Origin of the sequence: Gilvibacter sediminis (assembly GCF_028561565.1) — a bacterium.
Taxonomy (GTDB): domain Bacteria; phylum Bacteroidota; class Bacteroidia; order Flavobacteriales; family Flavobacteriaceae; genus Gilvibacter; species Gilvibacter sediminis.
Genome location: NZ_JAQQTE010000001.1, coordinates 1,249,915 through 1,365,257 on the forward strand (window position 1 = coordinate 1,249,915; position 115,343 = coordinate 1,365,257).

Annotated in this window: 109 protein-coding genes and 2 tRNA genes (2 of these 111 only partly in view); 53 read left to right on the forward strand and 58 right to left on the reverse strand. The window is 44.7% G+C overall.

Annotated elements, in window-relative coordinates; translation table 11 throughout:
- From POW22_RS05675 to POW22_RS05720, 10 genes are all read left to right on the forward strand, one after another.
- A protein-coding gene (locus POW22_RS05675) for a 3-oxoadipyl-CoA thiolase (protein ID WP_272831658.1) crosses the window boundary here: on the forward strand, window positions 1-695 show its 3' portion. The gene continues 517 nt to the left of window position 1, outside the view; the window shows 695 of its 1,212 coding nt (coding positions 518-1,212); the start codon falls outside the window, past its left edge; it ends in the stop codon at window positions 693-695.
- A gap of 5 nt (window positions 696-700) precedes the next feature.
- Entirely contained in the window at window positions 701-1,300 is a 600-nt protein-coding gene (locus POW22_RS05680; protein WP_272831659.1) for a short chain dehydrogenase, read from the forward strand.
- A gap of 9 nt (window positions 1,301-1,309) precedes the next feature.
- Window positions 1,310-3,805 (forward strand): phenylacetic acid degradation bifunctional protein PaaZ, encoded by a 2,496-nt coding sequence (gene paaZ, locus POW22_RS05685; RefSeq protein ID WP_272831660.1) that lies wholly within the window; start codon window positions 1,310-1,312, stop codon window positions 3,803-3,805.
- Window positions 3,806-4,008: 203 nt separating this feature from the next.
- The gene (locus POW22_RS05690; protein ID WP_087524496.1) at window positions 4,009-4,293 is read left to right on the forward strand and encodes a GIY-YIG nuclease family protein; all 285 of its coding nucleotides are present in this window, start codon (window positions 4,009-4,011) and stop codon (window positions 4,291-4,293) included.
- Between the two features lie 46 nt (window positions 4,294-4,339).
- Window positions 4,340-5,092, forward strand: coding sequence for an enoyl-CoA hydratase/isomerase family protein (locus POW22_RS05695; RefSeq protein WP_272831661.1), 753 nt, complete (start codon window positions 4,340-4,342; stop codon window positions 5,090-5,092).
- Window positions 5,092-5,694 carry an acyltransferase gene (locus POW22_RS05700; protein ID WP_272831662.1) on the forward strand — a complete coding sequence of 201 codons (603 nt, stop codon included), beginning with the start codon at window positions 5,092-5,094 and terminating at the stop codon, window positions 5,692-5,694. The genes POW22_RS05695 and POW22_RS05700 overlap by 1 nt, the downstream gene beginning before the upstream one ends.
- A complete protein-coding gene (locus POW22_RS05705; RefSeq protein WP_272831663.1) occupies window positions 5,691-6,959 on the forward strand; it encodes a dihydrolipoamide acetyltransferase family protein in 1,269 nt (422 codons plus the stop codon). Before POW22_RS05700 ends, POW22_RS05705 begins: the two co-directional genes overlap by 4 nt.
- Before the next feature lie 4 nt (window positions 6,960-6,963).
- On the forward strand, window positions 6,964-8,025 hold the full coding sequence (locus POW22_RS05710) for a branched-chain amino acid aminotransferase (protein WP_272831664.1): 1,062 nt from the start codon (window positions 6,964-6,966) through the stop codon (window positions 8,023-8,025).
- Between the two features lie 11 nt (window positions 8,026-8,036).
- The gene (locus POW22_RS05715) at window positions 8,037-10,085 is read left to right on the forward strand and encodes an alpha-ketoacid dehydrogenase subunit alpha/beta (protein ID WP_272831665.1); all 2,049 of its coding nucleotides are present in this window, start codon (window positions 8,037-8,039) and stop codon (window positions 10,083-10,085) included.
- 86 nt (window positions 10,086-10,171) lie between these two features.
- A complete protein-coding gene (locus POW22_RS05720; RefSeq protein WP_272831666.1) occupies window positions 10,172-10,498 on the forward strand; it encodes a thermonuclease family protein in 327 nt (108 codons plus the stop codon).
- A 4-nt stretch (window positions 10,499-10,502) separates the two neighbouring features.
- Here POW22_RS05720 and POW22_RS05725 read toward each other — a convergent pair whose 3' ends face one another.
- From POW22_RS05725 to POW22_RS05735, 3 genes are read right to left on the reverse strand one after another with little or no spacing between them, the layout of a single operon-like run.
- Entirely contained in the window at window positions 10,503-11,042 is a 540-nt protein-coding gene (locus POW22_RS05725) for a DUF4136 domain-containing protein (RefSeq protein ID WP_272831667.1), read from the reverse strand.
- Between the two features lie 11 nt (window positions 11,043-11,053).
- A complete protein-coding gene (locus tag POW22_RS05730) occupies window positions 11,054-13,036 on the reverse strand; it encodes a urocanate hydratase (protein ID WP_272831668.1) in 1,983 nt (660 codons plus the stop codon).
- Entirely contained in the window at window positions 13,033-13,215 is a 183-nt protein-coding gene (locus POW22_RS05735; RefSeq protein WP_272831669.1) for a C1orf53 family protein, read from the reverse strand. Before POW22_RS05735 ends, POW22_RS05730 begins: the two co-directional genes overlap by 4 nt.
- Window positions 13,216-13,248: 33 nt before the next feature.
- On the opposite strand from POW22_RS05735, the gene POW22_RS05740 reads away from it, so the two are divergent.
- Window positions 13,249-13,575 (forward strand): hypothetical protein, encoded by a 327-nt coding sequence (locus POW22_RS05740; RefSeq protein ID WP_272831670.1) that lies wholly within the window; start codon window positions 13,249-13,251, stop codon window positions 13,573-13,575.
- 99 nt (window positions 13,576-13,674) lie between these two features.
- Here POW22_RS05740 and POW22_RS05745 read toward each other — a convergent pair whose 3' ends face one another.
- Both POW22_RS05745 and POW22_RS05750 read right to left on the reverse strand, forming a co-directional pair.
- Window positions 13,675-13,944 carry a hypothetical protein gene (locus POW22_RS05745; protein WP_272831671.1) on the reverse strand — a complete coding sequence of 90 codons (270 nt, stop codon included), beginning with the start codon at window positions 13,942-13,944 and terminating at the stop codon, window positions 13,675-13,677.
- 2 nt (window positions 13,945-13,946) lie between these two features.
- The gene (locus POW22_RS05750) at window positions 13,947-14,702 is read right to left on the reverse strand and encodes a hypothetical protein (RefSeq protein ID WP_272831672.1); all 756 of its coding nucleotides are present in this window, start codon (window positions 14,700-14,702) and stop codon (window positions 13,947-13,949) included.
- 138 nt (window positions 14,703-14,840) lie between these two features.
- On the opposite strand from POW22_RS05750, the gene POW22_RS05755 reads away from it, so the two are divergent.
- Genes POW22_RS05755 through hemL form a run of 3 tightly spaced genes read left to right on the forward strand, consistent with a single transcriptional unit; the run spans window position 14,841 to window position 17,918 of the window.
- Window positions 14,841-15,746, forward strand: coding sequence for a 1-aminocyclopropane-1-carboxylate deaminase/D-cysteine desulfhydrase (locus POW22_RS05755; RefSeq protein ID WP_272831673.1), 906 nt, complete (start codon window positions 14,841-14,843; stop codon window positions 15,744-15,746).
- Between the two features lie 3 nt (window positions 15,747-15,749).
- The gene (locus POW22_RS05760) at window positions 15,750-16,622 is read left to right on the forward strand and encodes a glucosaminidase domain-containing protein (RefSeq protein ID WP_272831674.1); all 873 of its coding nucleotides are present in this window, start codon (window positions 15,750-15,752) and stop codon (window positions 16,620-16,622) included.
- A gap of 6 nt (window positions 16,623-16,628) precedes the next feature.
- Window positions 16,629-17,918, forward strand: coding sequence for a glutamate-1-semialdehyde 2,1-aminomutase (gene hemL / locus POW22_RS05765; protein WP_272831675.1), 1,290 nt, complete (start codon window positions 16,629-16,631; stop codon window positions 17,916-17,918).
- Between the two features lie 46 nt (window positions 17,919-17,964).
- On the opposite strand, the gene POW22_RS05770 is transcribed toward hemL, so the two are convergent.
- The 5 genes from POW22_RS05770 to POW22_RS05790 all read right to left on the reverse strand — a co-directional run bounded on the left by POW22_RS05770 (window position 17,965) and on the right by POW22_RS05790 (window position 21,848).
- Window positions 17,965-18,309, reverse strand: coding sequence for a hypothetical protein (locus POW22_RS05770; protein WP_272831676.1), 345 nt, complete (start codon window positions 18,307-18,309; stop codon window positions 17,965-17,967).
- Between the two features lie 182 nt (window positions 18,310-18,491).
- Window positions 18,492-18,944, reverse strand: a complete 453-nt coding sequence (locus POW22_RS05775; protein WP_272831677.1) for a hypothetical protein — start codon at window positions 18,942-18,944, stop codon at window positions 18,492-18,494.
- Between the two features lie 100 nt (window positions 18,945-19,044).
- Complete coding sequence (locus POW22_RS05780; RefSeq protein WP_272831678.1) at window positions 19,045-19,605, reverse strand: YdbT family protein; 561 nt, start codon at window positions 19,603-19,605, stop codon at window positions 19,045-19,047.
- 6 nt (window positions 19,606-19,611) lie between these two features.
- Window positions 19,612-20,673 carry a WD40/YVTN/BNR-like repeat-containing protein gene (locus POW22_RS05785; RefSeq protein WP_272831679.1) on the reverse strand — a complete coding sequence of 354 codons (1,062 nt, stop codon included), beginning with the start codon at window positions 20,671-20,673 and terminating at the stop codon, window positions 19,612-19,614.
- Between the two features lie 92 nt (window positions 20,674-20,765).
- Window positions 20,766-21,848: a hypothetical protein gene (locus POW22_RS05790; protein WP_272831680.1), complete on the reverse strand. Its 1,083-nt coding sequence runs from the start codon at window positions 21,846-21,848 to the stop codon at window positions 20,766-20,768.
- Window positions 21,849-22,287: 439 nt separating this feature from the next.
- On the opposite strand from POW22_RS05790, the gene POW22_RS05795 reads away from it, so the two are divergent.
- On the forward strand, window positions 22,288-24,816 hold the full coding sequence (locus tag POW22_RS05795) for a M14 family metallopeptidase (protein ID WP_272831681.1): 2,529 nt from the start codon (window positions 22,288-22,290) through the stop codon (window positions 24,814-24,816).
- Here the strand turns inward: POW22_RS05795 and POW22_RS05800 are convergent, their stop codons facing one another.
- A complete protein-coding gene (locus tag POW22_RS05800; protein WP_272831682.1) occupies window positions 24,817-25,203 on the reverse strand; it encodes a thiol-disulfide oxidoreductase DCC family protein in 387 nt (128 codons plus the stop codon).
- 47 nt (window positions 25,204-25,250) lie between these two features.
- Window positions 25,251-26,717 (reverse strand): hypothetical protein, encoded by a 1,467-nt coding sequence (locus POW22_RS05805; RefSeq protein WP_272831683.1) that lies wholly within the window; start codon window positions 26,715-26,717, stop codon window positions 25,251-25,253.
- A gap of 162 nt (window positions 26,718-26,879) precedes the next feature.
- Here POW22_RS05805 and yiaA point away from each other — a divergent pair, with 162 nt between their 5' ends.
- Complete coding sequence (gene yiaA / locus POW22_RS05810) at window positions 26,880-27,359, forward strand: inner membrane protein YiaA (RefSeq protein WP_272831684.1); 480 nt, start codon at window positions 26,880-26,882, stop codon at window positions 27,357-27,359.
- A 75-nt stretch (window positions 27,360-27,434) separates the two neighbouring features.
- Here yiaA and POW22_RS05815 read toward each other — a convergent pair whose 3' ends face one another.
- From POW22_RS05815 to POW22_RS05860, 10 genes are all read right to left on the reverse strand, one after another.
- Complete coding sequence (locus POW22_RS05815; RefSeq protein ID WP_272831685.1) at window positions 27,435-27,818, reverse strand: GNAT family N-acetyltransferase; 384 nt, start codon at window positions 27,816-27,818, stop codon at window positions 27,435-27,437.
- Window positions 27,805-29,040, reverse strand: coding sequence for an RNA polymerase sigma factor (locus POW22_RS05820; RefSeq protein ID WP_272831686.1), 1,236 nt, complete (start codon window positions 29,038-29,040; stop codon window positions 27,805-27,807). The genes POW22_RS05815 and POW22_RS05820 overlap by 14 nt, the downstream gene beginning before the upstream one ends.
- The gene (locus tag POW22_RS05825; RefSeq protein ID WP_272831687.1) at window positions 29,040-29,387 is read right to left on the reverse strand and encodes a YciI family protein; all 348 of its coding nucleotides are present in this window, start codon (window positions 29,385-29,387) and stop codon (window positions 29,040-29,042) included. The genes POW22_RS05820 and POW22_RS05825 overlap by 1 nt, the downstream gene beginning before the upstream one ends.
- A gap of 27 nt (window positions 29,388-29,414) precedes the next feature.
- Window positions 29,415-29,789: a VOC family protein gene (locus POW22_RS05830; protein WP_272831688.1), complete on the reverse strand. Its 375-nt coding sequence runs from the start codon at window positions 29,787-29,789 to the stop codon at window positions 29,415-29,417.
- Window positions 29,790-29,916: 127 nt separating this feature from the next.
- On the reverse strand, window positions 29,917-30,774 hold the full coding sequence (locus tag POW22_RS05835) for a hypothetical protein (RefSeq protein ID WP_272831689.1): 858 nt from the start codon (window positions 30,772-30,774) through the stop codon (window positions 29,917-29,919).
- Between the two features lie 39 nt (window positions 30,775-30,813).
- Entirely contained in the window at window positions 30,814-31,314 is a 501-nt protein-coding gene (locus tag POW22_RS05840) for a hypothetical protein (RefSeq protein WP_272831690.1), read from the reverse strand.
- Entirely contained in the window at window positions 31,314-31,802 is a 489-nt protein-coding gene (locus POW22_RS05845) for a hypothetical protein (RefSeq protein WP_272831691.1), read from the reverse strand. The genes POW22_RS05840 and POW22_RS05845 overlap by 1 nt, the downstream gene beginning before the upstream one ends.
- A gap of 18 nt (window positions 31,803-31,820) precedes the next feature.
- Window positions 31,821-33,512 carry a lysine--tRNA ligase gene (gene lysS / locus POW22_RS05850; RefSeq protein ID WP_272831692.1) on the reverse strand — a complete coding sequence of 564 codons (1,692 nt, stop codon included), beginning with the start codon at window positions 33,510-33,512 and terminating at the stop codon, window positions 31,821-31,823.
- Window positions 33,513-33,578: 66 nt separating this feature from the next.
- A complete protein-coding gene (locus tag POW22_RS05855; protein ID WP_272831693.1) occupies window positions 33,579-34,472 on the reverse strand; it encodes a tetratricopeptide repeat protein in 894 nt (297 codons plus the stop codon).
- A gap of 104 nt (window positions 34,473-34,576) precedes the next feature.
- On the reverse strand, window positions 34,577-35,608 hold the full coding sequence (locus POW22_RS05860) for a response regulator transcription factor (RefSeq protein ID WP_272831694.1): 1,032 nt from the start codon (window positions 35,606-35,608) through the stop codon (window positions 34,577-34,579).
- 113 nt (window positions 35,609-35,721) lie between these two features.
- Between POW22_RS05860 and POW22_RS05865 the strand changes: the two genes are divergently transcribed.
- Genes POW22_RS05865 through lipB form a run of 3 tightly spaced genes read left to right on the forward strand, consistent with a single transcriptional unit; the run spans window position 35,722 to window position 37,369 of the window.
- Window positions 35,722-35,880: a YqaE/Pmp3 family membrane protein gene (locus tag POW22_RS05865; RefSeq protein ID WP_272831695.1), complete on the forward strand. Its 159-nt coding sequence runs from the start codon at window positions 35,722-35,724 to the stop codon at window positions 35,878-35,880.
- 11 nt (window positions 35,881-35,891) lie between these two features.
- Window positions 35,892-36,638 (forward strand): hypothetical protein, encoded by a 747-nt coding sequence (locus tag POW22_RS05870; RefSeq protein ID WP_272831696.1) that lies wholly within the window; start codon window positions 35,892-35,894, stop codon window positions 36,636-36,638.
- Between the two features lie 11 nt (window positions 36,639-36,649).
- Window positions 36,650-37,369, forward strand: a complete 720-nt coding sequence (lipB, locus tag POW22_RS05875; RefSeq protein WP_272831697.1) for a lipoyl(octanoyl) transferase LipB — start codon at window positions 36,650-36,652, stop codon at window positions 37,367-37,369.
- Here the strand turns inward: lipB and POW22_RS05880 are convergent, their stop codons facing one another.
- The 3 genes from POW22_RS05880 to POW22_RS05890 form a co-directional block, all read right to left on the reverse strand.
- Entirely contained in the window at window positions 37,370-38,905 is a 1,536-nt protein-coding gene (locus POW22_RS05880; protein ID WP_272831698.1) for an OmpA family protein, read from the reverse strand.
- A 137-nt stretch (window positions 38,906-39,042) separates the two neighbouring features.
- Window positions 39,043-41,469 carry a hypothetical protein gene (locus POW22_RS05885; protein WP_272831699.1) on the reverse strand — a complete coding sequence of 809 codons (2,427 nt, stop codon included), beginning with the start codon at window positions 41,467-41,469 and terminating at the stop codon, window positions 39,043-39,045.
- 95 nt (window positions 41,470-41,564) lie between these two features.
- Entirely contained in the window at window positions 41,565-42,164 is a 600-nt protein-coding gene (locus tag POW22_RS05890; RefSeq protein WP_272831700.1) for a ribonuclease HII, read from the reverse strand.
- 57 nt (window positions 42,165-42,221) lie between these two features.
- On the opposite strand from POW22_RS05890, the gene POW22_RS05895 reads away from it, so the two are divergent.
- Window positions 42,222-44,249 (forward strand): putative porin, encoded by a 2,028-nt coding sequence (locus tag POW22_RS05895; RefSeq protein ID WP_272831701.1) that lies wholly within the window; start codon window positions 42,222-42,224, stop codon window positions 44,247-44,249.
- A 3-nt stretch (window positions 44,250-44,252) separates the two neighbouring features.
- On the opposite strand, the gene POW22_RS05900 is transcribed toward POW22_RS05895, so the two are convergent.
- From POW22_RS05900 to POW22_RS05930, 7 genes are all read right to left on the reverse strand, one after another.
- Window positions 44,253-45,938 (reverse strand): hypothetical protein, encoded by a 1,686-nt coding sequence (locus tag POW22_RS05900; protein ID WP_272831702.1) that lies wholly within the window; start codon window positions 45,936-45,938, stop codon window positions 44,253-44,255.
- A gap of 10 nt (window positions 45,939-45,948) precedes the next feature.
- On the reverse strand, window positions 45,949-46,482 hold the full coding sequence (locus POW22_RS05905) for a hypothetical protein (protein WP_272831703.1): 534 nt from the start codon (window positions 46,480-46,482) through the stop codon (window positions 45,949-45,951).
- Entirely contained in the window at window positions 46,479-47,729 is a 1,251-nt protein-coding gene (locus POW22_RS05910) for a DUF6638 family protein (protein ID WP_272831704.1), read from the reverse strand. The genes POW22_RS05905 and POW22_RS05910 overlap by 4 nt, the downstream gene beginning before the upstream one ends.
- Complete coding sequence (locus POW22_RS05915; protein WP_272831705.1) at window positions 47,729-49,693, reverse strand: AAA family ATPase; 1,965 nt, start codon at window positions 49,691-49,693, stop codon at window positions 47,729-47,731. Before POW22_RS05915 ends, POW22_RS05910 begins: the two co-directional genes overlap by 1 nt.
- 3 nt (window positions 49,694-49,696) lie before the next feature.
- Entirely contained in the window at window positions 49,697-50,749 is a 1,053-nt protein-coding gene (locus POW22_RS05920) for a hypothetical protein (RefSeq protein WP_272831706.1), read from the reverse strand.
- A gap of 52 nt (window positions 50,750-50,801) precedes the next feature.
- Window positions 50,802-52,148, reverse strand: coding sequence for a coiled-coil domain-containing protein (locus POW22_RS05925; protein WP_272831707.1), 1,347 nt, complete (start codon window positions 52,146-52,148; stop codon window positions 50,802-50,804).
- A 215-nt stretch (window positions 52,149-52,363) separates the two neighbouring features.
- Window positions 52,364-53,506, reverse strand: coding sequence for an acyl-CoA dehydrogenase (locus POW22_RS05930; RefSeq protein WP_272831708.1), 1,143 nt, complete (start codon window positions 53,504-53,506; stop codon window positions 52,364-52,366).
- A gap of 92 nt (window positions 53,507-53,598) precedes the next feature.
- On the opposite strand from POW22_RS05930, the gene POW22_RS05935 reads away from it, so the two are divergent.
- From POW22_RS05935 to POW22_RS05975, 9 genes are all read left to right on the forward strand, one after another.
- Window positions 53,599-54,669 (forward strand): anhydro-N-acetylmuramic acid kinase, encoded by a 1,071-nt coding sequence (locus POW22_RS05935; protein ID WP_272831709.1) that lies wholly within the window; start codon window positions 53,599-53,601, stop codon window positions 54,667-54,669.
- Between the two features lie 65 nt (window positions 54,670-54,734).
- Window positions 54,735-55,961 (forward strand): Glu/Leu/Phe/Val dehydrogenase dimerization domain-containing protein, encoded by a 1,227-nt coding sequence (locus POW22_RS05940; protein ID WP_272831710.1) that lies wholly within the window; start codon window positions 54,735-54,737, stop codon window positions 55,959-55,961.
- 12 nt (window positions 55,962-55,973) lie between these two features.
- Window positions 55,974-57,353: a sodium:proton antiporter NhaD gene (gene nhaD, locus POW22_RS05945; protein ID WP_272831711.1), complete on the forward strand. Its 1,380-nt coding sequence runs from the start codon at window positions 55,974-55,976 to the stop codon at window positions 57,351-57,353.
- A 53-nt stretch (window positions 57,354-57,406) separates the two neighbouring features.
- Window positions 57,407-58,108: a MotA/TolQ/ExbB proton channel family protein gene (locus tag POW22_RS05950; protein ID WP_272831712.1), complete on the forward strand. Its 702-nt coding sequence runs from the start codon at window positions 57,407-57,409 to the stop codon at window positions 58,106-58,108.
- Between the two features lie 10 nt (window positions 58,109-58,118).
- Window positions 58,119-58,511 carry an ExbD/TolR family protein gene (locus tag POW22_RS05955; protein ID WP_272831713.1) on the forward strand — a complete coding sequence of 131 codons (393 nt, stop codon included), beginning with the start codon at window positions 58,119-58,121 and terminating at the stop codon, window positions 58,509-58,511.
- A gap of 1 nt (window position 58,512) precedes the next feature.
- The gene (locus POW22_RS05960) at window positions 58,513-59,325 is read left to right on the forward strand and encodes an energy transducer TonB (protein WP_272831714.1); all 813 of its coding nucleotides are present in this window, start codon (window positions 58,513-58,515) and stop codon (window positions 59,323-59,325) included.
- 36 nt (window positions 59,326-59,361) lie between these two features.
- A complete protein-coding gene (locus POW22_RS05965) occupies window positions 59,362-61,851 on the forward strand; it encodes a VPS10 domain-containing protein (RefSeq protein ID WP_272831715.1) in 2,490 nt (829 codons plus the stop codon).
- Window positions 61,852-61,899: 48 nt separating this feature from the next.
- Complete coding sequence (locus POW22_RS05970) at window positions 61,900-63,072, forward strand: bifunctional folylpolyglutamate synthase/dihydrofolate synthase (protein WP_336407706.1); 1,173 nt, start codon at window positions 61,900-61,902, stop codon at window positions 63,070-63,072.
- Window positions 63,073-63,139: 67 nt separating this feature from the next.
- A tRNA-Val gene (locus tag POW22_RS05975) sits at window positions 63,140-63,214 on the forward strand.
- Between the two features lie 725 nt (window positions 63,215-63,939).
- On the opposite strand, the gene POW22_RS05980 is transcribed toward POW22_RS05975, so the two are convergent.
- The 6 genes from POW22_RS05980 to gldJ all read right to left on the reverse strand — a co-directional run bounded on the left by POW22_RS05980 (window position 63,940) and on the right by gldJ (window position 69,145).
- The gene (locus POW22_RS05980) at window positions 63,940-64,251 is read right to left on the reverse strand and encodes a DUF6122 family protein (protein ID WP_272831716.1); all 312 of its coding nucleotides are present in this window, start codon (window positions 64,249-64,251) and stop codon (window positions 63,940-63,942) included.
- Between the two features lie 338 nt (window positions 64,252-64,589).
- Window positions 64,590-64,664: transfer RNA gene (locus POW22_RS05985), tRNA-Val, on the reverse strand.
- A gap of 144 nt (window positions 64,665-64,808) precedes the next feature.
- Window positions 64,809-64,982, reverse strand: a complete 174-nt coding sequence (locus POW22_RS05990) for a glycine zipper domain-containing protein (RefSeq protein ID WP_272831717.1) — start codon at window positions 64,980-64,982, stop codon at window positions 64,809-64,811.
- 37 nt (window positions 64,983-65,019) lie between these two features.
- Window positions 65,020-66,108: a serine hydrolase domain-containing protein gene (locus tag POW22_RS05995; RefSeq protein WP_272831718.1), complete on the reverse strand. Its 1,089-nt coding sequence runs from the start codon at window positions 66,106-66,108 to the stop codon at window positions 65,020-65,022.
- 3 nt (window positions 66,109-66,111) lie between these two features.
- Entirely contained in the window at window positions 66,112-67,395 is a 1,284-nt protein-coding gene (locus POW22_RS06000) for a UDP-N-acetylmuramoyl-tripeptide--D-alanyl-D-alanine ligase (RefSeq protein ID WP_272831719.1), read from the reverse strand.
- A gap of 82 nt (window positions 67,396-67,477) precedes the next feature.
- Window positions 67,478-69,145 (reverse strand): gliding motility lipoprotein GldJ, encoded by a 1,668-nt coding sequence (gene gldJ, locus POW22_RS06005; RefSeq protein ID WP_272831720.1) that lies wholly within the window; start codon window positions 69,143-69,145, stop codon window positions 67,478-67,480.
- A 202-nt stretch (window positions 69,146-69,347) separates the two neighbouring features.
- Here gldJ and porU point away from each other — a divergent pair, with 202 nt between their 5' ends.
- From porU to POW22_RS06050, 9 genes are all read left to right on the forward strand, one after another.
- Complete coding sequence (porU, locus tag POW22_RS06010; protein WP_272831721.1) at window positions 69,348-73,163, forward strand: type IX secretion system sortase PorU; 3,816 nt, start codon at window positions 69,348-69,350, stop codon at window positions 73,161-73,163.
- 78 nt (window positions 73,164-73,241) lie between these two features.
- Entirely contained in the window at window positions 73,242-74,393 is a 1,152-nt protein-coding gene (porV, locus tag POW22_RS06015) for a type IX secretion system outer membrane channel protein PorV (protein ID WP_272831722.1), read from the forward strand.
- A 70-nt stretch (window positions 74,394-74,463) separates the two neighbouring features.
- Complete coding sequence (gene cdd / locus POW22_RS06020) at window positions 74,464-74,946, forward strand: cytidine deaminase (RefSeq protein ID WP_272831723.1); 483 nt, start codon at window positions 74,464-74,466, stop codon at window positions 74,944-74,946.
- 109 nt (window positions 74,947-75,055) lie between these two features.
- Window positions 75,056-76,054 carry a pyruvate dehydrogenase (acetyl-transferring) E1 component subunit alpha gene (gene pdhA, locus POW22_RS06025; RefSeq protein ID WP_272831724.1) on the forward strand — a complete coding sequence of 333 codons (999 nt, stop codon included), beginning with the start codon at window positions 75,056-75,058 and terminating at the stop codon, window positions 76,052-76,054.
- 2 nt (window positions 76,055-76,056) lie between these two features.
- Window positions 76,057-77,685, forward strand: a complete 1,629-nt coding sequence (locus POW22_RS06030) for a pyruvate dehydrogenase complex dihydrolipoamide acetyltransferase (RefSeq protein ID WP_272831725.1) — start codon at window positions 76,057-76,059, stop codon at window positions 77,683-77,685.
- A 74-nt stretch (window positions 77,686-77,759) separates the two neighbouring features.
- Complete coding sequence (locus POW22_RS06035) at window positions 77,760-78,437, forward strand: SDR family NAD(P)-dependent oxidoreductase (protein ID WP_272831726.1); 678 nt, start codon at window positions 77,760-77,762, stop codon at window positions 78,435-78,437.
- Window positions 78,437-79,033, forward strand: a complete 597-nt coding sequence (locus tag POW22_RS06040; RefSeq protein WP_272831727.1) for a SprT-like domain-containing protein — start codon at window positions 78,437-78,439, stop codon at window positions 79,031-79,033. Before POW22_RS06035 ends, POW22_RS06040 begins: the two co-directional genes overlap by 1 nt.
- A 6-nt stretch (window positions 79,034-79,039) precedes the next feature.
- Window positions 79,040-80,119: a mannose-1-phosphate guanylyltransferase gene (locus POW22_RS06045; RefSeq protein ID WP_272831728.1), complete on the forward strand. Its 1,080-nt coding sequence runs from the start codon at window positions 79,040-79,042 to the stop codon at window positions 80,117-80,119.
- Window positions 80,120-80,122: 3 nt separating this feature from the next.
- Entirely contained in the window at window positions 80,123-81,589 is a 1,467-nt protein-coding gene (locus tag POW22_RS06050; RefSeq protein ID WP_272831729.1) for a DUF389 domain-containing protein, read from the forward strand.
- Between the two features lie 47 nt (window positions 81,590-81,636).
- On the opposite strand, the gene POW22_RS06055 is transcribed toward POW22_RS06050, so the two are convergent.
- From POW22_RS06055 to gcvP, 8 genes are all read right to left on the reverse strand, one after another.
- The gene (locus POW22_RS06055; protein ID WP_272831730.1) at window positions 81,637-83,271 is read right to left on the reverse strand and encodes an FG-GAP-like repeat-containing protein; all 1,635 of its coding nucleotides are present in this window, start codon (window positions 83,269-83,271) and stop codon (window positions 81,637-81,639) included.
- Between the two features lie 52 nt (window positions 83,272-83,323).
- Complete coding sequence (locus POW22_RS06060; protein ID WP_272831731.1) at window positions 83,324-84,097, reverse strand: ABC transporter ATP-binding protein; 774 nt, start codon at window positions 84,095-84,097, stop codon at window positions 83,324-83,326.
- Complete coding sequence (locus POW22_RS06065; RefSeq protein ID WP_272831732.1) at window positions 84,097-84,843, reverse strand: MlaE family ABC transporter permease; 747 nt, start codon at window positions 84,841-84,843, stop codon at window positions 84,097-84,099. The genes POW22_RS06060 and POW22_RS06065 overlap by 1 nt, the downstream gene beginning before the upstream one ends.
- Before the next feature lie 46 nt (window positions 84,844-84,889).
- Complete coding sequence (locus POW22_RS06070) at window positions 84,890-85,969, reverse strand: alkaline phosphatase (protein WP_272831733.1); 1,080 nt, start codon at window positions 85,967-85,969, stop codon at window positions 84,890-84,892.
- Window positions 85,970-86,018: 49 nt separating this feature from the next.
- Window positions 86,019-86,876 (reverse strand): glycosyltransferase family 2 protein, encoded by an 858-nt coding sequence (locus POW22_RS06075; RefSeq protein ID WP_272831734.1) that lies wholly within the window; start codon window positions 86,874-86,876, stop codon window positions 86,019-86,021.
- Window positions 86,877-86,933: 57 nt separating this feature from the next.
- Window positions 86,934-87,479 carry a methyltransferase gene (locus POW22_RS06080; protein WP_272831735.1) on the reverse strand — a complete coding sequence of 182 codons (546 nt, stop codon included), beginning with the start codon at window positions 87,477-87,479 and terminating at the stop codon, window positions 86,934-86,936.
- A gap of 3 nt (window positions 87,480-87,482) precedes the next feature.
- Window positions 87,483-88,544, reverse strand: coding sequence for a 3-oxoacyl-ACP synthase III family protein (locus POW22_RS06085; protein WP_272831736.1), 1,062 nt, complete (start codon window positions 88,542-88,544; stop codon window positions 87,483-87,485).
- 155 nt (window positions 88,545-88,699) lie between these two features.
- Complete coding sequence (gene gcvP / locus POW22_RS06090) at window positions 88,700-91,549, reverse strand: aminomethyl-transferring glycine dehydrogenase (protein ID WP_272831737.1); 2,850 nt, start codon at window positions 91,547-91,549, stop codon at window positions 88,700-88,702.
- A gap of 125 nt (window positions 91,550-91,674) precedes the next feature.
- Between gcvP and POW22_RS06095 the strand changes: the two genes are divergently transcribed.
- Window positions 91,675-92,502 (forward strand): UbiA prenyltransferase family protein, encoded by an 828-nt coding sequence (locus POW22_RS06095; protein WP_272831738.1) that lies wholly within the window; start codon window positions 91,675-91,677, stop codon window positions 92,500-92,502.
- Here POW22_RS06095 and POW22_RS06100 read toward each other — a convergent pair whose 3' ends face one another.
- Together POW22_RS06100 and POW22_RS06105 are read right to left on the reverse strand one after the other, a co-directional pair.
- A complete protein-coding gene (locus POW22_RS06100) occupies window positions 92,503-92,742 on the reverse strand; it encodes a hypothetical protein (RefSeq protein ID WP_272831739.1) in 240 nt (79 codons plus the stop codon).
- 12 nt (window positions 92,743-92,754) lie between these two features.
- The gene (locus POW22_RS06105) at window positions 92,755-93,306 is read right to left on the reverse strand and encodes a sigma-70 family RNA polymerase sigma factor (protein WP_272831740.1); all 552 of its coding nucleotides are present in this window, start codon (window positions 93,304-93,306) and stop codon (window positions 92,755-92,757) included.
- Between the two features lie 152 nt (window positions 93,307-93,458).
- On the opposite strand from POW22_RS06105, the gene POW22_RS06110 reads away from it, so the two are divergent.
- Entirely contained in the window at window positions 93,459-94,907 is a 1,449-nt protein-coding gene (locus tag POW22_RS06110) for a M20/M25/M40 family metallo-hydrolase (protein WP_272831741.1), read from the forward strand.
- Here POW22_RS06110 and POW22_RS06115 read toward each other — a convergent pair.
- The 9 genes from POW22_RS06115 to purK form a co-directional block, all read right to left on the reverse strand.
- Window positions 94,863-95,369: an SRPBCC family protein gene (locus POW22_RS06115; protein WP_272831742.1), complete on the reverse strand. Its 507-nt coding sequence runs from the start codon at window positions 95,367-95,369 to the stop codon at window positions 94,863-94,865. The two genes, POW22_RS06110 and POW22_RS06115, sit on opposite strands and share 45 nt — an antisense overlap.
- Entirely contained in the window at window positions 95,366-96,289 is a 924-nt protein-coding gene (locus tag POW22_RS06120) for a TIGR01777 family oxidoreductase (protein WP_272831743.1), read from the reverse strand. The genes POW22_RS06115 and POW22_RS06120 overlap by 4 nt, the downstream gene beginning before the upstream one ends.
- The gene (locus POW22_RS06125) at window positions 96,270-96,632 is read right to left on the reverse strand and encodes a hypothetical protein (protein ID WP_272831744.1); all 363 of its coding nucleotides are present in this window, start codon (window positions 96,630-96,632) and stop codon (window positions 96,270-96,272) included. The genes POW22_RS06120 and POW22_RS06125 overlap by 20 nt, the downstream gene beginning before the upstream one ends.
- 5 nt (window positions 96,633-96,637) lie before the next feature.
- The gene (locus POW22_RS06130) at window positions 96,638-96,979 is read right to left on the reverse strand and encodes a hypothetical protein (RefSeq protein WP_272831745.1); all 342 of its coding nucleotides are present in this window, start codon (window positions 96,977-96,979) and stop codon (window positions 96,638-96,640) included.
- A complete protein-coding gene (locus POW22_RS06135; protein WP_272831746.1) occupies window positions 96,976-97,407 on the reverse strand; it encodes a hypothetical protein in 432 nt (143 codons plus the stop codon). The genes POW22_RS06130 and POW22_RS06135 overlap by 4 nt, the downstream gene beginning before the upstream one ends.
- Window positions 97,408-97,459: 52 nt before the next feature.
- The gene (locus POW22_RS06140; RefSeq protein WP_272831747.1) at window positions 97,460-97,963 is read right to left on the reverse strand and encodes a GbsR/MarR family transcriptional regulator; all 504 of its coding nucleotides are present in this window, start codon (window positions 97,961-97,963) and stop codon (window positions 97,460-97,462) included.
- A 91-nt stretch (window positions 97,964-98,054) separates the two neighbouring features.
- Window positions 98,055-100,079 (reverse strand): M3 family metallopeptidase, encoded by a 2,025-nt coding sequence (locus POW22_RS06145; protein ID WP_272831748.1) that lies wholly within the window; start codon window positions 100,077-100,079, stop codon window positions 98,055-98,057.
- 3 nt (window positions 100,080-100,082) lie between these two features.
- Window positions 100,083-100,571 carry a 5-(carboxyamino)imidazole ribonucleotide mutase gene (gene purE, locus POW22_RS06150; RefSeq protein WP_272831749.1) on the reverse strand — a complete coding sequence of 163 codons (489 nt, stop codon included), beginning with the start codon at window positions 100,569-100,571 and terminating at the stop codon, window positions 100,083-100,085.
- Complete coding sequence (gene purK, locus POW22_RS06155; protein ID WP_272831750.1) at window positions 100,564-101,727, reverse strand: 5-(carboxyamino)imidazole ribonucleotide synthase; 1,164 nt, start codon at window positions 101,725-101,727, stop codon at window positions 100,564-100,566. Before purK ends, purE begins: the two co-directional genes overlap by 8 nt.
- Before the next feature lie 282 nt (window positions 101,728-102,009).
- On the opposite strand from purK, the gene POW22_RS06160 reads away from it, so the two are divergent.
- From POW22_RS06160 to POW22_RS06185, 6 genes are all read left to right on the forward strand, one after another.
- A complete protein-coding gene (locus tag POW22_RS06160; RefSeq protein ID WP_272831751.1) occupies window positions 102,010-103,116 on the forward strand; it encodes an adenylate kinase in 1,107 nt (368 codons plus the stop codon).
- 22 nt (window positions 103,117-103,138) lie between these two features.
- Entirely contained in the window at window positions 103,139-104,152 is a 1,014-nt protein-coding gene (gene obgE / locus POW22_RS06165; protein ID WP_272831752.1) for a GTPase ObgE, read from the forward strand.
- Window positions 104,119-104,658, forward strand: a complete 540-nt coding sequence (locus POW22_RS06170; RefSeq protein WP_272831753.1) for a DUF4136 domain-containing protein — start codon at window positions 104,119-104,121, stop codon at window positions 104,656-104,658. The genes obgE and POW22_RS06170 overlap by 34 nt, the downstream gene beginning before the upstream one ends.
- A gap of 65 nt (window positions 104,659-104,723) precedes the next feature.
- Window positions 104,724-105,695: a tetratricopeptide repeat protein gene (locus POW22_RS06175; RefSeq protein WP_272831754.1), complete on the forward strand. Its 972-nt coding sequence runs from the start codon at window positions 104,724-104,726 to the stop codon at window positions 105,693-105,695.
- A 28-nt stretch (window positions 105,696-105,723) separates the two neighbouring features.
- Window positions 105,724-107,076, forward strand: coding sequence for a UDP-N-acetylmuramate--L-alanine ligase (locus POW22_RS06180; RefSeq protein ID WP_272831755.1), 1,353 nt, complete (start codon window positions 105,724-105,726; stop codon window positions 107,074-107,076).
- Window positions 107,077-107,724 (forward strand): hypothetical protein, encoded by a 648-nt coding sequence (locus tag POW22_RS06185; RefSeq protein WP_272831756.1) that lies wholly within the window; start codon window positions 107,077-107,079, stop codon window positions 107,722-107,724.
- 3 nt (window positions 107,725-107,727) lie between these two features.
- Here POW22_RS06185 and POW22_RS06190 read toward each other — a convergent pair whose 3' ends face one another.
- Window positions 107,728-108,168: a DUF1569 domain-containing protein gene (locus tag POW22_RS06190; RefSeq protein WP_272831757.1), complete on the reverse strand. Its 441-nt coding sequence runs from the start codon at window positions 108,166-108,168 to the stop codon at window positions 107,728-107,730.
- A gap of 43 nt (window positions 108,169-108,211) precedes the next feature.
- On the opposite strand from POW22_RS06190, the gene radC reads away from it, so the two are divergent.
- The 7 genes in view from radC to POW22_RS06225 are tightly spaced (at most 55 nt apart) and all read left to right on the forward strand, a layout consistent with a single transcriptional unit that may run on beyond the window.
- Window positions 108,212-108,910 carry a RadC family protein gene (gene radC, locus POW22_RS06195; RefSeq protein ID WP_272831758.1) on the forward strand — a complete coding sequence of 233 codons (699 nt, stop codon included), beginning with the start codon at window positions 108,212-108,214 and terminating at the stop codon, window positions 108,908-108,910.
- A gap of 3 nt (window positions 108,911-108,913) precedes the next feature.
- Window positions 108,914-110,212: a polysaccharide deacetylase family protein gene (locus POW22_RS06200; protein WP_272831759.1), complete on the forward strand. Its 1,299-nt coding sequence runs from the start codon at window positions 108,914-108,916 to the stop codon at window positions 110,210-110,212.
- Window positions 110,205-110,894: a YjjG family noncanonical pyrimidine nucleotidase gene (locus POW22_RS06205; RefSeq protein ID WP_272831760.1), complete on the forward strand. Its 690-nt coding sequence runs from the start codon at window positions 110,205-110,207 to the stop codon at window positions 110,892-110,894. The genes POW22_RS06200 and POW22_RS06205 overlap by 8 nt, the downstream gene beginning before the upstream one ends.
- 55 nt (window positions 110,895-110,949) lie before the next feature.
- Window positions 110,950-111,489, forward strand: coding sequence for a hypothetical protein (locus tag POW22_RS06210; RefSeq protein ID WP_272831761.1), 540 nt, complete (start codon window positions 110,950-110,952; stop codon window positions 111,487-111,489).
- 3 nt (window positions 111,490-111,492) lie between these two features.
- Window positions 111,493-112,896, forward strand: a complete 1,404-nt coding sequence (locus tag POW22_RS06215; RefSeq protein ID WP_272831762.1) for a DUF5723 family protein — start codon at window positions 111,493-111,495, stop codon at window positions 112,894-112,896.
- Window positions 112,893-113,747 carry a hypothetical protein gene (locus POW22_RS06220; RefSeq protein ID WP_272831763.1) on the forward strand — a complete coding sequence of 285 codons (855 nt, stop codon included), beginning with the start codon at window positions 112,893-112,895 and terminating at the stop codon, window positions 113,745-113,747. The genes POW22_RS06215 and POW22_RS06220 overlap by 4 nt, the downstream gene beginning before the upstream one ends.
- A gap of 3 nt (window positions 113,748-113,750) precedes the next feature.
- On the forward strand, window positions 113,751-115,343 hold the 5' end (the start) of the coding sequence (locus POW22_RS06225; protein WP_272831764.1) for a VCBS repeat-containing protein. The gene runs 1,776 nt beyond the window's last position; only the first 1,593 of its 3,369 coding nucleotides appear in the window; its start codon is at window positions 113,751-113,753; the stop codon falls past the right edge of the window.

Genomic DNA, 115,343 nt, shown 5'->3' on the forward strand with positions numbered 1-115,343 from the left:
AGTATAATATTTCCAGAGAGGATCAAGATGCTTTTGCACATTGGAGTCAGATGAAGGCTGCAGCAGCTCGCGAGAACGGTCGCTTGGCTAAAGAGATCGTTCCTGTGACCATTCCGCAGCGCAAAAAAGACGATATCGTATTTGCAGCAGATGAATTCATCAAAGCAGGTACCACCAAAGAAATTTTAGCCAAGCTTCGTCCCGCATTTAAATCAGACGGCAGCGTGACCGCTGGAAATTCTTCTGGTTTGAATGACGGAGCCGCCGCGACCATTGTGGCGTCAGAAGAAGCCGTGAAGCAGTACAATCTTAAGCCACTAGCCAGAATCGTAAGTTCTGCAGTGGTCGGTGTTGAGCCAAGGGTGATGGGAATTGGTCCTGTAGAAGCCACTTATAAAGCGCTTCAAAAGGCCAGCCTAAGCCTAGAAGATATGGACGTGATTGAGCTCAATGAAGCCTTTGCCTCTCAAGCTTTGGCTTGCATAAGACAGTGGGGCTTGGCCGACGATGATCCGAGAATTAACCCTAACGGAGGTTCCATCGCTATTGGGCATCCGCTAGGAGTAACTGGAACTCGAATTGCCTATTCTGCAGCTCTGGAATTGCAAGAAACCGGAAAGCGCTACGCACTGATCACCATGTGTGTTGGTGTGGGGCAAGGATATGCGGCAATTATTGAAAACGTAAACCTTTAAACGGGATGAAAGTAGTAGTCATTGGAGGAAACGGAACCATAGGCAGCCATGTTGTTGCCGCCCTAAAACCAGACCACGAGGTGGTGGTTGTAGGTAGAAATTCTGGGGACCTGCAAGTAGATATGGCTTCTGAGGCCGACCTAAAGCAGCTTTTTAAAACCACCGGCAAAGTAGATGCTGTTGTGGTTGCCGCAGGTGATGCCAAATGGGACAAGTTTGAAAGCTTGACAGAAGACGATTTTTACATTGGGATCAACAGCAAACTCATGGGGCAGGTCAATGTGGTGCGTATTGCCAAAGACTATTTGACGCCAGGAGGCTCTATTACCTTGTCTACAGGTATTCTCGCAGATGACCCTGTAGATATGACTACGTCTGCAGCTATGGTCAATGGCGCTATTCACAGTTTTGTAAAGGCTGTAGTACTTGAATTGGACGCAGTACGTGTCAATGTGGTGTGTGCCGGTTTGGTTGAAGACGCCTACGAGAAATATAAAGATTATTTCCCCGGACACGATCCTGTACCGATGCCCAAGGTGACCAACGCTTACCTTAAAAGTGTACTCGGGAAGATCAACGGACAAATTATACGCGTTAACGCATAAAAGAGCAGTATGAATAAGACCCAACATTATGTTTTAGGAGCCTGGATGGACGGTGCCGGAGACGGTAACCCAATCGCAGATTCAGTGACCGGAGAAGTTTTTACTGCAGTATCTGTAGAAGGACTAGCGGTTCCAGAAATTCTCCAATACGGACGTGACAAAGGCGATACCTTAAGAAAGATGACCTTTCAAGAGCGTGGAAATATGCTCAAAAAGCTCGCCTTGTATTTGACAAAAAAGAAGGAAGCCTTTTACGAGCTCAGTTATAGAACTGGAGCTACGCGTATTGACAGTTGGATCGATATTGAAGGTGGATTCGGTAACCTCTTTGCCAATGCATCGCTGCGTAAACTCTTCCCGAATCAGCCGTATCACGTGGAAGGAGATCCTATTGACCTTTCTCGAGGCGGACGCTTTATGGCACACCACATCATGGTGCCAAGACAAGGAGTTGCCGTCCACATTAATGCTTTTAATTTCCCGGTTTGGGGAATGTTGGAGAAGTGTGCGGTAAACTGGATGGCTGGTATGCCTGCTGTGGTATTGCCCGCTCCTCAAACTGCCTATCTGGCGGAAGCTGTTGTACATGAGATCATCGCTTCAGGAATTTTGCCTGAAGGTAGTTTACAACTCATTAGCGGTACAGCCAAAAACATATTAGACACGGTGCACTCTCAAGATGTGGTGACCTTTACGGGTTCTGCTAATACCGGTCGTTTACTCAAAAATCATCCGCAGCTACTTGCAGAGTCAGTGCCTTTCACCATGGAGGCTGATTCTTTAAACGCTTCTATTTTGGGAGCTGATGCGGTTCCAGGCACTCCAGAATTTGACCTTTTCATCAAAGAGGTTCGCAAAGAGATGACCGTAAAATGCGGTCAAAAATGTACTGCCATTAGAAGAATTATTGTTCCTGAGCCTTTGATGGAAGATGTACAGATTGCGTTGGGCAAAGCATTAGACAAAGTAACTGTAGGTGACCCGCGCCTCAAAGAAGTGCGAATGGGAGCCTTGGTAAGCACCCAGCAACGCGATGCGGTTAAAGAACAGGTAAGCAAGATCGCTGAAACCGCTAGTTTGGTCTACGGAAATCTGGAGGGCGTGAATACTACTGGCGCAGATGCAGAATCTGGAGCCTTCATTTCTCCGATCCTGTTGCGCGAAGACGATCCGTTTAAAAATCAAGCGGCACACGTCACAGAAGCCTTTGGCCCAGTAAGTACCTTGATGCCGTATAAAGATCTGGATGAAGCCATCACCTTGGCCCGTATGGGTAAAGGATCTTTGGTGAGTTCTATTGTTACTCATGACGATGCCATTGCCAGAGATTATGTGGTTGGTGCAGCCAGCCACCATGGCCGTATTTTGGTGCTCAACAGAGAGAACGCAAAAGAAAGTACGGGTCACGGTTCTCCACTGCCAAATCTGATCCACGGTGGTCCGGGTAGAGCCGGAGGTGGAGAAGAGATGGGAGGCATGCGTGGTGTAAAGCACTATTTACAGCGTTGTGCAGTTCAAGGTTCACCGACTACGCTAACGGAAGTGACTGGGATCTATCAGCCTAAAGGTGCCTACAAAGAAATTGACAAGCATCCTTTTGCTTACCATTGGGAAGATATTGAACCAGGCATGTCCTTAAGGACGCATAAACGCACCATCACCGATGGTGACATTGTGAATTTTGCCAACCTAACTTGGGATCATTTCTACGCCCATACAGACATCACCTCATTAGACGGTTCCATTTTTGAAAAACGCACGGCGCACGGGTATTTCATCCTCGCTGCGGCCGCTGGTCTGTTCGTCTATCCAAATAAAGGGCCAGTAGCTGCCAACTACGGTTTGGAAGAATGCCGCTTTTTACGACCTATCTATCACAACGATACCGTTTATGTACGTCTGACCTGTAAGCAGAAGATCGATAGAGATTCTCGAGGGAAAGAATTGCCAAGTGGAATTGTTAAATGGTATGTGGAGGTATTTGATACGGAAGATGAGTTGGTTGCCATTGCGACCATCTTAACCATGGTACAAAAGAAGCAAACGGTCTTTACTGAGATGACTGAGAGTACCATCAAAGGCTGTCTCAATAGACTTCAAGCCGATGACAAACCCGCTTGGGGAACCATGACGGCGCAAAGCATGGTAGAACACTTGGAATACACCTACCGCATTGCCAGTGGTGAGATCCAAGATTTTGAGATCGCCACGCCAGAGAAAATATTGGAAAAGGTCAACGAGACCTTATACACTTATAAGAAAATGCCAAGGGAATACGATTTCCCATTGGCTGCAGCATCTAAGATCAACGAGCATTTGCATGCCGATCTTGACACTGCCAAAGCAAAGATGCTAGAAGCGCGCGAGGGGTATCTGCAATTCTTTAAAGAGAACCCGGATGCAATTACCAAGAACGTGGTCTTTGGACCTCTAAACAAGTTTGAATGGTATTTGTTGGAGCGCAAGCATTTGAATCATCATTTTGAACAATTTAATTTATTGTAGAAATTAAATTGTTCAAATTTCCCACGAAAGTGGGAATCTAATTGAGATAACAGTTGATCCCACGAAAGTGGGAATCTAATTGAGATAACCGTTGATCCCGCGAAAGTGGGAATCTAATTGAGATAACAGTTGATCCCACGAAAGTGGGAATCTGAAGAAGAGAATAATTGATTAACACGAATATGGGAATCTAAAACTTGAGTATGAAACACTGCGTTTACATGATTTCAAATAAAAAAGATGGTGTTTTATATGTCGGAAAAACTAAAAGACTGAAACAACGGATATATCAACATAAGAGCAAAGCGCATCCAAATACATTTTCTGCGAGATATAATTTGGATAAGCTGATGTATTTCGAGGAGTTTCAGAGTCACGAGGATGCTCTTCTTCGAGAGAGAAGAATAAAGAAATGGAAGAGAGCATGGAAAATAGAATTAATCGAGAAATCTAATCCTAATTGGAGGGATTTGTACGAAGAAATATAATTAGAGATTAACCTTAAAAAGACACCCGATGTTTCGGGTGATAAATATGACCGCACCATACGTTAAGACACATATAGAAAACGGGATAGAAACCATTGAATTCTTTCATCCCGCACACAACAGTTTACCAGGAGACATCTTAGCAGAGCTTGCCGATGCCATTGCCGCTGCAGGAGAAAATGAAGCCGTGAAGGTGATCATTTTAAAGAGTGGTGGCGATCGCACTTTTTGTGCAGGCGCCAGTTTTAAAGAACTCATCGCTATAGATGATGCCCAAACCGGGCAAGTATTCTTTTCTGGATTTGCCAATGTGATCAACGCCATGCGCAAATGCCCTAAGTTCATTCTTGGACGTGTACAAGGAAAAACTGTTGGAGGTGGAGTTGGTTTGGCTTCTGCTACTGATTACTGTATGGCTACCAAATTTGCAGCCATTAAGCTCAGTGAATTAAATGTGGGGATCGGGCCGTTTGTGGTTGGACCAGCGGTAGAGCGCAAATTGGGCTTAAGCGGCATGTCACAGATCGCTATTGATGCCAATACCTTTTATCCAGCAGAATGGGCTAGGCAAAAGGGATTGTTCACTCAAGTCTATGATTCCACGGAAGAATTGGATGAGGCTGTCAATGGTTTTGCCAAGCAGCTCTGCGGATACAATCCGGAAGCCATGCGTGAAATGAAGCAGATGTTCTGGCAAGGTACTGAGCATTGGGATGAACTTTTAGCCCAACGCGCCGCCATTAGCGGACGCTTGGTTTTGAGTGAATTCACCAAGGAAACTTTGAAACGATTTAAATAGTGATCTACTCCTTTAAAGAACATATCCCAGTAGTGCACCCCAGCAGTTTTGTGCATCCTTTGGCGGCTGTGACCGGCAATGTGATCATTGGTAAAGATTGTTATATAGGGCCAGGAGCTGCTATTCGCGGCGATTGGGGTGAGATCATTTTAGAGGATGGGGTCAATGTGCAGGAGAACTGCACAGTACATATGTTTCCGGGCAAGAGTATAACTCTAGCAACTGGAGCTCATGTGGGTCACGGAGCGGTGATACACGGAGCCAATCTGGGACGAAATTGCTTAATTGGGATGAACACGGTAATCATGGATGATGCCGTTATTGGAGACGAATCCATAGTGGGAGCTATGAGTTTTGTCAAGGCAGAGACGGTGATCCCAAAGCGTAGTTTGGTGGTTGGCAATCCGGCTGAGGTGATCAAACAGGTCAGTGATGAGATGATTGCTTGGAAGACCGCTGGGACTAAGCTCTATCAGCAGTTACCGGCAGACTGTCACGAATCCCTCAGAGAAGTAGCGCCCTTGACAGAGATTCCTGAGAACAGACCGGAACAAGAAGATTTTTACAAAACACTAGCGAGTTTTAAACGCAATAATTCATGAAGAAACATACCTTGACTTTACCGAGAATGGGAGAATCCATTACTGAAGGCACCTTGCTCAACTGGTTGGTAGGAGAAGGCGAGTCCTTTGCAGAAGGAGACATCCTTTGTGAAGTGGCTACAGACAAGGTAGATAATGAAGTTCCCGCCCCTGCTGCTGGAACCTTAATAAAGCATTTAGCTGCAACCAAAGAGGTGGTGGCTGTAGGTGCTCCATTAGCGGAATTGGAGCTCAGTGATGAAGTTGTGGTAAAAGCTGAGGCACCAAAAACTGCTGCTCCTGCATCCGCAGCACCAAAAACATCAAAACCTAAGAAAAAGCCAGCTTCTGGCTATACGGTAAACGAGAATATCTTTGTGAGCCCACTCATTGAGGCCATTGCTCGCGAGCAGCATATCAGTTTTGAAGAATTGGCTCGTATCCCAGCTACAGGGAATGAAGGCCGTCTGCGTAAAAGTGATGTGATGCAATACATTGCAGACGGGCGTCCGTATCAGTATGTACAAGCTGCAAGTGATTCTGGCTTTAAGGTACCTGATCTTAAGTTTGATAAAGGTACAGGTGAACGCGTTCCTATGGACCGTATGCGTCAAATGATCGCAGATCATATGGTATTCTCCAAGCATACTTCGCCTCACGTAACGGCTTATGTGGAGGCCGATCTTACCGCAATGAGTACCTGGCGCAAGGCCAACAAGAGTGCTTTTATGGATACCCATGGGCAGAAGCTGACCTTCACGCCTTTGTTCATTCAAGCCATTGCAAAAGCTATTCAAGATTTCCCGAACATCAACAGTTCGCTAGATGGAGAAGACATCATCATTAAAGATCATATCAACATCGGGATGGCTACTGCTTTGCCAAGCGGCAATTTGATCGTTCCTGTGGTCAAGAATGCTGATCGATTAAGTTTGGCCGAATTAGCTGCGGAGACCAACCGTCTAGCCCTTGCCGCACGTGAAGGCAATCTAAAAGCAGACGATACTCAAGGGAGTACTTTTACTATCAGTAATGTGGGGACCTTTGGAAGTCTAATGGGCACGCCGATCATCAATCAACCAGAAGCAGCAATCCTCGCTACGGGAATCATTAAAAAACGCGCTGAGGTGATCGAGTATCCTGAGGGAGATCAGATAGAGATCCGTCAAATGATGTATCTCTCCCTTTCTTTTGACCATCGTATTGTAGATGGTTTCTTGGCAGGATCTTTCTTAAGAAGGATAGCCGATTATATGGAACAGTTTGATTCTGACAAAACGATTTAAGACCATGGAAACAACTATGCAAAACATAAAAATTCAAACGGTAGCCGAGTCACGAGCCACCGCTATTGATTTTGACAATATTCCCTTAGGGCGCACCTTTACTGACCATATGTTCATCTGTCAATATAAAGACGGACAGTGGCAAGATCCACAGATTCGTCCTTTGGAGCTAATCCCTACACATCCAGCAGCGATGGCCTTGCACTATGGGCAAGCCATTTTTGAAGGTATGAAAGCTACTGTGGATGCCTCTGGTAACCCCATGCTCTTTAGAGCTTATGACAATGCTGCACGCCTTAATTTTAGTGCGGCGCGTATGGGGATGCCTGACTTTCCTGAAGAACTTTTTGTAGAAGGTCTTAAGCAATTGGTAGCCTTGGAGCGCAGTTGGATTCCTCCGCAAGTAGGGAGCGCTCTGTACTTGCGTCCGTTTATGTATGCCGATGAGCCATTTATTGGGATGCGTGCTGCGACCTCATATAAATTTATCATTATCGCCTCGCCTGCAGGACCGTTCTTTAGCAAGCGTATCCGTTTGTATGCGGAGAACCAATACATCCGTGCCGCCCAGGGTGGAACGGGAGAGGCCAAGGCAGCAGGTAACTACGCTGCAGCCATCAGACCTACGGAATTAGCAAAGGCCAAAGGCTATGACCAAGTTTTATGGTTAGATGCAGAAAATCACGAGTACATTCAAGAGGTAGGAACCATGAATATCTTTTTTAAGATCGATGGGCATTTTGTTACTCCGACGCTAGATGGTGCAGTACTTGACGGTATCACCAGACGTTCTGTTATGACCTTATTGGAAGACGCCGGATACAAGGTAGAGCAGAGACGCATCAGTATTAAAGAATTGGCCAAAGCAGCTGCAGAAGGTCGTTTAGAAGAAGCCTTTGGAACAGGAACTGCCGTTGGAATTGCCTATATCGAGGCGATCGGTTGGGGTGATCAAATGATCCCTGTTGGTGAATCTAGCCCCGTAGCAGAGCAGATCAACGCTACCTTAAATGGAATTAAAACGGGTCGAATAGAAGACCCACACAACTGGATGCTTACCGTCTAGTTTCCGCAGTTATGAATAAAGAACTTTTACAAAAGGCATTTGCCAATGTGGCCACGGCTAAAGCCATGACCGAACTCTATGAGGAAAACTTCAAAGAGGTCTCTAAATATGTGCACGCAACTTCACGCGGGCATGAGGTAATTCAAACCGCGGTAGGCTTGCAGCTGCAGCCGCAGGATTATATGTTCCCGTATTACCGGGACGATTCTATGTTGCTCGCCATAGGCATGCAGCCTTATGAGTTGATGCTTCAGGTCTTGGCTAAAAAAGACGATCCTTTTTCTGGCGGAAGAACCTATTATTCGCACCCGAGTCTGCGCGATGAGGACAAACCCAAGATCCCGCATCAAAGTTCTGCTACTGGAATGCAAGCCATCCCGGCAACAGGAGTGGCAATGGGCTTTTGGTATAAAGAAAGTGTGGGCTTACAGGATGATTCGGTTGATGCTCCCGTAGTTGTTTGTTCCTTGGGAGATGCATCGGTCACAGAAGGAGAGATCGCCGAAGCCTTTCAAATGGCGGCCTTAAAGCAGTTGCCCATCTTGTACTTAGTGCAGGACAACGGCTGGGATATCAGTGCCAATGCGGCTGAAACCCGTGCGCAAAACGCCTATGAGTACGCTGCTGGATTTCACGGTCTGGACGCTGTAACCCTTGATGGGACTGACTTTGCGGATAGTTATTCGCAATTAGAAGAAATCATTGCTACCATTCGCAAAGAGCGCAGGCCGTTCTTGGTTCATGCTAAGGTACCCTTATTGAATCACCACACTTCTGGGGTACGCATGGAATGGTATCGGGATGATCTAGAGGAGGCGCGCAGTCGTGATCCCTATCCGAAGATCAAAAAATTACTGAGTGAAAATGGTTTTTCTGCCGAGCAGATCAGCGCTATTGAATCCGAAGTCAAAGAAAAAGTAGCTGCGGATTTTGTTAAGGCCAAGGCTGCTGAAGATCCCAAACCAGAAGATCTGTTTACCCACGATTTTGCACCCACTCCAGTAACAGAGGAGATCGGTGATCGCAGCCCAGAAGGAGCAGAGCAAGTAGTCATGGTGGACTGTGCCCTTTTTGCCATTGAAGAGCTCATGGCTCAAAACAAGGAGTGTCTGCTTTACGGTCAAGACGTTGGCGCCCGTTTAGGAGGTGTGTTTAGAGAAGCAGCCACTCTGGCCCAAAAGTTTGGTGACAATCGCGTGTTTAATACGCCGATCCAAGAAGCATTTATTGTAGGTTCTACCGTAGGGATGAGTGCTGTGGGACTCAAGCCGATTGTTGAGGTCCAATTTGCCGATTATATCTGGCCAGGACTCAATCAGTTGTTTACCGAGGTGAGTCGAAGTTGTTATTTGAGCAACGGCAAATGGCCTGTTTCAATGATCTTACGCGTACCGATTGGTGCTTACGGTAGTGGAGGTCCTTACCACAGTTCTTCTGTTGAAAGTGTAGTGACCAATATTCGCGGTTTAAAGATCGCCTATCCGAGTAATGGTGCAGATCTTAAAGGTTTGCTCAAAGCGGCCTATCACGATCCAAACCCTGTAGTGATCTTTGAACACAAGGGATTGTATTGGAGTAAGGTGCCCGGTACTAAAGGAGCAACATCTATTGAGCCAGCAAAAGACTACGTTTTACCCTTTGGAAAAGCTTGGGTCTTGAATGAGATCTGGAAGCAAGAGCAAGAGGAAACCCTCAGCATCATCACCTACGGTATGGGTGTGCATTGGGCAATGAATGCTGCCGAGCAGTTGGGAATGAAGGATCGCATAGAGATCGTTGATCTAAGAACCTTGCATCCTTTGGATTACGAAACCGTATTTGGTTCGGTTAGAAAATGTGGTAAATGTTTGGTGGTGACAGAAGAGCCCTCGGAAAATACTTTTGCCAGAGCATTAGCAGGCCGAATCCAGGAAGAGTGTTTCGCCTCCCTGGATGGCCCAGTAATGGTTATTGGTAGTGAGAATATGCCGGCAATTCCGCTGAACAGCACCTTGGAACAAACCATGATTCCATCTACAGAAAAGGTCAAGGAAAAGATCCAGCAATTGCTCAACTATTAGAGAGCTTCACTTAGGAGGAAAATCCTGATGTTTTTTGGCATTTGAGTCTGATTTAATCCTGTACATTTCTAAAAAAAATTATAGATATGTACAATTATAGAGCGCACATAAAAGATGTCTACGACGGGGATACAGTTACCGCAGTCGTCGACTTGGGATTCCTTCATTACCAAGAGATGAAACTCCGCTTATACGGAATAGATACTCCAGAACTTCGAGGCGCGGAACGCGAAGATGGTCTGCGCGTCAGGGATATTGTCCGAGAGATGATTCTGGGCAAAGATGTTGAGATCCACAGTTACAAAGATAAACAAGGGAAATACGGCCGCTATTTGGCGACCATTATTGTAGATGGTGTTAATGTGAATGAATGGCTGGTAGCCCAAGGGCATGCCCAGCCTTATTTTCCGTAAAGATTTATTGTCCGGCTTGTGGCGGATACTCTTCTAAGATCTTGCCTACAATTTCTTGGATACGAGCGATCTTTTTATCTACACTTAAATGCGAGATGTTGGCGGTACCCATACCTTGCCACACCAACTCATTGGTTGTGGTGTCGATAAGGTCTATGTATAAAGTGCCTTCAGTTCTGGAAGATACGGTGCTGCCTCCAAAGCCACCTCCCCACCAGGGGTTCCAACCCCAGCCCCAGCCGAAGTTGTTGTTGTAAACGTCAACGCGTTCACGTTCTTTGGTAAAGATGCTGATGAGCAAGTCTGGATTGTCGCTCTTGATCATGCCTTTGGCTGTCAATTCAGTATCAATGGCACGTAAAATTCTTTTTTTATCCAGATCGGAGATCTGTGCCTTATCCACTCCAGGTTTAAAAAAGGCGAAAGACTGGTAGGTGTTAAAACTAGCAGTGGTGTCATAATCAGACACGACGCGTACCGATGTACACGAACTCATCACGAGCACTACCAAAAGGGCCAAGGGTAAAAACTTTTTCATTTGCATAGCATTACAGTTTAAAATAATGAATCGTCAACTTGATTCGGAAGCGTTACTCGCAATTTTGGCTCTCGGGCCATTTCTGCTTTAATCGCAAATAATGCTTCTTCATTTCGCGCCCAACCTCGTCTTGCAATTCCGTTATTCACATCCCAAAAAAGCATCTGTCGCAATCGGGTTTGCGCTGCTTTAGAACCATCAAGAACCATACCAAATCCACCGTTTATAACTTCTCCCCAGCCAACACCACCACCGTTGTGAATGCTCACCCAAGTGGCTCCTCTAAAGCTGTCTCCAATTACATTGTGGATGGCCATATCTGCTGTAAAGCGGCTGCCGTCATAAATGTTAGAGGTCTCTCTGTAGGGTGAATCAGTCCCAGAAACATCGTGATGATCACGCCCGAGGATCACAGGTCCGAGTTCTCCTTTTTCAATTGCCTCGTTAAATGCTTCAGCAATCGCGATGCGACCTTGTGAATCCGCATAAAGGATGCGCGCTTGGGACCCTACGACTAATTTGTTTTCTTGCGCTCCTTTGATCCATTGAATATTGTCTGCCATTTGCTGTTTGATCTGCTCTGGAGCTTCCTGCTTCAGTCGTTCTAAAACACCAAGAGCAAGTGCATCTGTCTTGGCTAGATCTTTAGGATCTCCACTGGCACAAACCCATCGAAACGGACCGAATCCGTAGTCAAAACACATGGGCCCCATAATGTCCTGTACATAACTTGGGTAGATAAATTCACGCGCCGGATCTTCGGTATCTAAAATATCAGCACCTGCTCTGGAAGCCTCTAGTAAGAACGCATTTCCATAGTCAAAGAAGTAAGTTCCTTTTGCTGTATGCTTATTGATAGCTGCAGCATGGCGCTTTAAACTAGCCTGTACGTGATTCTTGAATGCAGCAGGATCATTAGCCATCATGGCGTTAGCCTCTTCAAAACTCAGACCTACCGGATAGTAGCCGCCAGCCCAAGGATTGTGCAAGGAAGTTTGATCACTTCCAAGATCTACATGAATTCCTTCTTGATCAAAGCGCTCCCAAACATCTACTATATTACCGCTGTAGGCAATAGAAACCGTTTCTTTTGCAGCCAATGCCTTTTTTACGCGATCACTAAGCACAACAAGGTCATCAATAACCTCGTCTACCCAGCCCTGGCTGTGACGCGTGTGAGTCGCCTTAGCATTTACTTCTGCACAAACCGTCACACAGCCAGCAATATTTCCGGCTTTGGGTTGCGCACCACTCATCCCTCCTAAACCAGAGGTCACAAAAAGCCCTCCTTTAGGAGCCTTTCCTATCTTTCTAAAACCGTTAAGCACCGTAATGGTTGTTCCGTGTACAATTCCTTGCGGCCCAATGTACATATAACTGCCTGCGGTCATTTGCCCGTATTGCGTAACTCCTAAGGCATTGAAACGCTCCCAATCATCCGGTTTGGAATAGTTGGGAATCATCATACCATTGGTCACCACAACACGCGGTGCATTCTCATGTGACGGAAACAGTCCCAAAGGATGTCCGGAGTACATCACCAAAGTCTGATCGTCGGTCATCTGGGACAAATACTGCATGGTGAGTAAGTACTGCGCCCAGTTTTGAAATACCCCACCGTTTCCACCATAAGTGATGAGTTCATGTGGATGCTGCGCTACGGCCGGATCTAAATTGTTTTGGATCATGAGCATAATGGAACGAGCCTGCAAAGAATTTCCAGGATACTCATCAACCGGTCTTGCGTACATGTTATAAACCGGTCGCAATCGGTACATATAAATACGGCCATAGGTCTCCAATTCCGCTTTAAACTCGGGCAATAAGGTAGCGTGATGTACAGGGTCAAAATAACGCAGGGCATTGCGCAGGGCCAGCTCCTTCTCGTAATCGTTTAAGATCGCTTTGCGCTTAGGCGCATGATTGACCGTGGTGTCATAAGGTTTTAGTGGAGGGAGTTGGGAGGGAATCCCTTGTTGAATAGCTTCTTTGAAACTCATGAATTCGGTTTGGATTGGGTATTGGTCTTTTTGTCGTAGCCGTAAGGGCAGTGTCTGCAGCCACTCTCACAACAATACCCACGCTTGAGGTGATACTGTTCTGTAAAGCATTTGTAACCCTCCGGAGTGAGGTAATAATCACCGGGTTCCAAAGGGATTCTTTTTCCAAATGTGCTCATAGTACAAAAATACTATTTTCTTACCTTGAGCCCATGATCGTAGTGGTAAATAGATACTTGCTTCCTAGAGGTACTTACGGGATGACCCTTTGGCCATTTATTTTGGTGAGAGATTCACGCCTGCGTAAAGATCCCGTTCTGATCAACCACGAGCGCATCCACTTAAGACAACAATTGCAACTTTTAATTATTCCTTTCTATTTGTGGTATGGGATAGAGTTCGGGCTGCGCTGGTTAAAGTATGGCAATAGAAAAAAGGCCTACAGTAATCTTTCTATGGAACGCGAGGCTTACGCCAACGAGACCGATCTTGATTATCTGCAGACCTTTCGTCTGTGGTCTTTTATGAGGTATTTATAAAAAGCGCATCGGAAGGGGGTAGGGTCGCCGCGGATTGAAGGAACGGCTCGCCATTCCAAATGCGCAATAAGTTTAAGCTAAATCATTTGCGGTTTACGCTTAACGATCGTTGTCGATCTTTCCAAAAGGCTTAAGTTCTGGAGTGGCTAGTTTAAGCGTATCGCTAGCCTTTGCTTTGGTATCACTACTGCTAATTGCATATGGAGTGAGTTCTGGTCTTCCAACTAAAGCGGTTTTTACAGTGTCTGTAGTTTTTGCTTTAGTTTCTATGCTGTAGGCTTTGAATTGTGCTACAGCCGTTGAGTCTTTTTGTTGTGCAAAGCTTGTCAAAGAGCACAAGAACATTGGGATAAGTAGTAAGTATTTCATGACTAGTACTGGATTGATAGGGTTGCGTGGTTTGTATCTGGGTAATAATCTGGGAAGATTGCAATACCGTCTGTTCCGTATAGGTTGGTGGTTTTAACTTGCAATTCAAGTTCGTAGGTTTGACCTACAGTCAATCCCGTTAACAGTTTTGAGAAGGCTCCACTCCAAGTGGTAATGGTGTAGGTTGAACTTCCTGACTCGTGAATAGATTGCGAGTTTGTTGTGGTTCCACCAAGTACGGTGTTGGTAGTGGTGTCATAGACTCTAAAGGATCCGTAAGACAAAGAGTTGGTGTAAGCCACTCCAGACATGGTCAGGTTAAGCATTACTTCTGACTTCTCTGCAGTGAACGTCAATTTCATTCCTGGAACTGCAGTGTAGCTGCTTCCAGCAAGGATCTCATTAGTAGTTAACGATACACTTTGTGCTTTAGGCAATTCTTCATTGTCACGACGCATGGCTACCCATTCGTCTCCGTCCCAGTAGTAATATCCTTTTCCTGTAGTAGTGTTGGTGTTATAAACCAAAAGACTTTCTGCGTCGGCTAATTCAGATTCAGATGATCCTACATCAGTAATCGGGTCAATAGTGCTTAGGTCTGCAATATCTACTCGAGGGATAAATACTCCCTTATCTGAACTGCTAATGTCTAAAATAGATCCAGCGTCTGGGCTTGTTGTGTTGATTCCAACTTGAGCTGCAGCGGTGAAGCTTGCGGCGAAAAGAAAAACTGTGGTTAATTTTTTTAAAGTTTTCATGCTAATAGGTGTTTATTGATTTGGGTTTTTGTAATTGTTCTGAGGCGAAAGTACCTCGCCAGCAAGGCTTTGTAGGATGATTTTAGACAGATCACTATTTGTTGTCGACGAATGGTGTATTTTAGTTCGACAAAACAATTGAACGACATTAAAGCCCAAATAACACCCTTGATTAGCGCGCCAAACGGCGCCCAATTGGACCTTTTAAGAGAGGATCTGCTGGGCGGAGCCGTACAGGGTAATAAGTACAGAAAGCTGCACTACAACCTGCAACATGCTCAGGAATTGGGTGCGCAGACCCTACTGAGTTTTGGAGGAGCTTATAGCAATCATATAGCAGCACTAGCAGCTGCAGCAGCATCCATAGGCATGAGGTCCATTGGGATCATTAGAGGAGAGGAGTTGCAAGACAAGTGGGAAGAGAATCCCACCTTGGGCAAAGCCGTGGCTCTGGGAATGGAGTTGATTTTTGTTTCCCGAGCCGAGTATCGGCTCAGAAATCAAGAGAGTTATCTAATCGAATTACAAGAAAAATATCCAGAGGCTTATATCATACCAGAAGGCGGGACTAATGATTTAGCACTACAAGGCTGCCGAGAGATCTTGGGAGCGCACACCCAAGATTACGATTGTATCTGTGTGCCTGTCGGGACCGGAGGAACTTTGGCCGGAATCAGCCAGGCGGCAATGGCGCATCAAAAGCTTATCGGATTCCCTGCTCTTAAAGGCGATTTTATGGTTGATGGGGTGGCTCAATGGACCACTACGAGCAATTGGGAGTTGAATACAGATTATGCATTCGGTGGTTATGGTAAAATAACTGCGCCGCTGATTGCGTTTATAAATCAATTTAAACAAGCACACGGAATTGCCTTGGATCCGGTCTATACGGGGAAAATGCTTTTTGGACTTTTTGAGCTGTTAAAAGCGGACAGATTTCCTGAAAAATCTCGTATTTTAGCGGTGCATACCGGAGGTCTTCAAGGCATAGCAGGAATGCGACAAAAAATTGCCCAAAAAGGTCTTCCGCCGCTCGAAATCTAAGCTATGGTTATCCGCATATTTGCCCTACTTTTTACTTTTGGTTTACTACTGAGTTCTTGTGGGACAAAAAAGAGAACGACTCAAAGAAGAACTAAGCCGCGTACTGCGCAAACCACATCGACCAAACCGGATACTTCTGGGCAAACCACTACCACAACTACTACGGGTAGTACAACTGGGCAACAAGATCAGCCAGACACCACCCAAGCCACTCCAAAGGATCTGACCTATGCAGAAGCTGTTGCTTGGTATATTGAGACCTTTAGTCAAGTAGCACAGCAGGAAATGGAACTCTATAAGATTCCCGCGAGCATTACCATGGCTCAGGGTATTTTAGAATCTGGTGCGGGTAGAAGTGATCTCACCCAAAGAGCCAACAATCATTTTGGTATTAAATGTCATACGCAGTGGACGGGAGAACGCGTCTATCATGATGACGACGAATTACAAGAGTGTTTTAGAAAATACATTGATGCCAAGTATTCCTTTAGAGATCATTCACTCTTTTTAACGGAGCGTCGCCGCTATAGCGGTTTGTTTGATCTGGCTATTGACGATTACAAAGGCTGGGCACGGGGCTTAAAACGCGCCGGATACGCAACAGACCCAAAATATCCCAACAAACTTATCAGCATCATTGAGCGCTATCAGCTTTACAAATTAGATGAGGAAGTTTTAAACGGTGGAGCTATTACAGGTAGAGGATCTTCTACGAGCACCACTGCTCGAACTACTTATGTTGTAAAACAAGGAGACACATTATACAGTATTGCCCGCAGGCACAACCTGAGTGTTGATGCTTTGAAGGCCAAGAATGGACTTACTTCTAACACCATCTCTATTGGTCAGACGCTAGATGTTGGTTCTGAAAATTAAATTTTTATGATCTATAAACGCAGCAGTGCCTTATTTGCAGAGGCCGCGCAATATATTCCGGGAGGGGTTAATTCCCCCGTAAGAGCTTTTAAGGCCGTTGGTGGCGATCCGATCTTTGTGGAACGCGCAGAAGGTGCTTACCTTTATGATGAAGACGGCAATACCCTAATTGATTACATCAGTTCTTGGGGGCCGATGATCTTAGGGCATGCCTATGCTCCTGTGATTGATGCGATCAAGGAAAGAGCTGAAAAGGGAACATCTTATGGAATGCCTACAGCTTTGGAAACTGAAATTGCCAAGTTGGCTGTTGAAATGGTTCCGGGGATTGACAAGATCCGTTTTGTGAATAGTGGTACAGAAGCCTGTATGAGTGTCATCCGCTTGGCCAGAGGATATACTGGGCGCGACAAGATCATTAAGTTTGCCGGCTGCTATCACGGTCACAGTGATTCATTTTTGATCCAGGCGGGTAGTGGTGCTGTAACTTTTGGAAATCCAAACAGTCCTGGTGTCACTCAAGGAACTGCGAAGGACACTTTGTTGGCACGATACAACGACTTAGACCAAGTTAAAGAGATCATCGCTGCAAACTCAGGAGCCATAGCCGCGATCATTTTGGAACCTGTAGCTGGGAATATGGGTTGTATACCACCTGCGGATGGATTTTTAGAAGGCTTGAGAGCTCTGTGTGACCAACACGAGATCCTATTGATCTTTGATGAGGTCATGACTGGTTTTAGACTGGCTGCAGGAGGTGTTCAGGAACTTATGAATGTTCGTGCAGATTTGGTAACCTTTGGAAAGGTGATTGGTGGAGGCTTGCCAGTGGGAGCATTTGCAGGCCCTGCGCATATCATGAGTCATTTGGCACCAGAAGGTCCCGTATACCAAGCAGGGACTTTGAGTGGCAATCCTTTAGCCATGGCTGCTGGATTGAGCATGTTGACTACCCTTAACCAGCAACCAGAAGTATTTACAAGCTTGAATGAAAAGACGGCTTACCTACACCGCGGATTGGAAGAAGGCTTGGCTGCAAGTGGATTGGACTATTCCATAAACAGATTGGGGTCCATGATCTCGGTGCATTTTAGCCCGACACCCGTAACGGATTTTGATACTGCAGCACTTGGGAATAACGAGAATTTTAAAAAGTACTTTCACAGCATGCTGCGCCAAGGAATCTATTTGCCGCCGTCTGCTTTTGAATCTTGGTTCCTCAATGACGCCTTGTCCTATGAGGATATTGACAAGACCATTGCGGCCTCAAACAACGCACTAAAGGAATTGGCATAAAAAAAGCGCTTCATAAAGAAGCGCTTTTTTTATATCGTTTAAATGATTACTGCTTGCGTAACCATTTTTTGTATTGCTTTTCAGTAAGCGTCTCTTTCATGCTGTTGTTGAAGTTCTCCTCCAATTTACGAGCAACATGAGCAACGTTCGGGTTGTTCGGGTCTTTTCCCTTAACACTCTTTCTGTATTCTACTTCACGCTTTACAATTGCACGGAATAGAGTGCGTTCTTGCTCATCGCTTAGGTTTAGTTCTTTGTCTAATTGAGCCAATTCCGCCTTAGCCATTTCATCTGGCTTATCTCCACTTGCAGTAAGCGTTTGTCCGTTCATGGTTTGAGAAAACAATCCAAGTACCAAAGTCAAAAGCGCTAATTTGAAAATACGTTTCATTTCTTAAATTTTTTGTTTTGTTCAAGCAGGAACCTTTGGGGGCGTCAGTGCCTTCTAGGCCGTCCTGAGTGTACTAATGTACTAAATATTTACTTACAAGAAAGGGTTTACAAGAATAAAGCCAAAAACACGTTTTTCATCCGTTTTTTTGGCTTTTTCAACTACAAATCAACTGTTAAAATTTACTTTCTCTTGGCGTGTCTGCCCTTGCGACCGCGTTTTTTCTCATGCTGCATTTTCTCCCATTTTTCGTATTGATCTGCATTTAAGATCGATTTGATCTCTGCTTTAATGGCGATCTTTTTGTCCAGTGCTGCGTCCATCTTTTCAAAACGCTGCTCACTGGTGAGTTTTTTGATCTCATCGGCCTCTTTGCGTGCTTTGGCTGCTTCCATCATAGCTTTTTTATCTTGAGCTATCTTGGTTTGCACTTCTAGCATGGCTAGTTGTTGATCAGCGTCCAAGTCTAGAGCCAAGGTGAGCTTTTTGGTTTCTAATTGTGCCAGTTGTTCTGCGCTAAAGTCTTTGAGCATTTCTGCTTGTGGACCGTGTTGTGGATTTGGACCTCGGTGTCCGCGTTGGGCGAAAGCTGCTGAGGTGGTCAGGGCGAGCATAAGGATTAAAATATTCTTCATGATTTCTAAAGTTTTAATGTTTTGTTTGCCCTTATGACTGCACAAACTCCTGAGCGTTTAATCCAACCAGAAATTCTTAACACTTATTAACTTTAGAGGTTTAGAAGTTGACTGTGAGGTCGCCGCGTTGCAGTTCTGTGATCTTATTGTATACGTTGCGAACGTCTTTAATGAGTTCCAGTTGAGGAGCAGTTTTCATTCCCGGCCACCAAGACATGCCTGAACTCCAGCGTTGATGCGGAGATCGTGGGCCGAGCAGAATACTGCCGCTGCGGTCTGATTTTTCTTGATACTCCAAATGACTGATGTTTTTAATGCTGACGGAGTTCAGGGTAGTACTGAATACTCCGGATTTTATCAAGATGCGGTCTTGAGTGATGCCGTAAACAGTTTTCGCTCGGACTCGCGCATCGACAAAGAAACGTCCGAAGACCAAAAACAATCCGACTAAAACAAAAGGAATTCCAAACAGCGCAAAGGCACCAGCCTCACTGGCCATGATTACCCAAAAAATTGCGAAGCCGCACCAGAGCACGGTGAAAGGAATCATAAAGACATCTGCAGATCTAAAAACAACCCCTTGTTTGGGTTTGCCTGTCCAGATTAATCCTTCCCCGGGGTTTAAATAGGATCTAAGTTCTGATTGTAAATTCTGATGCATACTCAATTATTCAACAAAGTATTTTAAAATCTCTCCAGAACGAGAGATCCCGATAAACATGGTTTTGGCGTCTGTCATATGAATGGTAATATAACTGGATAAAGGATCCGATAAAGGCTCCAAAGTGTCTACCAGCATCCAGCTCGCAGTTTCTTGAACGTAGAGATAGAGTTGCCAACGTTCAGATCCTGCCTCTTCATCAAAAAACACTACAGAGATATCGCCTAAGGCATTAACATCAAAAGTAAATGGTATGGCACTGGCAGAAAGCTCTAAGGGCATTTCTATGTTTGCAGAACCGTCCGGGAACTCAAAAAATCCATCACGCGCTATGACGTAATCGAACAAGGACGGCATGCTTTCTAAACTATTCCAATTACCACCGCCATCACTGGTAACCAGCAGTTCCTCATCAGTTCTGACAAGGCCGTTCAATCGATCTTCAAAATAATACTCTTTAATAGGCAGGGTAGTCGAAAGGATCAGATTCCAGTTAGCTCCTGCGTTCACGGTACTGTAAAGCTCCAGAAACTCGCAGCGGTCTTGCACAAATCCGTTTACATCATCAACAAATTGAATATATCCAGTATTAATTCCCGCTCCATCACAAAGGAACTCCAAGGGACGCTCAATATTGTTCCAGGAATCTCCGCCGTTTGTCGTTTTTAATATCCCATCGTAGGTATTGAGGAACAACAAATTTTCAGACAAGGCAATGAGCTTGCCGGTGATGTCTTGATTGATCAGATACTCCCAAGTCTCCCCGCCGTCGATGGTTTTATAGACATAAACTCCAGTAACGGCATAACCGATATTTTCATCCAAGAATACTAGTTGACTAATGGAACAGAACGGAAGCTCACAGAGGTCAAAGGTCACGCTCACGCGCGTACCCGTGAATTGCAAATCCCCGTCACCGCCACCAGCTGTAGTGTCATCGGTTGGGTCTACGGTGTCGTCTGTGGTTTGTTCGGTATCGTCTGTAGGGTCGGTCTCGTTAGAGCAGCTGTGCAGCACGGGCAGCATCAGCAAAAACAAAAACAGTCCTGCTAATTGGATCTTTTTCATAGTGATAGTTGATGAAATCTTAAGGAAGGTACAAAAAATTAGATATAAAAAAACCGCCTCGAAAGGCGGTTTAAAGATCTTTTTAGATTCCTTTAGTCTAAGGATTCTAGGTATTCCACCAACATAGTGACGGCTTCCTCATGCACAACTGTGCGGCCTAACTGAGGCATACGATAGTTTACTAAGGTAGAAAGTGTTCTGGCCTCAATTTCCCCGCGATTGGCATAAATACCTGAATCGTCAAAGGCCGTCTCATAGCGGAAATCCATATCAAAGGTTCCTACTACACCGTTAGGATTGTGACAGTGCGCACAGTTGATGTCCATGTAGGCTCTTGCGCGCTCTTCCAAGGTATATGCAGCGTCGTCCTCCCAGTCTGGCAATAGCGCCAAAGAAGCTGGGTCTGGTGCAAAGGTCAAAATGCCTTCATTGATAAAATACTGCAGTTGGTTGATGTTCACATACTCGTTGTTCGGGTTGAAGTTCAAGCTGCGAAGTTTTGGCCCAATAGGAGTAGTAACTGCGTTGTTGAAGTGACATACAATGCACTCAGAACGCGAAGGAATAATATAGTCTACATTACGAGTTACTCCATTACTATCGATATAGCTGATGGGAACTTCGCCACCGTCTTCATCGTAGAAAGCTTCGGTCTGCTCGTCATTCCACAGGTAGTCTGCAGCTAACCATTCGCCAGCAAGCTTCAATAAGATACGAGTCTCAATGATCTGCTTTCCTAAAGAAGGATCGCGATCGTCTATATTGTAATAAAAGGTCTTAGCAATTAAAGTGTTGTCTGGAAAATCAGGCAATTGATCGTCTCCGGCATACTCCATAGATTGACCATTCGGCAAGCGGATCAAACGCTGTTTGGCCGCGTAATCAGTAAATAAGCCAGAGTTCAATTCGTAAAGATAAACGCCATCACGAGGCGTAAGGTCACTTAAGTTTCCTTCAAATACAGGCAGTTCAGATAGCTTGTCTGTAAAATCTACAGGATCTGGATCTGTAGTAGTATCTCCTCCGCCAGTGGTGTCATCGGTTGGGTCCGTGGTGTCATCTGTGGTGGAAGTATCGTCTGTGGTCGTGTCGTCGCTAGGCGAGTAGTTGTCGTCGCTACAGGCGGTCACAGCCAACGCCAAAGCGAAGAAAAAGATAAGTCGGTAAAGTTTCATAGCGTAAAAATGTTGCTAAATATACCAAAACCAAGGGGATATCAAAAACCTGAAATTGCTTTACTCAGGCAAACGACCATTTAACTCAGGCAAATGACCATTTAACTCGATGTCGGTTTTATGAATTGCCGCACTGTGGTACTTTCGAATCAAGTTCTTTTAAACACTACAACTCGTCAAGAGTTTCACTATAGCAAACCAACGGCAGTCAGCAGGCCATTATTGTTTAATTAGTCCTGTATTCTGCACAGCTCAAAGCCTGTTGCCGCCTTGGTTGCACAAAGCATTGCTTTCTTAAGTAAGGTAAGGAAGTAGTTTTTATTTTTTGGTTGGAAGTTCATCGCCTCTAAGTTACCCTTTGCCAAGGGGGGCCTTAGGGGCGGTGTTTTTTATGGACTAATATTTCCGTAATTTTATGCTTCAACCAATCACTTTACTCATGCGAAAGTTTCTTTCCTTTACCCTCCTTTCTATTTTATTGCTGATTCCGGCCGCGCAGGCTCAAGATTATTTCTTGAAGGATCAAGGACCGTTTAATTCAGATATCCCTTCTCCTGAGGAGTATTTGGAGTATCCTATTGGTTCGCAGCACACCCGCCACGATATGATTGTGAGCTATTTTAAGATGTTGGCTCAGGTTTCAGATCGAGCTACCATAGCTACTTATGGAAAGACACATGAAGGTCGTAAATTGGTGATGTTGACCATTTCCACGCCGGCAAACTTGCAAAATCTTGAAAAAATAAAAGCGGAGCATTTAAAGTATGTGGACCCTAAGCAATCTCCCAATGCGTATGAAAGTCTACCCATCTTTATTCAATTGGGGTATAACGTGCACGGAAACGAACCATCGAGTTCTGAGGCAGCTTTGCTAACGGCCTATACTTTGGTAGCTTCAAACAATCCAAAGGTGCTCAATTATTTGGAGAACGGGATCATTATGATCGATCCTACCATCAATCCTGACGGGCGTGACAGACATACCCAATGGGCCAATCAATACAAGGCAAATCCTTTGGTGTCTGATCCTATGGATGCAGAACACTGGGAAGCTTGGCCAAGAGGGCGTACCAACCATTACTGGTTTGATCTCAACAGAGATTGGTTGTTGGGAATCAACCCGGAAAGTCGCGGGAAGCTCAGTTGGTATCACCAATGGTATCCGAATGTAGTGACTGATTTTCACGAAATGGGCACCAATTCTACCTATTTCTTTGAGCCGATGAAACCCATCGGGTCCTTAGATCCCATCATGCCCAAAGAGAACTATGAAGACCTAAACAATCTTTTTGCGACTTATTATGAAGATGCTTTGAACGGGATTGGATCTTTCTATTACACCAAGGAATCCTTTGATGGAACTTATCCCGGTTATGGATCTTCCTACCCAGACCTGCAAGGGGCTTTAGCGCTTTTGTTTGAACAGGCGAGTTCTCGCGGACATGTTCAAGAAACGGCTTTTGGAGAGATCACCTTTCCGTTTACCATCAGAAACCAATACACTTCCAGCATGGCTACCGTGCAGGCTGCTGTTGAGAATAAAGGTACGCTTAGAAAATACCAACAGGATTTCTTTAAATCCGCAGTCAATGAAAAAGCGCCTACGGGTTATGCTGCTTATACCTTTAATAAGGGAACAGACGGCAACCGCATGAAGGCCTTTATTGACAAATTGTTGTTGCATGAGATCGAGGTCTACAAAAGCGGGGACCAGTATTCAGTGCCGCTAGCGCAGCCGCAACGTCGTATGGTGCAATCCTTTTTTGAGACTTACAAAAGCTATCGTGATTCGGTGTTCTATGACGCCTCTGCTTGGAGTGTTGCTAACTTTTACAATGTGCCTTACAAAGGGCAAACGCGCAATCCGGGAGGTACTCCAGTGACTTCCACAGAAGGTATAACCAATGTGAAGAATGTGCCACAAAGCGGTTACGCTTATTTATTGGATTGGAACGATTATAATGCGCCGGCTGCTTTGTATCATTTACAGTCCAAGGGCATTGTGGTGAATGCTGCCTTTAAGCCTTTTAGCATTGTGACCCATGCTGGAGAGCAGTCTTTTGATTACGGAACGGTGCTGATTCCGGTTTCTAAACAGAATCTTTCCGCATCGGAAGTTTACACCATCATTAAAGAGGCTGAAACTGCTTTTGAAGTTCCGCTTTATGCTGTGAATACAGGCTTTAGTGTAAAGGGAATTGATCTGGGAAGCAACAATTTTAGAGCTTTGGATCAACCCAAAGCTGCTATGCTTATTGGGAATGGCGTAAATTCCTATGAGGCAGGAGAAGTTTGGCATTTGTTGGATACGCGTGTGCGTATGCCGATAACCAAAATACAAATGCGCGCCTTTTCTTTTGCTGACTTGGATCGTTACAACACCTTAGTGATGGTCTCTGGCAGTTATCGTGAACTGGATTCTACACAGATAGATCGCCTAAAATCTTGGGTGGGACAGGGCAATACCTTGATTACCATTGCCAATGCTTCTCGCTGGGCGGTAAGTAGAAAATTGGTCAATGAAAAGTTCACCCAGAGTAAAGACAAGAAAGACACTACAGTGGAGCGTAAGCCTTATGTGGATGCCGGTGAGAACATAGGTCGTGAACGTGTAGGTGGGGTTATTTTAGAGACCGACTTGGATCTGACCCATCCGCTTGGATTTGGATATACTTCCACGCGTTTGCCAGTCTACAAAAACAACTTGGTCTTTTTGCAACCGAGCACGAGTGCATACAGCACGGTAGCTAAGTATACGGCCAATCCACATATCGATGGTTTTATTTCACCAGACAATTTGGAGCAGATGATCAAACCTTCTGCCTCGCTAATTGTAAGTCCTGTAGGTGGCGGTCGTGTGGTGATGTTTGCAGACAACCCGAACTTTAGAGGGTCGTGGTACGGTACTAACCGATTGTTTTTAAATGCCCTATTCTTAGGGTCGGAGATAAGAGTGCCAAGAGACTAACTATTTTAATGAAATAGCACAACTGCTAGAACTTCCAAACCAACGCACGCGGTTTTTGGACGCAGTCTTGTAGATATAATCACGGATCAATCTTGGAATAAAGGCCAATAAAGCAGCCACGCGTTTCCATTTATCGATCTTCCCAACCACGCGCAGAAATCCGTCGGAGTGCGTGTGTACGCCGTTTTGGTCTATGAGGATTACGGTTTCAAGTCTTTCGGTGTTAAAACCGAATTGCTTTAGATATTCTTGACCCTTTGGAGATTGAAAAGGAACAAAGCTAAAGAGGTCTGCCGGAGCAAATTTGAGTAGCCAACCCACAACGCCGTTGCAGAGGTTGCATTCTCCATCAAAAATGATAATGTCTTTTGTAGTTGTAGTTTCCATGATGCCTAAGTAGTCGCAAAGAGTAGGGCTTGCATTACAATTTCTGGCTAATTTCCATGGGTGCCTACAAGATCTAGGGTGGTTTGATAGAGTGTTTCTCCTGTGATCTTGCTCTTGAGCCAGGCGTAAAAACTCATGGTAAAGATGTCTTCCTCCAAGGGATTTTTTTGAGTTAGCTGGGAACTAATTGAATCCACAAAAACCTTGTCTTGCAACACTCTAGGGTTTTGGTAATAGGTGTCTACAATCTTAAGAAAGGCCACTACGCGCTGCTGTTGTTTTTGTTTAAGGATGGATTTGTACTGTCTTCTAAATCGATTCAGTCTCAACAGTACCAGATCTAATTTGTCTCGTTCAATAAGCAGCAGGATCTCAATGATGTTTTTTTGCACTACCCAAGACCAGCCCATTTTCTTTTCATACCAAGCATCGCTGTGGTTGAGTGCACGCATCAATTGGCTCACCTTGTCAAAATTGCCTTGGTGGAAATAATACATGCAAAGGGTCAGTTGTGCATGCAGGTCTGTTTTGGGTTGTTTGTCAAGCAGGTTTGTGGCCTTTTGTGGAGCTCCGCCGTAGAAGTATAACAGACTTTGTAAAAGGGCAACTTTGTCTCGCAGTAGTGCTTTATAACTGGAATAGCTGTTGAGATCTTCATTTAGTAGTGAGACGGTATCCTGGCATTCACGGAGTTGTTTGTTTCTAAAGAGACTCAAGGCAATCAGGTGTAAGCTACGCATGCGGTACAAAGCGTATCGGCCTTGAAGTTCAGGTTTGGAAATGATGAGGCTTTTGATTTGTTGGCAAAACTCCAAGATCTCAAAAAAAGCCTGGTTCTTTTGGGCGTATTCTGTGGCTAGACTGAGTAGTTGAAAGAGGGATTTATAACTCAAGTGATGATCTAGCTTGAGGGAGGCGGCCTCCATCGCAGTGGCAAGTTGCTGGTCAAAGCGAATCTTTGCTGCGGAGCTGTTCTTCCCTTGAAATTGAGCGTATAGCGTTGTGATCTTGAGTTCTTGCAGATAGAGCTCATTGTTGCTTTGGGCCTCATTAAGTAAAGATTGTAAAGACCGGCGCTTCTGCAAATGGGCATACTGTAAATAGGTTTGATAGATCTCGTTGAGAATAGAGTAGGCTTCAATCTGCGTTGCGGCGCTTAAGGCTTTTTCTAAGGTTTTAAAGCCGAGTTTGATCTTTTTCTGTTCAAAAAAGATCCTACTTGCCAGTAAGAGTTTAAGACAATTCATGTCTGCCGAGGTCTCTTTTGAAAAGCTTTGCGTAGCGATGAAATCAATCAAGCGATGTTGTATCCGATTGCTCAGTACGTAAAGGGCATTCTTATTCGGTTTTCCGTATAAGGCAATATCCAATCCTTCCGTTTTTCCCTTGCAAAGCATTTGGAATAGATCTGTATTCTTGGTGTCCGATCTTCGGTTCAATTCTTCCAAATGCCTTTTAAAGGCAAGCTGCTCATCAGTGTCTAATAAGGCAATCGTCTCTTTTAATTCGATCATTTAAACGTAAGTAAAAGTTCAATTAACTACTGAAAATAATAGTTAGTAAAAATAAAAGTATTAAATAAAACGTAAGTATTTTATAAAACTTGTGTTTGTAGCCTATTCGAATCGATCCATATTTGCCCTGTAATCAAAACATAAATCATCAAAACAAGAATTATGGAAGATCAAGTGTTTAAAACCAAAAAACCAGTCAACGCACCCTTTAAATCTAAGACTGTTGACCCAGAGAACTTCGATTGCAAACCCACCTCGGCTTTTGTGTCCGCTTCATGGACGGCGCTCTTTATTGGAATGGTTTCCTACTGTGTCGGGCTGTGGAACGTAAGTATGGAACTCAATGAGAAGGGATATTACTTCACCATTCTCCTGTTCGGATTGTTTAGTGTGGTGTCCGTGCAGAAAAGTGTTCGTGACCGCTTGGAAGGCATTCCCGTCACTGAAATTTACTACGGCATCAGTTGGTTCACTACAATAGCCTCTATACTATTGCTGATCATTGGACTGTGGAACGCAGACATCGACCTGAGTGAAAAAGGCTTTTACGGCATGTCATTTACCCTGGCACTCTTTGCAGCGGTAGCGGTTCAAAAAAATACGCGTGACATTAAATTCTTGGAACGCGCAGAGAAGAATTAACGCAAGTTGGAAGAGGTTTTGATGCGAGAGCAGCTGCCTTTGGAGTCCCGGCATTGTAATGATGTCGGGGCTTTTTTATTGGTAAAAACAATACTCAAACTGTGTCATGCCAATTTTCGGATAGTATTCTCGGGCCGCCGGAGCCGCAAGCAAAATCAATTTTGCCTCGGGCGCTTGTGCTTTCGTTAGCCGGATGAGTTCCTTGCCTATGCCTTGATGCTGATAAGCCTCGTCTACAGCCAGATCAGACAGATAGGTGCAATAGGTAAAGTCGGAGATGCTTCTAGATACCCCAACCAATTTGTCTCCATCACGAGCGGTCAGAATAATGTCGGCGTGTTTTACCATTTCCTTGAGTGTTTCCAGAGCCTTAGGGCGACGTTCGGCTAGGGTAGAGGCATTTAACAATTTTTGAAATTCTTCCCCGGTCAATTGGGGTTCTAGGCTATAGGTAATCATTGCGTTTTTGTAAGAGATAGTGTTTTTCCAATGTATTATTAACGGTCTCTAGGGCTTTATCCATATACTTTAAGGCTGATTTTTTGTCGTCCATTTTAAAGTGGAAATCAGCCCAAGTGGCCCATAAGAGATATGCTCGTTGATTCAATTGGGATTCATCTATGGTGGAGAGTTGCCCTAGAACGAGCTCATATTTTTGAAGCTGAAGCAACACAATGATTATGTTGAGTCTGTTCAGTTCGCTGGGATTCAGTTTTTGAAGCTTTTTGTAGTGCTCCAAAATGGCTCGCCAGTTGGTGTCTTTAAAGGACTTGGCTTTGAGGTGTTCTGCAGCAATTGCTGCTTCTAAATGATAGATGGACTGATCCGGATAGGTCACGGCTTTATTCATGGCATCGTTGCCCACTTTGATCAGTGGGAAATGCCAAAGCGATCGATCCTGTGATTCTAAATCTATGAGCTGCCCATCTTCACTGAGCTTACTTTCTAAACGGGAGGCGTGGAAGCAAAGCAGACCAAACAGGGCATAGCTGCTGCCGGAGCGCAGCATTTCTTTTTTAAGCACCAATTGATTCAAACGCAGGGCTTCTCCACAGAGTTCTCGGTCTATGAGCGCCTCGCGTTTGGTAGAGTGGAAGCCTTCATTGAAGATCAAATAGATCACTCGCAGTACACCTTGCAGTCTTGTAGGGATCTGTGCCTTGTCCGGAAACTCAAAGCGGATCTTCTTTTCTACGACTTTTTTACGAGCGCGGGAGAGTCGTTTTTTTATGGTCTCTTCTTTAGTCAGCAAGGCAGCAGCGATCTCTTTTAGCGAGAATCCCGAGATGGTTTTTAGCGCAAAGGCCAGTTGTTCATCTGGAGCCAATTCCGGGTGGCAAGCCACAAAGATCATGCGGAGTTGACTGTCTTCTATTTCGTGATCTAAAAACAAATCGTTGAGGTGAATGCTCGCTGCTCCGTGTGCCAATTTTTCACTGCGGAGCTGATCTGCCTTGACTTTTCTGAGCAGATCAATGGTTCTGTTTTTGGCCGATTTAATAAACCAGGCCTCTGGGTTCTCTGGAATTTGTTTGCGCCATTGCTGTGTGGCTTTGACAAAGGTATCCTGTACCGCATCTTCAATTAACTCCAAATGCGACAACCCAAAAAAGTTGGTCAAGACAGCGATCATCTTTCCGTATTGGTGTCTGAAAAGATGATCGACCACTTGACTATCCATTAGTCTTCAAAGACCATGATTTCTCGAATCTCTACCGTACTGCCCAAATCGTAATCTGGGAAGTCCTGCGCTATTTCTTGAACTTCGTCCATGTCTTTGGCGCTTACAATAAAGTATCCGCCAACCAATTCTTTACTTTCTGCAAAGGGTCCATCGGTCACCACCCGATCCGGCCCTGAAATTCTACGCACCGGGTCATGCAAAGCTTCACCCCCTTTTACAATTCCGGCGGCTTCCATTTTATTGCTCCAGGTAAACCATTTACCCATGCGTTCTTGTAGCTGTTCTGGAGACAGTCCCATGTCTGCATAGGTCTCTCCAATGAAGATCATCATAAAATCTTTCATGATTGTATATTTTAATTGTTGAGTAGTTTAGTTTGGTGAGTGAAATCCAACCAGATTCCCTTCAGTATCTGTAAAGGTCGCAAAAAATCCATGCGGTCCCAAAGCCGTTTTCGGGATTGCGATCTTTCCTCCTGCAGCCTCTACTCGAGCGAGTGGTTGAGCGAGATCGTCTCCGCCATTCAAGTAAATGATGGAGCCTGTTTGAGACGGTGTGGCGTCTGGACTTTTTACAATACTTCCACCCACACCTTCTTGTTGGTCTGACGGAAAGAAAGCCATCACTTGATCAAATTCGGGCATTTCTAAGGTTTCCATTTCTGCTTGAAAAACAGCTTGATAAAAGTCTTTTGCGCGGTCAAAATCCGTAGTAGGGATCTCAAACCAGTTTAATGCATTCTTCATAATTAAGAGTTTTTTGTCCAGAAGTTCTATCTCGCACTTCCGGAGTTAGTTAATGAATATTTACACTCTTATTACGAAGCTGTTTTACAAAAGGGGGACAAGAATATTATTTTTTTTTTGGCGGAGCCTAACTGCGCGGTTTCATTTCAAAGTTGATCTTGATCTCGCCATCAATGATCAACCGCACGTAGTAGTACTGTTTGGGGTCTATCATATGATCCAAGGCATAATCAAACTTATGTTCTCCTGGGGCTACTGCATCGTCATAGAAAAGTTCGTCCAAGACAATATTATCCTCATTGAACAGCGCAATATGCACTTTAGATTCTTTGGAGAGGCGGTACTCAAATTTTCCTTCCATGGATCTTTTAATGAGTCCATTGCCTTGCGGACGGCGGATGGTCTCTCCTGCAACCGTAATGGTGTCTGAATCTATAAGGTCCATCACCAAACCGCGCGCTTCACTGGTTTGAGCAATGTCCATAGAATTGATCTCGGCTATTGGGCGGCCATTGGTCAAAGCCCAAATAGCTTGTTGCCCGGCTATACCGTAAGCTTCTTCCTTGCGGATACGTTCTGCTAAGGTTTTTAGATTGCCTGTAGCCATTTCACCTAGTTCATAGACTGCGTTGGCGTCTGGGGCAGCATTAAATTCTTGGATGCACATTCCGTAAAGCGAAATGGTCTTTTTTTCTTGAGGATTTAGGGTGATCTCTTCTCCGCGAGTAATGATGATGTCTTGCACATCTGGGTTTTCTGAATACAAGATCTGACCCGTATTGATGATGAGCGTCAACACCTCACTTTCATTATTGACGACTTCTAAATTGATGGGGTTGTAGTAATGCGGGCTGTCTTCATTCCCCCTAAAATTTGCACTTACAAAGGCTTCGTCCAAAGCAGTTTTAAAAAGCATGGATCGTTGGCAAACAGCAGTAAAAGGCAGCACAAATAATAGCAAGAATGCAATGGAAGTGTTTTTCATAATGATAGTCTAGTGTTGCTTAAAAAACGCTAGATCTATCTAAAAATTATGAGGCAGGTATCCTTGAGCGGTAAAAATACTTTGGGCTATCTCTAAATCTTCCTTACCGCCAAGGCTTTCTGGGCGTAGCATGATATAGTGTCTGCGCAGACGGCCTTTTTCATTCCGGTAATAAACAACCAAGTGTCTGTAGGCCTTCTGCATAAAAGCTGGGCTGGTCTTGATCTTGACAAAATCTTTCCGCATTATGGTTTGCTGATGCACAATATCATAATGCGCGTATACCCAAGCCACACAATACAGAACGGCACAAACCACAAAGACTATATGAACCACTTCTGAGTTTTGAAAGCTGGCCATTTGGGTGGCTAAAAAATATAGAAATAAGCCGGGTAGGGCACTCGCCATCCATAAAGGAGACACCACACTGTAGGTGTCATCTATATCAAAAAGTTCTTCCGGATTACTGCTTTGATTGAACACCAAACGATCTTCCAAAACGTGGCACAAGCCTTTTTGTGTGGCAAAATAGGTTTGCATCAGCTTTGAAAAATTCCGCGAGTAGTGAATGAGGATTTAGCGGTCTCAATAGTTTCTTTACTACCCTCGGTGAAGGGTTTCATTTTTATGACCCGACGCCTTTTTTTACCGTCGCCATCTTTAAAGTGAAACACAAAATAACCTTGAGGTTCTCCCAGTTTGATCGTTTTGTATTTTACATACAACAGATTTTCCATGGGGATCATCTGCGTTTGAGATGCTCCTTGATCATAGATCCAAATAAAGGCAAACATAGCCAGCATGATCAATACCAAGGGCGATAAGTTGTCAAAGGGATCGCCTAAAACAATGGAGAGTATCAATGCAAAAAAGAACACGGCCGGGATCAGTTTTGGGGTAATCATATCAGAAGGTTTTACTGACGGCAGGCCGTAGCGTTCCTCTGGATTCGTACTTTGATTAAATACGATCTTATCCGTCATGACATGACAAAGTCCGCTTGAAAATTCAAAAACCGAATGCTCCATACGGGAAGATACGAAAATCTATCCCACGTAGTTCACTAAAAGCGCGTCCGCAGTTTTCTCCACCTTGGCCAAACCATTCTTGGTGAGTTCCTTAATGGCTTTGTCCCATTTTTTATTAGAAAGTCCTGCCTGCTGCTTCAAGTCTCCTAAAGGCATGGTTTCTTCTTTGCGAAGCAGCTCTAAAACTCCTTTGGCTTCATCGGTCAAAGCCACCTGCTTTTTCTCCGGCTTCATTTGCGGGAAGAACAAGACTTCCTGAATGGATTGGTTGTTGGTCAAGAACATGATGAGTCGGTCCATACCAATTCCCATACCAGAGGTTGGAGGCATACCGTATTCTAAAGAGCGCAAAAAGTCAAAGTCAATAAATTCTGTAGCTTCATCATCTCCTTTTTGAGCCAATTTTAACTGATGCTCAAAACGCTCGCGTTGATCGATAGGATCGTTTAGTTCTGAATAGGCGTTGGCAATTTCTTTACCACAGACCATTAGCTCAAAGCGCTCGGTGAGCTCTGGATTCTCACGGTGTGATTTACAGAGCGGGCTCATCTCTTTTGGATAGTCAGTGATGAAGGTCGGTTGGATATAGTTGCCCTCACACTTCTCTCCAAAGATCTCGTCAATGAGTTTTCCTTTACCCATCGTTTCATCGGTTTCAACGCCAAGTTCTTTACAAGCCTCGCGAATCTCATCTTCTGACTTTCCGTAAATATCAAAACCGGTAAACTCCAAAATAGAGTCGCGCATACTGATGCGCTTGTAAGGAGCTTTAAAATCTACCTCATAATCTCCAAAGGTCGCCTTGGTGGTTCCGTTCACGGCCATTGCACAGTGCTCCAACAGCTTTTCACAGAAGTCCATCATCCAGTTGTAGTCTTTATAGGCCACGTAGATCTCCATGGCTGTAAACTCCGGATTGTGCGTACGGTCCATCCCCTCATTGCGGAAGTTCTTAGAGAATTCATAGACTCCGTCAAATCCACCAACAATAAGTCGCTTTAAATACAGCTCATTGGCAATTCGCATATAAAGCGGAATGTCCAAACTGTTGTGGTGGGTAATGAACGGACGTGCCGCAGCACCTCCTGGAATCGGTTGTAAGATCGGAGTCTCTACTTCAAAATAACCAGCCTCGTTAAAGAATTCACGCATGGCATTGAAGAGCTTGGTGCGCTTCACGAAAGTCTCTTTAACCTGAGGGTTTACAACCAGATCTGCGTAGCGCTGACGGTAGCGTTGCTCGGGGTCGTCAAACTTATCGTAAATGACACCGTCCTTTTCTTTAGGAAGTGGGAGTGGTTTTAGCGCTTTGCTCAAAAGCACAAACTCTTTAACCATCACCGTCTTTTCACCTACCTGAGTAGTGAAGAGCTCGCCGTGGATTCCAATAAAATCCCCAATATCAAGCAGCTTTTTATACAGTTCGTTATAAGCAGTTTTGTCTTCTCCCGGGCAGATCTCGTCACGGTTAAAGTATACTTGGATACGTCCGTCAGCATCTTGAAGTTCTGCAAAGGAGGCCTTCCCTTGAATTCTTCTAGACATCAATCGGCCTGCAACAACAACCTGTTTACCTTCTGAAAACTCCTGTTTAATGGTTGCAGAAGTATGGTCAACGGGAAACTCCGCTGCCGGATAAGGGTCTATCCCCAGGGCTTTGATCTGCGCCAATTTCTCGCGGCGCACCAGTTCTTGTTCAGACAATTGCATGCTAAAGAATTTAAGAGGCAAAATTACAGTTTTTGCCTCTATTATTAAATTCTTCCTTGCAGCAATTTATTTCCCTTCTTTAGCCGACTTTACACGCTCAAGTGCCTCAGAGTAATCGGCCATCTCTGGTTTGAGGCTGATGGCTTTATTATAGGCGTCTACAGCCTCATCGTAAGCCCCGAGTGCTTCCAGTTTTTTACCCAATCGATAGTGTACTTGCGCTTCATTGTCAAACAACAGACTATTCAATTTGAGCACACTTACTGACTGTTGTTCTTTGCTTTGAGTGCTGAGCACATAGGCCAAAGTATTGAGTTCATAGAAGGAGGAGGTCTTGTCACTGAATTCTGTCGCGAGTTTTTTGAGTTTTCTATCCGATAGGCCTCGATCTTTATCATTTGAAAGTTGACTGCCCAAAGCATTGGCTATAGGATACTGCGGCTGATAATTTCCTTGGATAATGGCGAGCAGATCTGCTTCTAGACTCACAATGGGGTCTTCCACAATTCTATTGATCTCTTGTCCGTTTTTTGAAATGATGATGGTAGGTACGCGGTGAATATTACGACCCAGCGTCTCGCCATTGGGTCCTTGCTTGTAAAATTCACCGTCACTACGAACTGCGATCAAGTTTACATTGGCCTTGGGCATATCCAGATCCCCAAAAAGTTTGATCAATCTTGGAACTTCCCGCTTGCTGTCCCCACACCAAGTTCCCATAAAGACCTCTATTTGATAGTTACCAATAGTTTCTTTTAAGTTTTTTACTACCTGCGTATCTGGCGTGTAGTTGTCGTAGCCTTTTTGATACCAGTCTACAAATTGGGGTCGGGTGAGGTCTGCAAATTCAAAAGGTCCCCAAAGGACTTCTCGGCCTTTGCCGTCTGTAATTAAGTTGTTAGTGCTTTGGGCAAAACCCGTGCTTGCTACAAGGAGCAAAAGGAGGATAAGTCTTTTCATGCTGAATACATTTTTGTTCAGCAACGAAAGTGCTTAATTCTTTAAGTCGATGGGTAAAATTGCCGTTGGAAACGGGTACTAGACCCCCGTTTGAAATTTATTAACTATTTGATCTTAAGTGATTTGATTTCATCCCTTGAAGTCACGCCCAGTTTGCGGTAAATGTTGTTTACATGAGATTTTACCGTACTGTGACTGATAAAAAGTTCACCGGCGATCTCTTTATTGGTCTTATTTTCTTGGATCAGTTGGAAGACCTTTTCTTCCTGCGGCGTGAGCGTGATCTTTATTGAAGAATTTCTGATCTTGAGGTAATAAAATCCGCAGCCAATTAAGAACAATACCAAGCCTGCAATCAAATATTCGGTGGAACGGTCTGGGGAAGATTCTTGGGCGATCAGACTACTTTCCACTTCATGCTCCCTAATGTATTGCTTTGCAATTTTGGAGTCGCCGTAGGCAGCTTCCAATCGACTAGCTAGATCCGCATAGAAGGGAGTTTGCTGCAATCGTTTTACATAATGATCGTAAAAAATGGTACTTCTGTCGGTTAATCTTGCATAAATATAAAGGCCGACGAGCGGATCTTGATCCTTTCCGAATTCATGCAATCTAGCCGTCCAATCATCGAGTAAATTGTCAAGGGCTGTCTGAGAGCGCAATCCAACGGATTCGTACTTCATCGCCTCCATAATAGAATCGACCTTAAGTAAAGCCAAAGTAGCTTCATTGGTGCTGATGGCCTCACAGAAGATCTCGTTATCAAAGCGCTGCGGCAGCGTAATACTGTCCTTATTGTTTGCAATGATGATCATGGCCTTACTGTGCTCACAGTTCCCGGTAAAGTGATTCAAGTCCTGCTCATAAGAAGCGCAACGATCCACGTGAATGCGGTAGAGCTTATTTTTATCAGACAGCTTATTACCTTTAAAACGAAAGATCCCCAAACTGTCCAAAGAAACCCATTGAATCAGTTGTTCGTTGAACACACCATTGAGTTTACGGTAGTCTTCAATCTCCGACAAATACGCTTGTCCGTTCCAATCTCCCGGGTCCACCTGACCCTCAAAGACATATTGTCCAAAGCTGGTGGCCGGAAGCAAGAGTAGGCTCAGAAGTAGGTAGTAAAACTTCACACTCAAAAGTAGGGAAAACTCGCGGTACAAAAAATCCAAAGTCCAAGGCGTAACACATCGGTTAAACTGCCGTCCTATCTGTATTAATTAATGTATCTTTATCCTTAGAATTTATGAGCATATGGCGCGTATTACTCAGCATTGTCTTCCCACCTTTAGCGGTGATTGATAAGGGCTGCGGTTCCATTGTAATTGTCTTAATATTAACTATTTGCGGTTGGGTGCCCGGAGTGGTAGCCGCCCTAATCATATTAAATAACCCAGAGAGATAATCATCAACACTATGAAAGTATTCAGCAAATTACTTATGCTACTGATCGGTTTGGTCATGATCAGTTGTAACTTCACCGAACAAATGACCATGAATGAAGACGGCAGCGGTCGGCTTTCTGTAAACTTTGACGCTTCTGAACTCATGGGCATGGCCGGAGAGATGGGTGGCGGAGATGAAGACGGAGAGAAGGAAAAAGTAGATTCCATCATTGACTTCAAAGAGTTCATTAGAGAGAATAAAGACAGCATCATGTCTTTGCCCGCTAAGGAGCGTGCCGAGATCATGGCCATGGAGAATTTTAAAATGCGCATGCTGATCGATGAAGAAGAAGGGGTGATGAAATTCAACATCTTCTCAGACTTTAAAAACGTATCAGAAGCCAACAACATCAACGACGGTTTCAACAGCTTGAACGGGCTCATGAATGCCGGCGGAGACGCAGGGCAGCAACAGCCTAAGAATGATGAGAGTGTGAAGGTCAGCTATACCTTTGAAAATAATGTCTTTAAAAGAGACGCCTATATTGTCGACGCGGAGAAGTATCAAACGCAGATTGACAGTATAAAGAGCATGGAAATGTTCTTCAGTTCGTCTTCTTACAAACTGGAATACACCTTCCCGAGAAAGATCAAATCTACCAACAGAGAAACGGCTACCTTCAGCAATGATGGGAAGACCCTTTATTACTCTGTAGGCTTTATGGATTATATGAAAGATCCAGACCTCATGGATATTGAGGTAGTTTTGGAAGACTAAATTTCCTATTGATGGCTGACAACAAGCAAATTCAATTTCAAGACCTCGGACTGCGAGATTACAAAGAGACCTGGGATTATCAGGAAGAGCTCTTTCAGCAGATCTTAGACATTAAGATCCACAACCGCCGTCAGCAGGATGACCAACCAACACCCAACCATTTGTTGTTTGTTGAGCATCCGCATGTTTACACCTTAGGCAAGAGCGGAGATTTTGACAACTTGCTTATTCCAGAGGCACAATTAGAAGCCATCGATGCAAAATTTTATAAGATCAATAGAGGTGGAGATATTACCTACCACGGGCCTGGCCAGGTGGTAGGTTATCCCATACTCGATCTGGAAAACTTCTTTACAGACATTCACAAATACCTGCGCCTGCTGGAAGAGATGATCATTCGCGTTATGGCAGACTACGGCCTAAAAGGCGAGCGCTCCAATGGCGAGACCGGTGTTTGGCTGGATGTAGGTACTCCCTTTGCCAGAAAGATCTGTGCTATGGGTGTTCGTGCCAGCCGCTGGGTGACCATGCACGGATTTGCTTTTAATGTGAATGCAGATTTAGGCTATTTTGATCATATGATCCCTTGCGGTATAAAAGACAAAGCGGTAACCTCGCTCAATGTTGAACTCGGCACCGCTGAGGTGTCCATGGAAGAAGTTAAGTCTAAACTAAAAAAGCACTTCTCCGAACTTTTTGAGGCTGAACTCGCAACTGCAGCCCTCTCTTAATTACTCTTTGATAAAGACCACGCGTCTGTTTTTGGCTTTGCCTTCTGGGGTGGAATTATCAGCAATAGGGTCTTGTTCTCCTTTACCATCTGTACTTAAGCGATTTCCGTCAATTCCGTAGATGTCAATTAAGGCTTGCTTAACGGCAGCTGCGCGTTGTTTGGAAAGGCTGAGGTTAGTATCGTCGTTGCCGTCGCTATCAGTATGGCCCACGATCTTGAGTTTCATATTCTTGTCCTGCAGCAATACCTGAGAGATCTGTTTAATGATCCCATAGGATTGCGATTTGATGGTTGCTGAGCCAGAGTCAAACAAGATCCCAGAAGTAGATACTTGGCCGTCATTCATCAAGGTACGTCTGAGGTCCAATCCGCCTTTGGCTACCTTGAAATTGGTGATAAAGAAGCGTTCCTTACCGTCTTTAAAACTACTGGTGTTGAGCTTTATACCATTCATGATGGAAACTTCGGGTAAGGCTCTTGGTACATCAATGAGTTTCTTTTGATTGACCCAAAGTCGGATGCGTCTTTTGTTGACTGCAATGGCGTAGTGGTGGATTTCTAATTGTTCTTTTCGAAGCTCCACATTGAGCGAGTTGTTGATCACATCTTTTCCGTCAATACGACTCACAATGATCGCGGAATTCCCTACGTATTGTGGATAGTTCAGGGATACCTCCACGCGGTTGTTAGTTCGTTTTAAACTGTTTTCCTCTTCCACGCTCACTCTAAATCTGGCCGAACTAGAGGTTTTGCGGTCAATACCTGCGGTGCGTACATCAAATTCAATGGTGTACTCTTCTGGCAGTTCGGTAACGTCTGGAACGTAGAATGTGTAGAAGCCAGAAGAAAGTTCCAACCATTTGGTAGGGTCATCTCCAAAAGTGACTACTTCACCACTGCCGTTGGTATTCCAACGGGAAGGGAAGTCACCGATAAAATCCGCTGAAAAGTCATCTTCAAAAATGATCTGATCCCCTGGGACAAAATCGAACTTACTGTTTATGGTAGGAGGTGAGGCGTTAGTCGAGGCGTCATTATCAGCACTTCCTGAGTCGCTTTGAGTGCCACTGGTATTTTCGTCGGAAGAGGTTGTGGTCTCTTCTTGGTCGTCGCTGTCTTCAGACTCTCCAGATTTACGACCTGCCAAAAGCTTGGGAATCGTTTCCGCGCAATAGCGCAAGGCCTTCTTGGCCTTATTGATCTGTAAGACCCCTTTGGATTGTTTGATCACACCGGCTCCGTCAAGATCAGCAATAACGTTTGGGGCGCTTAGTAACAGTCCGTCTACATCATCAATCGCTGCTTCTAAGACATTAATGTCATCATCCGACAGGGAAGTTCCACTTTCTAAATATCCGTCGTAACGGTAAACCTTATCATAAAGGTCAAAGGATTCACGTACAAACCGATCTGCACTGCTTACACCAATACTGCCGCGTGGTCTTTTGATACGTTTGGTTTGTGCTTGCAGTTGTGGTCCAATCAATAAAAAAACAAGACTGACACACAGTAATTGAAGGTGTTTATGTTTCATTCTGATGCGGTTTAATTAGTTGGTTTAAAGTTACTTAATGCCAGCATGCGTCATACGCCCAATCAAAGATTCAGGGTTTTTCTTGAAGCTGATCAACTTTTAGTACCGCTCAATGGGTAGAAGTAAACAAATGGAGTTTAAAACTCGTAGATGGTCAAAGTGTTCTTATCACTTTGGGTAAGCAGATTGGGTCTGCGGTTTCTATTGGCATCACCGATCACTGCGGAGGTAGTCCCGAATACCGGGAAGTTAGGCAGTAGATCCCCGTTAGTGTCAAATACATAAACGCTTTTCTCCTGCAGGTCTGTAAGACTTATATAGCGTTTTCTACCTACTTGAAAGATGCCAGGAGCGCTATAAACACCAAAAGGAAGTTCGTAGAGTCGACCATTGATGCGCAGTAGATTCTCATCCAAAGAGACTTTGGTCTTGCCGCTGATCACCAAGGAAAAACCCTGTTCAACTCCGAGTTCTTTGCGACTGATTCCGCCGCGGGTATCAATACTGACCTTGGTTTCATCTCCAGAGATGAACACAAAGTTGCCGCCTTCCTCAAAAATGGGAGAGCTGCCAAAGGCAAAGGTGCTATTGACCTTCACACGATCTTTCCCCACACGACTTTTGATCAAAAGTCTGCCGTCTGTCAAGGGGAAGGTTAAGTAATCTTTGTTGCCAATACGCAAGTGCTGTGGAGGCATGGCTAAAGCAGTTGGTGCTTCCGTAAAGGTGAATCCCTTAACGATCTTGGCCTTGGCATCATACATGAGTATGTCTTTGTCTTGCACAATGACAAAACGGTACTTTCTGTTGTTGTCGTAGTCAAAAATGGCCAAGGGCTGGGTAACCTCGTCCTTGAACTTGATAGGGAAGGGGCCAACATCATCACCATTGCGGTCAATAATGTAGAGTCGGCTGGATGTAGCAAAAGCCAATTGCTTTTTGCCGTTTCTGAGCAGGTCAACCTCTTGGATCCTCCCTAAGATTGGTTCACCGAGCTTGCGTGTCCAAAGGGATTTTCCGTTGTAAGCAAGCAGGTGGAGCGTGTTCTCTACGTCTTGATAGACAATATCTTTTCCTTTGGTTCTGTGGTTAGTGAACCACTGCGGATCGGCTAAGGGAGAAGATTCCAGCGTAATGCTTCTCAATTCCTGAATGCCTGTGGTGGTTTGTTTGGCTTGAGGCAATACGGTTTGTCCTTGTAAATAGAGTACACCGTCCAAAGCAGTGTATTGCAATCCCATGAGTTGATGTTCTTGCTGAGGACTCAATTGCGATTGCTGTGCAAAAAAGCCAGTTGCCGAATCACTCAGGTAAGGGCGCAGCCTTTCTGGTTGGCCGTAAATTCTAAGATGCGCAACGTCACTCAAACCAGCACTAATAGCTGCGTAATCGGAGCGATTGGCCAAAGTCGCTTTATTTCTATAGCTGCTGATGATGGCTTCTGAAGCCAAGGGCTCTTCAGAAAAAACAAAGTAATCCTCCAGCCTAAAAAATCCAGTAGCTTCCACCTGACTCAACCACGGATACAGGCTAGAATCAAACCTAAGGGTGTCACTAAGCGCGTATCTTTTAATGGCTCTAAACTGATCCTTTTCACTTGCGTAGGTATTGAGGATCTCTTGAAAGCTGAGGCTGTCAATAGCCTTAAATGCAAGGGCCTTTCCGCCAGGGCCTTCCAAGTAGCCATAGCTGCTGCTGTTGTCTAAGAGTTGTGTCGCAAGGCTGCCATCCACATTATTAGACAAAGTGTCTACAGGAGTTTTGTAACTGCGCTCCACAACAAAGCTTGAGGTCGCTGGAGCAATATTGGCCAAAGCTAATTGCGACGGCAGTCCAAGGTCTTTTCGGTTCCAAATAGCAGTAGAATCTTTAGTTTGACCTACTCCATAAAACCCAAAACCATCGGGTTGCAATTCTAAGGAAACCCCTTGCCAACCTCTTCCAAAAGAACCTTCATTGGCCAAGCCTCTTTTAAAGAACACTGCAGCCTTGTCTGTGTTTAAAGAAGCCGCTAGTTTTTCTAATTGCTGGCTGCCTAACCCAGGCCCGTCCAAGCATTTTTGTAGCAAAGCAGCAGAGGTCGTGGCGATCAAAACGTCTGCTTCTAATTGTAAGAACAGCGGGCCATTATCTGTTTGAAGCTCCAGTTTTTTATCCTCTCGTGCTCTTAGTGCCGTGAGCCAGCCATCAACTGCAGTTGAGTCGTTTTCTTGGATCGATTTTACTTGGGTAATGAGCCCGATATTAAGCAAACTGTCCGCACTTGGAGTAAAAGACAACCAAGATTCGCCTTGCGGGTTCAAAGTGTCAAAGCGCTGCCAAAGCGCGGCTATACCGGGTAAGCTATCAGAACGCTCGTATCCTCTTAGGAAACTGTTGTTTTCTAGTTCACTAATAATGTCTTTGGGGTCGTGACTGCGCACGATCAGGCTAGCATCCGCAGGCACGTAAAAACTGAGTTTGCCGTCAAACCTGCGCTCTGATTCACAGGCTGAGATCAGCAATACAACCAACAACAAAAGAATTACAGAACCTATTGTTGGTTTTGTTTTGTGAAATCGCATGTTGTTGAATGGCCCCCTCATCTTGAACAAAAATACTAGGAATTGCAACGTTTTTAAAGCAGACTTTAGTCTGTTTATCGAAAGGTTTTTAACAGCTAAAGATCCAATTTGAGTTGTTCGGGTAAAAGTTTGAAACTCATGCGGTGATATGGAGTGCTGCCAAATTCTCTAATTGCTGCCCGATGTGCCTGAGTAGGGTAGCCTTTATTGGCATCCCAAGCGTATTGTGGATGTTTTTCATGCAGTTCCAGCATAACGTCATCCCGATAGGTCTTGGCCAACACAGAGGCCGCCGCAATGTGTAAATAGCGACCATCTCCCTTAATAACACATTCATGGGGAATCTCTTCAACAGCCTTGAATCGGTTGCCATCTACGGCTATAAATTCAGGTTTGGGATCCAATTGAGCTATGGCGCGCTGCATGGCCGTAATGGAGGCATTCAGGATATTGATCTTGTCGATCTCCTCCATCCACACATGACAAACTGCGTAGCTTAAGGCCTTTTCTTCTATAACAGGGCGTAAGGCTTCCCGCTGTTTGTGGGTTAATTTTTTAGAATCGTTCAGTGCGGGGAGTCTAAAATCATCCGGTAAGATCACTGCTGCAGCCGTTACGGGACCAGCAAGACAACCGCGTCCGGCTTCATCAGTACCGCATTCCAAGAGGGTTTTATGAATTTTTAACTTCAGCACGTTCAAATTTAAGATAAGAATACGTTGAAAAGTATAACTTTGCGTGCAACTACTGGAATGAAGCGCAGATTTTTTTTACTACCCTCAAAAAGCCACAGGTCTTTTTTTCTTGCTCTTGGCGTATTGATGCTCCTTGGAGGTTTGTCTCCGGTGATGGCGCAACGTACGGGCGTGCCCTTCAATCAGCAGCAAGGCAATAATGATGGGCGTAACAACAATCGCGGCGGTGATTTTGACAACAACATTACTAACCCAACGGACAAACCGCCGATTGAGCTGTACAAGATCATTTCTGTAAAGCGTGACACCACCAATTTAGACACCACCTTGACCATGGCCAAGGATTATAAGTTCAATTATCTGCGTAAAGATGACTTTGAACTCTTGCCTTTTGCCAATGTGGGGCAGACCTATAACAGTCTGGGTTATGATTTAACTAAAGTCAGTCTCGCTCCCGAGTTTGGAGCCCGAGCGCGTCATTTCAACTATATGGAAATTGAGGACACCTATTACTACAGTGTTCCCACGCCGCTCACCGAATTGTATTTTAAAACGGTATTCCAACAAGGACAGCAGTTGGATGCCTTCTTTACCATCAATACCCAACCAAACCTCAATTTCTCTATTGCATACAAAGGTTTGCGTTCTTTAGGGAATTATCAAAGCACCTTAACTTCTACAGGGAACTTTAGATTTACGACCAACTATTTCTCTCCCGATAAACGTTATAGAGCCCGAGCGCATATGGTCACTCAAGACCTGCTCAACAATGAGAACGGAGGGATCCGAGACGATTTCATTCCCATCTTTACCGCTGGAGATCCTGAATTTGATGACCGCGGACGGGTAGAGGTAAATTTTGAAGATGCAGAGAATATCTTGGTAGGTAAGCGTTTTCATTTGGATCACGATTATGCATTGATCCAACCAGATTCCACCCAAACCAATACCCTGCGTGTGGGGAATATTGTGAGTTTTGAGGATAAGTACTTTGAGTATTTTCAAGAGTCTCCTTTTGATGGTTTTGGTCCGGCCTATGAGACCACCAACTTGCAAGACCGCTCTACTTTAGAGGAGTTTTACGCTGAGGGGAATTTAGAATACAAGAATCCTATCATTGGAAATATGCGTTTTTATGCCGGATATACCAATTTCAATTACGGTTATGAGCGCGTCATTATTTTAGATAATCAAACCATAACCAACCGTTTGAAAGGTGATTTCATTAGCGTTGGAGGAAGTTATGCTAAGCGTTATAAGGGGTTTGACTTAGAAGGCCGTATCGGTGTTAATGTAAGCGGAGACTTTGAAGGGAATTATCTGGAAGGTAGTGCAGGTTATGCGATTAATGACAACAACAAAGTGCGCATTAGGGCCGCGATCACCTCGCGTGCGCCTAATTATAATTTCCTACTGCACCAAAGCGATTATATCAACTATAACTGGCAGAACGATTTTGAGAACGTAAAGCAACAACAGTTTCAATTCCTCTTAACTTCTGATAAACTTTTTGATGCCGAGGTGACCTATACCGGGATTGAAGACTACGCCTATTTTGATGGAGTAACTGAGACTTCTACAGACGGAACCACAAGTTTTACGACCCCGAGACCGTTTCAGTTTAGTGGTCGTGTGGATTACTTAAAGGTCAAAGTCTCTCGTGAACTGCGTTGGCGTAAATTCGGTTTGAACAACACCATCATGTATCAAACCCTTTTGGACGGAGAAAGTGTATTTAAAGTGCCAGAATTGGTGACCAGAAACTCGCTATTCTATGAAGATGAATGGTTCAAAAAAGCGCTCTTTGTACAAACGGGCGTAACCTTTAAGTACTTTACCGCTTATGAGATGAACCGATACGATCCCGTTCTGGGCGAGTTCTATTTACAGAATGAGCAGGAGTTTGGCGGCTTCCCGTTGATAGATCTATTTTTCAATGTAAAAGTGCGTCAAACACGGGTATACTTTAAGTACGAGCACTTCAACTCACTCTTCAGCTCTAACCCGGATTACTTCTCAGATCCGCAGAACCCGTACCGCGATGCGGTGATCCGTTTTGGGTTGGTGTGGAATTTCTTGTTGTAAGATTTATTGAATCGTATCCCCTGGAGTTACTACACGCTCGCTGTCAATGACCAAACTGTCCACAGCCAGTGGAATGATGCTGTCTACCACCTTCTCCTGCTGAAAGTCCAGATCTTGGTCCGGATACAATTGTTGGTCCGTCAAATTTTCATCTGCCTTCCAGGTTTCTCCCAACTGATCTAAAATAGCATCGCCCCAGCTGAGTGGCTTTTTAGCATCAATCCAAACTACATCGCGGTAGTCTGTGTCAATGAGTGCCAAATCTGGCGTAGCGGCTCCGTCAAACCTTTTGGAATCCTCACGGGCAGAGGTCACCGTGGTGATCACAAACATGCGTTTGCGTCCACCAATGTATTTAATGAACGGTCTAAACTCTACCGGTCTATTCACAGACCAATCGTATTCCTTCCGCGACTCGATCACTTTTAAGGGCATTGCTGAAACCCCAGCCAAGCCTTCATTCTTAGAAGCGTGATTGTAGTAGAATAACTGATCGGTTCCGTCCGCAGGGATCATCACGCTAAAAGAAAGGGTAGTGCGCTCATCACCTATCGGCTCTAAACCAAACCAATGATACAATCCGTCATAGGCGCCCACGTTCATGCCTTCCCAATTGAAATCGGTGACAAAGGGTTGTTGGTTTTGGTCGGCTTCCAGATCAGGGATCTTAACGGCCGTCTTTTTGTTCCAAGGGAGTGGATCTGTAAACCCACCTAAAAACTGCAAGGACTGTGCTTGCATGCGTGAGACTTGCTCTGCCAAGATATTCTGTCTTTGCAGATACGGATAGTTCTTGGTTTCCTCAGGCGAATAATAGGTTCCTTTTCCTATCAGGATGCGCTCCACATAATCTCCAAAATCGTGCTCTCCCGGTTCAATGACCATTACCCCACCATAGGTTGGATACGGAAAGAAGAAGCCTTTCCATTTGATGAGACTCACCACCTGAACCCACTTGCCGTCGTCGTTCTTCATATAGAACACATCGCTCGGCTCATAAGTGAAAAGCTTAAAGAATCCGAAGCGCTGCACCACGGCATTATAGGTGTTTCTACTCCAAGCCAGCGATTCCCCAATGGAGAAGGTGATCTTCACTCTATTGTCCTCAGAAAAACGAGGAAAAGGTGTGGTGGAATCCACATTGAAAAGTTCTTCAGTATTGTCATTGATGCGCTGCCAAATGTATTCCTCCGCAGGCTGTACGGCCATGGTCCATTGATTGGTGCCATCAACTCTTACCAAATGCGGTAAGGATACCTCTTGAGTCTCTCCAATAGACTCATAGGCCATGGTCACAATATTGTTGAACGGCTGAATGCGTTCGTTCTGCGTAAGCGGTAATTCATGAATTTCGACCTTGTTCAGATCAGAAAACACATTGTAAGACTGCATGAATTGATAGAGGTTTAAGCTCCAACCTACATACCACAACAGTCCAAACCAACCCGCTATTCCTGCTATATAACCTATACGCGCTCCTGTTGACGGAGACCTTCTAAATCTCGAAAAAAGAAATACGGTGATGATCCCGCTCAGCAGAATCAAGAATATATACTTGCGCAAAAACAGCAGTGCAGGCTGATAATCATCCCGCAGAATGAATAACAGGATCAAAGCCAGCAAACCCAGCAAAATCAAATTGCGCTTTTGCTTCTTGCCGCGTTGCCAATATCTTTTGAGTCTACTCATGGTGTTTTAATTAGTTGATCATGCCTTTGTCCTTCAGACGTTCTCTGGCGCTCTTTTTAGGCGCTTCGGGTTCTGGTTCGGCCTTAGCTTCTGCTTCTGGAGTAGTTTCCGCAGCTTCTTCTGCCTCCGCTTCTGGCTTGCCTTCTGCCAAGTCTTCAATAAAGTCTCGTCCCTTTTGAACGGCTTCCACTAAGTTCTCCTTAGAGAGTCCTTCCTTGGTCACAAAGAAGGCCGAGGCGATATAGGTTCCCGCTAAGGTTCCTACTATAGCACTCACAAAATACTGCACCACAAAAAGGTTGATTGGAGTTAGGGCCATGACCAAAATCAGACCTAACAAAAAACCAGCGGTGATCCACACCAAGCGCATTAAAAAGGGTTGGAGGTACAAAAAGCCCTTAGGGTTGTCGGCCTCCATCTGCAGCTCTTTGCTGTGAGTGATCTTGTTTACCAAACGGTAAAACTTGTTGTTCTTAGATTCGCGCCAGTAGGCAACAATTCCAAACAATATGGCAGCTATAAATACAATGATCTCTATGGTCATAACTTAAATTCTTTATTGCGTTCTTTTATGCGTGCTACGATCCAATCCTGATACGATTCGTCATAGTTTTCAAAATGGGCGTAAAAGCTTTCTTTGTCAAACCAGTAAAGGGCCACAGGATCTAGCGGCATAATTTTAACCAGCAGCTTCCAGATCAAAGCGCGGTGCTCATCTTCAATAGAAGAATGAGGTTCATGCAAGGCGAGGAAGATTCGGTAATCTACCAGGTCCTTGCGTTTATATTGGTTGCTCTGGGCAATCTTTTCGTTATAGATCTCCACGCCGCTAATGAGCTTGCGCTGAGCATCCGTCAAGGTGTTGAAATAACGCTTGTACAGAAACTCGTTCTCTAGGATCTCTGCCAAAGGATGTTCTGTTTCCTTTAGGTTTTCTACCAACAAATGCTTTTTGATGCGCAGGTACTTCGGAGTGGATTCCGATCGCTTCAAATTGCATTCTACGATCAAATGATCTACCAGCGTCTTATGCAGCTCTTCGTGGTCCTTGTGGAACAACATCACCTCATGAGTGGTATTGCTTATCGAACTCTTAAAGGTTTCCATAGACTCAAAGACCATGATCTCTTTGATAAAATCACGCAAGACAAACACCCCGCCATAGGCTTTGGTGTAAAAGGAATTCACTTCAACGCTGATGGGTTCCAAATGAACTTTGCGTTCCCGCAGATCGCCGAAAGCTAGGGCAGAGGCTAAAAGCTTTTTGTGAATCTCTCTGTGGAAGAAATTGTTCCCGGTATTGTACTCTTCAATCAAGGCCATTTGTTCCGCCTTGTTCTTATCCAGATCCCCGCTGATCTTAAAGTGAACGGTCACTTTTTCAATCTTGAGCAGATCAAAAGATTCGTAATAGGTGTCCAAGCCTTGATCAATATGCAAACAGATCGCGGAATCTTTAGTAATATCTTTGATCTCTCTTTGGTAGGCCGTAAACACCGCATACATCAAATCCCGGTCAAAACTGTGAAAGGGTCTGTAAACAGGCTGATCAAACTGCTCTGGAGAAACAATGATTCCATAGGAATTGGCATCGCCCAGGTTGAGGTAGTAATCGTCTTTGAGCTCCGCAGCTACCTCTGGACTCCACCCTAATCCGTCTATCTGAAAGCGTTTGAGCTTTACCGGCTTGATTCCCAACATGGCCAAACAGTCATTGTAGCGCGCTACCAACGGTCCGGAAACCGTGGTCAAGCCGCCGCCAAACAATCCTGCCTGCTGTAATTTCTCCATTAATCTGTCCCTTTTTCAAACTGCTCGCGAGCTTCCATTTGAATGTTGAGCTCGTTCACGCGTTGTTCCACTTTGCGTTTAAAGTCAGTATCTGCAATGGTTGCTACGTTGTCTAAGTAGCGCACCACTTCTTGTCTTCTAATGTCTGAAAAGTCCAAGCCTTTCATGTTCTGCTTCATCAGATCCTGAAGCATGCTGTATTTGGTGTCGTAATCCTTCTTGAAATACAAGGTCGGATCCTCAAACCACTGCTCAGGCAGGTCAAAGTCTGTCAAGCGTAAGGAAATCGCAGACTGAATGTTTCTAATATCACGAGACGAGAAGAACGGAAAGCTCTCCTGAATCTTCTTGTACAACTCTGCATAAAACATATGCTGGTCATGAGCGTTTTTGGATTCGACTTGCTCAAAGATCTCCAATACGCGCTCTTCACTAGGACGCTCTGCATGCTTTAAGATCTCACCCAAATTCTTTGCCAGTCCTTGATTGGCCAAGTATTCGTATTTCTCTGGATCTTTCATATTCACAAAGCCTGGCATAGTTTCGTTGAGTTTGCTCCACCACAAATAATCCTGATCCACAAAGTCTGGAATGGTTCGAGCTCCATCGATCTTAAAACGCGCCTGTACCCTTGAGATCACCGCTTTGTCCAGCATCTCCGGCAGGTTGGTAAATAATCCAATGGCACTGTTTCCGTAGTTCACGGCATAGGCGCCTTCTGTGTAGCGTAAGAACACACCAATAACTTCTTTCACCCCAGCAGATACTCCTTGAGCGGTACGCTCTTGCAGGTTGTTCTCTGCATCATCAATAGGCGCAAAGATCAACTTGGTAGGGTCTTGCATGGGTTTCATCCACTGTACCATTTTCTCCGCAGAACCTCCTTGAAAAGTAGAGATCAGCGTGTCTGGCATGGGATGGAATAAGAACGGGATCTCTAAGATTTCGCAGTATTCTTTGAGGCGTGTCGCCATAGCGGCGATCAACATACTTTTACCGGTACCTGGAATTCCGTAGCCCATAAAAACAGGCATAAAACCACCTAATTCTTGGAACGGATTCTTCTTAGCTGCAAAATCATAGCTCAGCATGCGCTCGGTCAAACGGCGGGCAAAGTGCTTGGCATCTCGGTTACCGACAATTTGTTCAAACTGGATCTTATTGAACTCTACGCTTTGCGCAGTGCCTTCAAAGACATTCTCCCAGCCCGATACCGCAAACTCACTGTTTTCGAGCTTGTAGGTTCTGTCGGTTATGGTTTCTGTGTATTCCAAAGAACTGATACGGAGTTGGATTTCACTGATCAATCCTTCAAAATAAACCACCGTAAAGTCAATCACATCTTTGTCTGAGGTGATCATCTCCGGATGGCTCAAATACTTGTCAAAGTAAAAGAGCATACAGGCAATCCCTTTAATAGGAGAGGCCAAGGAGACCTCTGGAATTCCCGCGAATTTGTTTTTTAACACCGTAAGATCATCAGAAGCATGAGGCTTGAGATCAAATAAGGTTTTATAAGCGGTTCCATAGAGCATAAAGGCCGTGGCCGTATGCATCTTGCTGTCATATTCTCTGCGGCGTGAAGCGTCTAAGCTGCTGCGTTGCTCTTGCATGGCAGAGAGACCGCTGGCATCAGAATACGCATCCTTAAGCCAAATACCCATGCTGAGGCCTTCTTGCAGGGCCATAAGGGATTGGTTCAAGGCTAATGGAATGGCAATAGAATCATTCAGTAAGCGCTTCTTAAGCCCTAAAATGGTCTTGGAAACAGAGGTAACCTCTGTTTTGCCATTGCCAGTCGCTTTAGAGAGGTAGAGTAGAATAGAATCGTCTTTCCCGTCCTTCTCTCTATTCTTGGCTTTCATACCCTGTTCCCATTGAACACCTTTTAGGTAAGAGGCCGCTTCTTCGCGGAGGGCTTCCAGTTCGTTCTTTTTGATGGGAAATGTGGTATTGTGTTCCATATATTAAAGGTTTACAGCAGGGATTTCTATAGGGTTCTGTGTCAATAAATTCAGTTCGTCCGGGATGTCGTTGTACAAAATCTGCAACGTCCGGTGAGGTGCAAAAAGCAGGCGTTCTCTCTTGGGTTCTGTCCAAATTTGAAAGTGCTGCTTGTTAAAAAAGCTTCCTTCTTTAAAGGTGCCTTTGGATTCGATATGCGCCGCTCTGAGCGAAAAAGCAAAATTCGACAGATCCAAATCCTTGTTGCCAATGGCTTTGAGCAAACTGTGCGTAATGGCCAATTCATCCTTGGCAAAGATGCTGTGTAGCGGCCCAAGGTCAATCAGCTTTAAGCTACGCGGATAGAGTTTAGGCAAACGTTTGTCAATGGCATAGGCCATCATCTCTACGTCCATGTTCCTATCCGCAACCTTTTCCAAAGCTTCATAGATCTCTGCCTGATAGTCCGCGACACTGGTCTTGTTCACATCAAAGTACATATAACCTACAAAAGGCCTGTTGAGTGATACATCATAAAAGGACCAACTCACTAAATTGCGACCGATGGTTCTGTCGTTGGTACGCACAATCTTGCCTTGTACAAAGCGTCTAAAGATATAGTTGCGGTCTACTGATGTGTAGTAAACTATAGATGCCGCTTGGTGCAATTTTTTGTCTGCGACTGGCTTTTTTTGCTTTAGGAGCGTGTCCAGAAACTCTTCTTTCAGTTGTTGAGCTGGAGGCAATTTTTCAATGAATTCTTGCTTGAGCGCCAGATCGTTCAGCAGGTATCGGAACTCCAAATAATTTGGAAATCCAGATTCTGTGAGATCGATCCGCATCTTTTCCTCGTCATCAAAGAGGTACTTCACGCGGAAAGCTTCCAAGCTGTAGAGCATCAGGTCACAGTACTGGGACAAGAACTCGAGTTCGCGTTCGGTACAGATGTCCTTTTGTTTTAAGGCATCAACCAAAGCATTGAAACCGTGTTTGACCAGTTTGAAATACGCCTTGTACTGTTCTTTGGTTTCTAAAACCGCAGAATCCAAGGGAGTAACTATGTCATGTAAGCCCATAAGCTCTCGCTTTCACGTGAAAGTTTAAAGTTAAAAGATGTGGCTTCGGAGTTTATCCGAGCAAGTCGTCGTCTGCAGGGTCTGGAGCCGGAGCCGGATCACCACCACCACCGTCACCGCTCGGTGCAGGAGCATCGTCAGTAGCGTAATAGTCCTCAAAGATCTCCTTCATGTCAATCCCATAACGGTTGGCAAAGTCCTTTTGGATCTCTGCATCCTTTTTACGCAGTTCTTGTAAAGCCTCAGCATAGGAGCTGTAAACACCTTGCATCACTTTTTCGTGAACTGGGATGTTGTCCATCATCTGCTGACGCGCCTTGGCAGAAGCTGTGTGCATAGCCGCTAGAGTTTGTCCAATATGCTCATCGGTTTTAACCCCTAAGTGTTCTAAGATCGCTGCGAACTCTTGATCGGTTCTCGCCTTGAGGGCAACAACATATCCGTCGTAGTACTTCAGACGCTCGTCAGTATCACTTTTAAGCTTTGCTCTGTGCGATTGTAAATTGCTGCGCAGAGAAGTCAACACTTTGATGGTCAAGTTGTGCTTGTGAACAAAGCTGTCCTTAGAAGCCGCAAGGGTAGTGTAGGCGTTTTTAAGACCTTCTAGTTCTTCTACCTTTTGTTCCAGCTGAGTGATCTTAGCAATGGCCTCAGAATACTCTGGCGATTGCTTGTCGGTGATCTCCTCAAGCTCTTGACGGGCCTGCTTCAATAGCGCGTATTGCTCTTCGAGTTTTTCTTCGGTCTCTTGCTTTTTCTCCAAGGCCTTGTTGTGGTTCTTGGATGCTTCAACAATAGCTACCTGCAATTTCTCTTCTACCTCTTTGATCTCAACCTCACGGTTCTTCAAACGGGTAACAGCAGCCTGACTCTTGTACGAGAGCTCGTTGAGCAAGGTTTGAATATCGGCGTTCTCAATACGCTCTTGAAACATTTGCTTGGCGCGAAGATCTGCTGCATCTCGGGCTTTCTCTGCCGCTTTGAGCTCCTCTTCTTTGCGCTTGATGCGGGACTTTCGTCCAAAGAGGTTGTTCCACCAATTGTCCTTGACGTTCTCTGCATCTTGCAATTCTACTTTGGCTTTATCCAAAGCAGCTTGCGCACGGTCAATTACTTTTTGTTCCTCCGCATTGAGGGTAGAGAACTTCTCGAAGATGATTCCTACTTCATCCTGATAGTCGGTAAGGTCTTTGATCGCTTCTAATAGGGAGCTGCGATCCTTCTCTGCCATGCCTACTACGTCATCCAAGGTCGCGTTGAGTATCTTTTGACGAACTTCTGGATCGTCCTCTTGCGCCAGCTTGGCTTTCATTTGGTCCATGGTTTTACCCCAGTTCACATCTACTTTCTCTTGTGCGGGGCCAGAATCGGTCTCTAATAAGTCAAAATCGTCAGCCATAGTAAGACTATTGTTTTAAGGTTGCTAAAATTTTCGGAGTATCAATTTCGGTAAAAAAAATGAGTTAACGCACTCATTTCGGAAAAGCTTTCGACTATTAGTCTTAAACAGGGTCAAAATGTTACACATTGCAACTATAGTGTACATTTTGAGCGATTTTCATAAAAAAACCCTGAGCGATTAACTCAGGGCTTTTTACAGTGGACTAATTCAGATTAATCTTTCAAGAGACTTCTGGAGATCACGATCTTTTGGATCTCGCTTGTTCCTTCGTAGATCTGTGTGATCTTCGCGTCACGCATCAAGCGCTCCACGTGATATTCTTTTACATAACCGTTTCCGCCGTGTACTTGCACTGCTTCTACCGTTACTTCCATGGCAACTTGAGAGGCGTAAAGTTTCGCCATAGCACCGCTCAGATCGTAGTTGTGACCGTTGTCTTTGTCCCAAGCAGCTTTCATTACTAAGTGACGAGCCGCTTCGATCTTAACGTGCATATCTGCCAATTTAAAGGCAATGGCTTGGTGGTTGCAGATCTCTGTACCGAAAGCCTTGCGCACTTTAGAATAGTCTCTAGCTAATTCGTAAGCTCCTTGCGCAATACCTAGAGCCTGAGCTGCAATGCCAATACGACCACCGCTTAGGGTCTTCATGGCGAATTTGAATCCGAAGCCATCTTCCCCAATTCGGTTCTCTTTAGGAACTTTAACGTCGTTAAAGATCAGAGAGTGGGTGTCGCTTCCGCGGATACCGAGTTTATCTTCTTTAGGGCCGATCTCAAAACCTTCCCATCCTTTTTCTACAATAAGCGCATTGATTCCGCGGTGACCTTTATCGCGATCCGTTTGAGCGATCACAATATAGTAGTCTGAGGTGCTTCCGTTGGTGATCCAGTTCTTGGTTCCGTTAAGCACATAGTGGTCACCCATATCAATGGCCGTGGTTTTTTGAGAAGTCGCGTCAGAACCTGCTTCTGGCTCACTCAAACAAAAAGCCCCAAGAGCCTCCCCAGATGCCAATTTGGTCAGGTATTTCTCCTTGTGCATATCGCTACCAAAGGCTTGGATTCCGTAGCACACCAAAGAGTTGTTTACAGACATCACTACCGATGCAGAAGCGTCTATTTTACTGAGTTCTTCCATGGCCAACACGTATGAAACCGTGTCCATTCCGCCTCCGCCGTATTGCGGATCTACCATCATTCCCATAAATCCAAGTTCTCCCATCTGTTTGATCTGGGCTGCTGGGAATTCTTGTTTATTGTCGCGTTCTACAACGCCTGGAAGCAATTCGTTCTTAGCAAAATCACGAGCTGCCTCGCGGATCATTTCATGTTCTTCGGTTAAGGTAAAATCCATGGAATTCAGTATTCTTTAAATTATTCTCAAAAAAGGTTAGCAAAGATACTTCTTAAATGGCATATTTTCAATAAATCCTGTTATTTTTAAGAATGCTTAAAAATCAATATCACGTACTTGGAGTGATGTCTGGTACATCGCTGGATGGGATTGACTTGGCTGAGGTTTTCTTCACTGTAGACCAAGGGGTTTGGACTTATGAATTTGGGCACACCCAAATGCTTCCCTATGATGAAAAGCGCGAGAAGGCTTTTTTGGCAGATCTGGTCAGCCTCAGTCCTGCGGAATTGGACGCGGCAGATACGCGCTATTCCCAGTTTTTAGGCGAGCAGATCAAAGTATTTATCCAAGAGCATAATATTATGGGGCTGGATGCGGTTTGTTCACACGGACACACGGCCCTACACCGACCTGATCTGGGAGTGACCCGTCAGATCGGAAATCAAAAGCAGCTTGCCGATATCATAGGGCAACGCGTAGTTTGCGATTTTAGGGTGCAAGATGTCGTCCTAGGCGGGCAAGGTGCTCCTTTGGTGCCCATTGGCGATCGATTGCTTTTTGGAGATTACGACTATTGCATCAATCTGGGAGGGTTCGCCAACCTATCCTATGAACAAAATGGAAGGCGGATTGCTTATGATCTGTGTCCGGTCAATATCATACTCAATGCACTAGTGGAGCCGTTGGGGCTTGCTTATGATGAAGGCGGCAAGATCGCCCAAAGCGGAACTGTGAATGATCAGTTATTGAAACAACTCAACAGCTTGGATTACTACGCGCAGCAACCTCCAAAATCCTTAGGACTGGAATGGGTCCGCAGTGAAATTCACAACAAATTCAAACTTAAAACGCTCAATCCAGAAGATGCCTTAGCCACTTTGGTAGAGCATATGGCTTTTCAGATTTCCAAACCCTTAAAAGCGAAGAGTAAGGTCTTGTTTACCGGAGGCGGAGCTCACAATGATTATCTTCTGCAGCGCATAGAGTCTTATAAGTCATTGAAAATCAAAGTACCCAACAAACAACTGATTGAATACAAGGAAGCCTTGATTTTTGCACTTTTAGGCGTCCTTAAATTGCGTGATGAGGTCAATTGTTTAGCCTCGGTTACTGGGGCGCGTAAGGATCATTCTAGTGGCCTGATATTTAACGCTAATATTTAGTTATCGCGAACGGTTTGGGTACTTAAGTTTGTTATATTTGTCATGCTACTATGCCAACCAACTAAATGAAAGAACTCCTTAAAGCTTACGAGAATAAAGCACCAGAAATCGTGTTTCATTGGAACGATCCTCATACCGATGCAGAAGGTTGGACCGTCATCAATTCGCTCCGTGGTGGAGCCGCTGGTGGGGGAACTCGTATGCGTAAAGGTTTGGATATGAATGAAGTGCTTTCCTTGGCCAAGACCATGGAAGTGAAGTTCACGGTTTCCGGACCAGCCATTGGAGGTGCTAAATCAGGGATCAATTTTGACCCTGCTGATCCGCGTAAAAAGGAGGTCTTAGAACGTTGGTACGCTGCCGTTTCTCCTTTGCTCAAATCCTATTACGGAACGGGTGGAGATCTCAATGTAGATGAAATCCACGAAGTAATTCCAATTACGGAGGCCAGCGGTGTTTGGCATCCGCAGGAAGGAGTTTTCTCAGGACATTTTCAGCCGAGAGAGGCCGATAAAATCAACCGCATTGGTCAATTGCGCCAAGGGGTGATCAAAGTAATCGAAAACCCGAACTACTCTCCGGACGTAACCAAAAAATACACCGTGGCCGATATGATCACTGGTTTTGGTGTTGCGGAGGCTGTAAAACACTACTATGAGGTTTACGGCGGTTCTGTAGTTGGCAAGCGTGCTGTGATCCAAGGTTTTGGAAACGTAGGGTCAGCTGCGGCGTATTATTTGGCCTTAATGGGAGCCAAGGTTGTCGGTATCATTGACCGTCACGGTGGAGTGATCAATGAAACTGGTTTTTCCATGGAAGAAGTTACCGAGTTCTTTTTAAGCAAGCGCGGTAATGAACTTATGGTGGAAAATATGATCCCGTTTGAAGAAATGAACGAGCGCATTTGGGCTTTGGAGACTGAGGTCTTTGCTCCTTGTGCGGCATCTCGTTTGATCACACAAGATCAGATCGATCAAATGATCGCTTCTGGTTTAGAAGTGATCTCTTGCGGGGCGAACGTTCCTTTTGCCGATCCGGAGATTTTCTTCGGTTCTATTATGGAGCATACAGACCGCGAGGTTAGTTTGATTCCAGATTTTATTTCAAATTGTGGAATGGCCAGAGTTTTTGCTTACTTTATGGAGCGAAAAGTACAAATGACCGATGAAGCTATCTTCAATGATACTTCGCAGACCATTAGACGTGCTTTGGAAGCTACACACCAATCGAATCCGAATAAAACAAGAATAAGCGAAACCGCATTTGAGATCGCTTTAAAACAACTTATATAAACTACCATCTGTATGGAATCTATCATCATTCTCATTTTTGTATTTGGTTATTTATCAATCACCTTAGAACATCCCCTTCGTCTAGACAAAACTGTACCTGCCTTGATCATGGCAGCCCTTATTTGGGCAGTGCTTTCCATTGGCTTCACCGCCGGATGGTTCAACGTCATAGACACCCATGAGAATGTGTTTCAATACATAGCCGGCGACCACGCCATGGAAGAAGGCTTCTCCAATACGCTGCTGCATCACTTGGGTAAAACAGCGGAGATTCTCATCTTCTTAATAGGCGCCATGACCATAGTGGAGATCATTGATCTGCACCGCGGTTTTGAGATCCTGAAAGGAGCTGTGAAGACCAAGAGCAAGAAGCGTCTGCTTTGGATCATTGGTATTTTGGCGTTTATACTATCAGCTATCATTGATAACCTTACGGCAACGATCGTACTGGTAACCTTATTGCGTAAGCTGATCCCAACCAGAGAGGACCGTTTGTGGTTTGCCTCTATGGTAGTGATTGCGGCGAATGCTGGGGGTGCTTGGTCACCGATTGGAGACGTAACCACCACTATGCTTTGGATTGCAAATAAGGTGACTGCCTTAGGTTTGGTGAAGTTTGTGGTCTTGCCGTCTATTGCTTGTTTCCTTGTACCGTTCTTCATTGCCAGTCGTATGAAGCCTTTCCAAGGTGAGGTGACCGGAGTAGATGAGGATGAAGATGCAGACGGGCGCAGATTACTCAGTAGTAAGACTATGTTGTTCCTCGGTTTGGGGATGATCGTGTCTGTACCGATCTTTAAAACAGTAACCCACTTGCCACCTTATATTGGGATGATGTTTGCCTTGGGTATTGTATGGTTGGTTTCAGAATACATTCACCCAGAAGAAGACTTCTCAGAATCAGAAAGACACAAATACTCTGCACACAAAGCCTTGTCGCGTATTGAAATATCAAGTATCCTTTTCTTCTTAGGAATCCTTATGGCCGTTGCCGGACTGGAGAGTTTGGTTTACGGAACTTCCATGGACGGAGAGCAAGTAGGTACGCTGCGTTACTTAGCAGAAGTATTGCAAGGAGCCATTCCTTATGAGGATGTCGTAGTGATCTTGCTGGGTATCTTCTCAGCCATTATTGATAACGTGCCGCTTGTAGCAGCATCTATTGGAATGTATGAATCTCCAACCGATTCTGTATTGTGGCATTTTATTGCTTATTCTGCAGGAACTGGAGGATCTATGTTGATCATCGGATCTGCTGCGGGTGTAGCTGCAATGGGAATGGAGAAGATCGATTTTATCTGGTATTTAAAGAAAATTACTTGGTTAGCATTCGTAGGTTTTGCCGTAGGAGCTGGAGTGTATCTTCTGTTCCAACGCGTGCTACTCGTTTAAGCCCTTACAATTTCTGAACGTATTGTTCGTTCTACCATTATTAAACCTAAACTATGTTGAATTTCCTACTTCAGGACCCAACTACCGATGCTGTAGATGGCCTGGAACCTGTCGTTGAAGAAAAAACGATCTCATTGATGGAACTCCTGCTCAACGGAGGAGTTGCTGGTCAAATCATTATTGCTGTTTTATTTGTGCTGCTTTTTGTGGCTATGTATATCTACTTTGAACGCCTGTTTGCGATCAAATCGGCTTCTAAGATTGACGGCAATTTTATGAATCAAATTCGAGACAATGTAGGTTCTGGAAACTTAGAAGCGGCAAAGCTTTTATGTGTTCAGCAGAACTCTCCCGTGGCTCGTTTGACTGAAAAGGGAATTTCACGAATCGGAAGTCCACTGGATGATATCAACACCGCCATTGAAAATGCGGGGCGTTTGGAAGTCTATAAAATGGAAAAGAACGTAAGTATCCTCGCTACCATTGCAGGGGCTGCCCCAATGATCGGTTTCTTAGGGACGGTTATTGGTATGGTTTTGGCTTTCCATCAATTGGCTACCAGTAGTGGACAAGCAGAGATGGGCTCACTGGCAGAAGGAATTTATACGGCCATGACCACTACCGTTGCAGGTTTGGTAGTTGGTATTATTGCGTATATGGGTTACAATCACTTGGTGGTTAAGACAGACAAGGTTGTGCACCAAATGGAGGCCAATGCTGTTGACTTCCTAGATCTTCTAAACGAACCAGCTTAGATACGGCAGTATGAATCTAAGAGGAAGAAATAAAGTAAAGGCTGAGTTCAGTATGAGCTCCATGACAGACATTGTATTTCTGTTGTTGGTGTTCTTTTTGCTGACTTCGTCTAACGTAACTCCAGATGCGCTCAACCTAGTGCTTCCAAAGGCCAAAGGGAAGACCACGGCGCAGCAAAATGCTTCTGTGAGCATTACTAAAGGAGGAGCTTACTACGTGAATAAAGAGCGCGTAAGTGAGTACAGCATAGAAAGTGAACTGCAAGCAGCCTTGGGTGGTCAGGATTCCCCGACCATCATTTTGCGTGCAGAAGAAGGCGTGCCCATTGAAAAGGCCGTTTTGGTAATGGATATTGCCAATAAGAACAATTTTAAAGTCGTACTCGCCGTACGCCCGAATTAATATGGGATTTTTAGATACCCAGCACAAACGCAAGAGCTTTCGCATCAGTTCAGCCCTTATGGCCATACTGTTGCTGTTGCTGTTTTTCTTCGGATTGAAATATCTCGATCCGCCACCAGAAGGTGGGATCGCCATTAATTTTGGAACCAGTGCTACGGGTTCTGGAAATGTGCAGCCGCAGGAGACGGTAAGAACAGCTCCGCAGCAAACGCAGTCCAATCCGCAGCAATCCTCTAAAGACATCAATGAAGAGGTGGTAACCCAAGACATTGAAGATGCGCCTGTGGTAAAGGATGATCAAAAACCTGTGGAGACCAAACCTGCAGTAGAAGAGAAGCCAGTTGAGACTGAAAAAAAACCAGATCCCAAGCCAGATCAAAGCACTACGGACGCACTATCATCCATCATCAACGGTCCTAAGAATGACGGAAAGACCGATGGAGGAGAAGGTCCCGATGCCACCGGAGGTGACAAAGGAGATCCCAACGGAGACCCAAATGCCAGCAGCTATTATGGAACTGGTAAAGGTCTAGATGGAGATGGAAACTACCAGCTTGGCGGACGCTCTGCTTTGAACAAGGAGAAGTATCAACAAGACTGTAATGAGGCTGGAACCGTCGTGGTCAGTATAGAGGTGGATCGCAACGGAAACGTGATCAGCGCTACTCCTGGAGTTCGCGGGACTACCAACAATTCACGCTGTCTGCTAGAGCCGGCCAAACGCGCGGCTATGGATACCAAATTCAACGCAGATCCCAACGCACCTGCAAAACAGATCGGGAAGATCGTTTACCGTTTTTCTTTGTCCAATTAAGAGGTCATTTTTGGTATCTTTGAGAAAAACGATGCCATGAATAGACCTACCTACTCAATCTTAACAACATTGCTTCTAGCACTGCTCTTAGTGAGCTGCGAGCACGCCCCCAAATACGACCTCAGCAACATTCCTTCTGAGCGTCCGGGAGACATTCTATTTATGCAACGAGCCTTCCCTTATGGGGAAATAGCTACACAAGCCTATCCAGAGGCTATTGCATGGAAGCAAAGTCAAAACCTCGCCAAAAGCGGTGGAGGAACTGTTTGGGAATTTGCTGGGCCCCTTAATATTGGCGGACGCATCTCAGACATCGCTATTGATCCTATTGATCCAGATACCTATTACGTCGGAGCTGCTTCTGGCGGAATCTTTAAAACGACTGACGGTGGCGCTTCTTGGCTGCCGATCTTTGATGGACAGCAATATTTGTCCATTGGAGATATTGAAATTTCTGCCACAGATTCTAACAAGATCTATGTAGGTACTGGAGAACCCAATGCCGGAGGTGGATCTTTGGCCTATGATGGTAACGGAATCTTTAAAAGTACCGATGGCGGCCTTACTTGGGAGTCTAAAGGCCTTCCAGATATAGGAAGTGTTGGGAAGATCGTTATTGATCCTACTGATGATGAAACCCTTTACGTTGGAGCGATGGGTCCGCTTTTTAGAGATGATTCAAATAAAGGCGTTTACAAAAGTACAGATGGGGGTGACACTTGGAGCCAGGTGCTCTTTGTGTCAGAGATCACTGGTGTAATCGATATGGTCATTCATCCAACCAATCCAAACATCGTCTATGCCGCAACCTGGGAGCGCATTCGCAGGCCAGAGTTTAGAATTTATGGGGGAGAGACCTCGCGCATTTATCGCTCTACAGATGCGGGTGCCACTTGGACAGAACTCACTACAGGCTTGCCATCTTTGCCAGAACAGAAAGGACGCATCAGTATAGATATTGCTCAATCAAATCCAAACGTGCTTTATGCGCTATATGCCGACAGAAATGGTTCCATCTTTGATGTTTTTAAAACGACCAATGGCGGGAATTCATGGAGTTCTTTAGGTGGAGGTGATTTGACCAACGTTGGTTTTCACTGGTGGTTTGGCGGTATTACGGTAGATCCTACAGACGAGAACACGCTCTACAATATTGGTTTTGTGATGGAAAAGTCCACAGATGGAGGAGCAAGCTGGGGACCTTCCTTCCCAGGTGTTCATGTGGATCAGCATGCCTTGGCTTTTCATCCTAGTATTGACAATCTGATCCTTTTGGGTAACGATGGTGGTTTGTACACCAGCGCCGATGCAGGAAATTCTTGGACCTTTGATGATACCCTGCCTATCACACAGTTTTACCGCATTAAGGCCGATCCGCAGAACAGTGACAGACTCTATGGAGGTTCACAAGACAACAGTACGTTTAGAACCACCACCGGAGGTTTAAGCGACTTTACCATCATTACCGGCGGCGACGGCTTTCAACCACTTATTGATCCAACGGATAGCGGTACTATTTACACTCTTGCGCAGCGCGGATTCCTGCAAAAGTCTATTGATGATGCAGCGAGTTTCAACGTAGTGCTGAGCGGTGTGGATGGCTCCGAACGCAAGAATTGGGATACGCCCATAGTCTTTGATCCTGCTAACAGCAATATCGTTTACTACGGAGCGGAACGACTTTACAAATCAGTGGATGGCGCCATAAATTGGAACGCGATCAGTCCTATTTTGCACGACGGCCCTTACCCGGGGAATAACGGCTTTGGAACCCTGACCAGTATAGATGTCTCTGCCTTTGATTCCGATAAGATCATTATTGGGTATGACGATGGAAATATTTGGACCACCATTGACGGAGGCAGCAATTGGACGCAGGTTTCAACTACTTTGCCAGACCGATGGGTAACCAAAGTGCTCACTTCTCGTTTTGATACCAACACCCTTTATGTGACCCTTTCGGGTTATCGTTTTGGAGAAGATAATGGACACGTATACAAAAGCACGGACTTTGGTGCTACTTGGACCAATATTGGCACTTCATTACCAGATATTCCAGTAAATGATATAGTGCAAGATGCGTTTGGAAACCTCTTTTTAGGGACCGATATTGGCGTTTTAGGTTCTGAGGATGAAGGCGCAACTTGGGTCCCTATTGGAGCCAATATGCCTGCCGTTGTGGTAACCGATCTGGATATTCATGAAGCCGACGAATTACTTTTTGCAGCGACTTACGGAAGATCCAGCTATAAATTAGACATTAGCGTAAACGTGCTTAGCGCGGATGAATTCACTGCGGATGCGGAGTTGATCTTAGCGCCGAACCCTGTGAACGGAGTTTTGAATATTACGAGTTCTCTGCCTTTGCAAAATGCTTCCCTGAGCGTGTACAATGCCTTGGGACAAGTGGTTTTAGAGCTTCCGTTTTCACAATCAGTGGACGTGAGTGAATTGCAAGCGGGCGTTTACTTTTTACAATTAAAAAGCGCTGAGGGAACACAGACCAAGCGTTTTATAAAACGATAAGTTATAAACTATCAGCAGACATTAGATTGGCTCTTTGCGCAACTTCCTATGTATCAAAGGGTAGGCGGGGCCGCATATAAGATCGATCTTTCCAATACCCGAGCGCTTTGTGAGCATCTAGGGAACCCGGAGCAGGGTTTTAAAAGTATTCACGTTGCAGGGACCAATGGTAAAGGGTCTTGCAGTCATATGCTAGCCTCTGTTTTAATGGCGGCCGGATACAAGGTTGGTTTGTACACCTCTCCGCATTTAAAGGACTTTAGAGAGCGCATTAAGATCAATGGGAAACCTATTAGTAAAAAGGGTGTTGTTCAATTTGTAGCGGCTCATAAAGACTTTTTTGAGCAGCAGCAGTTGTCCTTCTTTGAGATGACCGTGGGTATGGCCTTTAAGTACTTTGAAGAACAGCAGGTTGATATTGCCGTGGTTGAGGTGGGCCTTGGGGGCCGATTGGACTCTACCAATGTCATCACTCCTGAGGTTGGAATCATTACCAATATTGGGTTTGACCATATGCAGTTTTTGGGCAATACGCTAGCGTCTATTGCAGAAGAAAAGGCAGGCATTATAAAACCGGGAATTCCCGTAGTGATCGGAGAAACTACTCCCGAGACTAAAAAGGTCTTTACAACAAAGGCTCAAGATGAGGGGGCGCCTATATTTTATGCAGAAGATCACCCTTTTTCTAGCTATCCACTGGATCTCAAAGGCGATTATCAAAAGCAGAATTCTAGGACCGTGCTTCTGGCCATAGAGCACTTAAAGAAGAGAGGTTTTAATGTTCCCGATGCTGCTGTAAAGATGGGATTGAGCCAAGTCATTAAGACCACTGGTTTATTAGGGCGTTGGCAGCAGCTCGGTGAATCACCAACAATAATTGCAGACACGGCTCATAACAAAGAAGGCTTGGCTATTGTGCTGAACCAGTTGAAGAATACCAGCTATGATCAATTGCACTTGGTGCTTGGTTTTGTCAGTGATAAAAAGGTGGCTGATTTGGTTGTGATGTTTCCTAAAGATGCACGCTACTATTTCTGCCAAGCCAAGATTCCACGAGCTATGAACGCTGAAGAATTGCAAGCCATATTTATAGCTCAGGGACGTAACGGCAAGGTATACAGCAGTGTAGGCAGAGCCCTCGGGGCTGCAAAAAGAAGTGCCTCAAAAACAGATTTGATTTATGTGGGTGGAAGCACCTTCACCGTGGCGGAAGTAGTCTAAATTTTTCTTCAAAAAGTATTGCACCAATAAAAAAAGAACCTATATTTGCAACCGCTTAACAAAGCAAGGGCGCGTAGCTCAGTTGGTTCAGAGCACTTGGTTTACACCCAAGGGGTCAGGGGTTCGAATCCCTTCGCGCCCACAGCAAAAACCCTCCTTGAAAAAGGAGGGTTTTTTGTTTGCGCAAAACTGAAAATTTCATTTTCGAGTTTTGAAGCAAACACAAAACACATCCATTGGATGTGTTTTTGCTGTGGTAACCCCCTTCAGGATCATCGCGCGAAAGCGCGATAATCCCAGAAGGGGGCGCTCGGGATTCTATCGATCATTTCTATATAAGCCGTCCTATTGTTATCAAAATTTAGTGATACTCACTTCCAGCGCGGCAGGCCGCATGCTTCACTAAAAATGTCCACTGGACATTTTTTATACGCTCAGCAGTCTTCGCGCCCACTTGGTCTTTTTTTTGAATGGTATTATTCCTTTAGAGCGAAGCGAGTATTCCCTGTTATTGTAAGATCGTTTGCTGTGGTAACCCCCTTCAGGATCATCGCGCGAAAGCGCGATAATCCCAGAAGGGGGCGCTCGGGATTCTACGGAATGAGTTCTTTCCGCTTCGCGGCTACCTCCATCAAACATCCACTGGATGTTTGGTTTTGCGTTGCAAAACTTCATTGCGGTAATCCCGCGCGGCAGGCTGCATGCCTCGCTAAAAATATCCACTGGACATTTTTTAAACGCTTAGCAGTCTTCGCGCCCACTTGGATAATTTTTGAAATTGTGATCCTTTGATCACGAGCGAAGCGAGTAATCCCATTTATTAAAAAGTTGTTTTGCTGTGGCCGCTCGGGATTCTATGGAACTATATTACTTTATCATCAAACAGTCAGACCAGTCTGCTAGCATATGCATCAACAGCCCTAGTCCTATCCAGTGAAAAGGTTTCTTTAGAAAAACCATAATGAGGTAGGCAATCATCGCATAATACGTATGGAGCAGATGAAAATTGATACTACAGCGGTTGGGGTCAAAGATAGGATCGGCCAATAAGTGATCCAGGTCAACCAACATGGTAGCGACAAAGATCAAATACGCCTTCTTCCAATCTTTGCGATAGAAGATGAGCGCCGCCAATAATGGAAGGATAAAGTGAAGTCCGTAATGGAGTAGGGGTCGCAAGGATCTGTGTTAGAATTTATGCTTATAAATGTACGAATTTTGGCGCCTGCCTTCGGCACCGCGCTTTCCGCGCTACACGGTAGCTTGCTTCAATCGCTGGCGCGGGGCAGATACGGACATCGAGTGATTTGAGCGAAGCGAGAATTGTATCGAGATGTCGATGGGAGGGAAAAACTGGATTACTCATTTCAGTCGTGAACCATCTAACCGCACTCCTGTAAATGAAAAATACACGGCCTTCAGCCGTCATTTTGTATTTCCTCACAAACTCGAAAGCGAGCTTTCGGTTTGTTCGTAAACACAAAATCCACACTTTCGTGTGGATTTTTCGCTTAATGTGGGTCATACTGGATTCGAACCAGTGACTTCTACCCTGTCAAGGTAACACTCTGAACCAACTGAGTTAATGACCCGTTTAACAAAGATATTTAAAGTTGTAAGTATAGGCAAGATTCCGCGCCAGGGATTAAAGCGGCATCCTTTGTGCGAAGCGCAAAGATAAAGCGGAAAGCCCGGTCCTGTAGTGGACTTGTTACACTACAGGGGGCGCCCAAAAATTATTCCTCGCTCTCTTTCTTCTTGGCAGCAACTGCAAAAGCACCGCCAAAGGCCGCTCCAATGGCAATTCCTAAGGAAAGCCAGAGTCCAATATTGCCGGTGATTGCGCCTATGGTGGTTCCAAAACAAACTCCTAAGGCAACACCTAGGGACAGTCCTTCTTCTTTTTTCACTTCATAGGTTTTGCTTGTTGGACGCAGAAAGGATCACTTAGTTACGCGCGCCAAAGGTGGGGATCAAAATATCGCGGATCACAAATAGGGGCAGTTGTGCTTTTGGGGAATTATAAGCTCCGCCGGTAAATACAAAAACCGCTTCGATCTCAGGGAACACCACAATGTATTGCCCGCCATTTCCACTCGCCGCGAATCCAGGGAGTGCTTTTCCTTCATAGGGGAAAGCCGTCATCCACCACAAAAAGCCGTAGCCGCTTTCATCAATCAAAGTGTGCTGACTGGTGGATTGTGCAACCCAAGCTTCAGAAACCAGCTGCTGGCCGTTCCATTGGCCGTTCTGTAATACTAATTGCCCAATTTTAGCCATATCTCTCGGAGTCATATAGAGACGCTTTGCAGCAGAGATCACCTCTTTTTTAGAGGTATGGTCCCAGCGGTAGTTGCTAATTCCTAAAGGATCTAATAGATATTTTTTTGCGAAGTCATCCAAAGGAATCCCTGAGGCGCGTTCCAACACTTCCATAAGCATGACCGTGCCAATAGAGCAATAGTTGCTCACAGTACCCGGTTCGTTGATCATGGAAAGGTCCAAGGCGTATTGCAACCAGTCTTTTTTGCGGTAGATACGATCTTCTTGCCCGGCCGATCCTTTGTCCCGATCGTTACAATCCCAGCCTGGAGACATGGTCAAAAGGTGCCTTATGGTGATTTTTGCTTTGCGGTAATCCAGATTCTTTTTGGCCTCTAGCGGACGCAGGTATTTTTGAATGGGATCGTCTATGCTCGTTATAAAACCTTGATCTATGGCAATACCAATGAGTAAAGATCGAATGCTTTTAGAGGCCGATCGCAGATCGTGTTGATCGTCTCTTTGCTGATCGTCAAAATATTCCTCTATGAAGAGTTCGCCACCTTGTACTGCAAGAATGCTGTGCAGTTCGTGCTCTGCTTCTGGGAGCTGTGCAAAAAGCTGATACAATTTGGTGGTGTCCAAGCCTTGTGCGCGTAGATCTGCAGTTTGCCAGCCATCGTTGAGCTGTTTGGGTTGAGTGTACTGGTAATCGTTTTGTGAAAACCCTAAGGTTGTATAAACGAGGGTGAGAAAGCAAAGGAGTAAACGCATGAGTTACAAGATATCCAAAATACGTTCCAAAGCCATGCCTCTAGAGCCTTTTATAAGTAGCAGATGGCCTTCTACATCCTTTTGTTGAAGGGCTACAACTAAGTCTTCATACTCACTGCATTTGATCTGCCCATCATGGGCATCCACGGCATAAAAGTTTGCACCTACCAGAAATACGCGGTCAAAGTTTAGTGAATTCGCAAGATCTGCGATGGCTTGATGTTCTGCTGCAGCTGTTTCTCCCAATTCAAACATATCACCCAGAATAACCGTTTTAGGCGCCTGGCTGCCCAAAGTCTTAAAGCTCTTTAAAGTGGCTTCCATGCTGCTTGGATTGGCGTTATAGGCGTCTAAAAGGATTTTATTTCTGGGTTTGCTGACCCATTGTGAGCGGTTGTTCTCTGGGTTGTAGCTTTCCACTCCAGTTTTGATCTGTTCTTCGCTGAGCCCAAAATGTAAGCCTATTCCAATGGCAGCTCGAATATTCTTGGCATTGTGTTCTCCTATCAAATGGCTTTGAATTTCCGTGTCATTAAGGGCAAATACTACACGAGGATTGGTGGCTACAAGTTCCAATTTATTGCCCGTCATTTGAGCTCCGATGAGAACCCGATCCATAGCCTCGGTCAATTCCATTTGTTTGGGATCGTCTTGGTTCACAAAGACTGTTTTGTTACGACTGGCAAGATTTCTGTATAATTCTGACTTGCCTTTGATGACTCCTTCAATTCCACCAAAACCTTCTAAGTGCGCTTTTCCAAAGTTTGTTATGAAACCAAAGTCAGGTTCGGCTATGGTAGCGAGTTCTGCAATCTCTCCTTGGTGGTTGGCGCCCATTTCTACAATTCCAAAGTCGTTTTCTGAAGTAAAGCTGAGTAGGGTGAGTGGTACACCGATGTGATTGTTGTAATTCCCTCGCGTTGCTTTTAGATTGAATTTTTGAGACAGTATCGCGGCAATAAGCTCTTTGGTGGTGGTTTTGCCATTGCTTCCTGTTAAAGAGAGGATGGGTAAGCCTAAAGCGCGTCTGTGATGTGTTGCAAGTTCTTGCAGTGCTATGAGGCAATCATCTACTAAAAAGTAAGTGCCTTCTACAGGATGCTTGTATTTGGCCTGATCAATAACTACAGCTAAGGCTCCTTGTTCCAAGGCCGCCGCCGCGAATTTGTTACCGTTAAAATTTGGGCCACTCAGGGCAAAGAAGATCTGATTGGGTTCTAATTTGCGCGTGTCTGTGCAAACGCCAGCGCTCTTTAAGAATGTAGTATATAATTGCTCTAGATTCATCACTCACAAAAATAAGGGAAGCTTGGGTCAAAAAAAAAGCCCTGCATGTATCATACAGGGCTTTTTTGAATATTTCCATTTCCTAATTTCTAGGACGTTTTCTGTCTTTGGATTTTGATCCTACACGAGACATCGCACAACGGAAACCGATATAATCAGTTGCCATGTCTTGTGGGAAGAAGCGGCGTTGCGCCGGATCTAACCAGTAGTCACGATCTCTCCATGAACCACCTTTGTAAACACGAACCTCATTGTTGATCAAAGAAGTACGCTTGTTGGATTCGTCGTACTGACGGTCCATATTACCAGTGGTGTCGTCCGTTCCAACCTGGTGCGTAGGTGAGTTGTACATACGCTTCTCATCGTCAAATTCTGCATCGTCGTTGAACGATTCGAAATAACGCGTTGAACGCTTGTCACCATCGCGGTAGTCACGGTTGTCACTCTGGTCAAAGTTTGTTCTCAAGTAGGTCTCGTCTTCGTCAACTGGTACCTGAAGAATCTCTCCTGGAAGGTTACGAGCTACGATCTTACCGTTGTTTAGGGTATCCCAAACAATAGAATCAGCAGTTACGATCTTCACTTTACCGTCTTCGCCAATGGCGTTTTTGGTATAAACATTACCACGGTAGTAGTTGAAGTCGTTGAATTCATCGTCTACGATAGGTCGGTAGATATCCGCAACCCATTCAGCTACGTTACCGGCCATGTCGTAAAGACCATAATCGTTTGGCTGGTAAGACTTCACTTCAGCAGTGATGTCTGCACCATCATCACTCCATCCTGCAATTCCACCGTAATCACCATCTCCTTGTTTGAAGTTGGCCAATTGATCACCGCGGCTTCTGCGATTTCCAGAGCGTGTGTATTGTCCGTCCCATGGGTATTTCTTACGACCACGGTAAACGTTGTATGAGCGCAGTCCAACCAATCCTAGGGCAGCGTATTCCCATTCCGCTTCAGTAGGTAAGCGGTAAGCTGGCAATAGCAATCCATCTTTACGTTGAACGTAAAGGTTGGTACTGTCTGTATTTCTTTTAAGCATAGAAGCAGAACGCTTTCCACCACGTGTAATTGAATCGTTACCTCCGTAGGCTTGAGATGGCGCATTCAAATACGTTTGGGTGCTAAAAGCTTGTCCTTCGTCAACATTCAGTTTAGCGCCTCGGGCAGTGAAGCCTTCTTGCTCTAAAATCAATTCGTTAACACGGTCAGTTCTCCAGTTGCTGAATTCGGTAGCTTGAACCCAACTAACACCAACTACTGGGTAATCTGCATAGGCAGGGTGTCTCAAGTAGTTGTTGGTCATAACTTCGTTAAAACCAAGTCGGTTTCTCCAAACAAGCGTGTCTGGAAGAGCTCCGTCATAAATTTTCTTGTAATTGTCGTTTTCCGGCGGGAATACACTTTTGATCCAATCCAAGTACTCTAGGTACATTAAGTTGGTAACCTCAGTCTCGTCCATGTAGAAAGATTGAACGTGTTGCTGAGTAGGTGAGTTGTTCCAGTCGTGCATCGGGTCGTCTTGAACACGTCCCATGGTAAAGGTACCACCCTCAACAAACACAAGACCTGGTCCGGTCTCTTGTTCTTTGGCTTGAGGATTGTACTGAAAGCCACCTTCTTTGGAATTCATCTTCCAACCTGTAGCTCGCGAACTGCTTTTGTAGTCGCGGGATTTACTACAGCTAAAGATGAGCGTGCTCAGGAATACAACAGCTAATAGCTTAAGTATTGTTGGTCGTTTCATGTTTTAGTTCTGTTAAGAAATGGGTTCGCAATATACTAAATAACGTCTTATCTTCAACATTATTCTTATTTGATACTCGCAATGGCCCGTAGGCCATAGGATAACGCAGTATTTACAACTTTAGTATGCTATGTAGAAAAAAAATACATTGAAGCCTTATTTTTGTAAATACTAATACGTCATTTACGACGTTTTGAATGTGATGACCAAAAAAATTGCTTTTCTATTTCTGCTTTTGCCCTTTTTGGGCTTTGCGCAGCAAAACGCTGTCGTACTGCCTTGGCAATCGCAACAACAACTCAATCCAGAAGCTACGGAGATACCTTTGCGCAATGTTGATCAATTGGCAGGCGCTACGGGTTATCGTTACTATAAACAATGGGAGGACAATCAGATCGTCAATCCCAATTCCTTGCAGATCTCAAATTTGAAGTTTGTACCCTTAACTGCTGCGGAGCGCGAAGGCTTGGTGACCGATCTTGTTCCTAAGTCCGTCACGGCTACCATAGAGACAGCAAGGGCTAGGGATAAGCAATATTCGGTGATCAGTATAACGCCCATTATCAATAGATCTGGACGCTACGAAAAGTTAATTTCTTTCTCTGCAGATTACAGCTATCAAGCAACGGCAGGTGTAAAAAGCACCTCGCTACCCATTACCAATTCTGTATTGGCCACGGGGACTTGGTATAAATTTCAGATCGATCAAACAGGAGTCTACAGAATTTCCAGAAGCTTTTTAGCCTCACTGGGAATGAATCTGGACGGGATCGATCCAAGTACCATAAAGATATACGGGCACGGCGGGAAGCCGCTTCCGCTGCGAAATAATGAGAACGACGCCTTTGACCTTCCGGAAGTGGCCATTCAGGTTATAGGAGGAGAAGACGGTAGTTTTGATTCTGGCGATGAGATCTTGTTCTACGGTGTTGGAACCCGTGGTTATATCCCAGAGCTCGATACGAATATCAATCCTTATAGCGATGAGGCTTACTACTATATTACCGCTGGAGGAACTCCCGGTCGTCGCATAGCTCCGCTCACTGAGCCTGATGGAGCTCCAACTGCCGTGATCACACAATTTGACGATTATCAATTCTTTGAAGAGGACGACTTTAGTATTGTCAATGTAGGCCGACGTTGGTTTGGTAACCCTTTTGAAATAGAGAGTGAGCAAACCTTTGAATTCGCCTTTCCGAATATTGTTGGGGGCACCGATATGGCTATGGTGATAAAAACTGCCGCTGCTTCAGAATCGGTTACCACTATGGATGTTTCGGTTAATGGCTCGCCTCAAGATGTTCTGAGCTATGTAGCTATAGGATCTGTTGCCTTGGCAGCTGGCGATAATTATATAGGAATGGTTCCAGCAAGCGGAGAAGAAGTATCCGTTACCCTTACCTACAATAACGCGGGCAATCCTGCCAGTTTTGCTTTCTTGGACTATATCGGTATCACTGCAAAACGCCAACTTACAGGAGTGGATGGGCAATTGCCATTTCAATACAATGACGCCGCCGGAATGACTGGTATTGGGCAATACAGCCTGAGCAATGCCAGCAACTATACGCAGATCTGGGACGTGACCGATCCACGTAACCCGTTAGCTAAGGCGACTGAGGGGTCGGCTACCGTTGATCTCAAAGCGAATTTGGGCCAGGTGCGTCAGTATTTGGCGGTGACCCCAAATGATTATTTTTCACCCATTCGTGCTGCAGAGACCTTTGTGGCCAATCAAAACCTCAAAGGGACTTTGATGCAAGACTCCAATGGTGAATTTCAAGACATTGACTATTTGATCGTTGCTCCACCTTTTATGATGCAACCGGCATTGCGACTTGCTGCTCATAGAACAGACCGCGATGGCTTGCGTGTAAAAGTGGTCTCTACAGATCGCATCTACGAGGAGTTTAGTTCTGGCGCGCAAGACATTGGAGCCATTAGAAATCTGGTCAAATATATTTATGACAATGCCTCTAGCAGCGGCAATCGCTTAAAATACCTCTGTCTGTTCGGTGATGCCTCTGTAGACTATAAGGATCGCTTGTTCAACAACAACAATACTGTACCTACCTATCATACCTATAATAGTTTTAACACCTTAGCCGGGTATATGTCAGATGACTTCTACGGCATGATGGATCCGACAGAAGGGCGCATGGAATCTACCAACCTGTTGGATATTGCTGTTGGGCGTATCGTTGCAGACGATGTGGCTCTGGCCAACACCATGGTAGATAAGTTGATTCGTTATGACAACAAACCAGCATTCGGGAACTGGAGAAATAACTTTGTTTTAGTTTCTGATGATGTTGATGAGGTCTTTGAGTACAATACCCTAGAGGTGAGTTTGGATAATTTAGGAGATGATATTGCGACCAACAAGCCCTTTATTAACGTAAAGAAGATCCATACCGATGCCTTCTTACAGGAAACCTCTGCGGGTGGAAACCGTTATCCGGACGTAAATGAAGCCATTGTGAATTCCATAGACGTGGGTACCTTGGTGTTGACCTATTTGGGACACGGTGGAGAAGACGGTTTGGCCAAGGAATTCATCTTTACCAAAGACGATGCAGAAGGCCTGCAGAATACCAACAGATATCCGCTTATAGTTACAGTGACCTGTGAATTCTCCCGATTCGACAATCCGCTAAGACCCACGGCTGGAGAGTTTACTTATTGGAATGAGAACGGCGGAGCCATTGCCTTGATCACCACTACACGTACTATTAGTGTGGGCTTGGGGGTAGATTTCAATAATATTTTGGCGCCACTGCTTTTTGCTTTTGGCTCTGATAATTTTGATGCACCTTCAGAATCACTCAGAAAGGCTAAGAACTTACTTATTTCAGATGAACGCAGACGGGTAGTATTCTTTGTGGGAGATCCTGCCATGCAATTGGCCTTCCCAAAACAACAGATCCGTCTCAATACGGTAAATGGAATTCCGATCACTGCAGCTACGGATACCTTAAAGGCTTTGAGTCGTGTTAAACTCGGTGGAGAAGTGCTGTCACCTACAGGGGCGCCCTTGCCAGATTATAACGGTGTGGCGCAGATCAAAGTATTTGACAAGAATGTTCAGCGACAGACTTTGGGTAATGACGGAGTGACCGGGACAGACGGGACGCTTTTAATTTTGGATTATCAAACATTGGGGTCAGGACTCTTCAATGGCCAAGCCACAGTGACCAATGGGCAGTTTGAAGTGGAGTTTGTCGTACCGAGAGATATTGCCCAACCCGTGGGTAATGGACGGGTGAGCTTGTATTCTGAAAAGGACAATGCCTTTGAAGATCAGGCCGGCTTCAACGAAGACATTCGTGTGGGTGGTCTCGATGAGAATGCACCAGATGATAATCTAGGCCCAGAGATTCAACTCTTTATGAATGACGAGAGTTTTGTCAATGGAGGTATTACGAATGACTCTCCGATCCTCATAGCCAAATTAATGGACGAGCACGGGATCAACACGGCCAGTGGAATTGGTCACGATATGCTTGCCATCTTAGATGGCGATGAGGCCAACCCTATCATTTTGAACGATTACTATTTGGCGGGTGTGGATGATTTCACAGAAGGATCGGCCAACTATCGTCTCAGAAATCTAGAAGAAGGACCGCACACCCTCACCCTTAAGGCGTGGGATACCTATAACAACTCCAGTACGGCAGATATTCAGTTTGTAGTGGCTGGAGATGATGAGCTCCGCTTGGAACGAGTGCTAAATTACCCGAACCCCTTTGTCAACTACACCGAGTTTTGGTTCAATCACAACAGGCCATTTGAGCCTTTAGAAGTTCAAGTTCAGGTCTTTACCGTGAGTGGAAAAGTGGTTTGGACCAAAAATCAAGTGGTCACTACCGATGGATTCCTTTCACGAGATATTGTCTGGGATGGGCGCGATGATTTTGGAGATCGCATTGGGAAAGGAGTCTACGTATACAAACTAACAGTAAAATCAACCCTGACGAATCAGCAAGTAGAAAAATTCGAAAAACTGGTCGTCTTATAAAACGGAACAATGAAGTCCTTGAAAAAGTTCAAATGACTTCGAAAAATAAATTTATATTTGCTCAAACGACGAAATCTCATGAAGAAAATATGTATAGCCCTAGTGATGTTGATGATTGCAGGGAAATCAATGGCCCAGGAAACGGCAGAACAACGAGTGATCACCACAGGTGTTCCTTTTTTATTAATCGCTGCTGATGCTCGTGCCGCTGGTCTTGCCGATATGGGTGTGGCTACTGGAGCGGACGTTTTCTCACAACAGTGGAATCCGGCCAAATACGCCTTTTCGCTTTCTAAGCAGGCGATTGGTGTTACCTATACACCTTATCTAAGTCAATTGGTAAACGATATCTTCTTGGGTAACGTGACTTATTACAATCGTATCAATGAAAACTCAGCCGTAGGTGCTTCCTTCCGTTACTTCAGTAATGGTGAGATCGAACTGCGTGAAACGGCAGGACAAGAGCCATTGATCGTTCGTCCTAACGAATTTGCATTAGACCTGTCTTATTCATTGCGTTTGAGTGAGCGTTTCTCTATGGCAGTTGCCGGACGCTTCATCAACTCTAACCTTCGTTTTGATCAGGTAAATGACGCGAGTGCCGCAAGTACTTTCGCTGTAGATATTGCCGGTTACTATCAGAGTGAGGAAATTGCATACAACAGCTTTGACGGACGTTGGAGAGCTGGTTTCAATATCTCTAACATCGGTCCTAAACTGAGCTACGGAGACGATGCTCCAGATAACAACATTCCAACCAACCTTTCCATTGGTGGTGGATTTGATTTCATCCTAGACGAATACAACCGTATTCAGGTGATGGCAGAGATCGACAAGCTGTTGGTGCCAACACCACGTGATTTCAACAATGACGGTGTGATCGACCAAGAAGATGCTCAAGCTTATGAAGACATCAGCTTCCTTTCTGGAATCTTTGAGTCGTTCGGAGATGCTCCTGATGGATTTTCAGAAGAATTGAGAGAAATGCAATGGGCATTAGGTGCGGAGTACTGGTACCAAGATGTATTCGCTTTTAGAGCGGGTTACTTCAATGAAAGTGAAGACAAAGGATTCCGTAAATTCTTCTCCCTGGGAGCAGGATTCAAATACACTTCCTTAGCTTTTGACGTGTCTTACTTATTCTCAACGTCTCGTTCAGTGAGTCCTTTGGAAGGAACGCTTCGTTTTGGTTTGACCTTCAACTTTGGAGATACCTACGACGAGTACTAGAAAAACAAAAACATTTAAAAAGGCTATCCAATGCGGATAGCCTTTTTTGTCTCTAAACAATTCATTGTGCATGAAAGAACAGAAGATCACCACCAGTTTTGAGGTATATCCCGACTTGGAAGCCCTTCCGGTTGAGGCCAAGTTTCTCATGCAAAAAGCCATAGCAGCTCGAGAGGATGCCTATGCCCCTTATTCTAAATTCAAGGTAGGCGCGGCTGTCGCTTTAGAAAATGGAGTTTATGTCATCGGTAGTAATCAAGAGAATGCTGCATATCCTACGGGACTCTGCGCCGAACGCGTCGCCGTCTTTAGTGCTGGGGCGAATCACCCGGGAGTATCTATAACTCAAATTGCAATCACCGCCTCCGCCTCAGACTATGAATTAAAAGAACCGGTTACTTCTTGCGGAGCTTGCAGACAAGCCTTGTTAGAATACGAACACAAACAGGAATCACCCATTGAGATTTTCTTTATGGGAGCCTCCGGTAGCGTGGTAAAAACCAAGTCGGTAGGTAATCTTTTGCCATTAAATTTCAACAGTTCTTTTCTCTAAAACGTTTTCGTTGCGAAAATAAATTTTGGGGGTTTTTCATATCCTTGGGAAAACCGTATTTTTGTTATTCTGTTACTGAAAAATTGTACTGAATAATTCAGAGCGACTCATGAAAAAAATCACCAAAAAAACATACCTCGACTGGTACGAAAACATGCTTTTCTGGAGAAAGTTCGAGGATAAGCTTGCACAGGTTTATATCCAACAAAAAGTTAGAGGATTCTTACACCTGTACAACGGACAAGAAGCCGTCCTAGCAGGAGCGCTTCACGCCATGGATCTGAGCAAGGACAAAATGATCACTGCATACAGAAACCACGTTCAGCCTATCGGGATGGGAGAAGATCCTAAGCGCGTTATGGCAGAACTTTACGGAAAGGCTACTGGAACCTCTCAAGGTTTGGGTGGATCCATGCACATTTTCTCTCCGGATAAAGGTTTCTATGGAGGTCACGGTATTGTAGGAGGACAGATTCCTCTAGGTGCCGGTTTGGCCTTTGCAGAAAAGTATTTTGATAAAGGCGGAGTTGTACTGACCTATATGGGTGACGGTGCTACGCGTCAAGGTTCTTTGCATGAGACCTTCAACTTGGCTATGCTTTGGAATCTACCGGTGGTTTTCTGTGTAGAGAACAACGGATACGCTATGGGTACTTCTGTAGAGCGTACCGCCAATCACTCTGAGATCTGGAAACTCGGTTTGGGTTATGAAATGCCTTGTAAAGCGATCGATGGAATGAAGCCAGACGTAGTTGCTCGCGAAATGGATGAAGCCATTGAGCGTGCTCGCAGCGGAGGAGGACCAACATTCTTAGAGATCAGAACCTACCGTTACCGCGGACACTCCATGAGTGATGCGCAGCACTACAGAACCAAAGAAGAAGTAGCTAAAATGCAAGATGAAGATCCTATTGCCTATGTGCTGGATATCATCTACAAGAAAAAATACGCTACAGAAGACGAAATCGCGGAAATTGATAAGCGCGTTAAGGATAAGGTGGCGGAATGTGAGAAGTTCGCAGAGGAGTCGCCGTATCCAGACAAGAACGTAATGTACGACGTTGTTTACGAACAAGAAGATTATCCTTTTTTACCGCATAAACTATAACAATGGCTACAGTAATTAACATGCCCAGATTGAGCGACACCATGGAAGAAGGTGTTGTTGCAAAATGGTTGAAGCAGGTTGGAGATTCCGTGTCAGAAGGAGATATCCTTGCGGAGATCGAGACTGATAAGGCAACCATGGAATTCGAGTCATTTTACGAAGGGACTCTTTTGCATATTGGAATCCAAGAAGGTGAAACTGCTGCGGTAGATACCTTGTTGGCCATTATTGGAGAGTCTGGAGAAGATATTTCAGGATTGTTGAATGGCGAGTCAGCTGATGCCGATTCGAGCAGTGAAACAGATTCTGAGCCAACAACTGAAGAATCTCAAGAAGCACCAGCGAACGACGACGGAGGTGCGGTAAGCATCCCTGACGGAGTTGAGGTGATCACCATGCCGCGTTTGAGTGATACCATGGAAGAAGGAACGGTTGCTACTTGGCTGAAAAAAGAAGGTGACGAGGTTGTTGAAGGAGACATCCTTGCAGAGATCGAGACCGATAAAGCCACTATGGAATTTGAATCTTTCTACGCCGGTACGCTTTTGAAGATCGGGATCCAAGAAGGAGGAACAGCTCCAGTGGATGAGGTATTGGCTATCATCGGCCCTAAAGGAACCGATGTAAGCGGCATCATAGAAAATTATGGCAAATCTGGCGGGCAGTCTGCTCCAAAGAAAGAGGAAACAGCTCCTGCTCCAGAGAAAAAAGCAGAGGCTCCTAAACCGGCCGCTGCTCCAGCCCCAACTCCGGCTCCAGCAGCTCCTGCTGTAGCTAATGACGGGGGACGCATTTTTGTGTCGCCTTTAGCCAAGAAGCTTGCTGAAGAACGGGGAATCAATCTAGCCACTGTAAAAGGAAGCGGGGAGAACGGGCGTATCATCAAGCGTGATATTGAGAACTACCAACCAGTTGCTGCAGGCGCCCAGGCATATACTCCTGCTGGAGAAGAAAGCTTTGAAGAGGTTAAGAATTCGCAAATGCGCAAGACCATTGCCAAGCGACTTGGTGAATCTAAATTCACAGCGCCTCATTACTATTTGACCATTGAGTTGGATATGGATCACGCTATTGCAGCGCGTAAAGCGATCAATGCGGCTCCAGACGTGAAGATCTCTTTCAACGATATGGTGGTGAAAGCTTGTGCTATGGCTCTGAGAAAACATCCACAGGTCAATACACAATGGGCCGGTGATGTAACTAGAATTGCTAAGCACATTCATATTGGTGTTGCCGTAGCTGTAGATGACGGTTTATTAGTTCCTGTATTGAAATTTGCAGATCAAATGACCTTCTCCCAGATCGGAGCCAACGTGAAAGAGCTTGCAGGTAAAGCGAGAAACAAAAAGTTGACCCCTCAAGAAATGGAAGGCAGTACCTTCACAGTTTCTAATTTAGGTATGTTTGGAATTCGAGAATTCACATCCATCATCAACCAACCGAACTCGGCCATCCTTTCTGTGGGAGCCATTGTTCAAAAGCCGGTTGTAAAGGACGGAGCTATTGTTCCGGGCAATGTGATGACTGTTACTCTAGCTTGTGACCACAGAACTGTGGATGGAGCTACAGGAGCAGCTTTCTTGCAAACCTTGAGAACTTATATTGAGAATCCGGTGACCATGTTCGTATAAGAACATCAGCATCGTGTAAATAAAATAAACCTGCTTGCGGCCCTAGGGTTCAAGCAGGTTTTGTAATTTAAAGCATGGGAAAAAACATAATTATTACAGGAACCAGCCGTGGGATTGGTTTGGAATTGGTTAAACAATTTACTGCCGATGGGCATCGGGTTTTTGCCTTGTCCAGAAACGATGCGCCTACAGCGTCTATTATTGGGTGTTCAAGTATTTCCTGTGATCTAACAATTGAAGATCAGATACAAACCTCAGTGGCTCAGATCCTATCAGAAGTAGATCAAATAGATATCTTAATCAACAACTCAGGACTTTTAGTCAATAAACCTTTTGGGGAGCTCACGGCTATTGATTGGTTGCAATCCTACAGTGTTAATGTCTTTGGTGTGGCGCTTTTAACGCAAGCGGTATTGCCCGCTATGCCCAAGGATGGACATGTGGTCAATGTGAGTAGTATGGGTGGAATTATGGGTAGTGCGAAATTCCCTGGCCTCACTGCTTATAGCTCCAGTAAAGGTGCTTTGATCACTATGACCGAAGTGCTTGCAGAAGAATTCAAAGAAAGTGGTCCATCATTTAACGTGCTGGCTTTGGGTGCTGTTCAAACAGAAATGTTAGAAGCTGCTTTCCCGGGCTATCAAGCTCCAATTACTGCCGCTCAAATGGCAGACTACATAAAGACCTTCGCACTTAGCGGAAATACCATGTACAACGGCAAGGTGTTGCCTGTATCTTCTTCAACTCCTTAATGGAAGCTGTTTTAGAAAAGTATATTCCCAAGGCCGCAGTTCCATTATGTTTGGAGCTAATTAAAAAGAATGGCGTACATTTAAAGATCGTGAATCAGCGCGTGACGCGACACGGAGACTACCGTCAAATGCCAGACGGGAGTCATCAGATCACTGTCAATGCGGGATCAAACCCCTACAGATTCCTTATCACGTTGGTCCACGAAATTGCGCATCTGGTCGCATTTAAGACGTACTCTCGTCGAATCAAACCGCACGGAAAGGAGTGGAAGCGTACATTTACATCACTGATGCTTCCGTTTATAAACACGCAAGTGTTTCCATCAGAGTTGTTGCCGCTTTTGGCCTTGCATTTTAAGAATCCAAAAGCCAGCAGTGATACGGATGCGAGATTGGCTTTGGCGCTCGGTGCATACGATCCGCCAAGCGATGATAAATTTATTTTTGAGATTCCTCCTGGAGGCGTTTTTAGAATTTACAATGGAAAGATCTTTAAGCGCGGTAACAGAAGGGTAAAACGTTATGAATGCGTGGAGTTGGCTACCGGACGGATGTACCTGTTTAGCCCGAACGCAAAAGTTGAACCGATCAGCTAAAACATTATGAACAAAGATTATTATGCGGTCATTATGGCCGGAGGAGTAGGTTCCAGATTCTGGCCAGTGAGTACTTCAGCGTATCCAAAACAGTTCCACGACATGTTGGGTACGGGAGATTCTTTAATTCAAAAAACATTTAAAAGATTGTCGCGCTTGGTGCCAGAAGATCAGATCTTGATCTCCACCAACGACAGTTACAAAGATCTTGTGCAAGAGCAGTTGCCACAGGTGAGTGATGCGCAATTGGTCTTAGAACCCGTAATGCGAAACACGGCGCCTTGTATTTTGATGGCTGCTTTAAAGATCCATAAAGAGAACCCCAATGCGGTTATGGTGGTTGCGCCTTCTGATCATTGGATTGAAGACGAGCAGGCCTTTACAGACAATATTAAGACCTGTTTTGAGGCGGCTGCCCAGGAGGACATTTTAATGACCTTGGGAATCAATCCAACCTTCCCGAATACCGGATACGGTTATATTCAGTATCAAGGCGAGGCTCAATCGGCAGTAAAACCAGTGATTCGCTTTACAGAAAAGCCAGACTATGAAACTGCTAAGGCTTTCTTAGCGGAAGGTAATTACGTTTGGAATTCGGGTATGTTCATTTGGAGCGTAGCCAGTATTGTTAAAGCATTTGAGACCAGATTACCTGCTATGCATGCTTTGTTTATGCAAGGCATGGAGGTTTATAATACGGATAAAGAATTCGAATTTGTTGGAGCTCGATTCCCAGAGGCGGTAAACATCTCCATTGATTATGGAATTATGGAGCAAGCCGATAACGTGCGTGTTCTGCCAGCGACCTTTGACTGGAATGACCTCGGAGCGTGGGGTGCACTCTACGATAAACTTCCTAAGGACAATGACAATAATGTAGTGGTTCGTGCCAAAGCACAACTCAATAACGCTACTGGAAATATGATCTACACTGCGGGTGAAAAGGTAGTGGTGCTCGAAGATCTGCACGATTTTATCGTCGTGGAGAAAAAAGATGTCCTTGTGGTAGTTCCAAAAGCGAAAGAACAAGAAATTAAGCGTATCTTAAACCAAGTGAAAGAAAACTTCGGAACCGATTACGCATAATTTATGGAGCAACAATCACAGCAACCTGACGACGCCAAAACTCAGGAGCAAAAAGAACATATTAGAAAAGAAGCCAAGGGGCTTTTCAAAAGTGTCCGCCAATTCGTGGTGGACATCTTTGACTTTAGGGGTGATACAGACAGAGAAACTACCGTCAATGCCGTAAAGGCAGATATTCCGTTTAAAGGGGCGACTGCTTGGATTCTGATCTGTTCCATTTTTGTGGCCTCTGTTGGACTGAATGCCAACTCTACAGCAGTAGTAATTGGAGCGATGCTTATCTCTCCTTTAATGGGTCCTATTTTAGGTATTGGACTCTCCATTGCCATTAATGATATTGATACTCTGCGCAAGTCTTTGATCAACTTCGGAGTGATGGTGGTGCTCAGTGTGCTTACGGCCTTCCTGTTCTTCTGGCTGTTTCCGTTGCGGGAAGAGACCTCAGAGCTTTTGGGAAGAACCCGACCGGATTTTAGGGATGTGCTTATTGCCTTCTTTGGAGGTCTGGCATTGATCATTGCCCGAACCAAAAAAGGGACCATCGCCAGTGTGATCTTTGGTGTAGCTATTGCCACCGCATTGATGCCACCGCTATGTACGGTAGGCTATGGTTTGGCGGAATTCATTAAAGAGAACCCAAACGGATTGTCTTTTGCCCTGGGGGCTTTGTACCTCTTTAGTATCAACACGATATTTATCGCCTTGGCGACCTTCATTGTGGTTAAGGTGCTCGGATTCCCAATGATCCGTTATGCCAACAGTAAGCGTCGTAAACGCATTGCGCGTTTTGCCTCAGTCGCGGCTTTGATCGTGATGTTGCCTGCGGGATATACCTTTTACAATGTGATCAAAGAGAGTCGCTTCAATGAGGCGGCCAAGAACTTTATCAATAACGAGCTCAATAGTTTGGCCAATGCCAATTATATCAAGCGTAATGCGACCTTTGATTATAACAACGGTCAAGGGGGTTCTATTGTGATCACCACTTTTGGTCAAGACAATATACCAGAAAGCACAGAAGCTGTCTTAAGAGGGCGTTTACAGGCCTATAAACCTTTGGTTGATGCGAAGTTTGAGGTGAATCAATCGCAGTTTCAAAACGGTTTTGAAGACGAGCTGCGTTATATGGAACAATTGCGTACACGCGATTCCTTGGATTTACTCAGTCAGTCTCAAAAGATCCAATACTACGAACAAGAGTTGCTCAAGCTGCGCATGTTAGAAAGAGATCTCATTCCATTTCAAGATATCTGCGACGAGGCGCGTATCAATTATGACGCCTTAGCGAGTATTCAATATGCCAAGACTTTTGTCAATGACTTTAAAAAGATTGATACCTTGAATGTCTTTGCGATACGTTGGAACGATTCCTTGCCTTTGGATCAACGACCGGCGTACACTAAAAGACTTACCAATTGGTTGAAATTTAAACTCAAGGCAGATACCTTAGTGGTTCAAGAATTACAATAAAAAAAAGCGCCGAAAAGGCGCTTTTTTTTGTTTTCTATCTCGAGGGCTTATTGCTTGATAAACTGCTTGCTTACCGCTTGGCCTTCAATCTCTAATTGGATCAAGTAAACTCCTTTATTCAATCCAGAAACATCAATACTGTTGTTTTGGTCAACAGTTGCCTCAAGTACGCGTCTGCCGTTGGTGTCGTATACAGTCACGGCAGTATCAGCTAGATTGTTCAAAGAGAATTTTAAGCTGTTTACAGCAGGGTTTGGATATACTTGCAAGCCGTTGATCTCAAAATCAGTTACCGCCAAAGGAGAGTCTCCTTCTGTGTAAACGTGCGTGGTGTTGATGTCTGGGTTCAGGTATTCGTCAACATTTCCACTAGGCCATTTGATGATCAATTTGTCAATATTTCCAGCAGTACCTAATCCGAAATGCCCCGTAAGGCTGCTCATATGGCTAAAGCCAGTTCCGGAACGGATCTCGCGAATTTGGATTCCCCAGTCTCCGTAGATCTCGATACGAGCTCCAATTCCTTGAATATTACTTTCTACACCGACTAGTTTGGCTTTTACCCAGTTGTTGGAGTTTCCGGAGTTGATCCAAAGGTCGTTGTTACGCACAACGTCCAAGAAACCATCGTTGTTCAAATCTCCGATTCCACCTTCATCAAAAGGAAGATCATAACCGGTGAAGGTACCGTCACCGTTGTTGAGGTATAATTCACGAGCAAGCTCCGAAAAGATATCTACAAAACCGTCGTTGTTAAAATCTGCAGCTTGATTTTCCCAAGCACCAAGATCGTTCGGATTGATCCCTGTAGAGCCAATGATGTCTACAAAGTTTCCGTTTCCGTCGTTTTGCATAAAACGGTTCTGGTTAGTGTGATTTACAATAAAGGCGTCAAAGTCACCGTCATTGTCAAAGTCTTGGAATACAGTAGACCAGCTTTGCGCGTTGTCACGCATTCCAATATCTAAAGCGTTTTCTGTGAAGGTTCCATCTCCGTTGTTGGTGTACATGGCATTATCCCGGTCTGGATCACCAGCACTCGCACCACCTTTACATTTGGTCAAGAACATATCGGTATCCCCGTCATTGTCGTAGTCTACCCAAAGAGAAGCGTAGTTTCCTGGGCGGTCCAAGGTAACGATCAGAGTTTGATCCATCACCAAGTTTCTGCTCCCGTCATTGCGGTATGGGTGTGATTCATCAACATCGTGACAAACAAAGGCATCCAAGTCTCCATCGTTATCAATATCGATTACATTAGAGCGCTGTGAAAAGATATACGTACTATCACTGTTGTCATAAGTGAATCCGCTAATCGTGGTTCCGTCTGTTGAATCCGCATATAAGAAGGACGCACGGTTTCCGTTACCCAAAACAAGGTCGGTAAAACCATCTCCGTCAATATCTCCAGCCGCAATACTCCAAGTTGGAGGAGAGGCGATACTCATGGAGAAAAATTGTGAGGTAAAAGTTCCGTCAGGATTCTGGAAGTCAATTCCAACACCTCCGCCAGAAACACGGACGTAATCGTCTAGGTTATCGCCGTTCATATCAACAGCAGTTTCCGAACCTGAGGTAGGGTAAGACGCGATCAGATCGTCTTCATTGGTAAAGCTAACAGTTTGAGAATACATGGTTGCAACAGCCAAAAGAGCAGCTGCGCAGAGCGTAATTTTTTTCATATTATCTTTTTAGAGGCTTAAATGTACTGTTTTTCTGGAACTTGACTCCGGTTTATCTGGGAGCATTTTCCTTGAGCTGTACTTCTCGGATCTTTTTGAAGAGGTTGGACGAATACACAAAATTGGTCACGTCCTTGTTATCGGTTTTAAAGATCTCGTTGTTGGAACCTTGCCAAACCAGGTTTCCAAACTGCAGAAAACAGATTTTTTCACCGATCTCCATTACGGAGTTCATGTCGTGGGAGTTGATCACGGTGGTGATATTGAATTCACGGGTGATCTCTTGAATGAGGTTGTCTATGAGGATGGAAGTACGCGGATCAAGTCCAGAATTGGGCTCATCGCAAAAAAGGTACTTCGGGTTGTTGACTATAGCGCGGGCAATGGCTACACGTTTTTGCATCCCTCCAGAGATCTCTGAGGGGAATTTTTTATTGACGTTTTCCAGGTTGACACGAGCCAGTACAGTGTTTACACGGTCTAAGAGTTCATCCTTCTTTTTATTACTGAACATGCGCAGGGGAAACATCACGTTTTCCTCTACAGTCATGGAATCAAAAAGTGCGCTGCCTTGAAAGACCATCCCGATGTCTTCTCTCAGGTCGCGTTTTTCGTCGTCATTCATGTCTTGAATGGCCTTGTCTTGAAAAAAGATCTTTCCTTTCTCCGGAGTGAATAATCCTAAGAGACATTTTAAGAAGACCGTTTTTCCAGATCCGCTGGAACCGATAATCAAGTTGGTCTTACCCTGTTCAAAGGTTGTGCTGATTCCTTTTAGAATTTCCTCAGACCCAAAGCTCTTATGTAATCCTTCTACGCGTATCATTAGCTCAGTAACATTTGGGTGATTAAATAATTCATCAGAATGATCAATACCGAGGTCCAAACAAAAGAGTTGGTGTTGGCTTTACCTACTTCCAAGGCTCCACCTTTCATGAAGTATCCTTGCCAAGAAGGAACAGTAGCTAGTATGAAGGAGAATACAAAGGTTTTGATAAACGCATAGGTCACGTGGAATGGGGTAAAGTCCGATTGCAGCCCTTGAATAAAGGCGTCGCTTGTGCTGAATCCACCGTAAACTCCGGCAACCCATCCACCAACAATACCGATGAACATAGAAATACCAATGACCAGTGGGAAGAACATAAGCGCTATGATCTTTGGGAAGACCAAGTAATTCAAGGAATTGATCCCCATAACTTCTAAGGCGTCTATCTGTTCGGTAACACGCATAGATCCAATACTCGAGGTAATTGCAGATCCTACCTTACCTGCCATAATGATGGCCATAAACGTAGGGGAGAACTCCAAGATGATGGATTGTCGTGTTGCGAAACCAACCAAATAGGCTGGGATCAAAGGGTTGGAAATATTCAATGCCGTTTGAATAGCCACTACGCCGCCCACAAAAAAGGAAATGAATCCAACAATACCCAAGGAATTGATCACCAGTTCGTCTACCTCTTTTAGAATGAGGTCACGCAGTACAGAGGCCTTAGTAGGCCTGCTAAATACACCGCGTAGCATAATAAAATACGAGCCGATGTCTGCTAAATACTTCTTTGGATTCATCTATAAGCGAAGGTACTAATTATTTAGGCGTAAAGACAGCCGCTTTCTATTTTAGCGCTGCAGCGATCTTGTGAAAGATATCTGTGTTCTCATAGATACCTGTGAAGTTCTCAGCGCCTGGGCCAAAGGCCAAAACAGGGATCATAGTCGCTGAATGTCCTCCGGTAGAAAAGCTCGGAGCAATACTGTTGTAATTGCCTTCATTAGCAGCTAAAGTAAATCCGCCAGTTTCGTGATCTGCCGTTACTATGACCAAGGTCTCACCATCCTTCTGCGCGTAGTCCAATACAGCGCCTAAGGTGTTGTCAAAGTCCAACATTTCTCCTATTAGATAATCTGCATCATTATCATGGCCGCCCCAATCTATCTGTGAGCCTTCTATCATTAAAAAGTAACCGTTCTCATTCTGAGACAAACATTCAATACCTTTTAAACTGGCTTGGGTTAAGAAATCTCCACGGCCTTCAATGAACTTAGGCAGTGCGTTAGAAGCAGCAAAGATCCCCATCTTTTCTGTTGTGGCTGATGGAATGGCCGTGGTGTCAATCACAAAGCCTTTGTTTTTTAATTCACTCAATAGGTCTTGCTCATCACTGCGTTGATTGAAATACTTGAGTCCGCCTCCGGCAAAGTAGTTCAACTCAGATTCAACAAGATCTAAAGCAATGTCTTCATGCATGTTTCTAGAAACAACGTGCGCATAAAAACTAGCTGGTGTAGCATGAGTGATGGTTGAGGTAGCTACAACGCCGCTACTCATGTTTTGTTTTACCAGCATTTCTGGAAGATTCTCTATAGCTGTGCTATCGCTGGCCACACCAATGGCGCCGTTGTATGATTTTGCGCCGCAGGCAAAGGCAGTAGCCCCAGCCGCAGAATCTGTGATCAATTGGGCAGAAGAGGAAGTTTTGATGAGGCCTACTACGGGGAATCGTTCCAGGTTTGGAGTTCCTTCTTTGTAGAATTGTGCTGAAGACATCTGACTCAGCCCCATCCCGTCTCCGATTAATAAGATCACATTCTTAGGACCTTTAGGTTCTGAGCTAAGGGTAGCTTCTTTTTTAGATTCTTGATTTTGACAACTCAAAAGCAGTACGCTTAAGAGCAGGTAGCCCAATAATTTCATGTCTAAGATTTTTGTAAAAATACAAATACCCTAGCAGCTAGAAGTATCGCTAGCGACCAATTAACTTTTGGGTAATACTGCGGTAGCGTTGTTTGCGCATAAAGGCTCCTTGTGGTTTGTCCAGTAAAAAGGAATCCCCGCGCATCCACGCCTTGAAATACCCAATGATGGTGTTAAAAAAGAAGGCTGCACTCTTTTTGCGAATTGCCATCTTTAAACTCGCTATGACTGTCAGCAGTAAACGATACCGCATGCGGTAAAATGCTTGTCCTTGTTTGTAACGGGCTTTCTTATTATAGGTTTGCCCAGTGGGCTTGAGGTGTTTTACAGCCAATTCCTCTAAGGTAACTACCTGCCAACCGTAGTATTTGGTCAGTAGTTCGTCAACGGTGTCCCAGCCCATGGCCTCTACCAAACCACCAATTTGTTCAAAACAGGCTTTTCGATAGGCTTTTAAGGCTCCGCGGATGTGGTCCTTGCTGGTCAGGTTCTCCAACACCCAATCTCCTTTATCAAGAATGTGGCAAAAACCACCCACCATCCCGATCTTGGGGTTGGATTCAAAAGTGGTTTTGTGCAATGCCAGATAGTTTGAAGGAAAAATGAGATCTGCATCATATTTACAGATGATATCTACTTCTGGGTCCAGCTGTTGTAAGCCAAAGTTAAAAGCTGCAATAACCTTGGAGCCGGGCAGGTGTCCTTCTTGTAGGCTGGGTTTTTGTATCAGTTTTAACTGCGGATGGGATTGAGCGTACTCAGATACGATGCTGGGGGTCTCATCCGTTGATCCATCATCAACCACAATGATCTGCGCTGCGCCGTAGCTTTGATTCAAGAGAGAATCCAAGGTCTGGCCAATGTGATCAGCTTCATTATGTGCAGGGATGATAATGCCAAATTTCATCAGAAGTAGCTTTTACTGCTGAAAGCGAAAGTAAAGAAAAACCAGAACAAGTCTGTCTTAATAATTGCCTACTTGTCCTTTGGAGGGGCGTTGCGCATACACCAAATAGTAACGTGGCGTAAAGCGTCTTAAAAAAGGCCGTATCCCGATCTTTTTGGTCGGATTGGTGAACTTCTGGCGTTTGGTGATCTGCCAACCTGCTTTTTCCAACAGCCAATCAAACTGCCAATCTTCAAACTCGTGATAGTGGCGGTCGCGCTCGTCAGTCTTGCTTTGGTACGCACTGGCAAACCAAAGTTTAAGCGGTACAGAAGCCACTAAGTAATTTGCGGAAGATTCTTGCAGCAGGGTAAAGGGAGCCACCAAATGTTCTAAGATCTCAAAGGCCGTAAGCACTTCACGGTCGGTGTTCTTTACTGCGGAAACGTCCAGGTCAAGATCTTCACCAGTGGTGTTTTCAACGTCATAACCGGCTTCCGTCATATAGGCAGTAAACGGATTGGTCACCCCGAGATCTAAAATCTTTTTATCTGTAGGGACAACCTCCTTTAAAAAATCTAAAGTGAGCTGATAGCGCTTCTTAGGAAGCTTGCCGTCGTACATAGACTAGATTTGGTAAGCGATTGCGTTAATATGCATTCCGGCACCTACACTGGCAAACATGATCACATCGCCGCTGTTGAGTTGGTGCTCTTCCATTTGTCCTTTGCGAACCATATCAAAAAGGGTAGGTACCGTTGCTACGGAACTGTTGCCCAATTTGTGAATGCTCATCGGCATAATTCCTTCTGGAATATCTGCTTTGTAAAGACGATAGAGTCGTTTTAGAATAGCCTCATCCATCTTTTCATTGGCTTGATGGATAAAGATCTTCTTCACTTGCTCAATACCAACTCCAGCCTCATCCAAACAGGCTTTCATGGCATTAGGTACATTGGTCAATGCAAATTCATAGATCTTACGTCCGTCCATTTTAATGTAACGCGTATCGGGACACAGGTCTTTGTTGTATGATTTTCCGAAGTACAAGAAATAGGCTTCGTCATAAGTAAAACTGGCCGTTTTGTGACCGAGGATACCTCCCGTAGCAGCTTCATCAACTTCAACAATAGAAGCTCCGGCACCGTCCGAATAGATCATTGAATCTCTGTCGTGTTTGTCTACTACTCGAGATAAGGTCTCTGCTCCAATTACCAAACAACGCTTTGCCATTCCGGCTCTAATAAACGCTTGGGCTTGAATCATTCCTTCAACCCATCCTGGGCAACCAAAGAGAATATCGTAAGCCACACAGTTTGGATTCTTGATGCGCAAACTGTGTTTAACACGAGAAGCCAAACTCGGTAAAATATCACTTTGAATGGCGTTGTGTTTTACGTCCCCAAAATTATGGGCAACGATTATATAGTCTAATGTTTCTGGATCAATTTTGGCGTCTTCAATGGCTTTTTCTGCCGCGAAGAAACCAATGTCAGAAGCAGTTAAATGGTTCTTGACATATCGGCGTTCACCAATACCGGTAATGCCTTTAAATTTTTCTATGATGACTTCATTCGGATGTGAGAAGGGAGCTCCGTTGCTGTCTAGAAACTCATGTTTATCAAAGTCTTCATTCTTCTCAACGCTACTCGGGATGTAGCTGCCTGTACCTGTGATTTTGATGCTCATTCTGGTTGTGTTGCTTTTTGCAATTCGGCTAAACTAAAACATATAACGCACAATTCCTGAAAATTATGCAAAAGGCCGAAATTTTTGCCATATCTGCAAAAAACCGGCCTTGGTGTTGTAAAAATAAAACTTTTTTAAGGAAATATTCAAATTCCTTAGGCTTCCATATACTCTTCAATTGGAGCACAAGTACAGATCAAATTTCGATCTCCGTAGGCATCGTCTACACGACGCACCGTAGGCCAAAATTTATTGTCGTTCAAGTAGTCTAACGGATAGGCTGCTTCTTGTCTGCTATACGGGAATTCCCAAGCGTCTGCAGTTACCATTTGAAGGGTATGCGGAGCATTCTTAAGCACGTTGTTCGGATTGTCTTTGTCTACGGAATCGATCTCTTTTCTAATGGAGATCATTGCATCACAAAAACGATCCAATTCTGCCTTACTCTCACTCTCGGTAGGTTCTATCATCATAGTTCCAGCTACCGGGAAGGATACTGTTGGTGCATGGAATCCGTAGTCCATCAAACGCTTCGCGATATCAGTCACCTCAATTCCGTGCTCTTTGAACGGTCGACAGTCAATGATCATCTCGTGCGCAGCGCGTCCTTGCTCTCCTGTGTAAAGCGTTTCATAATGCCCACTCAAACGCTCTTTGATATAATTTGCGTTCAAAATGGCATATTCTGTTGACTTGCGCAGTCCACTTTCACCCAACATGGAGATGTAAGCATAACTGATCAAACAGGCTAGGGCAGAACCCCAAGGAGCTGCAGAGATCGGTGTGATCGCCTCAGTTCCGCCAGTTTCAATCAACGGATTGCCCGGTAAGAAGGGTACCAATTGTTCAGCTACGCAGATCGGTCCAACTCCAGGTCCGCCACCTCCGTGAGGAATGGCAAAGGTCTTGTGAAGGTTCAAGTGACAAACATCGGCACCAATAGCACCTGGATTGGTCAAGGCTACTTGAGCGTTCATGTTAGCACCATCCATATAAACTTGTCCGCCGTACTCGTGAATGATACCGGTGATCTCGCGAATGGCAGATTCATATACTCCGTGCGTAGACGGATAGGTTACCATGAGTGCAGCTAGGTTATCTTTATGTGCAATTGCCTTTTCACGCAAATCTTCTACGTCAATGTTTCCGTGCTCATCAGCCTTAGTCACGACCACTTTCATTCCCGCCATCACGGCAGATGCCGGATTGGTTCCGTGTGCAGAAGACGGGATCAAACAAATATCTCTGTGATGATCACCACGAGAATGGTGGTAGGCTCTAATAACCATCAGGCCTGCAAATTCTCCTTGAGCTCCAGAGTTAGGTTGCAAGGAAGTTCCTGCAAAACCAGTGATCTCTGTAAGTTGCTCTTCCAATTTTTTCAATACCAATTGGTAACCCAAAGCCTGTTCTACGGGAACAAAGGGGTGAATGTTCACCCAATTCGGGTCACTCAAAGGCAACATTTCAGAAGCTGCATTGAGCTTCATGGTACAGCTTCCCAATGGGATCATGGAGTGATTCAAAGAAAGATCTTTGCGTTCCAAACGCTTAATGTAGCGCATCAACTCAGATTCACTGTGATAGCTATTAAACACCTCGTGGGTCAAGAACTCGGTCTGACGCTGCAACGAAGTGGCCAGCGATGATTTCTCAATAAGTCTTTCAACCGTTGGCGCTTCTTGGAAGTTCGCCTCAGCAAAGATGGAAAGGATGTTGTTCAGGTCATCCAAATTCACAGTTTCATTCAAAGCGATAGAAACGGTCTCGGCATCTGGATAATAGAAATTGAGGTTATTGGCCTCGGCAATAAGTTTGATGTGATTCGAATCCGCTTTAATTCGGATGGTATCAAAATAACTTTCATTGATCTGCTCGTAACCCAAGGCTTCCAAATGATGCGTCAAGGTCACAGTAGCGCGATGCACTTTAGTGGCGATATCTCTCAAGCCTTCTGGCCCGTGATATACAGCGTACATTCCCGCCATCACCGCTAAAAGTACTTGAGCGGTACAAATGTTTGAGGTCGCTTTGTCACGCTTGATATGCTGCTCGCGTGTTTGCAAGGCCATGCGCAAGGCGCGGTTGCCGTCCGTATCACGAGTTACCCCAATGATACGTCCGGGAATATGTCTTTTAAATGCTTCACGAGTTGCAAAGAAGGCAGCGTGCGGTCCTCCGTATCCTAAAGGAATTCCAAAGCGCTGGGTGGTTCCCACTACTACATCGGCTCCTAAAGCACCTGGAGATTCTAGCAATACTAAACTTAAAGGATCAGCAGCTACCGCTACTTTGATCTCCATTGCATGAGCGCTAGTGATAAAACTTTTATAATCGAAAGTGATTCCGCTTGTTCCAGGATACTGCAGCAAGGCTCCAAAGTATTCCGTAGAAAAATCAAAATCACGGTGATCTCCTACAACCAATTCTATCCCGATTGGTATCGCACGGGTCTCTAACAAGGCTCTTGTCTGCGGTAATACTTCTTCAGATACAAAGAATTTGACCACATTGGCTTTCTTTTGAGCGCGTTCACGAACAGCAAAAAGCAAGGTCATTGCCTCTGCAGCTGCCGTGGATTCATCCAATAGTGATGCGTTGGCCAATTCCATTCCGGTCAGGTCAGTGACCATGGTTTGGTAGTTCAAAAGTGCTTCCAAACGCCCTTGAGCGATCTCCGCTTGATACGGGGTGTAAGCAGTATACCAGCCTGGATTTTCCAAAATGTTCCTTTGGATAGGAGCTGGGGTAGAGGATCGGTGGTAACCCAATCCAATAAAACTTTTATAGACCAGATTGTTTTCAGAAAGAGCGTTGATGTGATCCGCAAATTCCACCTCGCTCATGGGTTTGTCCAGGTGTAATTTCTGATTCAGGCGTATCTCTGCAGGAATGGTTTCCGAGATCAATTGTTCTAGGCTATCCGTACCGATGGTGGCTAGCATGCTTTGGAGGTCCGATGGTCTTGGACCGATGTGTCTTAGCGCAAAAGAATCCGTGTTCATTGGGTTGTAAAAATTTGTACACAAAAATACGACATATCGGTTATAAAAACAGCAGTTTTAACCCGAGCGGAAAATTTATTTATTGACAGCTTTAAAGCGAATTGTTCATTAATTTAGCTTACCCTATGGCTGTTCTTAGAGCTCTGTTTGATTTTTACCTGAAAGGCAGCGTGCACGTCGCCTTTGCAGTCTGTGCATCGCAAGGGTCCGCGACGGTTTTCTTGGGTATGAAATTCAGCCCACTGTTGACGTTGTTTACCTTTTTGGCAGCCGTTAGCGGATACAACTTTGTCAAATATGCTGAGCGGGCGCGTTGGTATCACAAAAGTCTTCCCAGAGAACTCAAAACCATTCAAATATTTTCCTTGATCTGTTTTTTAGCTTTGATAGGCTGCGGATTGTTTTTACCCTTTACCACTCTAGCAGGCTTTGGATTGCTGTCCTTGCTTACCATGGCCTATGTAGTGCCTATGTTGCCTCAGGCTAAAACGCTGAGAACCTTAGCGGGTATAAAAATATTCGTGGTTGCTCTGGTTTGGGCTGCAACTGCTGTGGGGATTCCCTTGTGGCATGAGGGCGTGTTGCCTTCTGCTGATGCCTATCTGTTATTTGTTCAATTCTTTTTGACAGTATTCGCCTTAACCATTCCCTTTGAGATTCGAGATCTGCAGGTGGACGGACTGGATCTAAAGACCTTGCCGCAAGCATTTGGGGTTCAAAAGAGTCGTTATCTCGGTATTGCCGCCGTACTACTAGCTGCGATCTTAGAAGGCTTTAAGGACGACTTTGTTTGGTATTCCAATATTTATTGGCTGCTAATAGCGCTTCTAACTGTTCTTGGTCTGCTCAGGGCTAAAACAGAACAGCCGCCCTATTTGGCGGCTTTCTGGATTGAATCGATTCCCATTGCTGGGTTGATCTATTTGTATTTTAGTGTAGGGCTTAACGGCTGACTATTTGCCAGACAACTGTTTGTTGAGCAATTCTTGCAAGTCTGCTTTTTCCTCTTTACTTACTGTGTTGACCTTTGGATTTTTCACCGCTTTGGTCAATTTAGTGTTACGCGCAGTGTATTTCTGACAAGCGCGGCAATAGATCAAGTGTATGTTCAAGCGCACCTTTTCCCAAAAGGTCGCTTCTTTATATTGTGATTTGTCACAAATATGATTGGCTTCGTGACACTCTAGTTTCATTTTTCCCATTTCCTATAACCAATTGTTTTCGAGGCAATCTGCCATGGCCTTTCTGGCTCTGTGGATGATCACCCATAGGTTAGACGGTGTAATATCAAAAGCATTACAAATTGCTTCGGTATCAAAATTTTCCATGGTCTTCATGCGGAAGATCGTACGCTGTTTTTCATTCAGACCGTCTAGGCAATCGTAGATCGCCGTTCCTAATTCTTCATTTTCAATTTGATCTTCTGCAGTGCGATCAAATTTGTCGGCAACGCGTTCTTCCAGCCAATCGCCTTCTGATTCACTGTCGTCATAATTGATCCGTACCTCTGCTTTTCCCTTGTTGGAATTGATCTTTCGGTAATGATCAATGATTTTTCTTTTCAGAATGGAGACCAGCCAAGTGCGTTCCGTAGCATCTCCTTTAAAATTCTCCATAGACTTCAGGCCGGCTAAAAAAGTCTCACTGATGAGGTCTTTAGCCAAGTCGCGGTCATTGACCCGAGCAATGGTGTAATTAAAGAGGTAGTCTGAATATCGAGCGACCCATTGGGTTGCATCTATTTGATTGTCCGCCATAAAAAGGCTCCTTGTAGATTTTTCCAAAAATATAAAAGTTCTACAACTTTAACAGGGCAGCATTTCCCATTAACAGGGTTTTGTGTTGGTTTTGCGCACTTTATCGGAAGTAAAATCGTACAATTTGTGTATTTTTGATGCAAACCTACGCTATGATTAAGAGAATTACCCTGCTGGCTTTGTTGCTGGCCCTACCGGCAACTGCGCTGTTTGGCCAAGAAGAGAGCAACTTTTTTTACGCCACCATGGATCTGGGCAGCGCCCAAGAGCTCTACCAAGAGTATCCCGATGACATTACTATAGTACGCGCTGTTTCTGGGCAGGCTGCCGTGTATATGAGTCCTTTTGCGGCGCACAAGCTTCACGACAATATCCTAACCCATGGGCCAGGCTATGTGTATATGCCGAGCCGAACTGCTGCCTTGGGGCAACTTAAGCCTTTGCAAGCTGCTGCAAAAAGCAGTTTTACCTATACCTTGACAGAATCTAGTTTGGTGGAGCAAGCTTTGCCTTTGGCTTCTGCGGCAAATATTGAAGCCCGTATCCTCAATTTGCAGAGTTACGGCACCCGCTACCACAACAGAGGTTCTGCGACAGATGCCGTTTATGACCTTAAGACAGAACTAGAAGCAGAGATTACCGCTGCAGGGCGTGATGATATTAGCGTACGTATTGTAAATCATACCGGAACTCCTATGCCGTCCTTAGTGGTAACAATTCCAGGAGGTTCTTTGGCTGATGAGTATGTAATCTTGGGTGGACATATCGATTCTACTGCTCCAGATAGAGACAACGCTCCTGGCGCCGATGATAACGCTTCTGGTATTGCAACGATCATGGAAGTGTTCCGTGTATTGCTAGAAATGGATTACCGTCCAAAACGCACGGTGGAATTTATGGCGTTTGCAGCAGAAGAGATCGGTTTGGTTGGCTCTTTTGAGATCGCACAAGACTACAACAATTCGGGTACGAATGTCTACGCTTATATGCAGATGGACATGACCAACTATAACGGTTCTGCCAACGATATCTATTTAATGACCGACCCGTACATCAGCAGTGAACTCAATACTTTTGTTTTTGATCTGATGGATACCTACAACGCCAGTGGAGAACACGCGTTTACCTACGGAACTTCTATTTGCAACTACGGCTGTTCAGATCATTTTAGTTGGGCACAAAATGGCTTTGATGTTGCCTTTCCTTTTGAGGCTTCATTTAGCGGAAGAAACCCGAATATTCACACTCCGGGAGATACTTACAGTGTTTCCGGGACTGCCAATCACGCCTTGAAATTTGCTAAGCTCGGACTGGAGTACATTTTAGAATCAGCTAAAAATGATCTTTTATCTACAACAGATTTTGGCCGACAAGCGGTTCAGATCGGGGTGAGTGACGGTTTGTTGAACTATCAACTGGGAACTCAAACTGAGTTTCAGAAATTGAGCGTTTTTAATGTGATCGGACAGCAGATCACTACGGCTACTATTGACAATCCGCAGGGAACGCTATCCTTGGGAAGTCTTAAAAGCGGAGTTTATATTGCCGTTTTTGAATCAAGCCGAGGTGGAAGCGTGGCGAAGAAGTTCGTCATCAACTAAAGCGTTTACAGCTTCATTTTCAATTTGACTTTTGATCTGAGCGTTTCTTTGTTTCAGAAAATGTCTTAAATGGTTCTTGAGTAGGAGTTTGTCAAACAGCTTTCCAAACCAGCCATAAGGTACTTTATAGAGGAGTTCGTCTTTCATGATAACATGATCACCGCACTGTTCAAACTCGTGTTTGTGCACAAAGTAGGTGAAATGGCCACGGATCATCAGATCTACAAAACAGTGGGGTTTCTCCATCTTAACGATCTTGGAGGTATGGGTCAGCCATAGTCCAAAGTGCTTTCCCTTCCAACGAACAGTCTCGTTGAGGTTGATGAGTCCTGAGGTAACGCCTTCAATGGCCTTTTCCCCGGATTGGCTTGCCGATTCCATGTGAAAACTAATATCTCTTGACAGGTCAAAAACCGAGTCAATGCTTCCTTTTATTGCTGTGGTGAGTTCTATTTTGGTCATGATAAAAGATCTTTTAAAGCGAGTTCTGGGCTGGTATATTTGTGTTTAAAACCAGCATTCAGTAAACGCTTAGGTTGTACATAGCGGCTTTTTAGGATCAGTTCCGTCTCCGTTTTAATCAAAAGTGCACCGAACTCTAAAAGCGGTTTGGGTAGGTTGATTCCCAAAGGAACTTTAAGGATGGCTCTCAAGTTCTGCATAAAGTGTCTATTACGGATGGGCAGGGGAGCAGCCAAATTGAAGATGCCTTCTTGTTCCGGATGGGTTATGATAAAAGCGATAGCACGGGCAAAATCCTCCTCATGCATCCAACTGATCTGTTGATTGCCATTGCCTTGTTGACCTCCAAATCCCAACTTGCTGATAGCTTTGATGGGTTGTAGCGCCCCTCCTTTTTTACCCAAAACAATTGCAATACGCACAGCCACCTGACGCACTTCTCTGCGGTAAAAGTCAAAGAAAGCGCGTTCCCATTTTTTAGCCACCTCTTCTGAAAAATTATTGCCCAAACGGCCGTTTTGTTCATCCATAGGCGTGGATTCAGAATGTTCATAAATGGTTCCAGTCGAAGCATTGATCCAAACTGAGGGCGGTGTTTTACAATTGTGCATGGCAAGGCCTAATGCCTTGGTGCTGTCCACACGAGAATCGATGATCGCCTTTTTATTAGCTGCTGTATAACGGCAATCTACGGACTTACCCGCTAGATTGATCAAAACTTCGCTAGAGGCCAAGGCTTGTGTCCATTCGCCTTGATTCTTGCCGTTCCAGATCAAATAAGTGACCTGCTTGCTGTTGGGTCTAAAGTTTCTACTCAGCACGTAAATATGCTTTACGCGAGTCTTGAAATATTCAATGAGCACCTGACCTAAAAAGCCTGTGCCGCCTGCTATGGTGATATTATGATTCTTCAATTCCATGATAGTGTGTTTGAAGTTGTTTTAGAATGATGATAAAAAAGATCGCTAAGGGTATTGAAGCCAACACCGTAAATATGACGGTTTGATGACCCGCGGTAAGAAAGAAGTTGATAAGCACAGCCGTGCAGGGTATGGCGTAAATGACCAGTTGCCGTTGTATTCTTTTTGAATAATCCTTGAATTTTATGATTGCATGCAGGAACAAAAGCACCTGAACCCCTCCTAATAGGACATGAATTACAGCTCCTGGAAAAAGTAGCAGATATCCTGCTGCCCCAAGCGCGAACAGGAGCACGTTAAGGCCAAAAGCGTATTTGAATAACCAATGATAATAGCGTTCCATACTGTTTAGTTTTCAGCTTGATTATATTTTTGTTCGATTTGATAAATGATCCCAGAGAAATAGATCGCTAAAGGAACAGAACCGACTACCATCATGGCTAAGAGGTCTTCATTCCATGAAATGACCGCTGCTAATACAAGTGGAACGGTGATCCCTGCATAGATGTACACCTGTAAGTTTTCTAATTGCGTATTGTCCTTTCGCGTGATTAAATAGCCCAGCATACAGCTGAGTTGAAAAGCGCCTAAAAGCAGGTGACAGATTATTCCCGGCCACAAGAAGATAAAGTATCCTGCAACAGTCAAAAGGATGAGCGTGATGTTTATTGGAAATATTAGGCTTCTCATAATAGTTGCATTAAATGGTGGATAATTAAAGCGATATACCCCAAAGCGAATAAGACGAACAGTCCGTTCATGCCATAGCTTCCTAATTTGAACAATTTGGTTTGTGGAATATTGTACATCGGATAGTAAGCAATTTGGGTAATGATTTTTCCAATCCAATAAGACCCAATGATCAATGAAATGCCTAAGCTCAACAATGACGGCGTAAGCAAAGGTTCGATTAACAGTATTGTCATTAATCCAAAAGAGAAATTAAGTCCTTGAATATAGTGGCCGTAAGTCTTTGCTATTTCTTGATTCAAGGGTTTGAGTTGTTTGATATCGTTGTACCAGTCAAAGACTTTGTGTCTGATGTACGGGTAGATCAAAGCGGTAAAGATTTGTCCAATTCCAGCAGCGATTAAAACGTAGTATAAGGTGGTTTTCATTTTGTTTATTTTAAACTTTCAATAAATATTGAAACATATATTGAAAAAAATTTTATTTGAATAGTTTAATGATCGTCTTGGTTACCCAGTTTTGTTCTGTGCTAACAATGCGTCCCAAGAGGGCATTGGCATTTTCCGTCAATTCATGCATGGCCTTGGTTTGCTTAATGAACTCCTCATTCGCTGCACTCCCGTTAGACTCTATACTTGAGATCTCTTTCAAAACCTTAATAGTAGGCTCAATTTCTCGGCGGCTGCGCTCCTTGGCAATTTGTCGCGCCAGCTCGTTTACGTCTTTCTCACTAGCAAAGAACTCTTTGCGTTCCCCGGGTTTGGTCACTTTGTATACAATGCCCCAATCAATGAGTCCGCGTAAATTCATGCTCGCATTTCCACGGGAGATTTCCAGTTCTTCCATGATCTCTTCCATAGAAAGTGGCTCCGGAGCAATAAACAGCAGGGCATGGATCTGTGCCATGGCTTTATTGATTCCCCAAAGGGTTCCTAAGGATCCCCAGGTACTTATAAATTTCTGTTTTGCTTCTTTGAATTCCACGGTGTAAAGATATAAAAATATTTTAAACTTTCAATAATTATTGAAAATATGTGAATCAAAGGAATAGTTGATTATTCCTTTTTATGTTGATTTAAAGTAAACCGGCGCGTTCTAAAAGCGCCTTGGGGTCTGGTTTTTGACCGCGGAATTTTACATAAAGCTCCATCGGGTCTTGGGTACCGCCTTGTGAAAGGACAAAGTCTTTGAACTTATCTGCCACGGTTCGATCAAAGATTCCCTCAGCCTTAAAGTAACTGAACGCATCCGCATCCAAAACCTCTGCCCACTTATAACTGTAGTAGCCTGCAGAGTATCCGCCTTGAAAAATATGGCTGAAAGAGGTGCTCATACAGGTCTGGGCAGTCGCAGGATAAAGTTTAGTGGAAGCAAATGCAGCCTCTTCAAAAGCTTTTACGTCTTTAATAGCAGATGGATCTGCACTGTGCCAAGCCATGTCCAGCATTCCAAAGCTCAATTGACGCAAGGTCTGCATCCCTTCATTGAAGGTGGCGCTGGCCTTGATCTTTTTAATGAGTTCCATCGGAATGTCTTCACCCGTCTCGTAATGCTTAGCAAAGAGCGATAAGGCTTCTTGCTCATAACACCAGTTCTCCATAAGCTGACTGGGCAGCTCTACAAAGTCCCAAAGCACGCTGGTTCCAGACAAGCTGCTATAGGTAGTATTGGCCAACATGCCGTGCAGTGCGTGTCCAAATTCATGGAACAGGGTGGTCACCTCATTAAAGGTCAAGAGCGATGGCTTGTCTGCTGTTGAAGGTGTGAAATTACACACTATGGATACGTGTGGTCTTTCATTATTGCCGTTTACAGTTTGCTGCGGACGGTAACTGGTCATCCAAGCGCCTCCGCGCTTTCCAGGTCTCGGGTGGAAATCTGCGTAGAACAGAGAAATATAGTTCCCTGTGCTGTCGGTGACCTTATAGGTTTTTACGTCTTTGTGATAGACTGGTACATCATTGATCGGTTCAAAATTCAGATCGAACAAACGAGAAGCCACCTCGAAAGAACCGGCTATAACCTTGTCTAATTCAAAGTAGGGCTTGAGTTCTTCCTCGTCAAAGTCAAAGAGTTTTTTCTTGAGCTTTTCGCCGTAGTAAGCACCATCCCATTTTTGCAATTGATCAATGCCGTCCAGCTCTTTCGCAAACTGCTCTAAGCGGTCATATTCACCTTGCGCTGCTGGTTTGGCTTTGTCTTTTAATTCTTCTAAAAAGGCAGTGACCGCTTCTGGGGTTTTGGCCATGCGGTCTTCTAAGACAAAATGGGCGTGGGTGTCGTAGCCCAGCAATTGAGCGCGTTTATGGCGCAAATTAGCAATGTCCAATACCAACTGTTGGTTGTCGTTCTCATTGCCTTTAAATGCCTTAGCACCAAAAGCCAAGGATAATTCTTTACGCAGCTCTCTGTTATCCGCATAGGTCATAAACGGAATATAACTTGGGTACTGCAAGGTGATCACCCAACCGTCTTTATCGCGACTTTTAGCCTCAGCAGCAGCCATGGCTTTGGCTGTTTCTGGTAGTCCGTTAAGATCAGATTCTTCGGTTAGGTGCAACTCATATGCATTAGTCTCTGCCAAAACATGCTCACCAAACTTCAAGGTCTTTTGCGCAAGTTCTGCGTCATTTTTTCTGAGTTCCTGCTGATCGGCTTCATTCAGGTTGGCTCCGTTACGAGCAAAGCCTTGATATTGACGCTCCAAAAGCATGGCGTCCTCAGCAGTCAATTCCAGCTTAGATTTATTGTCATAAACCGCTTTGACACGTTTAAATAAAGCCTCATTTAGTAGTAAATCGTTCTTAAAAGCCGATAGGAGCGGAGAGATCTCTTGAGCTATTGCTTGAATCTGCTCATTGGTCTCCGCACTGTTTAGGTTAAAGAAAATAGAACTCACCTTACCCAATTGCTGGCCGGTACGTTCCAAAGCAACCACGGTATTCAAAAAGGTGGGAGCTTCCGTTTGGTCTGTAATGGCTTTTACCTCCTGATGCGTGTCTGCGATCAAGCTTTTAATGGCTGGGCTAAAATGTTCGGGTTTTATTTGATCAAAAGGTGCAGCGTCAAAAGGCTGCAACAACGGATTTACTGTACTCATGGATTATTTTTCCTTCAAGGATTTGGCACCTTCTTCTACTTTAATCTTCAGGCCTTCTTTGTAAGCGATGATCTTATCCAACACACATTTGTCGTGAGCTCCAATGATCTGCGCGGCAAGGATACCTGCATTCTTGGCTCCGTCTAAAGCTACTGTCGCTACAGGTACGCCTCCTGGCATTTGCAAGATGGAAAGAACAGAATCCCAACCGTCAATAGAGTTTCTCGATTTTACAGGAACTCCAATCACAGGCAGTGGCGATAAAGAAGCGATCATGCCTGGTAAATGCGCTGCACCTCCAGCTCCGGCAATGATCACTGAAAAGCCACGCTTATGGGCGTGCTTTCCGTAGTCAAAAAGTTTGTCCGGTGTTCTGTGTGCCGATACAATATCCACCTCAGTTTGAATATCAAATCCCGCCAAAATATCAATGGCTTCTTGCATTACTGGCAGGTCACTGGTGCTGCCCATTATGATTCCTACTTTACTCATGACTACTAATTACGCGTATTTTTTCTTTTACTTCTTGAGCGATGCGTCTGGCCTCTACCAGATTCTCGTTGGTGATGGTCACATGGCCCATCTTTCTAAAAGGGCGGGTCATCTTTTTGCCGTAAATGTGAGGCGTTACCCCTGGCAAACTCATGATCTCCGCAATATTTTCATAGCGAACCTGGCCGGTATGCCCTTCGGCTCCTACCAAGTTAACCATTATCCCGCCGACCTTGCTATCAGTATTTCCTAACGGCAAACCGAGCACGGCGCGCAGGTGTTGTTCAAACTGATTGGTAAAACTGGCCTCAATGCTGTAGTGGCCGCTATTGTGCGGACGCGGTGCTACTTCATTGACCAAGATCTGATCGTCTTCTGTTTGGAAGAGTTCTACAGCTAATAGCCCAACATGTCCAAATGCTGCGGATGCTTTAAGTGCAACTTCACGTGCTTTCTGCGCAACGGCATCGTCAATACGGGCCGGGCAGATCACATACTCCACCTGATTGGCCTCAGGATGAAATTCCATCTCCACTACCGGGTAGCTCACAGCTTCTCCATTGGAAGAACGCGCCACGATCACGGCGAGTTCGTTCTTGAAAGGAATCATCTTTTCAGCTATACAGGGCACGTTAGCCAAGCCGTCCAGATCACTCAGGTCACGAACGATCTTTACGCCCATACCGTCATAACCTCCCACACAACTTTTCCAAACAAAAGGCAGCTCCCAATTGTTGGCTGCCACCCAAGCTTTTGCTTCCCCAGTAGATTCAAAACGCTGGTAGGGTGCCGTTGGAATTTCATGCTTGGCATAAAAGTCTTTTTGCACGCCTTTGTTCTGTATATTTCTAAGAGTCGCTGCTTGCGGATAGGTTTTAACCCCTTCTGATTCTAGCTTTTCCAAAGCGTCCAAATTCACGCCTTCAATCTCAATGGTGAGCACGTCCACATCTTTTCCGAAGCTGTAAACCGTGTCAAAATCCATCAGATCGCCTTGAACAAAAGTGTCGCAAGAAATGCGGCAAGGCGCCTCAGCGCTAGGGTCCAATACTTTTGTTTTGATGTCAAATTTGCGGGTGTCGTACAGGAGCATTTTGCCCAGTTGTCCTCCGCCTAGAATACCTAAAGTGAAGTTTGTAGAGAAGTAATCGGTCATTATTTTACCAAATGAACCACAAAAATAAGGCTTTTGATTCTAACCCTTATACCGCGGTAAAAAATTTATTACAGCCCCAAATTGCTTCAAAAACAGCTTGTAACTGCAGTTTTCAATTGAAACGTAGCGCTGCTATGTTCCAATTTCCAAACTGCCTGTTTTTATTGCACTTTGAACCCTCACTACAAAGTTTTACCACTATATAAGGGTTTTGTTTGGTCTTCTTACGTATAATGCGTTAAAAGCGTATCTTTGCCCCGAATTTAAAAGGCCTCAAGCGATTTGATCACTCTAGGAGACAAGCAATTTGAAAAGTACTTAACGGCAACCGATGTGCAGCATGCTGTAAATGGTGTTGCTGTGCGCGTTGCAGATGACTTCAAAGCCAAGAACCCCGTTTTCTTGGTGGTACTCAACGGAGCTTTTTTCTTTGCTGCGGATTTGATCAAACGTTTCAATTATCCTTGTGAGCTCAGCTTTATTAAAGTGGCGAGCTATGACGGACTAAGCAGTTCTGGAGACATCTCTACGGTAATGGGCGCAGAACCCTCACTTAAAGACAGGCACGTCATTGTGGTTGAAGATATCGTAGACTCTGGTAACACTATTGAGGCGATTATTGAAATTTTAAATCAAGAGCAGGTGGCCAGTTATTCGATCGCCTCGCTTTTTTATAAACCCGATGCTTACCTTAAATCCTTTCCCTTAGATTATGTAGGGATGGAGATTGAAGACCGTTTCATAGTTGGATACGGTTTGGACTACAACGGCTTGGGTAGAAACTTAAAAGACATTTACATTTTAAAAGCACAACAAATGACAAATCTCGTATTGTTTGGCCCTCCGGGAGCCGGAAAAGGAACACAAGCCGCATTGATCAAAGATCGTTACGAGCTGGTACACATCTCTACCGGAGATGTATTCCGTTACAATATGAAGAATAATACAGAGCTGGGACAAGCTGCACAGGCCTATATGGACCGTGGAGATTTAGTGCCGGATTCTTTGACCATTGATATGCTGCGTGCAGAGGTTGAGAAGAATCCGCAGGCCAAAGGCTTTATCTTTGATGGATTCCCTAGAACAGAAGCGCAAGCAGCTGCTTTGGATGAACTTTTGGAAAGCATGAACTCTGCAGTAAGTGGTTGTGTGGCCCTTGAGGTAGATACCGAGATCTTGGTGGAGCGTTTGTTAGAACGCGGAAAAACTAGCGGCCGTGCAGATGATCAAGACGAGTCAAAGATTCGCAACCGTTTTGAGGAGTACAATGAAAAAACCGCCGTTTTAAAAGGGTACTATCAAAATCAAGATAAATTCCACGCCATTGACGGCGTAGGATCCATTGACGAGATCACCGGGCGTTTAACGTCTGTGATCGATCAGTTATAATCCGCAGTAAAAAACAAGAGCCATGACAGAAGGCAACTTTGTAGACTATGTGAAGATACACGTTACTTCTGGTAAAGGTGGTAAGGGAAGCGCGCATTTACACCGCGAAAAGTACATTGCCAAAGGAGGCCCTGATGGCGGTGATGGCGGTCGTGGCGGACACGTGATCATTAGAGCAAACCCCAACTTTTGGACGCTCTATCACCTCAAATTCAAAAGACACTTTAAGGCAGATCATGGCGAAAACGGTGGTAAGCAACGCTCTACGGGTGCCAACGGTAAAGATGTGATCATTGAGGTGCCACGCGGTACGGTGATCCGCAGAACAGAAGACCAAGAAATCTTACACGAACTCACCGAAGCCAATGAAGAATTGGTCATTGCAGAAGGCGGTAAAGGTGGTCTTGGAAACTGGCACTTTAAAAGTGCTACGCGGCAAACACCGCGTTATGCGCAGCCTGGTTTAGAAGGCGAGGAGAAGAACATTACTTTAGAGCTTAAAGTTTTAGCCGATGTTGGCTTGGTAGGCTTCCCCAACGCTGGGAAATCTACTTTACTATCTGTGATCACAGCGGCCAAACCTAAAATTGCTGCCTACGAATTCACCACCCTAAAGCCGAATTTGGGAATTGTGGAATACCGCGATTACCAAACCTTTGTAATGGCAGATATTCCTGGGATCATTGAGGGAGCTGCTGAGGGTAAAGGGATCGGACACCGCTTTTTGCGCCATATTGAGCGCAATTCTGTGTTGCTGTTCTTAGTTCCTGCAGATGCAGACGATATCTACAAGCAATACGAGATCTTGTTGGATGAGCTCCGCAGATACAATCCAGAGTTGTTAGACAAAGAGCGCCTCATTGCCATTTCTAAATCCGACATGTTGGATGATGAGCTCAAGGCAGAGATGAAAGAAGAATTGGATCAGCAATTCACCGACGTACCTTATCTTTTCATATCTTCAGTAGCACAAACTGGCTTGATGCCTTTAAAAGATGCGCTATGGAAAATGTTAAATACTTCAACTGTCGAGTAGTTCCCTGCTTTCTAGTGGTTTTTTTACTCCTAGTGGGTTGCGGCCCAACGGCTCGGGTTGACTTTGATCCGGCTACGAATTTTACCAACTACAAGACCTATAAATGGTTTACCAGTCTAGATTCCGGACTCAGTGAATTAGACAACCGCCGCGTAAAACGCAGCGTAGATAGTTTACTGCAAAGTCAAGGATTTATTGAAAGTGAAGCTGCAGATTTTATGATCAATTTCTATGCGGTGGAAGAGATTGTTCCTGCAAATTCCATAGGAATTGGCATTGGCAGTGGAGGCGGAGGTATCGCTGTTGGCGGTAGCGGTAGCATCCCCGTTGGAGGAAATAAGATCCTCCAAACACTCACTTTAGATTTCGTAGATCCTGTTAAAGACGAGCTGATCTGGCAAGGGGTTTCGGTTCGGAAATACTTCACCACATCCACTCCGGAGCAAAAAGCGGAACACTATTTGAAGGTAGCAGCAAAACTCTTGAGATCGTTTCCACCACAATAATTTGGCGTTAAAGAGACGTAAAAATCAGCTGAGGTTTTAAAAACTTATAATAGATTTGTTTTGCTATGCGAAAGACCGCCCTTTTCCTTTTGTTCATTTTTAGTGCGACCCTGACTTATGCTCAGGCGTCCTTGACAGAGGCTAAAAAGCTCATAGAACAAAAGAACTACGCCCAATCAGAAAGAATTCTTTACAATTACCTGCAATCAGACCCAAACAATCTAGAGGCCCAAGAACTCTATGGGGACGCTTTGGGATATCAAGAGAAATGGGACGAGAGTATTGTGGTTTATGAAAAGCTAGCTCTGGCAAAACCAAAACACGCAGAGTATCATTATAAATACGGTGGAGCTATGGGGATGAAAGCCTTATCGGTGAGTAAGTTTAAGGCTTTGGGCATGTTGGGCGATATAAAATCAGCTTTTTTAACCGCTGCAGAATTAGACCCTAAACACATTGAGGTGCGTTGGGCCTTGGTGGAATTCTTTATGCAATTGCCCGGAATTGTTGGCGGTAGTGAACGCAAAGCACAAAAGTACGCCAATGAACTTTTAGCGCTGTCTCCAGTTGATGGATGGTTGGCTAAAGGATATATCGCTGAGTATAATGAAGATTTTAAAGACGCCGAATCCGCTTATAAAAAGGCCATTGAGGTCGGTGGTTCGGAACTGACATACAACAAGCTAATTGACCTCTATGAGGCGCACGGAGAAGGAGAGAAGGCCATAGAAACCACTCGGGCGTGTTTGGCGGCTCATGACAACAACCGTTTGCACTATCAGATCGGGAAGATTGCGGCAACTTATAACATCAACCCGGAATTGGGGATCAACTGTTTGGTCAAGTATATAGAGAATTACACCGTTAAAGACGGCGTGCCCAAGGATTGGGCGTATTATCGTTTGGCTCAGATCTATAGAAACCTAGGAGACAAAGGGCAAGCACAAACGTGGATTGACAAGGCGCTGGCTTCCAGACCCGACTTCAAAGAAGCCAAAAAAGAAGCTGTTGCCATAGGGCAAATGAGTTGCTGCTGATTCTTATCTTTACTTTTTATTTTAACCGATGCGCGTACATTTTATAGCTATTGGCGGAAGCGCCATGCACAACCTCGCACTAGCCCTACACCATCAAGGTGATCAGGTGACTGGAAGTGACGACGAGATCTTTGAACCTTCTTATTCCCGATTGAAAGCTGCTGGACTTTTGCCAGACTCTTTTGGTTGGAGCGCAGACCGGATCACTGCGGATATTGAGGCAGTCATCTTGGGGATGCATGCTAAAGGAGACAATCCGGAGCTCTTGAAAGCCAAAGAACTCGGCCTTTCGATCTATTCCTATCCCGAATTTCTCTACGAGCAATCCAAACTCAAGACCCGCGTGGTCATTGGCGGCTCTCACGGAAAGACCTCCATTACTTCTATGATCTTACACGTTTTGGATTATGTGGACAAGGAGGTCGATTTTATGGTAGGCGCGCAACTGGAAGGCTTTGACCGTATGGTGTCGCTCAATCCAGACAACGATTTTATGGTCTTAGAAGGAGATGAATACCTTTCATCGGCTTTAGACTTGAGACCCAAATTTCACTTATACAAACCTAATATCGCTTTGTTGAGCGGCATTGCTTGGGATCACATCAACGTATTTCCAACCTTCGAGAATTATGTGGAGCAGTTCGCCATCTTTTTGGAGCAGATCACTCCCGGTGGAGCCATTGTCTACAATGAAGAAGACGAGCAGGTCAAAGCAGTAGTTGAGGCTTGCAGTCAACCTATAAAGAAATACCCGTATCGTACTCCGGAATATGAAGTAGAGGACGGAGAGACGCTTTTGCACACTCCAGACGGACCTATGCCTTTGCAGATCTTTGGGAAGCACAACTTGAGCAATTTAGAAGGAGCGCGTTGGATCTGTCAATTGATGGGTGTGGACGCAGAAGATTTCTACGAAGCCATTTCCACCTTTAAAGGAGCCAGTAAACGCTTGGAGTTGGTTGCGAAATCCAGCTCCGCAGTTGCATATAAAGACTTTGCGCATTCGCCTTCTAAAGTAGAGGCTACAACCAAAGCATTAAAAGGACAATATCCCAACAGAACTTTATTGGCCTGTGTGGAATTGCACACCTACAGCAGTTTGACTCCAGAATTCTTAGCTCAGTATAAAGGAGCATTAGACGCTGCAGATGAGGCAGCGGTCTTTTACAGTCCACATGCCGTAGAGATCAAAAAGCTAGCTCCGGTATCGGCTGCTCAAATTGAAGAGGCTTTCCAGCGCAGTGATCTGAAGATATTCACAGACCCAGAGGCTTTTCAAGACTTCTTATTTGGTCAAGATCTCAGCGCTAAGAATTTATTGCTGATGAGTTCTGGAAACTACGGAGGCTTGGATTTTGAGCGATTAAAATCACTTTATTAAATGCGAGCGCTTGCGCTGCTACTGACACTATTTTTTACTGTGCCTGTTTTGGCACAAGAAGAGCGCGTGTATGAATTTGATCTCTTGGCGATCAATTATGTTACGCCTATCCAAAAGGATTACAGCCCAAAAAAGACCTACACCGCGATCAACAGCCAAGACAACAGCTATCATATGTTCTTGCAGATCGACGCGCCTAATGACAAAGTGACGATCACCATGATCGATAATGAAGAAGGTTGGTATAGCTATTCTTCCATGGCTTGGTCTGCCTTTGATCGGGTAGATGTGACCATCGTTTTAAAACAGAATGACCTGAGCAGACTCCGCGGCTCAAAAAGCTATCGGTTTGACTTTACGCCCAGCGGAATTCAAGACACGCTTATCTCAGAAAAAACCTATAAAACCTTTTCTTTAGCTTGGACTAAAAAGAAACGCGATATACGTCACCTTTTTGTTGTGGATACTACTTTTTCAGGAGAAAAGCCACAATTGTCTGAGGAGTTGTTTTCTAGTAATTATGAGCTGCTCGAGCGTATTCCTAACGGTCGATTAGAATCAGTTTTGTATCTAAAAAATGGCGATCCTATTTCTCGTAGCGACAATCTCGATTATGTGCCTATTTCGGTAAAAGTGAAGGTCAAATAGCTCTTACACCCCAAAAGACTTCAAATGGTGGTCTAAATGCTTGTATTGCATCTTTCCCCACTGCTGATGAGTAAAGTGTCCAAACATCGGGTGTGGATTCCACTCTTGATTTTCTCTTCGGTTGTAAAAGGCATCAATGAGTTCGTTGAGCGTTTGCTTTTCCGCGTTGAAATCTTTCTGCTCTAAAACCTTAAAACGCTTGGGTGTTGGTAAATTCTTGCGCCAGGCCTTATCGCTGTACAAAGATTTTTTAAATAATCTCGCCATCAAAGAAACCTTGGGTTTTTGGTATTCTGATTTTAAAGCGGTCTTTAAAGGAAACTGGCAATGATGCATCATTTGGGCCGGATTCATCTTGCCCCATTGATTAGCGGCTTCTGGTGTTAATTTATCAATTCGTGCCTTTATTTCTTGATAGGCTTCTGCCTCAAACAAAGAATTCATTAGCTTGCATTTAGGTGGTTTCTTCCCACAAGATACCTAAAGTTTGACAAATTCATCTCAGAAAGATTCCCTGAAACAAATTCCAAACAGAGAGCGACCCAGAGAGCGATTAATGAGCTCTGGAGCGGCTCATTTGACTGCGGAAGAACTCCTCGCAATTTTATTGCGTTCGGGTAATAAGGACGTATCCGCCCTAGGGCTAGCGCGTAAACTTTTAAAAGAAGCAGACCATCGCTTGGATCGGTTGTCAAGAGCAGAGATCACTGAGCTACTTGATATCCCTGGAATTGGTTTGGCCAAGGCGGCCACCGTGGTAGCTGCTTTTGAATTGGGTCGTCGCAGTCGAGACTCCGCTGCAGAAAGCACCAAATGCATCAACAGTAGTGCTGCTGCCTACACCTGCATGGAACCCTTGCTCGGACATTTGGATCACGAGGAGTTTTGGGTACTCTTTTTAAACAATGCCCATGGGGTGCTGGCGCGTTCAAAGATAAGCAGTGGCGGCTATACCGGTACTTTGGTGGATGTGCGAATCATTCTCAAAAAGGCACTTTTAGCCAAGGCTGTTGGGATGATCCTAGTTCACAACCATCCTTCAGGAACCTTGAAACCCAGTCAGGCAGATATCGCCTTAACCCAGAAGATCGTCAAAGCTGCTAAGGCAATTGATGTCACCGTTTTGGATCACCTCATTGTGACTGAAAAAGCGTACTTTAGCTTTGCAGACAAACACCTGTTGTAGCCCTTGGATTCACTGCTCATTTACAGTCCTAAGAACACACCAAGACTCACCTATGTTTTCAAACACATTTGTACGAGACTCTTGGGGATGCCTATTGCCTTTACCACAGAGATTCCCACCTTTGTGGCTCATGGTGGGCCAAAGATCTGGTACGGGCCAAGCGGGCAGGGAAACAACACCTTCTACATAAAAAGCCATGAATTGCTTTTTGAGCAAGGTATTGCAGATATTGAGATTAGAGTGCGTCCTTGGGAGCAGACCGTAGGATTTTTTGCTACCTCTCCAGACAGCAGCTTGCCCTTTGATATTTTCGCGGCTAGCTTTTATCTCCTGAGTCGTTATGAAGAATATTTACCACATGTAAAGGATGCAATGGGGCGCTACCCAGCGGCAGAGAGTTTGGCCGCCACGGCCAATTTTTTGAATCAGCCGGTAGTAGATATTTGGGCTCAAAAGTTCTTGGAAGCCCTTCGAGAGGCTTATCCAGAAATAACATATCAATTGCCCGAGTTTGAGATACAAAACCTAATTGACGTCCCTCAGGCCTTTGAGTATAAGAGTAAAGGCTTTTTGAGGAGTTTCTTCGGATATTTCTCGGACCTGTTTCGATTCAAATTCCGAGCCGTCGCCCGCCGGACACGGGTATTGCTGTTGCTCAGTAAGGATCCGCACAACACCTTTGACTGGTTGGCTGAGGTAGGCAAGGAGCACGAGGTGAATTACCGTTGTTTCTTTCAAGTGGGAGATTATTCCAGAGATGACTACAACATCTCGCATCACAAGAAGGCCTACAGGAGTCTTATTAAATCCGCAGCAGATTACGCTCCTGTCGGATTGCGTATTTCTCACAGAGCCTTGACAGATCTCAAGCAGCTCAAAGAGGAGAAACGTCGTTTAGAAACCATAACCAATAGACCGGTGGCTTGCAGTATTAATGCTTCTGGAGTCCTTAATATTCCTGATATACTCCGAGCTTTAGTAGACCTTGAGATCGATGAGAATTACTCGATGGGTTACAGCGATACGCCAGGATTCAGAGCCGGGACCAGTAGGCCATTCTACTTTTACGATCTGGATTTTGAGGTGCAGACTCCGCTGCGTTTAGTGCCGTATTCCATTGCTCAAACCGCTTTAGAAAGTATGAGTACTGAAGAGATAGAGACTTTGGTCAAAGAGTACAAAACTGCGCTCATAGAAGCAGGTGGTTCTTTGATAATACTGATGCGTAATGATACCTTTGCCTTGAGTTTTGACAATCGATTTTGGAGAACCTTATACACCCAACACTTGACCCATGAATAAAGAGCAGATCACAGATATCTTCTTTGACCTAGATCACACCCTGTGGGATTTTGATAAGAATTCGGGCTTGGCTTTTGCGCGGGTGTTTAAAGCTTTTTCTATTCCGCTCGAACTTCATGAATTTTTAGAAGTTTATGAACCCATCAATTTGCAATACTGGCGCCTCTATCGGGAGGAACAAATAGACAAACAAGGTTTAAGACGCGGCCGTCTCAATGATGCCTTTGCGCAATTTGATTTGAGTTATCCCTTGGAGACCATAGACGCTATGGCGGTTCAATATATTGAGGAGTTGCCTAAGGACAATTACTTGTTTGACGGTACCGAAGATCTCTTGGAATACCTCAAGGATAATTACAAATTGCACCTGATCACCAATGGATTTCACGGAGTGCAGCACAAGAAATTGAAGAATTCTGGTATTGCGCATTTCTTTAGCACAGTAACGACCTCAGAAGACGTCGGCGTTAAAAAACCAAATCCAAAAGTATTTCACCACGCCCTAAAGTTGGCGGGTGTAAATGCTCAAAATGCAGTAATGATCGGAGATAGTTTTGAGGCCGATATTCTCGGAGCTGAAGCTGTAGGTCTGCACACGGTATTTTTTAATTACCGTAAGCAGCAAGTTGAGCCTCAACGCATTGTGGTAGATGACCTCCCTGCAATTAAAAACTACTTATAAGGCAATACCCTCCTTTTAAAAACGTTGTATATTTAGCCACGCCCAAATCTAAAATATGCGACCGAAAGCACTTTTTCTTATCGCGCTGATCTGTTGTATGACTTCTTGTATCAAAGACACAGACTTTGAACAAGCAGATCAGATCACACTTTCGCCAGAGTACGAACTCGATCTGGTATACTTCACCGTTGATCCAACGATGTTTACTGCCGTGGGAGAGCTCGGAGAAGCTTTCAGGGTGTCTGATACCACGAATATTCGATTTTTAGACGACAGTTTTATACAGGAATCTCTGGTTCGCGCCGAGGTTTTCTTTAAACTGACCAATAGCATACCCCGCGATTTTCAGCTCGAGGTTGAATTTATGACCTTGAACAATGAAGTACAATATCAGTTTGATATTCCAATTGCAGCGGGAACTGTAGCCGCCCCCGTAATTACTGAACACCTCGAAGTTTTTGACACAGCTGCCGAACTGGGCCCCTTAACCAGCTCGTCGCGCGTGGTGATCAGTGTGTCGAGTCCAGAAACGGTAGAAACCCTGGACGGAACTTTAAACCTACAATCTAAATCTGCTTACTTCTTGGAGTTCTAGACTATGCGTAATTTACTGGCTTTTCTTACTGTCCTGCTGATGGGAGCAGGGATGCTTGCACAAAACAAAACCATTGTATTTGGGTATGAGGATATTCCACAATCCCTTTTGGTGAATCCGGCTGCGGATATGCCTCAGGATTTTCATGCGGGACTGCCTGGGCTATCGCAGGTTTATTTGCACGGTGGTTCCAGCGGAGTCAGCGCTTTTGACATCTTCCAAGAATCATCCACTGATATCAATCAACGCATTACGGAAGCCATCGCTGGAATGAATTTTAGAGACTTTTTTACCGTAAATCAGCAGTTGGAAATTCTCAGTGCCGGGTGGCGCAATAACAAAGGCGATTATTGGTCTGCCGGGCTTTATCAAGAGCTGGACGTTTTGGCTTACTTTCCTGAGGACTTAGCCGATCTGGCTTGGGAAGGAAACCGAAACTACATCGGTAGGAGTTTTGATCTGGGGCAACTCAGTGTGACCTCTGAAGTTCTGATGGTTTATCATGTTGGAATCAGCAGACAATTCAATAAAAATTTAAGAGTAGGAGCACGCGCCAAGTTGTATTCTAATATTGCGCACGCTAGCTCCACAGGAAACCAAGGGACCTTTGTCACTACAGAAAATCCAGGAACCGTCAATATCTACGAACACATTGTAACCAATGCGGATTTGGAGGTAAGAACTTCGGGTATTGATGCGATCTCAGAAGCCGGAAGCCCTGGGAAAGAAGTTGCTAAACGCGCCATGCTCGGAGGAAACTTAGGAGTAGGTGTGGATTTGGGGATCAGCTATGACTGGAACCGAAACTGGACCTTTGACGCCAGTATTTTAGATTTGGGTTTTGTCTATCACAGTAATGATGTAAAGCGTTATACAGCCAGAGGTGATTATGTGCTCAACGGGATAGAATTTATTTTTCCACCTTTAAGTGATGGGCAACGCACGGTCGATTACTACCGCAGATTGACAGATGATCTGGACGAGGCTTTCCCCAGAGATACTTTGTCTACCGCTTACCTGCAAATGCGTCCAACCAAGGTAAACGCAGCCATCTCTTACGGATTTGGAACCTTTGGAGAGGGAGAGGATTGCAATTGCCTCAATAAAGAGAGTACGCGCTGGCGTGAGAGACTCGGTTTGCAATTCTTTAGTGTGATCCGTCCAAGAAGACCTCATATGGCCTTGTCTGCCTTTTATTATCGTAGGCTAACAGGTTTTCTTTCTGCTAAAATAGCTTATACCGTGGATGAGTATTCCGCGAGTAATTTAGGAGCTGGTTTTGCAGCCGATATTGGCCCCGTTAACTTCTATTTTACAGTCGATAACATTTTGAGATATGGCAATGTTGCAAGGGCAAAAAATGTATCTTTGCAATTAGGGCTAAATCTTAAATTATCTAGGGAATGAAATTACGCTTCCTCGCGCTGATCACAGCGGTTCTTTTCACTTCGCTTTCTACTGCACAAAGCAGCATTCACGACTACCATTACATCTTTGTTCCTGACCAATTTGAATTCCTAAAAGGGAAGGATCAGTATCAGGTAAATTCACTGGTGCGCTTCTTATTCAAGAAACACGGTTTTAATGCCTACATCGGGAATGAATTGCCGCTTTATTTGAAAGAGCAACCCTGTAAAGGATTGTATGCCGATGTGCAAGGAGTGGAAAATTTCATGCATTCCAAGATCGTGATCAACATCAATGATTGTGAAGGTAATACCTTGTTCACCTCACAAGAAGGAAAGAGCAAAGACAAAGATTACCGCAAAGCGTATCACGGCGCTGTTAGAGAAGCCTTTATTTCTATTGCAGAGCTTAACGTAAACCAATTGGCGCTTGCTGAGCCTGAGGAAGAAGATGAAGTTGTTGAAGACACTGTAGATCAATTAGACCCGCCACCACCGCCTTTAGAGATTGAAGTTGTGGAAGAAGAGGAGCAAGTTTCTGAAGCCGTTGAAGCACAGGCCGATAATACTGCTACAGCGGCATCAACGGTGATTGATGAATTGGAGGAGATCAAAGAAAAGGCTTTGGTGTATAACGACTACGAACTCCTTTTTAAAGACGATGTCTATGTGATCATGTACAAAGGAGATATCATTGGTAAATCATTCTCAACTCAAGAAGATGGCGTTTATGACATTCAAACCAAGCAATTTAATGGCAAGGGATATGTTGAAGGAGAAAACTTCAAAATAGAGCGCGCCATAGAAGGGATGGATCAAACAGTGATCATGTTGTTCAAACCTAAACAATAGACGATGACCAGAATTGGAATGCTCTTATTGGCAGTACTCAGCCTTGTGTTTGTCGCTTGTGAGGACTCCAATAAAGAAAAAGAACAAACGGCTAAGGCAACTACGAAAAAGCCTAAGGATGAAGCCAAGGAAGCTCGCAAAGCCTTATTTGAGCTTTTACCCGCCAATCAAACAGGGATCAATTTCTCCAATACTTTGGTAGATGACGTTTCCACCATGGAAAACCTGTTCAATTTTGATTATTTCTACAACGGAGCTGGAGTCGCTGTTGCTGATCTCAATGGTGACGGGCTGGAAGATATTTTCTTTGCTGGCAATCAGCAGCCCAACAAACTCTACAAGAATCTGGGAGATCTGAAGTTTGAAGATGTCAGTGAGGCCGCAAAGATTAATGAAGGAAAAGTTTGGGCCAATGGAGTTACGGTTGCAGACGTGAACAACGATGGTTTGCTCGACATTTACGTAAGTCAAGGAGGACCTAAGCAAAAAGAAGATCGTGAGAATCTGCTGTTTATCAATAAAGGTAATTTTCAGTTTGAGGAGTCTGCCAAGGCTTATGGCTTGAACGATCAGGGAATCAGCACTCAGGCTGCTTTTTTTGACTATGACAAGGATGGTGATCTGGACTGTGTAGTATCCAATGAGAATGAATTTTACGGTTTGGATCCGCAGCGCTTCTTTGCGACCATTGACAAAAACGACGCCAACCTATACAACAGCAGTACGCATCTATATCGCAATGATGGCGGGCGTTTCACAGATGTGACCAAACGTGCCGGAGTGCTCAATGCCTCTTTTGGACTTGGACTCAGCGTGAGCGATATCAACCAAGATGGCTGGTTGGATATTTACGTTGCCAACGACTACTATGTGCCCGATGCGCTTTACCTCAATCAAGGGGATGGCACCTTTAAGAATCAGGTTAAAGAAACCACCAAACAAGTGTCCTTTTACGGGATGGGTGTGGATATAGACGATCTAAACAATGATGGCCTAAAAGACATCTTTGTTTTGGATATGGCCTCTAGTGACCACATCAGATCAAAAACCTTAATGGCTTCAATGAATGAGGAGCGGTTTTCTCTGTTGGTGGATACCTACGATATGCCGTATCAGTATATGTACAACTCGGTTCAGCTCAATCAAGGCGACGCCAAGTTCATCAACGTGGCGCAACAGACCAAAATGGCCAAAACAGATTGGTCTTGGGCTGGATTGATCACAGATTATGATCTGGATGGCAATAAAGACATTTATGTGACCAACGGATACCGACGTTACGCTTTAGATAACGATTTGCGCCGTCAAGTAGCAGAGGTACAACGGGCTTATGCTGGGCAGGTCCCGGTAGAGGTAAAGAAGCAGCTCTATGATGCCATGCCGTCAGAGAAGCTCTCCAATATCATGTTTTGGAACAAAGGTGATCTGGCCTTTGAAAATCAAGCCTATCAGTGGGGCTTGGCCAATCCATCCTTCTCCAACGGTGCAGTTTATGCAGATTTGGACAACGATGGCGATCTTGAATTGGTAGTGAACAATATTGATGAGACTGCCTTTGTTTATAAGAACACTGCGGTGGAGCGCGGCCTGAATAAC

What these genes read in the sequence shown, in the direction of transcription:
- POW22_RS05680 (WP_272831659.1), top strand. Translation starts at nt 701, where the DNA reads ATGAAAGTAGTAGTCATTGGAGGAAACGGAACCATAGGCAGCCATGTT.
- paaZ (WP_272831660.1), top strand. Translation starts at nt 1,310, where the DNA reads ATGAATAAGACCCAACATTATGTTTTAGGAGCCTGGATGGACGGTGCC.
- POW22_RS05690 (WP_087524496.1), top strand. Translation starts at nt 4,009, where the DNA reads ATGAAACACTGCGTTTACATGATTTCAAATAAAAAAGATGGTGTTTTA.
- POW22_RS05695 (WP_272831661.1), top strand. Translation starts at nt 4,340, where the DNA reads ATGACCGCACCATACGTTAAGACACATATAGAAAACGGGATAGAAACC.
- POW22_RS05705 (WP_272831663.1), top strand. Translation starts at nt 5,691, where the DNA reads ATGAAGAAACATACCTTGACTTTACCGAGAATGGGAGAATCCATTACT.
- POW22_RS05710 (WP_272831664.1), top strand. Translation starts at nt 6,964, where the DNA reads ATGGAAACAACTATGCAAAACATAAAAATTCAAACGGTAGCCGAGTCA.
- POW22_RS05715 (WP_272831665.1), top strand. Translation starts at nt 8,037, where the DNA reads ATGAATAAAGAACTTTTACAAAAGGCATTTGCCAATGTGGCCACGGCT.
- POW22_RS05720 (WP_272831666.1), top strand. Translation starts at nt 10,172, where the DNA reads ATGTACAATTATAGAGCGCACATAAAAGATGTCTACGACGGGGATACA.
- POW22_RS05725 (WP_272831667.1), bottom strand. Translation starts at nt 11,042, where the DNA reads ATGCAAATGAAAAAGTTTTTACCCTTGGCCCTTTTGGTAGTGCTCGTG.
- POW22_RS05730 (WP_272831668.1), bottom strand. Translation starts at nt 13,036, where the DNA reads ATGAGTTTCAAAGAAGCTATTCAACAAGGGATTCCCTCCCAACTCCCT.
- POW22_RS05735 (WP_272831669.1), bottom strand. Translation starts at nt 13,215, where the DNA reads ATGAGCACATTTGGAAAAAGAATCCCTTTGGAACCCGGTGATTATTAC.
- POW22_RS05740 (WP_272831670.1), top strand. Translation starts at nt 13,249, where the DNA reads ATGATCGTAGTGGTAAATAGATACTTGCTTCCTAGAGGTACTTACGGG.
- POW22_RS05745 (WP_272831671.1), bottom strand. Translation starts at nt 13,944, where the DNA reads ATGAAATACTTACTACTTATCCCAATGTTCTTGTGCTCTTTGACAAGC.
- POW22_RS05750 (WP_272831672.1), bottom strand. Translation starts at nt 14,702, where the DNA reads ATGAAAACTTTAAAAAAATTAACCACAGTTTTTCTTTTCGCCGCAAGC.
- POW22_RS05760 (WP_272831674.1), top strand. Translation starts at nt 15,750, where the DNA reads ATGGTTATCCGCATATTTGCCCTACTTTTTACTTTTGGTTTACTACTG.
- hemL (WP_272831675.1), top strand. Translation starts at nt 16,629, where the DNA reads ATGATCTATAAACGCAGCAGTGCCTTATTTGCAGAGGCCGCGCAATAT.
- POW22_RS05770 (WP_272831676.1), bottom strand. Translation starts at nt 18,309, where the DNA reads ATGAAACGTATTTTCAAATTAGCGCTTTTGACTTTGGTACTTGGATTG.
- POW22_RS05775 (WP_272831677.1), bottom strand. Translation starts at nt 18,944, where the DNA reads ATGAAGAATATTTTAATCCTTATGCTCGCCCTGACCACCTCAGCAGCT.
- POW22_RS05780 (WP_272831678.1), bottom strand. Translation starts at nt 19,605, where the DNA reads ATGCATCAGAATTTACAATCAGAACTTAGATCCTATTTAAACCCCGGG.
- POW22_RS05785 (WP_272831679.1), bottom strand. Translation starts at nt 20,673, where the DNA reads ATGAAAAAGATCCAATTAGCAGGACTGTTTTTGTTTTTGCTGATGCTG.
- POW22_RS05790 (WP_272831680.1), bottom strand. Translation starts at nt 21,848, where the DNA reads ATGAAACTTTACCGACTTATCTTTTTCTTCGCTTTGGCGTTGGCTGTG.
- POW22_RS05795 (WP_272831681.1), top strand. Translation starts at nt 22,288, where the DNA reads ATGCGAAAGTTTCTTTCCTTTACCCTCCTTTCTATTTTATTGCTGATT.
- POW22_RS05800 (WP_272831682.1), bottom strand. Translation starts at nt 25,203, where the DNA reads ATGGAAACTACAACTACAAAAGACATTATCATTTTTGATGGAGAATGC.
- POW22_RS05805 (WP_272831683.1), bottom strand. Translation starts at nt 26,717, where the DNA reads ATGATCGAATTAAAAGAGACGATTGCCTTATTAGACACTGATGAGCAG.
- yiaA (WP_272831684.1), top strand. Translation starts at nt 26,880, where the DNA reads ATGGAAGATCAAGTGTTTAAAACCAAAAAACCAGTCAACGCACCCTTT.
- POW22_RS05815 (WP_272831685.1), bottom strand. Translation starts at nt 27,818, where the DNA reads ATGATTACCTATAGCCTAGAACCCCAATTGACCGGGGAAGAATTTCAA.
- POW22_RS05820 (WP_272831686.1), bottom strand. Translation starts at nt 29,040, where the DNA reads ATGGATAGTCAAGTGGTCGATCATCTTTTCAGACACCAATACGGAAAG.
- POW22_RS05825 (WP_272831687.1), bottom strand. Translation starts at nt 29,387, where the DNA reads ATGAAAGATTTTATGATGATCTTCATTGGAGAGACCTATGCAGACATG.
- POW22_RS05830 (WP_272831688.1), bottom strand. Translation starts at nt 29,789, where the DNA reads ATGAAGAATGCATTAAACTGGTTTGAGATCCCTACTACGGATTTTGAC.
- POW22_RS05835 (WP_272831689.1), bottom strand. Translation starts at nt 30,774, where the DNA reads ATGAAAAACACTTCCATTGCATTCTTGCTATTATTTGTGCTGCCTTTT.
- POW22_RS05840 (WP_272831690.1), bottom strand. Translation starts at nt 31,314, where the DNA reads ATGCAAACCTATTTTGCCACACAAAAAGGCTTGTGCCACGTTTTGGAA.
- POW22_RS05845 (WP_272831691.1), bottom strand. Translation starts at nt 31,802, where the DNA reads ATGGAGCATTCGGTTTTTGAATTTTCAAGCGGACTTTGTCATGTCATG.
- lysS (WP_272831692.1), bottom strand. Translation starts at nt 33,512, where the DNA reads ATGCAATTGTCTGAACAAGAACTGGTGCGCCGCGAGAAATTGGCGCAG.
- POW22_RS05855 (WP_272831693.1), bottom strand. Translation starts at nt 34,472, where the DNA reads ATGAAAAGACTTATCCTCCTTTTGCTCCTTGTAGCAAGCACGGGTTTT.
- POW22_RS05865 (WP_272831695.1), top strand. Translation starts at nt 35,722, where the DNA reads ATGAGCATATGGCGCGTATTACTCAGCATTGTCTTCCCACCTTTAGCG.
- POW22_RS05870 (WP_272831696.1), top strand. Translation starts at nt 35,892, where the DNA reads ATGAAAGTATTCAGCAAATTACTTATGCTACTGATCGGTTTGGTCATG.
- lipB (WP_272831697.1), top strand. Translation starts at nt 36,650, where the DNA reads ATGGCTGACAACAAGCAAATTCAATTTCAAGACCTCGGACTGCGAGAT.
- POW22_RS05880 (WP_272831698.1), bottom strand. Translation starts at nt 38,905, where the DNA reads ATGAAACATAAACACCTTCAATTACTGTGTGTCAGTCTTGTTTTTTTA.
- POW22_RS05885 (WP_272831699.1), bottom strand. Translation starts at nt 41,469, where the DNA reads ATGCGATTTCACAAAACAAAACCAACAATAGGTTCTGTAATTCTTTTG.
- POW22_RS05895 (WP_272831701.1), top strand. Translation starts at nt 42,222, where the DNA reads ATGAAGCGCAGATTTTTTTTACTACCCTCAAAAAGCCACAGGTCTTTT.
- POW22_RS05900 (WP_272831702.1), bottom strand. Translation starts at nt 45,938, where the DNA reads ATGAGTAGACTCAAAAGATATTGGCAACGCGGCAAGAAGCAAAAGCGC.
- POW22_RS05905 (WP_272831703.1), bottom strand. Translation starts at nt 46,482, where the DNA reads ATGACCATAGAGATCATTGTATTTATAGCTGCCATATTGTTTGGAATT.
- POW22_RS05910 (WP_272831704.1), bottom strand. Translation starts at nt 47,729, where the DNA reads ATGGAGAAATTACAGCAGGCAGGATTGTTTGGCGGCGGCTTGACCACG.
- POW22_RS05915 (WP_272831705.1), bottom strand. Translation starts at nt 49,693, where the DNA reads ATGGAACACAATACCACATTTCCCATCAAAAAGAACGAACTGGAAGCC.
- POW22_RS05920 (WP_272831706.1), bottom strand. Translation starts at nt 50,749, where the DNA reads ATGGGCTTACATGACATAGTTACTCCCTTGGATTCTGCGGTTTTAGAA.
- POW22_RS05925 (WP_272831707.1), bottom strand. Translation starts at nt 52,148, where the DNA reads ATGGCTGACGATTTTGACTTATTAGAGACCGATTCTGGCCCCGCACAA.
- POW22_RS05930 (WP_272831708.1), bottom strand. Translation starts at nt 53,506, where the DNA reads ATGGATTTTACCTTAACCGAAGAACATGAAATGATCCGCGAGGCAGCT.
- POW22_RS05935 (WP_272831709.1), top strand. Translation starts at nt 53,599, where the DNA reads ATGCTTAAAAATCAATATCACGTACTTGGAGTGATGTCTGGTACATCG.
- POW22_RS05940 (WP_272831710.1), top strand. Translation starts at nt 54,735, where the DNA reads ATGAAAGAACTCCTTAAAGCTTACGAGAATAAAGCACCAGAAATCGTG.
- nhaD (WP_272831711.1), top strand. Translation starts at nt 55,974, where the DNA reads ATGGAATCTATCATCATTCTCATTTTTGTATTTGGTTATTTATCAATC.
- POW22_RS05950 (WP_272831712.1), top strand. Translation starts at nt 57,407, where the DNA reads ATGTTGAATTTCCTACTTCAGGACCCAACTACCGATGCTGTAGATGGC.
- POW22_RS05955 (WP_272831713.1), top strand. Translation starts at nt 58,119, where the DNA reads ATGAATCTAAGAGGAAGAAATAAAGTAAAGGCTGAGTTCAGTATGAGC.
- POW22_RS05960 (WP_272831714.1), top strand. Translation starts at nt 58,513, where the DNA reads ATGGGATTTTTAGATACCCAGCACAAACGCAAGAGCTTTCGCATCAGT.
- POW22_RS05965 (WP_272831715.1), top strand. Translation starts at nt 59,362, where the DNA reads ATGAATAGACCTACCTACTCAATCTTAACAACATTGCTTCTAGCACTG.
- POW22_RS05970 (WP_336407706.1), top strand. Translation starts at nt 61,900, where the DNA reads ATGTATCAAAGGGTAGGCGGGGCCGCATATAAGATCGATCTTTCCAAT.
- POW22_RS05995 (WP_272831718.1), bottom strand. Translation starts at nt 66,108, where the DNA reads ATGCGTTTACTCCTTTGCTTTCTCACCCTCGTTTATACAACCTTAGGG.
- POW22_RS06000 (WP_272831719.1), bottom strand. Translation starts at nt 67,395, where the DNA reads ATGAATCTAGAGCAATTATATACTACATTCTTAAAGAGCGCTGGCGTT.
- gldJ (WP_272831720.1), bottom strand. Translation starts at nt 69,145, where the DNA reads ATGAAACGACCAACAATACTTAAGCTATTAGCTGTTGTATTCCTGAGC.
- porU (WP_272831721.1), top strand. Translation starts at nt 69,348, where the DNA reads ATGACCAAAAAAATTGCTTTTCTATTTCTGCTTTTGCCCTTTTTGGGC.
- porV (WP_272831722.1), top strand. Translation starts at nt 73,242, where the DNA reads ATGAAGAAAATATGTATAGCCCTAGTGATGTTGATGATTGCAGGGAAA.
- cdd (WP_272831723.1), top strand. Translation starts at nt 74,464, where the DNA reads ATGAAAGAACAGAAGATCACCACCAGTTTTGAGGTATATCCCGACTTG.
- pdhA (WP_272831724.1), top strand. Translation starts at nt 75,056, where the DNA reads ATGAAAAAAATCACCAAAAAAACATACCTCGACTGGTACGAAAACATG.
- POW22_RS06030 (WP_272831725.1), top strand. Translation starts at nt 76,057, where the DNA reads ATGGCTACAGTAATTAACATGCCCAGATTGAGCGACACCATGGAAGAA.
- POW22_RS06035 (WP_272831726.1), top strand. Translation starts at nt 77,760, where the DNA reads ATGGGAAAAAACATAATTATTACAGGAACCAGCCGTGGGATTGGTTTG.
- POW22_RS06040 (WP_272831727.1), top strand. Translation starts at nt 78,437, where the DNA reads ATGGAAGCTGTTTTAGAAAAGTATATTCCCAAGGCCGCAGTTCCATTA.
- POW22_RS06045 (WP_272831728.1), top strand. Translation starts at nt 79,040, where the DNA reads ATGAACAAAGATTATTATGCGGTCATTATGGCCGGAGGAGTAGGTTCC.
- POW22_RS06050 (WP_272831729.1), top strand. Translation starts at nt 80,123, where the DNA reads ATGGAGCAACAATCACAGCAACCTGACGACGCCAAAACTCAGGAGCAA.
- POW22_RS06055 (WP_272831730.1), bottom strand. Translation starts at nt 83,271, where the DNA reads ATGAAAAAAATTACGCTCTGCGCAGCTGCTCTTTTGGCTGTTGCAACC.
- POW22_RS06060 (WP_272831731.1), bottom strand. Translation starts at nt 84,097, where the DNA reads ATGATACGCGTAGAAGGATTACATAAGAGCTTTGGGTCTGAGGAAATT.
- POW22_RS06065 (WP_272831732.1), bottom strand. Translation starts at nt 84,843, where the DNA reads ATGAATCCAAAGAAGTATTTAGCAGACATCGGCTCGTATTTTATTATG.
- POW22_RS06070 (WP_272831733.1), bottom strand. Translation starts at nt 85,969, where the DNA reads ATGAAATTATTGGGCTACCTGCTCTTAAGCGTACTGCTTTTGAGTTGT.
- POW22_RS06075 (WP_272831734.1), bottom strand. Translation starts at nt 86,876, where the DNA reads ATGAAATTTGGCATTATCATCCCTGCACATAATGAAGCTGATCACATT.
- POW22_RS06080 (WP_272831735.1), bottom strand. Translation starts at nt 87,479, where the DNA reads ATGTACGACGGCAAGCTTCCTAAGAAGCGCTATCAGCTCACTTTAGAT.
- POW22_RS06085 (WP_272831736.1), bottom strand. Translation starts at nt 88,544, where the DNA reads ATGAGCATCAAAATCACAGGTACAGGCAGCTACATCCCGAGTAGCGTT.
- gcvP (WP_272831737.1), bottom strand. Translation starts at nt 91,549, where the DNA reads ATGAACACGGATTCTTTTGCGCTAAGACACATCGGTCCAAGACCATCG.
- POW22_RS06095 (WP_272831738.1), top strand. Translation starts at nt 91,675, where the DNA reads ATGGCTGTTCTTAGAGCTCTGTTTGATTTTTACCTGAAAGGCAGCGTG.
- POW22_RS06100 (WP_272831739.1), bottom strand. Translation starts at nt 92,742, where the DNA reads ATGAAACTAGAGTGTCACGAAGCCAATCATATTTGTGACAAATCACAA.
- POW22_RS06105 (WP_272831740.1), bottom strand. Translation starts at nt 93,306, where the DNA reads ATGGCGGACAATCAAATAGATGCAACCCAATGGGTCGCTCGATATTCA.
- POW22_RS06110 (WP_272831741.1), top strand. Translation starts at nt 93,459, where the DNA reads ATGATTAAGAGAATTACCCTGCTGGCTTTGTTGCTGGCCCTACCGGCA.
- POW22_RS06115 (WP_272831742.1), bottom strand. Translation starts at nt 95,369, where the DNA reads ATGACCAAAATAGAACTCACCACAGCAATAAAAGGAAGCATTGACTCG.
- POW22_RS06120 (WP_272831743.1), bottom strand. Translation starts at nt 96,289, where the DNA reads ATGGAATTGAAGAATCATAATATCACCATAGCAGGCGGCACAGGCTTT.
- POW22_RS06125 (WP_272831744.1), bottom strand. Translation starts at nt 96,632, where the DNA reads ATGGAACGCTATTATCATTGGTTATTCAAATACGCTTTTGGCCTTAAC.
- POW22_RS06130 (WP_272831745.1), bottom strand. Translation starts at nt 96,979, where the DNA reads ATGAGAAGCCTAATATTTCCAATAAACATCACGCTCATCCTTTTGACT.
- POW22_RS06135 (WP_272831746.1), bottom strand. Translation starts at nt 97,407, where the DNA reads ATGAAAACCACCTTATACTACGTTTTAATCGCTGCTGGAATTGGACAA.
- POW22_RS06145 (WP_272831748.1), bottom strand. Translation starts at nt 100,079, where the DNA reads ATGAGTACAGTAAATCCGTTGTTGCAGCCTTTTGACGCTGCACCTTTT.
- purE (WP_272831749.1), bottom strand. Translation starts at nt 100,571, where the DNA reads ATGAGTAAAGTAGGAATCATAATGGGCAGCACCAGTGACCTGCCAGTA.
- purK (WP_272831750.1), bottom strand. Translation starts at nt 101,727, where the DNA reads ATGACCGATTACTTCTCTACAAACTTCACTTTAGGTATTCTAGGCGGA.
- obgE (WP_272831752.1), top strand. Translation starts at nt 103,139, where the DNA reads ATGACAGAAGGCAACTTTGTAGACTATGTGAAGATACACGTTACTTCT.
- POW22_RS06170 (WP_272831753.1), top strand. Translation starts at nt 104,119, where the DNA reads ATGGAAAATGTTAAATACTTCAACTGTCGAGTAGTTCCCTGCTTTCTA.
- POW22_RS06175 (WP_272831754.1), top strand. Translation starts at nt 104,724, where the DNA reads ATGCGAAAGACCGCCCTTTTCCTTTTGTTCATTTTTAGTGCGACCCTG.
- POW22_RS06180 (WP_272831755.1), top strand. Translation starts at nt 105,724, where the DNA reads ATGCGCGTACATTTTATAGCTATTGGCGGAAGCGCCATGCACAACCTC.
- POW22_RS06185 (WP_272831756.1), top strand. Translation starts at nt 107,077, where the DNA reads ATGCGAGCGCTTGCGCTGCTACTGACACTATTTTTTACTGTGCCTGTT.
- POW22_RS06190 (WP_272831757.1), bottom strand. Translation starts at nt 108,168, where the DNA reads ATGAATTCTTTGTTTGAGGCAGAAGCCTATCAAGAAATAAAGGCACGA.
- POW22_RS06205 (WP_272831760.1), top strand. Translation starts at nt 110,205, where the DNA reads ATGAATAAAGAGCAGATCACAGATATCTTCTTTGACCTAGATCACACC.
- POW22_RS06210 (WP_272831761.1), top strand. Translation starts at nt 110,950, where the DNA reads ATGCGACCGAAAGCACTTTTTCTTATCGCGCTGATCTGTTGTATGACT.
- POW22_RS06215 (WP_272831762.1), top strand. Translation starts at nt 111,493, where the DNA reads ATGCGTAATTTACTGGCTTTTCTTACTGTCCTGCTGATGGGAGCAGGG.
- POW22_RS06220 (WP_272831763.1), top strand. Translation starts at nt 112,893, where the DNA reads ATGAAATTACGCTTCCTCGCGCTGATCACAGCGGTTCTTTTCACTTCG.